Origin of the sequence: Georgenia deserti, assembly GCF_042680605.1 — a bacterium.
Lineage (GTDB): Bacteria > Actinomycetota > Actinomycetes > Actinomycetales > Actinomycetaceae > Allobogoriella > Allobogoriella deserti.
On sequence record NZ_JBHUEE010000004.1, the window covers coordinates 169,597 to 283,480 of the forward strand.

Annotated in this window: 105 protein-coding genes and 1 tRNA gene (2 of these 106 running past the window's edge); 44 read left to right on the forward strand and 62 right to left on the reverse strand. The window is 70.8% G+C overall.

Annotated features, from left to right (window positions below; all coding sequences use genetic code 11):
• The 6 genes from ACFSE6_RS09265 to ACFSE6_RS09290 form a co-directional block, all read left to right on the forward strand.
• Positions 1-1,460, forward strand: the 3' portion of a protein-coding gene (locus ACFSE6_RS09265; protein WP_388005477.1) for a CocE/NonD family hydrolase. 610 nt of this gene lie to the left of the window's left edge; only the last 1,460 of its 2,070 coding nucleotides appear in the window; the start codon falls outside the window, past its left edge; its stop codon occupies positions 1,458-1,460.
• A gap of 7 nt (positions 1,461-1,467) precedes the next feature.
• A complete protein-coding gene (locus ACFSE6_RS09270) occupies positions 1,468-2,430 on the forward strand; it encodes an ABC transporter substrate-binding protein (RefSeq protein ID WP_388005480.1) in 963 nt (320 codons plus the stop codon).
• Positions 2,427-3,452, forward strand: a complete 1,026-nt coding sequence (locus ACFSE6_RS09275) for an ABC transporter ATP-binding protein (RefSeq protein WP_388005483.1) — start codon at positions 2,427-2,429, stop codon at positions 3,450-3,452. Before ACFSE6_RS09270 ends, ACFSE6_RS09275 begins: the two co-directional genes overlap by 4 nt.
• The gene (locus ACFSE6_RS09280; protein WP_388005486.1) at positions 3,449-4,168 is read left to right on the forward strand and encodes an ABC transporter permease; all 720 of its coding nucleotides are present in this window, start codon (positions 3,449-3,451) and stop codon (positions 4,166-4,168) included. Before ACFSE6_RS09275 ends, ACFSE6_RS09280 begins: the two co-directional genes overlap by 4 nt.
• Positions 4,169-4,171: 3 nt before the next feature.
• On the forward strand, positions 4,172-4,852 hold the full coding sequence (locus tag ACFSE6_RS09285; protein WP_388005489.1) for an ABC transporter permease: 681 nt from the start codon (positions 4,172-4,174) through the stop codon (positions 4,850-4,852).
• A gap of 107 nt (positions 4,853-4,959) precedes the next feature.
• Positions 4,960-7,302, forward strand: coding sequence for a HelD family protein (locus ACFSE6_RS09290; RefSeq protein ID WP_388005492.1), 2,343 nt, complete (start codon positions 4,960-4,962; stop codon positions 7,300-7,302).
• A 138-nt stretch (positions 7,303-7,440) separates the two neighbouring features.
• On the opposite strand, the gene hisF is transcribed toward ACFSE6_RS09290, so the two are convergent.
• Positions 7,441-8,211, reverse strand: a complete 771-nt coding sequence (gene hisF, locus ACFSE6_RS09295; protein ID WP_388005495.1) for an imidazole glycerol phosphate synthase subunit HisF — start codon at positions 8,209-8,211, stop codon at positions 7,441-7,443.
• Between the two features lie 101 nt (positions 8,212-8,312).
• On the opposite strand from hisF, the gene ACFSE6_RS09300 reads away from it, so the two are divergent.
• Positions 8,313-8,912, forward strand: coding sequence for a nucleoside/nucleotide kinase family protein (locus ACFSE6_RS09300; RefSeq protein WP_388005498.1), 600 nt, complete (start codon positions 8,313-8,315; stop codon positions 8,910-8,912).
• Between the two features lie 7 nt (positions 8,913-8,919).
• Here ACFSE6_RS09300 and ACFSE6_RS09305 read toward each other — a convergent pair whose 3' ends face one another.
• Positions 8,920-9,915, reverse strand: coding sequence for an FKBP-type peptidyl-prolyl cis-trans isomerase (locus ACFSE6_RS09305; protein WP_388005501.1), 996 nt, complete (start codon positions 9,913-9,915; stop codon positions 8,920-8,922).
• Between the two features lie 54 nt (positions 9,916-9,969).
• A complete protein-coding gene (locus tag ACFSE6_RS09310; RefSeq protein ID WP_388005504.1) occupies positions 9,970-10,719 on the reverse strand; it encodes a DUF4386 domain-containing protein in 750 nt (249 codons plus the stop codon).
• 98 nt (positions 10,720-10,817) lie between these two features.
• Between ACFSE6_RS09310 and ACFSE6_RS09315 the strand changes: the two genes are divergently transcribed.
• Positions 10,818-11,555 (forward strand): TetR/AcrR family transcriptional regulator, encoded by a 738-nt coding sequence (locus tag ACFSE6_RS09315; RefSeq protein WP_388005507.1) that lies wholly within the window; start codon positions 10,818-10,820, stop codon positions 11,553-11,555.
• A gap of 36 nt (positions 11,556-11,591) precedes the next feature.
• On the opposite strand, the gene pafA is transcribed toward ACFSE6_RS09315, so the two are convergent.
• Both pafA and ACFSE6_RS09325 read right to left on the reverse strand, forming a co-directional pair.
• Complete coding sequence (pafA, locus tag ACFSE6_RS09320) at positions 11,592-13,001, reverse strand: Pup--protein ligase (RefSeq protein ID WP_388005510.1); 1,410 nt, start codon at positions 12,999-13,001, stop codon at positions 11,592-11,594.
• Between the two features lie 71 nt (positions 13,002-13,072).
• On the reverse strand, positions 13,073-13,672 hold the full coding sequence (locus ACFSE6_RS09325) for a CGNR zinc finger domain-containing protein (RefSeq protein ID WP_388005513.1): 600 nt from the start codon (positions 13,670-13,672) through the stop codon (positions 13,073-13,075).
• 22 nt (positions 13,673-13,694) lie between these two features.
• On the opposite strand from ACFSE6_RS09325, the gene ACFSE6_RS09330 reads away from it, so the two are divergent.
• Positions 13,695-14,531 carry an alpha/beta fold hydrolase gene (locus ACFSE6_RS09330; RefSeq protein WP_388005516.1) on the forward strand — a complete coding sequence of 279 codons (837 nt, stop codon included), beginning with the start codon at positions 13,695-13,697 and terminating at the stop codon, positions 14,529-14,531.
• 49 nt (positions 14,532-14,580) lie between these two features.
• Here the strand turns inward: ACFSE6_RS09330 and ACFSE6_RS09335 are convergent, their stop codons facing one another.
• From ACFSE6_RS09335 to arc, 3 genes are read right to left on the reverse strand one after another with little or no spacing between them, the layout of a single operon-like run.
• Positions 14,581-14,772 (reverse strand): ubiquitin-like protein Pup, encoded by a 192-nt coding sequence (locus ACFSE6_RS09335; protein WP_388005519.1) that lies wholly within the window; start codon positions 14,770-14,772, stop codon positions 14,581-14,583.
• Positions 14,773-14,800: 28 nt separating this feature from the next.
• Positions 14,801-16,384 carry a depupylase/deamidase Dop gene (gene dop, locus ACFSE6_RS09340; protein ID WP_388005521.1) on the reverse strand — a complete coding sequence of 528 codons (1,584 nt, stop codon included), beginning with the start codon at positions 16,382-16,384 and terminating at the stop codon, positions 14,801-14,803.
• 48 nt (positions 16,385-16,432) lie between these two features.
• Complete coding sequence (arc, locus tag ACFSE6_RS09345; protein ID WP_388005523.1) at positions 16,433-18,148, reverse strand: proteasome ATPase; 1,716 nt, start codon at positions 18,146-18,148, stop codon at positions 16,433-16,435.
• A 135-nt stretch (positions 18,149-18,283) separates the two neighbouring features.
• Between arc and ACFSE6_RS09350 the strand changes: the two genes are divergently transcribed.
• Positions 18,284-18,688 (forward strand): ArsR/SmtB family transcription factor, encoded by a 405-nt coding sequence (locus ACFSE6_RS09350; protein WP_388005526.1) that lies wholly within the window; start codon positions 18,284-18,286, stop codon positions 18,686-18,688.
• Between the two features lie 40 nt (positions 18,689-18,728).
• On the opposite strand, the gene ACFSE6_RS09355 is transcribed toward ACFSE6_RS09350, so the two are convergent.
• The 11 genes from ACFSE6_RS09355 to ACFSE6_RS09405 all read right to left on the reverse strand — a co-directional run bounded on the left by ACFSE6_RS09355 (position 18,729) and on the right by ACFSE6_RS09405 (position 33,725).
• A complete protein-coding gene (locus ACFSE6_RS09355) occupies positions 18,729-19,853 on the reverse strand; it encodes a tRNA (adenine-N1)-methyltransferase (RefSeq protein WP_388005529.1) in 1,125 nt (374 codons plus the stop codon).
• An 11-nt stretch (positions 19,854-19,864) separates the two neighbouring features.
• A complete protein-coding gene (locus tag ACFSE6_RS09360; RefSeq protein WP_388005532.1) occupies positions 19,865-21,007 on the reverse strand; it encodes a site-2 protease family protein in 1,143 nt (380 codons plus the stop codon).
• 19 nt (positions 21,008-21,026) lie between these two features.
• A complete protein-coding gene (locus ACFSE6_RS09365) occupies positions 21,027-22,463 on the reverse strand; it encodes a GntT/GntP/DsdX family permease (RefSeq protein WP_388005535.1) in 1,437 nt (478 codons plus the stop codon).
• A 59-nt stretch (positions 22,464-22,522) separates the two neighbouring features.
• Positions 22,523-23,380 carry a prephenate dehydrogenase/arogenate dehydrogenase family protein gene (locus ACFSE6_RS09370; RefSeq protein WP_388005538.1) on the reverse strand — a complete coding sequence of 286 codons (858 nt, stop codon included), beginning with the start codon at positions 23,378-23,380 and terminating at the stop codon, positions 22,523-22,525.
• Positions 23,377-24,129, reverse strand: a complete 753-nt coding sequence (locus ACFSE6_RS09375; protein ID WP_388005541.1) for a sugar phosphate isomerase/epimerase family protein — start codon at positions 24,127-24,129, stop codon at positions 23,377-23,379. The genes ACFSE6_RS09370 and ACFSE6_RS09375 overlap by 4 nt, the downstream gene beginning before the upstream one ends.
• 252 nt (positions 24,130-24,381) lie before the next feature.
• A complete protein-coding gene (locus ACFSE6_RS09380) occupies positions 24,382-26,130 on the reverse strand; it encodes a DUF5605 domain-containing protein (protein WP_388005544.1) in 1,749 nt (582 codons plus the stop codon).
• Positions 26,130-28,412 carry a beta-glucosidase gene (locus ACFSE6_RS09385; RefSeq protein WP_388005959.1) on the reverse strand — a complete coding sequence of 761 codons (2,283 nt, stop codon included), beginning with the start codon at positions 28,410-28,412 and terminating at the stop codon, positions 26,130-26,132. Before ACFSE6_RS09385 ends, ACFSE6_RS09380 begins: the two co-directional genes overlap by 1 nt.
• Before the next feature lie 188 nt (positions 28,413-28,600).
• Entirely contained in the window at positions 28,601-29,446 is an 846-nt protein-coding gene (locus tag ACFSE6_RS09390) for an ATP-binding cassette domain-containing protein (protein ID WP_388005547.1), read from the reverse strand.
• Positions 29,443-31,251 carry a dipeptide/oligopeptide/nickel ABC transporter permease/ATP-binding protein gene (locus tag ACFSE6_RS09395; protein ID WP_388005550.1) on the reverse strand — a complete coding sequence of 603 codons (1,809 nt, stop codon included), beginning with the start codon at positions 31,249-31,251 and terminating at the stop codon, positions 29,443-29,445. Before ACFSE6_RS09395 ends, ACFSE6_RS09390 begins: the two co-directional genes overlap by 4 nt.
• A complete protein-coding gene (locus ACFSE6_RS09400; protein ID WP_388005553.1) occupies positions 31,248-32,189 on the reverse strand; it encodes an ABC transporter permease in 942 nt (313 codons plus the stop codon). The genes ACFSE6_RS09395 and ACFSE6_RS09400 overlap by 4 nt, the downstream gene beginning before the upstream one ends.
• A gap of 21 nt (positions 32,190-32,210) precedes the next feature.
• Positions 32,211-33,725 (reverse strand): ABC transporter substrate-binding protein, encoded by a 1,515-nt coding sequence (locus ACFSE6_RS09405; protein ID WP_388005556.1) that lies wholly within the window; start codon positions 33,723-33,725, stop codon positions 32,211-32,213.
• A gap of 171 nt (positions 33,726-33,896) precedes the next feature.
• On the opposite strand from ACFSE6_RS09405, the gene ACFSE6_RS09410 reads away from it, so the two are divergent.
• The gene (locus tag ACFSE6_RS09410) at positions 33,897-34,529 is read left to right on the forward strand and encodes a TetR/AcrR family transcriptional regulator (RefSeq protein WP_388005559.1); all 633 of its coding nucleotides are present in this window, start codon (positions 33,897-33,899) and stop codon (positions 34,527-34,529) included.
• Between the two features lie 36 nt (positions 34,530-34,565).
• Here the strand turns inward: ACFSE6_RS09410 and ACFSE6_RS09415 are convergent, their stop codons facing one another.
• Positions 34,566-35,582 (reverse strand): LacI family DNA-binding transcriptional regulator, encoded by a 1,017-nt coding sequence (locus tag ACFSE6_RS09415; RefSeq protein WP_388005562.1) that lies wholly within the window; start codon positions 35,580-35,582, stop codon positions 34,566-34,568.
• A 98-nt stretch (positions 35,583-35,680) separates the two neighbouring features.
• Here ACFSE6_RS09415 and ACFSE6_RS09420 point away from each other — a divergent pair, with 98 nt between their 5' ends.
• The 8 genes from ACFSE6_RS09420 (at position 35,681) to ACFSE6_RS09455 (ending at position 44,263) form a co-directional block, all read left to right on the forward strand.
• Positions 35,681-36,748, forward strand: coding sequence for a nucleoside hydrolase (locus ACFSE6_RS09420; protein ID WP_388005565.1), 1,068 nt, complete (start codon positions 35,681-35,683; stop codon positions 36,746-36,748).
• Positions 36,745-37,632 carry a nucleoside hydrolase gene (locus tag ACFSE6_RS09425; protein WP_388005568.1) on the forward strand — a complete coding sequence of 296 codons (888 nt, stop codon included), beginning with the start codon at positions 36,745-36,747 and terminating at the stop codon, positions 37,630-37,632. The genes ACFSE6_RS09420 and ACFSE6_RS09425 overlap by 4 nt, the downstream gene beginning before the upstream one ends.
• The gene (locus ACFSE6_RS09430; protein ID WP_388005571.1) at positions 37,629-38,924 is read left to right on the forward strand and encodes an ABC transporter substrate-binding protein; all 1,296 of its coding nucleotides are present in this window, start codon (positions 37,629-37,631) and stop codon (positions 38,922-38,924) included. The genes ACFSE6_RS09425 and ACFSE6_RS09430 overlap by 4 nt, the downstream gene beginning before the upstream one ends.
• Positions 38,921-39,814, forward strand: coding sequence for a carbohydrate ABC transporter permease (locus tag ACFSE6_RS09435; protein WP_388005574.1), 894 nt, complete (start codon positions 38,921-38,923; stop codon positions 39,812-39,814). Before ACFSE6_RS09430 ends, ACFSE6_RS09435 begins: the two co-directional genes overlap by 4 nt.
• Entirely contained in the window at positions 39,811-40,710 is a 900-nt protein-coding gene (locus tag ACFSE6_RS09440; RefSeq protein ID WP_388005577.1) for a carbohydrate ABC transporter permease, read from the forward strand. The genes ACFSE6_RS09435 and ACFSE6_RS09440 overlap by 4 nt, the downstream gene beginning before the upstream one ends.
• Positions 40,711-40,727: 17 nt before the next feature.
• Positions 40,728-41,480, forward strand: a complete 753-nt coding sequence (locus ACFSE6_RS09445) for an SDR family NAD(P)-dependent oxidoreductase (protein WP_388005580.1) — start codon at positions 40,728-40,730, stop codon at positions 41,478-41,480.
• Positions 41,477-43,213: a D-apionate lactonase family protein gene (locus ACFSE6_RS09450; protein WP_388005583.1), complete on the forward strand. Its 1,737-nt coding sequence runs from the start codon at positions 41,477-41,479 to the stop codon at positions 43,211-43,213. The genes ACFSE6_RS09445 and ACFSE6_RS09450 overlap by 4 nt, the downstream gene beginning before the upstream one ends.
• A 285-nt stretch (positions 43,214-43,498) precedes the next feature.
• Entirely contained in the window at positions 43,499-44,263 is a 765-nt protein-coding gene (locus tag ACFSE6_RS09455; RefSeq protein ID WP_388005586.1) for a FadR/GntR family transcriptional regulator, read from the forward strand.
• 34 nt (positions 44,264-44,297) lie between these two features.
• Here ACFSE6_RS09455 and ACFSE6_RS09460 read toward each other — a convergent pair whose 3' ends face one another.
• Positions 44,298-45,173, reverse strand: coding sequence for a LysR family transcriptional regulator ArgP (locus tag ACFSE6_RS09460; protein ID WP_388005589.1), 876 nt, complete (start codon positions 45,171-45,173; stop codon positions 44,298-44,300).
• Between the two features lie 71 nt (positions 45,174-45,244).
• Here ACFSE6_RS09460 and ACFSE6_RS09465 point away from each other — a divergent pair, with 71 nt between their 5' ends.
• Positions 45,245-45,838, forward strand: coding sequence for a LysE/ArgO family amino acid transporter (locus ACFSE6_RS09465; protein ID WP_388005592.1), 594 nt, complete (start codon positions 45,245-45,247; stop codon positions 45,836-45,838).
• A gap of 70 nt (positions 45,839-45,908) precedes the next feature.
• On the forward strand, positions 45,909-46,844 hold the full coding sequence (locus tag ACFSE6_RS09470) for a RecB family exonuclease (protein ID WP_388005595.1): 936 nt from the start codon (positions 45,909-45,911) through the stop codon (positions 46,842-46,844).
• A gap of 10 nt (positions 46,845-46,854) precedes the next feature.
• On the opposite strand, the gene ACFSE6_RS09475 is transcribed toward ACFSE6_RS09470, so the two are convergent.
• Positions 46,855-47,667 carry an HAD family hydrolase gene (locus tag ACFSE6_RS09475; RefSeq protein ID WP_388005598.1) on the reverse strand — a complete coding sequence of 271 codons (813 nt, stop codon included), beginning with the start codon at positions 47,665-47,667 and terminating at the stop codon, positions 46,855-46,857.
• Between the two features lie 57 nt (positions 47,668-47,724).
• On the opposite strand from ACFSE6_RS09475, the gene ACFSE6_RS09480 reads away from it, so the two are divergent.
• On the forward strand, positions 47,725-48,657 hold the full coding sequence (locus ACFSE6_RS09480) for a PAC2 family protein (RefSeq protein ID WP_388005601.1): 933 nt from the start codon (positions 47,725-47,727) through the stop codon (positions 48,655-48,657).
• A 28-nt stretch (positions 48,658-48,685) separates the two neighbouring features.
• On the opposite strand, the gene mshC is transcribed toward ACFSE6_RS09480, so the two are convergent.
• Together mshC and ACFSE6_RS09490 are read right to left on the reverse strand one after the other, a co-directional pair.
• Entirely contained in the window at positions 48,686-49,954 is a 1,269-nt protein-coding gene (mshC, locus tag ACFSE6_RS09485; protein ID WP_388005605.1) for a cysteine--1-D-myo-inosityl 2-amino-2-deoxy-alpha-D-glucopyranoside ligase, read from the reverse strand.
• An 85-nt stretch (positions 49,955-50,039) separates the two neighbouring features.
• Positions 50,040-50,927 (reverse strand): undecaprenyl-diphosphate phosphatase, encoded by an 888-nt coding sequence (locus ACFSE6_RS09490; protein ID WP_388005608.1) that lies wholly within the window; start codon positions 50,925-50,927, stop codon positions 50,040-50,042.
• A gap of 126 nt (positions 50,928-51,053) precedes the next feature.
• On the opposite strand from ACFSE6_RS09490, the gene ACFSE6_RS09495 reads away from it, so the two are divergent.
• On the forward strand, positions 51,054-52,004 hold the full coding sequence (locus tag ACFSE6_RS09495) for an aldo/keto reductase (protein WP_388005611.1): 951 nt from the start codon (positions 51,054-51,056) through the stop codon (positions 52,002-52,004).
• Between the two features lie 48 nt (positions 52,005-52,052).
• On the opposite strand, the gene ACFSE6_RS09500 is transcribed toward ACFSE6_RS09495, so the two are convergent.
• Positions 52,053-52,307, reverse strand: coding sequence for a DNA primase (locus ACFSE6_RS09500; protein ID WP_388005614.1), 255 nt, complete (start codon positions 52,305-52,307; stop codon positions 52,053-52,055).
• Positions 52,308-52,409: 102 nt separating this feature from the next.
• Between ACFSE6_RS09500 and ACFSE6_RS09505 the strand changes: the two genes are divergently transcribed.
• Positions 52,410-52,646, forward strand: a complete 237-nt coding sequence (locus ACFSE6_RS09505; protein ID WP_388005617.1) for a DUF5703 family protein — start codon at positions 52,410-52,412, stop codon at positions 52,644-52,646.
• A 4-nt stretch (positions 52,647-52,650) separates the two neighbouring features.
• Here the strand turns inward: ACFSE6_RS09505 and ACFSE6_RS09510 are convergent, their stop codons facing one another.
• The 4 genes from ACFSE6_RS09510 to ACFSE6_RS09525 form a co-directional block, all read right to left on the reverse strand.
• Complete coding sequence (locus ACFSE6_RS09510; RefSeq protein ID WP_388005620.1) at positions 52,651-53,976, reverse strand: M20/M25/M40 family metallo-hydrolase; 1,326 nt, start codon at positions 53,974-53,976, stop codon at positions 52,651-52,653.
• Between the two features lie 62 nt (positions 53,977-54,038).
• Positions 54,039-56,156, reverse strand: coding sequence for a M3 family metallopeptidase (locus ACFSE6_RS09515; protein WP_388005623.1), 2,118 nt, complete (start codon positions 56,154-56,156; stop codon positions 54,039-54,041).
• Between the two features lie 108 nt (positions 56,157-56,264).
• On the reverse strand, positions 56,265-56,870 hold the full coding sequence (locus ACFSE6_RS09520; RefSeq protein ID WP_388005626.1) for a hypothetical protein: 606 nt from the start codon (positions 56,868-56,870) through the stop codon (positions 56,265-56,267).
• 46 nt (positions 56,871-56,916) lie between these two features.
• Positions 56,917-57,981 (reverse strand): GNAT family N-acetyltransferase, encoded by a 1,065-nt coding sequence (locus tag ACFSE6_RS09525; RefSeq protein ID WP_388005629.1) that lies wholly within the window; start codon positions 57,979-57,981, stop codon positions 56,917-56,919.
• A 228-nt stretch (positions 57,982-58,209) separates the two neighbouring features.
• Here ACFSE6_RS09525 and ACFSE6_RS09530 point away from each other — a divergent pair.
• Positions 58,210-58,295: transfer RNA gene (locus ACFSE6_RS09530), tRNA-Leu, on the forward strand.
• 80 nt (positions 58,296-58,375) lie between these two features.
• Here the strand turns inward: ACFSE6_RS09530 and ppk2 are convergent.
• Positions 58,376-59,266, reverse strand: a complete 891-nt coding sequence (ppk2, locus tag ACFSE6_RS09535) for a polyphosphate kinase 2 (protein ID WP_388005632.1) — start codon at positions 59,264-59,266, stop codon at positions 58,376-58,378.
• A gap of 224 nt (positions 59,267-59,490) precedes the next feature.
• On the opposite strand from ppk2, the gene ACFSE6_RS09540 reads away from it, so the two are divergent.
• Entirely contained in the window at positions 59,491-61,029 is a 1,539-nt protein-coding gene (locus ACFSE6_RS09540) for a UDP-N-acetylglucosamine 1-carboxyvinyltransferase (protein ID WP_388005635.1), read from the forward strand.
• Positions 61,030-61,114: 85 nt separating this feature from the next.
• Here ACFSE6_RS09540 and ACFSE6_RS09545 read toward each other — a convergent pair whose 3' ends face one another.
• Positions 61,115-61,603, reverse strand: a complete 489-nt coding sequence (locus ACFSE6_RS09545) for a PPOX class F420-dependent oxidoreductase (protein ID WP_388005638.1) — start codon at positions 61,601-61,603, stop codon at positions 61,115-61,117.
• Positions 61,604-61,642: 39 nt separating this feature from the next.
• Complete coding sequence (locus ACFSE6_RS09550) at positions 61,643-62,503, reverse strand: aldo/keto reductase (RefSeq protein ID WP_388005641.1); 861 nt, start codon at positions 62,501-62,503, stop codon at positions 61,643-61,645.
• A gap of 111 nt (positions 62,504-62,614) precedes the next feature.
• On the opposite strand from ACFSE6_RS09550, the gene ACFSE6_RS09555 reads away from it, so the two are divergent.
• Positions 62,615-63,448, forward strand: coding sequence for a helix-turn-helix domain-containing protein (locus ACFSE6_RS09555; protein ID WP_388005644.1), 834 nt, complete (start codon positions 62,615-62,617; stop codon positions 63,446-63,448).
• Between the two features lie 48 nt (positions 63,449-63,496).
• Here ACFSE6_RS09555 and ACFSE6_RS09560 read toward each other — a convergent pair whose 3' ends face one another.
• The 8 genes from ACFSE6_RS09560 to ACFSE6_RS09595 form a co-directional block, all read right to left on the reverse strand.
• Positions 63,497-64,780 carry a serine hydrolase domain-containing protein gene (locus ACFSE6_RS09560; RefSeq protein WP_388005647.1) on the reverse strand — a complete coding sequence of 428 codons (1,284 nt, stop codon included), beginning with the start codon at positions 64,778-64,780 and terminating at the stop codon, positions 63,497-63,499.
• Between the two features lie 107 nt (positions 64,781-64,887).
• Complete coding sequence (locus ACFSE6_RS09565) at positions 64,888-65,652, reverse strand: hypothetical protein (RefSeq protein WP_388005650.1); 765 nt, start codon at positions 65,650-65,652, stop codon at positions 64,888-64,890.
• Positions 65,649-66,380: a hypothetical protein gene (locus ACFSE6_RS09570; protein ID WP_388005653.1), complete on the reverse strand. Its 732-nt coding sequence runs from the start codon at positions 66,378-66,380 to the stop codon at positions 65,649-65,651. Before ACFSE6_RS09570 ends, ACFSE6_RS09565 begins: the two co-directional genes overlap by 4 nt.
• 54 nt (positions 66,381-66,434) lie before the next feature.
• A complete protein-coding gene (locus tag ACFSE6_RS09575; RefSeq protein ID WP_388005656.1) occupies positions 66,435-67,124 on the reverse strand; it encodes a DedA family protein in 690 nt (229 codons plus the stop codon).
• Positions 67,125-67,224: 100 nt separating this feature from the next.
• Positions 67,225-68,232, reverse strand: coding sequence for an acetylxylan esterase (locus ACFSE6_RS09580; RefSeq protein WP_465254136.1), 1,008 nt, complete (start codon positions 68,230-68,232; stop codon positions 67,225-67,227).
• A 69-nt stretch (positions 68,233-68,301) separates the two neighbouring features.
• Positions 68,302-69,807: a tripartite tricarboxylate transporter permease gene (locus ACFSE6_RS09585; protein ID WP_388005662.1), complete on the reverse strand. Its 1,506-nt coding sequence runs from the start codon at positions 69,805-69,807 to the stop codon at positions 68,302-68,304.
• On the reverse strand, positions 69,807-70,337 hold the full coding sequence (locus tag ACFSE6_RS09590) for a tripartite tricarboxylate transporter TctB family protein (RefSeq protein WP_388005665.1): 531 nt from the start codon (positions 70,335-70,337) through the stop codon (positions 69,807-69,809). Before ACFSE6_RS09590 ends, ACFSE6_RS09585 begins: the two co-directional genes overlap by 1 nt.
• Positions 70,334-71,323: a Bug family tripartite tricarboxylate transporter substrate binding protein gene (locus ACFSE6_RS09595; protein ID WP_388005668.1), complete on the reverse strand. Its 990-nt coding sequence runs from the start codon at positions 71,321-71,323 to the stop codon at positions 70,334-70,336. The genes ACFSE6_RS09590 and ACFSE6_RS09595 overlap by 4 nt, the downstream gene beginning before the upstream one ends.
• A gap of 136 nt (positions 71,324-71,459) precedes the next feature.
• Here ACFSE6_RS09595 and ACFSE6_RS09600 point away from each other — a divergent pair, with 136 nt between their 5' ends.
• The gene (locus ACFSE6_RS09600) at positions 71,460-71,819 is read left to right on the forward strand and encodes a universal stress protein (RefSeq protein WP_388005671.1); all 360 of its coding nucleotides are present in this window, start codon (positions 71,460-71,462) and stop codon (positions 71,817-71,819) included.
• A gap of 171 nt (positions 71,820-71,990) precedes the next feature.
• Here the strand turns inward: ACFSE6_RS09600 and ACFSE6_RS09605 are convergent, their stop codons facing one another.
• On the reverse strand, positions 71,991-73,520 hold the full coding sequence (locus tag ACFSE6_RS09605; RefSeq protein WP_388005674.1) for a catalase: 1,530 nt from the start codon (positions 73,518-73,520) through the stop codon (positions 71,991-71,993).
• Complete coding sequence (locus ACFSE6_RS09610; protein WP_388005962.1) at positions 73,517-73,975, reverse strand: Fur family transcriptional regulator; 459 nt, start codon at positions 73,973-73,975, stop codon at positions 73,517-73,519. The genes ACFSE6_RS09605 and ACFSE6_RS09610 overlap by 4 nt, the downstream gene beginning before the upstream one ends.
• Before the next feature lie 203 nt (positions 73,976-74,178).
• On the opposite strand from ACFSE6_RS09610, the gene ACFSE6_RS09615 reads away from it, so the two are divergent.
• A complete protein-coding gene (locus ACFSE6_RS09615) occupies positions 74,179-75,699 on the forward strand; it encodes an alpha-N-arabinofuranosidase (protein WP_388005677.1) in 1,521 nt (506 codons plus the stop codon).
• A gap of 10 nt (positions 75,700-75,709) precedes the next feature.
• Here the strand turns inward: ACFSE6_RS09615 and ACFSE6_RS09620 are convergent, their stop codons facing one another.
• Positions 75,710-76,603 carry a D-hexose-6-phosphate mutarotase gene (locus ACFSE6_RS09620; RefSeq protein ID WP_388005680.1) on the reverse strand — a complete coding sequence of 298 codons (894 nt, stop codon included), beginning with the start codon at positions 76,601-76,603 and terminating at the stop codon, positions 75,710-75,712.
• A 28-nt stretch (positions 76,604-76,631) separates the two neighbouring features.
• Entirely contained in the window at positions 76,632-77,099 is a 468-nt protein-coding gene (locus tag ACFSE6_RS09625) for a hypothetical protein (protein ID WP_388005683.1), read from the reverse strand.
• Positions 77,100-77,203: 104 nt separating this feature from the next.
• Here ACFSE6_RS09625 and ACFSE6_RS09630 point away from each other — a divergent pair, with 104 nt between their 5' ends.
• From ACFSE6_RS09630 to ACFSE6_RS09640, 3 genes are read left to right on the forward strand one after another with little or no spacing between them, the layout of a single operon-like run.
• Complete coding sequence (locus tag ACFSE6_RS09630; protein ID WP_388005686.1) at positions 77,204-77,911, forward strand: HAD hydrolase-like protein; 708 nt, start codon at positions 77,204-77,206, stop codon at positions 77,909-77,911.
• Positions 77,908-78,861: an aminoglycoside phosphotransferase family protein gene (locus tag ACFSE6_RS09635; RefSeq protein ID WP_388005689.1), complete on the forward strand. Its 954-nt coding sequence runs from the start codon at positions 77,908-77,910 to the stop codon at positions 78,859-78,861. The genes ACFSE6_RS09630 and ACFSE6_RS09635 overlap by 4 nt, the downstream gene beginning before the upstream one ends.
• Before the next feature lie 29 nt (positions 78,862-78,890).
• Positions 78,891-80,267, forward strand: coding sequence for an AI-2E family transporter (locus tag ACFSE6_RS09640; protein ID WP_388005692.1), 1,377 nt, complete (start codon positions 78,891-78,893; stop codon positions 80,265-80,267).
• Between the two features lie 3 nt (positions 80,268-80,270).
• On the opposite strand, the gene ACFSE6_RS09645 is transcribed toward ACFSE6_RS09640, so the two are convergent.
• Genes ACFSE6_RS09645 through mmsB form a run of 4 tightly spaced genes read right to left on the reverse strand, consistent with a single transcriptional unit; the run spans position 80,271 to position 86,496 of the window.
• The gene (locus ACFSE6_RS09645) at positions 80,271-81,779 is read right to left on the reverse strand and encodes a CoA-acylating methylmalonate-semialdehyde dehydrogenase (RefSeq protein ID WP_388005695.1); all 1,509 of its coding nucleotides are present in this window, start codon (positions 81,777-81,779) and stop codon (positions 80,271-80,273) included.
• A 12-nt stretch (positions 81,780-81,791) separates the two neighbouring features.
• Positions 81,792-82,874, reverse strand: a complete 1,083-nt coding sequence (locus ACFSE6_RS09650) for a mandelate racemase/muconate lactonizing enzyme family protein (RefSeq protein WP_388005698.1) — start codon at positions 82,872-82,874, stop codon at positions 81,792-81,794.
• The gene (locus tag ACFSE6_RS09655; RefSeq protein ID WP_388005701.1) at positions 82,871-85,435 is read right to left on the reverse strand and encodes a hypothetical protein; all 2,565 of its coding nucleotides are present in this window, start codon (positions 85,433-85,435) and stop codon (positions 82,871-82,873) included. Before ACFSE6_RS09655 ends, ACFSE6_RS09650 begins: the two co-directional genes overlap by 4 nt.
• On the reverse strand, positions 85,435-86,496 hold the full coding sequence (gene mmsB / locus ACFSE6_RS09660) for a 3-hydroxyisobutyrate dehydrogenase (RefSeq protein WP_388005704.1): 1,062 nt from the start codon (positions 86,494-86,496) through the stop codon (positions 85,435-85,437). Before mmsB ends, ACFSE6_RS09655 begins: the two co-directional genes overlap by 1 nt.
• A 17-nt stretch (positions 86,497-86,513) precedes the next feature.
• Here mmsB and ACFSE6_RS09665 point away from each other — a divergent pair, with 17 nt between their 5' ends.
• The 4 genes from ACFSE6_RS09665 (at position 86,514) to ACFSE6_RS09680 (ending at position 90,806) form a co-directional block, all read left to right on the forward strand.
• On the forward strand, positions 86,514-87,422 hold the full coding sequence (locus tag ACFSE6_RS09665; protein WP_388005707.1) for a LysR family transcriptional regulator: 909 nt from the start codon (positions 86,514-86,516) through the stop codon (positions 87,420-87,422).
• A gap of 209 nt (positions 87,423-87,631) precedes the next feature.
• Positions 87,632-88,960 carry an ABC transporter substrate-binding protein gene (locus ACFSE6_RS09670; RefSeq protein WP_388005710.1) on the forward strand — a complete coding sequence of 443 codons (1,329 nt, stop codon included), beginning with the start codon at positions 87,632-87,634 and terminating at the stop codon, positions 88,958-88,960.
• A gap of 27 nt (positions 88,961-88,987) precedes the next feature.
• Entirely contained in the window at positions 88,988-89,953 is a 966-nt protein-coding gene (locus ACFSE6_RS09675; protein ID WP_388005713.1) for a carbohydrate ABC transporter permease, read from the forward strand.
• Positions 89,946-90,806: a carbohydrate ABC transporter permease gene (locus ACFSE6_RS09680; RefSeq protein ID WP_388005716.1), complete on the forward strand. Its 861-nt coding sequence runs from the start codon at positions 89,946-89,948 to the stop codon at positions 90,804-90,806. The genes ACFSE6_RS09675 and ACFSE6_RS09680 overlap by 8 nt, the downstream gene beginning before the upstream one ends.
• A gap of 2 nt (positions 90,807-90,808) precedes the next feature.
• Here the strand turns inward: ACFSE6_RS09680 and ACFSE6_RS09685 are convergent, their stop codons facing one another.
• From ACFSE6_RS09685 to ACFSE6_RS09730, 10 genes are all read right to left on the reverse strand, one after another.
• Positions 90,809-94,267, reverse strand: a complete 3,459-nt coding sequence (locus tag ACFSE6_RS09685; protein WP_388005719.1) for an error-prone DNA polymerase — start codon at positions 94,265-94,267, stop codon at positions 90,809-90,811.
• A 66-nt stretch (positions 94,268-94,333) separates the two neighbouring features.
• Positions 94,334-95,125: a MerR family transcriptional regulator gene (locus ACFSE6_RS09690; RefSeq protein WP_388005722.1), complete on the reverse strand. Its 792-nt coding sequence runs from the start codon at positions 95,123-95,125 to the stop codon at positions 94,334-94,336.
• A 56-nt stretch (positions 95,126-95,181) separates the two neighbouring features.
• Positions 95,182-95,682 (reverse strand): VOC family protein, encoded by a 501-nt coding sequence (locus ACFSE6_RS09695; protein ID WP_388005724.1) that lies wholly within the window; start codon positions 95,680-95,682, stop codon positions 95,182-95,184.
• A gap of 33 nt (positions 95,683-95,715) precedes the next feature.
• Positions 95,716-96,795, reverse strand: coding sequence for a hypothetical protein (locus ACFSE6_RS09700; protein ID WP_388005727.1), 1,080 nt, complete (start codon positions 96,793-96,795; stop codon positions 95,716-95,718).
• Between the two features lie 51 nt (positions 96,796-96,846).
• Positions 96,847-98,943, reverse strand: coding sequence for an iron ABC transporter permease (locus ACFSE6_RS09705; protein ID WP_388005730.1), 2,097 nt, complete (start codon positions 98,941-98,943; stop codon positions 96,847-96,849).
• Positions 98,940-99,926: an ABC transporter substrate-binding protein gene (locus ACFSE6_RS09710; RefSeq protein WP_388005733.1), complete on the reverse strand. Its 987-nt coding sequence runs from the start codon at positions 99,924-99,926 to the stop codon at positions 98,940-98,942. Before ACFSE6_RS09710 ends, ACFSE6_RS09705 begins: the two co-directional genes overlap by 4 nt.
• A 41-nt stretch (positions 99,927-99,967) precedes the next feature.
• A complete protein-coding gene (locus ACFSE6_RS09715; protein ID WP_388005736.1) occupies positions 99,968-100,792 on the reverse strand; it encodes an ABC transporter ATP-binding protein in 825 nt (274 codons plus the stop codon).
• A 73-nt stretch (positions 100,793-100,865) separates the two neighbouring features.
• Positions 100,866-101,771 (reverse strand): acetamidase/formamidase family protein, encoded by a 906-nt coding sequence (locus tag ACFSE6_RS09720; protein ID WP_388005739.1) that lies wholly within the window; start codon positions 101,769-101,771, stop codon positions 100,866-100,868.
• A 1-nt stretch (position 101,772) separates the two neighbouring features.
• Entirely contained in the window at positions 101,773-102,996 is a 1,224-nt protein-coding gene (locus ACFSE6_RS09725) for an aromatic amino acid transport family protein (RefSeq protein WP_388005742.1), read from the reverse strand.
• A 67-nt stretch (positions 102,997-103,063) separates the two neighbouring features.
• The gene (locus ACFSE6_RS09730) at positions 103,064-104,323 is read right to left on the reverse strand and encodes an NAD(P)/FAD-dependent oxidoreductase (RefSeq protein ID WP_388005745.1); all 1,260 of its coding nucleotides are present in this window, start codon (positions 104,321-104,323) and stop codon (positions 103,064-103,066) included.
• 138 nt (positions 104,324-104,461) lie between these two features.
• Here ACFSE6_RS09730 and ACFSE6_RS09735 point away from each other — a divergent pair, with 138 nt between their 5' ends.
• The 3 genes from ACFSE6_RS09735 (at position 104,462) to ACFSE6_RS09745 (ending at position 106,685) form a co-directional block, all read left to right on the forward strand.
• On the forward strand, positions 104,462-105,064 hold the full coding sequence (locus ACFSE6_RS09735; RefSeq protein WP_388005748.1) for a response regulator: 603 nt from the start codon (positions 104,462-104,464) through the stop codon (positions 105,062-105,064).
• Positions 105,065-105,159: 95 nt separating this feature from the next.
• Positions 105,160-105,768, forward strand: coding sequence for a DUF6318 family protein (locus ACFSE6_RS09740; protein ID WP_388005751.1), 609 nt, complete (start codon positions 105,160-105,162; stop codon positions 105,766-105,768).
• Between the two features lie 314 nt (positions 105,769-106,082).
• Complete coding sequence (locus tag ACFSE6_RS09745; RefSeq protein WP_388005754.1) at positions 106,083-106,685, forward strand: hypothetical protein; 603 nt, start codon at positions 106,083-106,085, stop codon at positions 106,683-106,685.
• Positions 106,686-106,695: 10 nt separating this feature from the next.
• Here the strand turns inward: ACFSE6_RS09745 and ACFSE6_RS09750 are convergent, their stop codons facing one another.
• On the reverse strand, positions 106,696-107,358 hold the full coding sequence (locus tag ACFSE6_RS09750) for a TetR/AcrR family transcriptional regulator (RefSeq protein WP_388005757.1): 663 nt from the start codon (positions 107,356-107,358) through the stop codon (positions 106,696-106,698).
• Between the two features lie 63 nt (positions 107,359-107,421).
• Between ACFSE6_RS09750 and ACFSE6_RS09755 the strand changes: the two genes are divergently transcribed.
• Positions 107,422-108,381 carry an ATP-binding cassette domain-containing protein gene (locus tag ACFSE6_RS09755; RefSeq protein ID WP_388005760.1) on the forward strand — a complete coding sequence of 320 codons (960 nt, stop codon included), beginning with the start codon at positions 107,422-107,424 and terminating at the stop codon, positions 108,379-108,381.
• On the forward strand, positions 108,378-109,139 hold the full coding sequence (locus ACFSE6_RS09760) for an ABC transporter permease (protein ID WP_388005763.1): 762 nt from the start codon (positions 108,378-108,380) through the stop codon (positions 109,137-109,139). The genes ACFSE6_RS09755 and ACFSE6_RS09760 overlap by 4 nt, the downstream gene beginning before the upstream one ends.
• Before the next feature lie 15 nt (positions 109,140-109,154).
• On the opposite strand, the gene ACFSE6_RS09765 is transcribed toward ACFSE6_RS09760, so the two are convergent.
• Together ACFSE6_RS09765 and ACFSE6_RS09770 are read right to left on the reverse strand one after the other, a co-directional pair.
• On the reverse strand, positions 109,155-110,825 hold the full coding sequence (locus ACFSE6_RS09765; RefSeq protein WP_388005766.1) for a Y-family DNA polymerase: 1,671 nt from the start codon (positions 110,823-110,825) through the stop codon (positions 109,155-109,157).
• Between the two features lies 1 nt (position 110,826).
• Complete coding sequence (locus tag ACFSE6_RS09770; RefSeq protein WP_388005769.1) at positions 110,827-111,711, reverse strand: P-loop NTPase family protein; 885 nt, start codon at positions 111,709-111,711, stop codon at positions 110,827-110,829.
• 240 nt (positions 111,712-111,951) lie between these two features.
• On the opposite strand from ACFSE6_RS09770, the gene ACFSE6_RS09775 reads away from it, so the two are divergent.
• Positions 111,952-112,479: a YbhB/YbcL family Raf kinase inhibitor-like protein gene (locus tag ACFSE6_RS09775; RefSeq protein WP_388005772.1), complete on the forward strand. Its 528-nt coding sequence runs from the start codon at positions 111,952-111,954 to the stop codon at positions 112,477-112,479.
• A 113-nt stretch (positions 112,480-112,592) separates the two neighbouring features.
• A complete protein-coding gene (locus tag ACFSE6_RS09780; protein WP_388005965.1) occupies positions 112,593-113,096 on the forward strand; it encodes a YbaK/EbsC family protein in 504 nt (167 codons plus the stop codon).
• A 7-nt stretch (positions 113,097-113,103) separates the two neighbouring features.
• On the opposite strand, the gene ACFSE6_RS09785 is transcribed toward ACFSE6_RS09780, so the two are convergent.
• Complete coding sequence (locus tag ACFSE6_RS09785; protein WP_388005775.1) at positions 113,104-113,700, reverse strand: dihydrofolate reductase family protein; 597 nt, start codon at positions 113,698-113,700, stop codon at positions 113,104-113,106.
• 127 nt (positions 113,701-113,827) lie between these two features.
• Between ACFSE6_RS09785 and ACFSE6_RS09790 the strand changes: the two genes are divergently transcribed.
• Positions 113,828-113,884 carry the start of an AAA family ATPase gene (locus tag ACFSE6_RS09790; RefSeq protein ID WP_388005778.1) on the forward strand. Its footprint extends 1,125 nt past the window's final position, so 57 of the gene's 1,182 nt are visible here — the first part of the coding sequence; the start codon lies at positions 113,828-113,830; the stop codon falls past the right edge of the window.

A 113,884-nucleotide genomic window follows, 5' to 3' on the forward strand; every position in this document is an offset into this window, starting at 1 on the left:
ACTGGTTCGAACGGATCGACCAGGCGCCGTCGAACATCGAGGACTGGCTCAGTCACCAACGTCGCGACGCGTACTGGAAACACGGTTCGGTGTGTGAGGACTGGTCGGCCATTCAGGTGCCGGTGCTCGCCGTCGGCGGTCTCCTCGACGAATACCGCACCACCCTGTTCCGGCTGATGGAGAACGCCCAGGCACCCGTCCACGCCCTGCTGGGACCGTGGTCGCACAACTACCCGCACCAGGGCGTCCCCGGACCGGCCATCGACTTCATCGCCGAGTCGGTCCGGTGGTGGGACCACTGGATGCGCGGTGTGGACAACGGGGTCGACGCCCAGCCCCAGCTTCGCGCGTACATCCCGGACTCAGCCCCGATCGGTTCGGATACCACGTCCCGCCCTGGTCGCTGGGTCAGCGAACAGCGGTGGCCCTCACCGGACGTGGACCGTGTCGGCTATCACTCGTCCGACGCCGTCGTCGACGGCCCGCAGACCTTGCCGAGCACCGCCATGCTCGGGCACCGTGCGGGCAGTTGGCTGCAGTTCGGTGCCGCGGCCGGACAGCCGCTGGATCAGTCGGGCGACGACGCGCGGTCCTGGACCGCGACCTGGCAGCCCGACGAGGACGCACCGGTGGAGATCCTCGGGACGCCGGAGGTCGAGCTCACCGTCCGGCCCAGCAGCGATCGCGGGCACCTCGCCGTCCGGCTCACCGACGTCGGCCCCACGGGCGAGTCCCGCCTGCTCACCATGGGCCTGTTCAACGTGACCCACCACGACTCGCACGAGAACCCGCGGCCGCTGGCCCCGTCGGAAGCGGTGACCGTCCGTGTCCCGCTGTTGTCCACCGCACACCGGTTCTCGCCGGGCCACCGCATTCGCGTGAGCATCTCGGCGAGCTACTGGCCGATCCTCTGGCCGACGGCAGGACGGAGCGAGCTCACCCTCGACGGCCCCGTCACACTGACCCTCCCGGTCCGACGCCGCGGGGACGACACGTACACCCAGGACGAGTTCCGCGCGCCGCCGGCACACGCCTCGGGCGCGATCGAAACGGGTGGCTCACCCATGCGCCGGACGCTCACCGAAGACCTCGTCGACTCCGACGTCACGATCACCACGTACTCCGAGTCCTGGTCGACCCATCACACCGACGGGCTCCACTACTTCTCCTCGGAGGAGGACTCCTACCACCGTCGGGAGGACGACGCCACCTCGCCGACGGCCGAATGCCGGCGCGTCATCCGGCTCCGTCGTCCCGGCGGGAAGGCGCCGACCGAGCCGGGGCGCTCGGGGCCTGCGGATCTTGCGGCCGAGCCCTGGGACGTGGAGCTGCGGACCGTGAGCCGGATGTTCGGGGACGAGACGACGTTCACCGTGACCAACGAGATGATCGCGCTGGAGAACGGCCGCCAGGTCAGGTCGCGCAGTACCAGTGCGGTGATCCCGCGCGATCTGAACTGAGGCTCCCATGAGAGACATGACACCGGACCACGCGCTGCCCGGTTCCCCGCAGCGGCGACCTGGTTCCCCGCGCGTCTCCCGCCGCGGTGTGCTCTCCGCGGCGGTCGGCGCCGCCGGTCTCGCGGCACTGGGCGGCTGCGGCATGGCGACCGGCAAGGGAGAAGGCACGGTCACCGTGGGCTCCAAGGGGTTCGCCGAGAGCTGGATCAACGGTGAGCTCTACGCCCAGGCGCTGCGCGCCCTCGGCTATCAGGTCGACCTGAAGACCAACGTGGGCTCCTCCGAGCTGATCGACGCCGCACTGACGAGCGGTCAGATCGATCTGTACCCCGAGTACACGGGCGTGATCGTGATGTCGCTCGCCGGGCACGAGGACCTCATGGAGTCGGCCGAGCAGACCCTCGACCTCGCTCGGGAGTTCGAGGCCTCGCGCGGTGTGACCGTGCTGGACGCCACCCCGTTCGAGAACAAGAACGCGATCGCCGTCACGCGCGAGTTCGCCGCCCGGCACAACCTGCGCACCATCGACGACCTGCGCGGCATCGGGGAGTTCACCTACTCGACGTACCCGGACAACGTCTCCGGCGGGCAGGGATACGAGGCGATCGTCGAGACCTACCGCCTCCCCAACATGAACCTCCGAACGCTGAGCATCGGGCTGAACTACCAGGCCCTGGAGAACGGCGAGATCGACGCCGCCGACGTGTTCACCACCGACCCGCAGCTGCTGCGGTCCGATCTCGTCGTCCTCGAGGACACGAAGAACCTGTTCGGCTTCCAGAACGTCGTGCCGTGCGTGCGTGACGACCTCCTCGATCGCGTCGGTCAGGACGTGCCGGACCTGCTCAACACGATGAGCTCGCTGCTGACCCTCGAGGCCGTCCAGGCCATGAACGAGGCGTCGGCGATCAACAGGCTCGACCCCGCTCAGGTCGCACGCCGATTCCTCGAAGCCAACGACCTGCTGTGAGGCACCCCGTGAACGAATCCCAGCACCGAACCACCGGGCCGGAGCGCACCGAGCGGTCGGTCTCCATCACCTTCGACCGCGCGACGAAGATCTACCCCGGGTCCGAGACACCCGCGCTCGATGCGCTCAGCCTGACGGTCGAGGCCGGTGAGCTTCTCTGCCTCGTCGGACCCTCCGGCGGCGGCAAGACCACGGCCCTCATGCTGATCAATCGCCTGATCGACCTCACCAGTGGCGACATCAGGATCGGCGAGACCAGCATCACCGACATCGGCGCGATCGAGCTGCGCCGGAAGATCGGGTACGCGATCCAGCAGACCGGGCTGTTCCCCCACATGACCGTCGCGCAGAACATCGCAGTGGTCCCGAGGATCCTCGGGTGGTCCGCAGCCCGGATCGACGCGCGGACCGACGAGCTCCTCGAGCTCGTCGGCCTGACTCCGACCGCGCAATGGCGGGCCCGCTACCCCGGCCAGCTCTCCGGCGGTCAGCAGCAGCGCGTGGGGATCGCCCGGGCTCTCGCCGCCGACCCCCCGCTGATGCTGATGGACGAGCCGTTCGGTGCGCTCGACCCGATCACCCGTACCGCCGTGCAGGACGAATTCCTGGCGATTCACCGTGCCGTCGGCAAGACGACGGTGTTCGTCACCCACGACATCGACGAGGCCATCAAGATGGGCGACAAGATCGCCGTGCTGCGGCCGGGTGGACTGCTCGCTCAGCTCGGGCCGCCGGAAGACCTGCTCGCCGAGCCTGCCGACGACTTCGTAGCCTCGTTCCTCGGTGCCGAGCGCGGGCTGAAGCGGCTCGGTCTCTACCGCCTGGGCGACCTGGCCGGGGAGCAGCGTGAGCCCTTGCCGGACTGGCCGAGGCTCCCGGCGGGCACGACGGCGCGCGAGGCGCTGTCCTGCGCCACGGCCGAACGTGCCGACGGCGTCATCGTCGCCGACGGCGAGACGCCCGAGCGCGCGGTCCCCGTCGCCCGGCTGCTCCAGCCCGACGTATCCGAGGGAGCCGCATGAGCGGTATTGCGACACCCGGCGATCCCGAGATCCCCGACTACGGTGACGCCTCCCGGTGCGTCATCGACAACGGCGTCTTCTGCACTGACTGGTTCGTCCAGCAGTGGCCGGAGGTGTTCCAGCCGGCACTGCTCGAGCACGTCGTCATGACGGTCGTCGCCGTGGCTGTCGGGTTCGCCATCTCCTTCATCGCCGCGGTGCTCGCCTACCGACGGGCATGGCTGTCTTCGCCCTTCGGCGCCGTCGCCACGTTCCTGTACACCTTGCCGCCACTCGCGCTTTTCCAGCTTCTCGTCCCGATCACCGGGCTGACCATGGTCACCGTCGAGATCGCGCTGGTGTGCTTCACCCTGGTCATCCTCTTCCGGGCGGTGCTGGCAGGACTGCTGGGCGTGCCGGACGACGCCAAGCGAGCGGCTCGCGGAATGGGATTGGACTCCGGCCAGATCCTGCGCATGGTGGAGTTGCCGCTGGCTATCCCGTCGATCATCTCCGGGCTGCGGGTCGCGACGGTGCTGACCGTGAGCATCGCGACCATCGCCGCCTTCGTCGTGGACGCCGGGCTCGGGTCGCCCATCCTCAAGGCGATCTCGTCCCCGTTCAACACCCAGTTCATCGGCGCCGGCGCGCTCGCGGTGTTGCTGGCGTTCGTGCTGGACGGCCTGCTGGCACTGGTCGGGCGCGCCCTGACCACCTGGACGAGAGCGAAGGTCTGAGCTATGGAGGCATTCGTCGACGCGTTCGCGTTCATGGCCGACAACGCCGGGATGCTGCTGGACAAGACCGGCGAGCAGCTCTGGCTGAGCGCGGTGGCCATCGGCATCTCGTTGCTCATCGGGGTGCCGGTGGGCCTGTGGCTGGGCCACATCCACAAGGGCGAGTTCCTGGCCGTCAGCCTGACCAACATCGGACGGGCCCTCCCCTCGCTCGCACTCATCGCGATCTTCATCGGACTGGTGGGCATCGGCTTCACCAACGTCCTGCTGGCCCTGGTCATCCTCGCGGTGCCGCCGATCATGAGCTACACGTTCGTCGCCATCGACTCGGTCGACCGCGATCTGACCCGGGCGGGCCGCGGGATGGGCCTCTCGCCCTGGCAGATCCTGCTGCGGATCGAGATCCCGCTCGGGCTCCCGATGGCCTTCAGCGGCATCCGGACCGCCGTCGTGCTCGTGGTCAGCAGTGCCACGCTCGCCACGGTGGCCGGCGGCGGCGGCCTCGGAGACATCATCCTGAACCAGGTCGCCTACGGGATGCGCGGCGTCATCGCCGCGGCGCTCTGGGTGGCGGCGCTGTCCATCCTCGCGGACCTGCTGGTGGCAGGGCTGCTCAGGCTCATCGCTCCGGCCGGCGTGCGTCGGCTGGCGGCCCCATCGACGTCGGCGCCTGCCGCGACCTGAGCCGTTCGGGCGCGGGAATAAGCAGGTCGGTCGTCAGCGTTGGATGCTCTCGCCCCGAGGAGAGGTGAGTGATGGCGCGGCAGCCGCACCCGCAGAATCAGCACGACATGTCCCACGGATCCGACGAACCCGGAGAGCTCGAGCGCGAGCAGCAGTACCTCGACCGGCTGTACGCGCGTGTCGACGAGCTCCGGGAGGAGGTTGCCGCCGATCTCGATCGTGCCCTGACCCAACGCGGGGCGTCCTCGCGTGATCTCGTCGAACGTGAGGCACGGGTCGATCGACTCACCGAGCGCGCCACCGCACTGGACCACGCCGAGTCGGGGTTGTGCTTCGGCCGCCTGGACCTCGACGACGGCCAGGTGCGGTACATCGGCCGTACCGGACTGCGGTCACCGGCGCCCCAGCGCCGGCCCATGCTGCTGGACTGGCGGGCCCCCGGTGCGCGGCCGTTCTACGTGGCCACGCCGGCCGACAACCACGGCGTGATGCGGCGTCGCCACCTGCGGACCCAGCGCCGGCGCGTGACGGGCGTCGAGGACGAGCTGCTCGACCTCGAGAGCGCCGAGATCACGACGTTGCAGGGCGAGGGAGCGTTGATGGCCGCACTTGCGGAGCGACGCACCGGCCGCATGCGGGACATCGCCATGACGTTGCAGGCCGAGCAGGATGAGATCGTCCGCGCGAACGGGGAGGGCGTCCTCGTCGTCCAAGGCGGACCCGGAACGGGCAAGACCGCGGTCGCCCTGCACCGAGCGGCGTATCTGCTCTACGCGCGACCGGAGATCGGCCGTCAGGGCGTGCTCGTCGTCGGTCCGTCGCCGACGTTCCTCGACTACATCGAACAGGTCCTGCCCTCGCTCGGCGAGACCCAGGTGGTGCTGCAGACACCGGACCGGCTCTACCCGTCCGTGGTGCCCGGGCTGCGCGAGGCGGACGAGGTGATGCGGCTGAAGGGTGAGGCCGTCATGGCGGAGCTGTTGACCCGCGCGGTGGCTGACCGTCAGCGCATCGTCGATATCGAGTTCTCCTTCGACGGCGACCGGTTCACCCTGCCGCGGCAGGCCCTGTGGTCGGCGGCTCAACAGGCGCATCGCGTCTCGCCGGCCCACAACGTCGCACGCAGGACCTTCCGGGCGCAGGTGCTCCGGGCGCTGGCGATGGAGGTTGTCGGTGCCGGGGTGCGGCTGCTGCAGGAGGTCGAGCAAGGATTCGAGGAGGAACTCGCACGGTTCGACACGTCGCGGAACCTCGACGAGGTCCCGGCCGCCGTCGAGGTCGCGGGGACCGAGGTGGACGGCGTGGCGGCTGCCGAGGAGGTGGCCTACATCGAGCGCGAGCTGATGGCGGACCCGGACGTGGCGCAGGCGATGGAGGACCTGTGGCCGAAGCTCACCCCCGAGCGGCTGCTCGAGGATCTCTTCGCCGAGCCCGAGCGCCTGGACCGCGTCGCCGGTGGCCTGCTCGACGCCGACGAGCGGCGTCTGCTCGCCCGGGACCGTGGGACCGGCTGGTCGGTGGCCGACGTGCCGCTGCTCGACGAGGCCGCCGAGCTTCTCGGGGTGGACGAGGCCGAGGACCGTGCCCGGGCGGCGGTCGTGGCCCGCGAGCGAGCGCGCTTCGCGCGACAGGTGTTGCACGCCAACGACCTCCTCACGGAGGAGATGGACGAGGAGGCGCTGGAGGCCGCCGACCTGCTCAGTGGCGAGGCACTCGCCGAACGCAACGTCGCCGGTGATCACCGTTCGTTCGCCGAGCGTGCGGCCGCCGACCGCACGTGGACCTACGGTCACGTGGTGGTCGACGAGGCGCAGGAGCTGTCGGCGATGGCCTGGCGCGCTCTCTTCCGCCGGTGCCCGGCAGGGTCGATGACGGTCGTCGGTGACGTCCATCAGGGCAGTGGGCCCACCGCCGCGGCGACCTGGGAGCTCGCCCTGCAGCCGCACACGCCGGCCCCGGTTCGGTTGCGCGAGCTCACGGTCGGTTTCCGGACGCCGTCCGAGGTCATGGAGGCCGCTGCGCCCGTCCTGCGGGCGCTGGATCCGGACGCGAGCGTGCCGACATCGGTCCGGTCCACCGGCGAGGCGCCTGTCCGTATCGGCACGCCGGCGACCGAGCTGGACCGGGCCGTGGCGGACCGGGTCGAGCGGCTGCGCGGCCGGGGCGCGGTGGCCGTCGTGGCGGCGGCGCCGCGGGCCGCCGCGCTCCGTGAACAGCTCACCGGCCAGGCGGGCGGCACCGACCTGCAGGCCGATGTCGTGGTGCTGAGCCCGCGTGAGGCGAAGGGTCTGGAGTTCGACGCCGTCGTGGTGGTCGAGCCGGGCGAGATCCTCGACTCGCCCCGCGGCCTCGGCGAGCTCTACGTGGCGATGACCCGCACCACGGGCACGCTCACCGTGGTGCACTCGGCCGAGGTCCCGGAGGTCCTCGCCCACCTCTCCCCCGCCTGACCCGCCACACTGCTCACCTGCGCCCACTCGTCAACGTCGTGCCGACTGGTCGATTCTGTGCACCGCCGCAGGCTGCACGGAATTGACCACTCGACACGTCGATGACCACTCGGCACATCATTGACGAATCGCGCTGGATCAGCGGATGGGCAGGCCGGCGGCACGCATGTGGTCCTTGACCTGACCGACGGTCAGCGTCCGGAAATGGAACACCGATGCGGCGAGGACGGCGTCGGCGCCGTGCCGGGCAGCCTCGGTGAAGTGCTCGGGCTCGCCGGCGCCACCGGAGGCGATGAGCGGCACGTCGACGCGCGCGCGGACGTCGTCGAGCATCTCGAGGTCGAACCCGCCGGTCGTGCCGTCGGCGTCCATGGAGTTCAGCAGGATCTCTCCGGCGCCGAGCCGGGCGCCACGCTCGGCCCATTCGACGGCGTCGATCCCCGTGCCCCGACGGCCGCCGTGGGTGGTGACCTCGTACCCCGAGGGGGTCGAGGTCTCACCCGTGACGCGACGCGCGTCGACGGAGAGCACGAGAACCTGCCGTCCGAATCGCTCGGCGATCTCGGCGAGCAGCTCGGGCCGGGCGATGGCGGCCGTGTTGACGCCGACCTTGTCCGCGCCGGCCTTGAGGAGCCGGTCGACGTCCTCGACCGTACGCACTCCCCCGCCCACCGTCAGCGGCACGAACACCTCCTCGGCGGTGCGCGAGACCACCTCCATCGTGGTCGCGCGCTCCTCCGCGGAGGCGGAGACATCGAGGAAGGTGAGCTCGTCGGCGCCCTCGGCGTCGTAGCGATGAGCGAGCTCGACCGGGTCGCCGGCGTCTCGCAGCCCCTGGAAGTTCACGCCCTTGACCACGCGCCCGTCGGCCACGTCGAGGCACGGGATCACCCGGACGGCCACACTCATGCTTGTTCCTCCGTTCCGTGACGCTCGGGCGTTCGACGGCGACCGCGCGGCCGGCCGGCGGCACCAGTGCCGAGGCTAACTCCTCGGCTAGCGTGCGCAGGATGAGCGTCCATCATCCCGCGCCGCTACGTGCCGTGACGCCACTGGTGCTCGAGGCGCTCGACCGTCACGACGAAGCGGGCCCGCTCGTCGTCGGGATCGACGGCCGCTCGGGGGCCGGAAAGACGGCGCTCGCGCTGGACCTCGTTGCCCGGCTGCACGCCGAACCGGGTCTGTCCGGCGACGCCGTCGCCGTTCTCGCGCTGGAGGACGCCTACCGCGGTTGGACCGGACTGGCCGTCGGCCTGGGCGCCGTCGCGTCCGGCGTGCTCGAGCCGCTGAGCCATGGCGAGCCGGGTCGGGTGCGTCGCTACGACTGGCACGCCGATCGACTCGGCGCACTCGTGCAGGTCCCACCGGCGGGCACGCCCCTCCCGCGGCTGCTGGTGGTCGAAGGGTGCGGGGCAGGCTCGGCGATCTGCGCGCCGTTCGTCCACGTCCTGATCTGGCTCGAGGCGCCGGAACCGGTTCGCCGGGAGCGCGCGCTCGCGCGGGACGGCGGGACCTGGCCGCACCTGTGGGAGGTGTGGGCCGCGCAGGAGCGGGCGTTGCTCGAGGCCCGGGACGCCCGCGGCGCGGCAGACGTGGTCGTCGAGACCTGATCAGTGATCAGTCGCCGCCACGGGGCGAGGCGTCCTCGCCGCGGCCGCTCTGCGAGTCCTCGGTGGGCTCACCGCTCGGCTCCTCGGTCTCCTCCGGATCGGTGGTCGTCACCAGCGAGTCCGCGTCCCCGCCCGTCGTGGCGAGGATGTCGACGACGAGGACGAGCGTGTCGGTGCCGTGCGCCTGGGCCGGGGGGATGACGAGCAACACCTGGGAGCCGACCGGCTGATCGACCAGGCCCGTGCGCAGCCCTTCGAAGGTCTCGTCGAGCACCACCGTCTGCGGAACCTTGCCGCCCTCCCATGTGGAGTCATACGGCTCACCGGACTCCCACTGCACACCGGAGTACTGCAGGGTGACCTCCTGCCCGGGCTGTACCTGCGGTCCGTCACCGCGGATCAGCGGCTGGACGGTCAGCTCGTTCGGCGGGTCGGCGTCGGGGACGTCGATGGACGGCGAGCCTTCCTCGTCGAGGCTGACGGTCGGGAGGTTCTCCCGGTCCGGTGGCTCCACCTCCTCGCCCCGTGCCTGGGTATAGCGCACGTCGACGACGAGCACGAGCATGTGTTCCTCGCCGTTGTCCTCGACGGGCTGCTGCAGCAGCAGCCGGCTGCCTTCGCGCGATCCCGTCAGGACCGGGAAGAGGTCCTCGCCGACGTCTTCGGGAGTGAGTGTGAACGTGCGGGCCACACCGACCTCGCGGCCCTCCATGAGCTCGCCGGTGTCGCCGTCGTACGCGGTGAGCGAGAGCAGCACGGGCTCGTTCGCCGCCAGTTCGCGCCCGTCCCCCTCGATGAGCGTCTCGACGGAAGAATCCTCGAGCGGCAGCGGCGCGTCGAAGCTGACGACCGGGACCGAACCGAACTCGCCGGAGACGTCGACGGCGGGCTCTGGTGGCGGCTCCTCGCCCTCGTCCGGGGTGCAGGCCACGAGCGCGACGAGGGCCAGCAGCGCCGCCAGGGCGGCCCGCAGACGATCGCCGATCCCGCTCACGAGGTTCACGGCCAGCAGCCTACGTCGCCCTCCCGGGTGGTCCGTGCACCTGTGGCCAGGCTCTCAGCGAGCCGGTGCGGACTCCAGCTCACTGCCGTCCGCCGTCGGACCGGACACCCCACCCGGCGGCACGGCGGACGGGGCACCGCTGCGCCGGAAGCCGTACCAGCACAGCAGCCCGATCATCCAGAACTCACCGACGCTCGCCACGTACGTCAGGATCTCTCCGGCAGACGCCAGGCCGGGCGCGAGGTAGGTCGTCGCGGTACTGACGAGGTAGCCGGCACCGCCGGCGACGAGCAGCCAGCCCAACACTCGTGTCATGCCGGCGCGCAGGACGAGCAGGCCCATCGGGATCAACCACAGGCCGAAGAACACGCCGCCGACGCCCCACAGGTGCCCGCCCAGGACGTACATCAGTTGGGCGGCCGCGCCCGAGTACCCGGCCGCGAGTCCGTTGCCGAGCGCGATGTCCAGGGCGGCGGCGAGCGTCGCGGCGCTGGCCAGGATGCACACGGCGTTGATCACCCCGAAGACGCCGACGGCTGCCGCATGGGCGGCATCGACCCGGACGAACAGGCGGGCGAACCACAGCGCGGTCAACGTCTGGGCCACGACGAGCGCCAGCTCCAGACCGACGCCGAGCCGGGCGAGTCCTTCGTTCTCCACGAGGTTCGCCAGCGTCGCGGACGCGCTGTCCGGGTCGTACAGCAGGGGCCTGATGACCAGGAATCCCGGGACGGCCACCAACGCCATCGAGAGGTAGAGCAGGCCGGTGGTCCGCGCGGTCGAGCGGGGCAGGTCGTGAGTCACATCGTCCTCGTTCCGTCGCTACCTTACATAGTAAGGCGACCATACACCGTAAGGTGGCCGCTGGCCAGGCTTTCCGACGACGGATACGAGGACGAGTGATGCCGACCGATGCCGCCGCCTCCGCACGCGAGCCGCTGAGCAGGGAGCGGGTGATCCGGGCCGCGGCCGCACTGGCCGACGACGAAGGCCTGCGCGGAGTGACGATGCGCCGCCTGGCCACCGATCTCGGCGTCGAGGCGATGTCCCTGTACCACCACGTGCGCGGCAAGGAAGACGTCCTGGACGGCCTGGTGGAATTCGTGGTCCAGGAGGTTCGCGACGAGATCGACCGCTCCGCCGCGGCCGGCGGCGACTGGCGCTCCGCCGTGCGCCGCCGATGCCTGGCTGCACGCACCGTCATGCTCCGGCGTCCGTGGGCGCCCGGCCTGATCCGGGGCCGGAGCGCGGTTCCGCCGAGCGTGTTCGGCCTGTTCGAGGACGTATTGGGCCTCATGGTCCGCGGCGGATGTTCCTACCGGCTCGGTCACCGTGCGATGCACGCGCTGGGCAGCATGATCCTCGGCTTCACGCAGGAGCTGTTCAGCCCGGCGGACGACGGCGGCGCCCTGGTCGATCCCGACGAGTCCGAGGCGGCACTGGAGGCGATGGCAGCGACGCTGCCGTACACCACCGCGATGGTCGCCAGCGAGGTCCATGCCGCGGACGACCCGATGCTCGGATGGTGCGACTCACAGACAGAGTTCGAGTTCACGCTCGACCTCATGCTCGACGGACTCGAGCGCGCGCGGCTCACCGAGACCGGCGGTGCCGCAGCGCCCGGCACGCCGGCGCAGTGAGCTCCGGCCTGCGGCGCAGGAGGGCGGGCGGTACGCTCACTCGCGCAGCGTGGCGAGCAGCGCCTCCACCCGCTCGTCGACGGGCGAGAACGGGTCCTTGAGCACCACGGTGGACTGCGCCGCGTCGTTGATCTTCAGGTGCACCCAGTCCACGGTGATGTCACGGCGGCGATCCTGCGCCGTCGCGACGAAGTCGCCACGCAGGCGTGCCCGGGTGGTCGCCGGTGGTTCGTCGACCGCCGCCGCGACCTCCTCGTCGGTCGTGACCCGGGCCATGAGCCCCCGCTTCTCGAGCGACGCCGCCAGACCGCTCGCAGGCGAGATGTCGTGGTACGCGAGCAGCAGTCGCGCCACCCGGGGGTCGTCCAGGCCAAGGCGATGGCGCGACCGGTACCGCTCGAGGAGTCGTGCCTTGATCGCCCAGTCGAGCTCGGTCTCCACGCCGCTGGGATCCGCGGTGCGCAGCGCGGCGAGTCCGCGCTCCCACAGGTCGAGGACCTGGCGTTGCACCCCGGTCAGTTCGGCCTCCTCCCCCGAGGTCTCCAGCCATGCGGTGACCCGCTGGTGGAACTCCTCCTGGATCTGCAGGGCGCTCATCGTCCGTCCCCCGGCGAGTTCGACCGGGACCGTCGCGGACATGTCGCGCGAGATCTCCCGGATGGCACGCATGGGTTCGGCCATCGCGAGGTCGGAGATCCGCACGCCGTCCTCGACCATGGCGAGCACCAGATCGGTCATCCCGACCTTGAGCATGGTGGTGGTCTCCGCCACCGACGAGTCCCCGACGATGACGTGCATGCGCCGGTACTTCTCGGCGTCGGCGTGGGGCTCGTCGCGGGTGTTGATGATCGGGCGCGAGCGCGTGGTGGCCGAGCTCATGGCGTCCCACATCTGGTCGGCCCGTTGCGAGAACGCGTACGCCGCCCCACCGTCCGGGCGCGTGCGCACGTGACCTGCGCCGGTGAGGATCTGCCGGCTCACGAAGAAGGAGACGAGTGCCTCGCCGACGGCCTGGAAGTCCCGACGGCGCCGCAACAGGTAGTTCTCGTGGCAGCCGAAGGAGTTGCCAGCGGAGTCGAGGTTGTTCTTGAACAGGTGGATCGTGCCGGGCACGCCCTCCTCGGCGAGCAGGTCGTTGGCCTCCCGGGTCATGCGCTCGAGGATCCGCTCACCCGCCCGGTCGTTCGCCACGAGCTGGCGCACGTCGTCGCACTCCGCCGTCGCGTACTCGGGATGTGAGCCGACGTCGAGGTAGAGGCGGGCGCCGTTGCGCAGGAACACGTTGGAGGATCGCCCCCAGGCGACCACCTTGCGGAAGAGGTAACGGGCGGCGTCGTCCGCGGTGACCGGTCGTGCGGTGCCCTCGCCCGGTGCTGCGGCCTCGGCGGGAGGCGCCGCACACGTGATGCCGTACTCGGTCTCGACGCCGAAGATCCGTCGGCTCACCACTGGTCCAGCCCGAACGCACGCGTTGCCGTCACGACGGCCACGGTACCGATCCGCGGCCGGCACCGGCGTCAGCCGTCCGCGCCATCGCCGGTGCGCCGCGCATGCCGCTGGACCTTCGCACGGTTGCCGCATCGTTGCATCGAGCACCAGCGCCGGCGTGCGCCCCGGGACCGGTCGACGTAGAGCAGCCCGCATCTGGCGTGGGCGCACTCCTTGACCTGCGGCAGCCGGCCCGCGGCGACGAGATCGATCAGGTCTGCCGCCACAAGGCCGAGCCCGGCACCGACGTCCCCGGCGGCGCCCGCGCTCACCTGGACGCCGTTCGCCGCGGCCGTCAACTCCCTGCGCGGAGCCGCCGTGGTAGCGGCATTGACGACGGCGACCTCAGGCACTCCGGCACGCTGTTCCAACGTGGCGATCACGGCGTCCCGCAGCTCGCGCGCGCGTGCCAGATCCGCCGGGGAGCACGGATGGGCCTCGGACGTGATGCCGGCGCGCACCACCCACGCGGTGAGATCGCGCGGTTCGATCAACGTCTCACGCGCAGTCGGGCGCCAGCGATCGCGCAGTGTGTTGGCGAAGTCGGCACACAGCGCGTCCGCGAGGAAGAGCCAGTCGCCGTTCCTCGCGGGCGCTCCGCCGGATCCCGAACCCCTTGTCCTAACCATCTCAGCAGGTTAGCTTCCAGTGATGGAGACCACGGCGCGACTGTCCGAGATCACGATGAACTATCGGGACGAGGGCACCGGCCCGCTGGTCCTCCTGCTGCACGGATGGCCCCAGACTTCCTTCTGCTGGCGGCACGTCGTGCCCGCGCTCGCCGAGCACTATCGGGTCGTCGCGCCGGACCTGCGGGGGTACGGCCGCAGCGATCGGCCCAGCGGCGGGTACACCAAGCGCCGGATGGCCCAGGATCTGCGTGAACTGGCCGATCACCTCGGCGCCGATCGGGTCCGCGTCGTGGGACACGATCGGGGTGCGCGCGTCGGGCACCGATTCGCCCTCGACCACCCCGGGCTGGTCACCCGGCTCACCGTCCTCGACGTCGCCCCCACCCTGCACATGTTCGAGGCGGGAACGACGGCGACCGCGAAGAACTATTGGCACTGGCTCTTCCATGAGCAGCCGGACCTGCCCGAGCTACTCGTGGGAGCCGCGATCGAGCCGTACCTGCGGCACTTCTTCCACGCGTGGGCGTTCCAGCGCGCACGGATCGCCGACGGACTCGCGCACTACGTCGAGGCATTCACCCAGCCGGGGGCGCTGCGTGCGGGGTTCGACGACTACCGTGCCACACCGGACGATCTCGCCGACGACCGCGCCGATCGCGACGCCGGGCGAACCGTCCAGATTCCGGTACAGGTGCTCTGGGGCGACCGTGGTCTCGCCGCCGGCACGGCGAGTCTCGAGGCGTGGCGGCCGTTCGCGCCACGGGCGTTCGGTGGCCCGATCGCCGAGTGCGGGCACTTCATCCCGGAGGAGCAGCCCGGTGCGCTGACCGCCGCGTTGCTGGAGTATCTCGCCTGAGGTCTCCCCGGCCGGACGCCCCAGGTCCACGGCGCCGCCCGTGCAGCGGTTACTGGCCGCCCTTCTGCACGAATCCCTGGACGAAGGTCTCTGCGTTCGACTCGAGCACGCCGTCGATCTCGTCGAGGATGTCGTCCACCTGTTGGGTGCGCACCTGTCCCGCCGCCGCGACGGGTGGCTCGGGACCCGGGTCGCCCGGGTCTTCCCGCCGGGTGACCCGGCGCTGCTCCTGCTGTGCCATGACGTACTCCCTCCGTCTGCGGACGATCCTATGCCGGGTCCGGCCCGGGTGGAGCCTGCAGGTTGCGCACCAGGTCGGCGGCCGTGGCCGAGGCGTCGAGCACGGGTCCGATCAGCTCCCGGGTCCCGCGGAGCGGGTCGTGCATCGGCACACGGACGAGGTGGTCGTTGCCCGGGACGTCGAGCACCACCGACTGCCACCCGGCGGCGGCCACCTCATCCGGGTACCGGGCGACGACCTGGCCGCGGAACCACGCGCGCGTGTCCGCCGGTGGGGTGCGCTCGGCCGCGGCGACGTCGGCGTCCTCGACCAGGCGCTCGAGACGCCCGGCATGGGCGAGGCGACTCGCGATCGACCGCTCTGGCCGCAGATCGGCCCATTGCAGGTCCAGCGCCTGAAGTCGCGGGTGGTCCCACGGCAGGCCGTCACGCCGGCGCATCCCGTCCAGGATCTGTTTCTTGGCCACCCATTCCACCTCGGTGGCCGCGGACGCCGGGTCCGTGGCGAGCTTGTCCAGCACGCCGTCCCAGCGCTGCACGACCGCCGCCGTCTCCGGGTCGAGGCCGGCCGGGGCCCGCTCGCGCAGTGCGCGCGAGACCGCGTCGAAGTAGGTGCGCTGGATCTCCAGCGCCGTCATCTCCCGCCCGTCGGCCAGAGCGAGGCGGTGGGTCAGAGTCGTGTCGTGACTGACCGCCGCGGTCTCGGCAACCGGATCGGCGAGCGCGAGCGCGTTGAGCTCGAGCGGCACAGCGCCGGCCTCGAGCAGCCAGAGCACGAGGGAGGTGGTGCCGAGCTTGAGGTAGGTGGAGACGTCGAAGCGGTTGGCGTCACCGCCGATGACGTGCAGGCGACGGTACCGCTCCGCGTCGCTGTGCGGCTCGTCCCGGGTGTTGATGATCGGACGGTTGAACGTGGTCTCCAGCCCGACGTCGTTCTCGACGTAGTCGGCGCGCTGGGAGATCTGGAAGCCCGGTGTCTCGCTGCGCTGGCCGAGCCCCACCCGGCCGGCGCCGCAGAGGATCGGACGGGTGACGAAGAACGGCGTGAGGTATCGGACGACGTCTCCGAAGTCGACACAACGCTCGAGCAGATAATTCTCGTGGGTGCCGTAGGCGGCGCCCTTTCCGTCGACGTTGTTCTTGTACAGCACGATCTCCGGCATCCCGGGGATCTCGCGGAGGGCGTCCATCGCGGTCCGCATCACGAGCTCGCCGGCACGATCCCAGCGCACCGCGTCCGCCGGCGTGGTGATCTCCGGACTGGAGTACTCCGGGTGCGCATGGTCGACGTACAGCCGGGCGCCGTTGGACAGCACGGCGTTGTGCGCGGTGGGCAACGCGGCCTCGGCGGCGCCGGGCCGACGCACCAAGGTGGCCCTGTCGGACAGCGGCGGCGCGGCGTCCGTCAGCTGCGACGGGTCGGCGGCGGACCGGTCCAGCCGGAAGCCCCGGGCGTCGGCGAGCGGGTCCTCACCGGCGTAGTCCCAGGTCACCTGCCGCCTCCGGGCGCTGTGCCGGGCGGCGTAGGCGGCGACGACGTGGGTGGCCAGGACCACCGGGTTGGCACGCGGGTTCCCGGGCTCGAGGATCCCGTACTCGGTCTCGAGACCCATCGGCCGGCGGACCGAGGGAGCCGGGCCCCGACCGTCGTGCGCGGCCATCTACAGGTACCCCGGGACCGGCGTGATGGTCTCGACGTCATCGTGCCCGGGCAGGGCGACGTTCCCGGACTGCTCGGTCCCGGTCCCCCGGCCACCGAGCGTGCGCAGATAGGTGATGCGCTCGCCCTTCTTGCCGGACACCCGCGCCCAGTCGTCCGGATTGGTGGTGTTCGGCAGATCCTCGTTCTCGCGCATCTCGGCGTGCAGGGCCGCCAGCAGATGGCCGGTGCGCAGCCCGCGCCCGGACCCGCCGAGCAGATCCTTGATCGCCCGCTTCTTGGCGCGGTCGACGATGTTGGCGATCATCGCGCCGGACGCGAAGTCCCGCATGTGCATGATCTCCTTGTCACCGCTGGCGTAGGTGACCTCGAGGAACTCGGTCTCTGGGCCGGTGGCGTAGAGGGCCTCGACGACGGCGTCGATCATCGCCCGGACCGTGCGGTCCGGATCGCCGTCGTGCGCGGCGAGCTCCTCCTCGTGCAGCGGAAGGCCCGGGGTGAGGTACTTGCCGAAGATCTCCCGAGCGCCCTCGGCGTCCGGCCGCTCGACCTTGATCTTCACGTCCAGCCGGCCGGGACGCAGGATCGCCGGGTCGATCATGTCCTCGCGGTTGGACGCACCGATGACGATGACGTTCTCGAGCTTCTCCACGCCGTCGATCTCGCTGAGGAGCTGCGGGACCACGGTGGTCTCGACGTCGGAGGAGACCCCCGTGCCGCGCGTACGGAACAGCGACTCCATCTCGTCGAAGAAGATGACCACGGGGATCCCCCGAGCCGCCTTCTCGCGGGCGCGGGCGAAGATGATGCGGATCTGGCGTTCCGTCTCGCCGACGTACTTGTTGAGCAGCTCCGGCCCCTTGATGTTGAGGAAGTAGCTGCGCGGGCTCGCCGCTCGTGGCTCGGCCGGCCGGGCGACGGCGGCCTCGGCGGAATCCTCGGCTTGCTCCGCCTGCCGGCCGGTCGCCGTAGCGGCCAGCGAGGTGGCCACGGCTTTGGCGATGAGGGTCTTGCCGCAGCCGGGTGGCCCGTAGAGCAGCACCCCCTTGGGTGGCTTGAGGCCGTGCTCGCGGTAGAGCTCCGGGTGACGGAAGGGCAGTTCCACCGTGTCGCGGATCTGCTCGATCTGCGGCCCCAGGCCCCCGATGTCCGAGTACTCGGTGTCGGGGACCTCCTCGAGCAAGAGCTCCTCGACCTCCGAGCGCACGACGCGCTCGATGACGAAGCCGGTGCGCATGTCCGCCGTCAGGGCGTCCCCCACCCGCACACCGGAGGTCAGCAGCGGCCCGGCGAGGCGCATCACGCGTTCGTCGTCGGTCCGGGCGTGCACGAGCACCCGGTCGCCGTCGAGCAGCTCGCGGACGGTCACCAGCTCACCGGTGGTCTCGAAGGAACCGGCACCGATCACGAGCAGCTGCTCGTTGAGGCGGACCTCCTGGCCGGGCCGCAGCGCACCGAGCGGGACCGAGGCCGAGACGGACAGGCGCATCTTGCGGCCGGAGACCACGACGTCCGCCTCCCGCTCGTCCATGTAGCCGGCGAGGAACGTGCCGTAGCTGCCCGGAGGCTTGGTGACGGCGTCGAGCTGCTCCTGCATCTGGATGAGCCGCTGACGTGCTGAGTCGAGCGCCTGCGCGAGGCGCTCGTTCTTGCTGGCCAGCGAGATCGCGCGCTGCTCGAGCTCGCGTTCGCGGGTCTCGCCGTCGGCCTCCGGCATGAGGATCCTTCCGTCTCAGAGCGTCGTGACCAGCGTAGGACGAGCATGGGCCCGGGCGTCGGCGGCGTCCGGCGGGCGAACGTCACACCCGCGTCGCCGCGCGCCACACTCGGGCACTCTCCGTACCCTGGGCTTATGCACGCCTTCGACGTCCTCGGTGATCCGGTCCGCCGCCGGATCCTCGAGCTGCTCTCGGGCGGTGAGCGCAGTGCGGGCGAGATCGTCGAGGTGATCGGCGAGGAGTTCGGGATCTCCCAGCCGGCCGTGTCCCAGCATCTGCGTGTGCTGCGCGACTCCGGGTTCGCCACCGCACGGGCGGAGGGAACACGCCGGCTCTACGCCGTCGACCCCGCGCCCCTGCGCGAGGTGGAGGCCTGGATCGACGACTTCCGGCATCTGTGGCTCGGGCCGCTGGAGGCGCTGGGGACCGAGTTGGCACGGGGCAAGCGCGAACGCCGCCGCGAGCAGGAACGCGCGCAGCGGCGGGAGCCCACCGAGGCCGGCCCCACCGGGCGGACCGGCTCGGGGGCGGCCTCCTAGAGCTCCTCGAGGCGCGACTGGCCTCGGGTGCGGGTGCGGCCTACGCGGTCCCGTCCTCGGGCGCCGCTGCGGCGGCATCGTCGCTGCTGGGAGTCTCGGCCTGCGCGCCGGTGCTGTTGTCCGCCGTCGTTCCCGGTGCGCCGGCGACGCCGAACTGTGCCATCTCGGCGCGCCGTCGGACGTCGCGCCGCACGCGCCGGATCTTCTTCTCCGAGATCGGCCGCTCCCCCACCTCGTCGGGAGTCCATTCGGCGTCGGCCGGGTACGCGCCCTTGGCGGGGCGCCGCTTGCGCCGCGGCGGGCTGTTTCCCGGCGCCAGGCGGCGGGTGGTGAGCAGGAACCCGGTGTGGCCGATCATGCGGTGGTCCGGCCGCACGGCGAGGCCCTCGAGGTGCCACGTCCGCATCATCGACTCCCAGGCCTGCGGCTCGGTGAAGTTCTCGGTGCCCCGGATGTCCTCGGCGAGACGGCTGAGCTGGGTGGTCGTGGCCACGTAGGCGACCAGTACCCCGCCCGGAACCAGCGCGTCCGCGGCGACGTCGAGGTTCTCCCAGGGCGCGAGCATGTCGAGGATAAGGCGGTCGACCGAGGCGGGCTCGACCGCCTCGGGCAGGACCTCCGCGAGGTCGCCGGTGCGCACCTCCCACGCGGGATGCCGGTCACCGAACCACGACTCCACGTTGCCGATCGCGATGTCGGCGAAGTCCTCGCGCCGTTCGACCGAGATGAGGTGGCCGTCCTCGCCCACCGCTGAGAGCAGGCTCATGCTCAGCGCGCCGGAACCGACGCCGGCCTCGACGACGCGCGCGCCGGGGAAGATGTCGCCCATCTGGACGATCTGACCGGCGTCCTTGGGATAGATGACCGCCGCGCCCCGGGGCATCGACAGTACGTAGTCGCTGAGCAGCGGACGCAGCGCCAGGAGCTGGTGGCCGGTGGGAGTGTCGACGACGGTGCCGTCGGGCTTGCCGATGAGTTCACTGTGCCGGAACGAGCCACGCTGGCTCTGGAAGTAACCGTCGTGGGTGAGCACGACGGTGTGCATCCTGCCCTTGACGTCGGTGAGCTGGACCCGCTCGCCGGCCCGGAACGGACCGCGCCGCCGAGCGGGCCCGCCGGGCAGGGATTCGTGCGGTGCGTCGGTGGAGGGAGTGTCGCTGCTCACGACGGGCGAGTCTACGGGCGTCGCCGTGCGCCCATCGCCCGGGCCACGGCGGTGACCTCGACGACCCCGGTCTCACCGGTGCGCGGGTCGAGGAGGACGACGACGGACCCGTGGTGCTGGGCGGCGGCCACCGCCTCGACGGCCGGTAGCCCGGTTGCGACGGTGAGGATCTGCTGCGGGTGCAGGGCTCGAGCCGCCGCCGTGGCGGGGGTACCGGCCCGGGCGCCGGGCGGGACCTGTCCGGCGGCCTGGGTCTCGAGCAGCGCCACCGGGCGGCCTTGCTCGACGAGGACGACGTGTCCACCGGCCCGGGCGGCGAGCATGGCCTGGTCGAGGTCGGCGTTCGCGTCGACGGCCACGGCCGGGACCGCGAGGCGGCGCAGGTCCAGCCCGGCGGCCTGCCTTCTGGCTCCGGCGGTGCGCAGTGCCTGGCCCGCGCCGGTCCACAGCAGGAACGCAATGAGCACCATCCAGATGCTGCCCAGGTCCGGGCGGCTGCCCCGCAGCAGCGGCAGGACCAGGACCACCACGACGACGCCGATCGCCACGATCCGCCCGATCCAGGCAGCGGCGACCGTGCCGCGTGTGCGGTCCCCCGTGAGAGCCCAGACGAGCGCCTCGAGCACGTGACCGCCATCGAGCGGCAGACCGGGCAGCAGGTTGAACGCGGCCACCAGGCCGTTCGAGATGACGGCGCCGTAGAGCAGCAGAGCACCAGGCCCGGACAACGCCGTCGCCTCGAGCACGAGCCATGCCCCCGCCGCGATCAGGCCGTTGGCCGCGGGACCCGCGACGGCGACCAGAGCCGATCCGCCCGGCCGCGGCAACTCCTGCTCGAACGAGGTGTGCCCGCCCCAGAACGTCAGGACGTACTCGCGCGGGCGGCCGCCGAGCCGCTGCGCGGAGAAACCGTGAGCCAACTCGTGCAGCAGGACGGACACGAGCAGCATGACGACGAACGCGACCGTCGTGCCGACCACGGTGGCGGTCCCGACGGTGGGTACCAGCCGCTGGACCACCGGGTAGTACAGCAGCACGAGGACCGCGGCGATGAGCACCCATGACGGCGCGAGCACCACGGGGATGCCGCCGACCTGCCCGACGACCCAGCCGGAGGGGACGCGGGTGCCGAATCGGACTGTCCTGGTGCTCACCGGCTCAGCGTAGGTGGGCTCAGGAGACGATGAGCCACAGGGCGCCGATGATGAGCATTCCGGCCCAGCCGAGCACGGTCGCGATGACCGTCCAGGTGCGCAGACCGTCGGCGACCGAGAGTCCGAGGAAACGGGAGGTGATCCAGAAGCCGGAGTCGTTGATGTGGGCCAACGCCACCGAGCCGCAGCCGATGGCCAGGACGATCAGCACCACCTGGATCGAGGAGTAGTCACCGTTCTGGACCGTGCCCTGCACCAGGCCGGCCGCGGTGAGGGTCGCGACGGTGCCGGACCCTTGCGCCACCTTGAACACGGTCGCGAGAAGGAACGCGAGCAACAGGATCGGCACACCGGCGTCGACGAGCATGCCCGAGACCGAGTCGCCGATGCCCGTCTCGGTCAGGACGCGCGCGAAGACGCCCCCGGCGCCGGTGACGAACACCACGATCGCCGCGGGGGCGAGCGAGCGATCCATGATCTGCCCGATCTCCTGCCTGCCCCAGCCGTTCCGTCCCGCGAGCACGTACATGGCCACCGCGACCCCGACGAGCAGGGCGAATCCCGGCTGACCGATCAGGGAGACCACATTGGCGGCAGGGGTCCCCTCCTCGAGCACCAGTCCACCCACCGTGCCGACGGAGATCATGAGAATCGGCAGCAGCACGGTCGCCAGCACACCCCACGGGCCGGGCGTCGTCCGCGAGGCCGAGGTTTCCGTGCGCACGTCGCCGGTGCCGTGCGAGACGGCCGTGGCGGACCCACCGCTTCCGCCGGCGGCCGGGCCGGCACCAGGAGCCGACTCCTCGAACCGGCGTCCCACGACGTCGTCGATCGCGAACTCCCACCGCGAGTTGATGATCCTGCCGGTGGCGTAGGCCAGGAACCCGATCGGGATCGCGATAAGCAGCCCGACCACGGTCACCAACCCGATGTCCGCCCCGAGGAGGGTACTGCTCCCCGTCACGCCGGGGTGCGGGGGGACGAGATTGTGAATGAAGACCATGAGTCCCGCGATGGGCACACCGACGTACACCGGTGTGCGGTGCCCTGCCGCTTTGGCGAAGCTGAACATGATGGGCACGAGCAGGATGAATGCGACGTCGAAGAAGATCGGCACCGCGATGACGGCCGAGGCGAGCAGCAACGCAGGTCCGACCCGCTCCCTCCCGAGCCGCGCGGTGAACTTCTCCGCCAGGGCGTAGGCGCCGCCGGTCCGTTCGATGATCGCGCCGAGCATGGCACCGAGACCGACGAGCAGGGCGACGTTACCGAGCGTGCCGCCCATACCCTCGATCATGGTGGGCAGCACCTCCTCCGCCGGAATGCCGGTGGCCAGCGCGGTGACGACGGCGACCAGGAGCAGCGCGATGAACGCCGGCAACTTGACCTTCATCACGAGCAACAGCAGCAACGCGATCGCCGCCGCAGCAGCGATGGCGAGATAGGCAGGGGACATCGTGGCCCTCTTTCCGTGCGACGTCGGGCGGAACGGTGCGGCGGCGGACGACTGCCGTATCAGCGCCGGATGGCGTCGATCCGCAGCATCTGCGTGATGGTCTCGTCGAGCACGGAGTCGTCGAAGACGCGCTTCCAGTCGTCCTTGACGATCATGTCCCGGCCGTGCCCCATAGCGATGTGGCAGGCGTCGGAGAACGGGTTGTCGCCGCGCAGTGCATTGGCCAATGCCACCTGGATGTGCCCGTAGAACAACGCCTCGGCAGCAGGCCGGGGCACGCCGACGGTGGTGACGGTCTCCTCCAGGGCCTCCTTGAGGAGCTCGCCGATCATGCAGGCGATGGTTTCGACGAGCGTCGGCTCGAGGACGGCGAGCTGCTTGACGCTCACCCAGAACACGTCGATGACCGGGGCGTACATCGTGCGGATGACCGCCTCCGCGAGCTCCTTGACGGACGCCTCGCCCGAGTCGACCGCGGCGACGGCGTTCTGCGGGGCGGCGATCCCGCCGAAGGTGTCGGCGTACTCCTCCTTGGTGGTGCGCTCGAGGAAGATCGAGGGGTGCGCGGGGTGGGCGCAGACGTACTCGATGCCCTCGCGGCGGTAGAGCAAGCCGGCGTAGGCGGCGGCAGGGTCCAGCGTGAGGACGACGGCCCCGTCCTTGAGCTGGGGAACGACCTCCTCGCTGACCGTGCCAAGCACGACGTCGGGCACGGCCAGGATGACGACGTCGGCGTCGGCCACGGCCTCGCGGGTCTCGGTGACCTCGAGGCCGAGCGCGCGCACGCGCTCCTGTCCGGCCGGCGAGGCCTCGGTGTAGTAGACGGTCGCGCCGGTGGTCTTGAGGTTGTTCGAGACGCGCTGGCCCATCTTGCCGCCGGCGCCGATGACGGCGATCGTCAGGTCGTCCACGTTCATGAGTTCCTGCTCCTCAGGTAGTCCAGGTTGTGCTGGGTCCACTGCCGCTCGAGCCGGCAGGTGGTGGCGATGTCTTCGGTCCAGGGCAGCCAGTGCTCGACGACCTGGTTGATGCCGCGCTCCCGGGGACGGACCTGCCGGACCATGTCGTCGTAGTCCAGGAGGCCCTCGCCCAGTGGGGCGCCGGCGTAGGTGAACCCCACCCAGCCGCCGCGGCGGCTAAACGCGAAGTCCTTGACGTGAAGATTCACCACGTACGGGGCGGTGGCCGCGACGACGTCGCGCGGAAGCTCGAGCGCAGCCACACAGTTGCCGGGGTCAAGCACGATGCCGAGCGCAGCGTGGTCGACCCGCCGAACGAGGTCAACGAGAACGTCGGTCGGCAGTTGCTCGTACGTCTCCAGCCCCAGGACGACTCCGCGGTCGGCGTAGGCTTCGACGACGCGAGCGAGCAGGCCCGGTGCTTCGTCGAGCGTGGGTTCGGACGCGGCGGGACGGATCATCGACCGTACGAAGGGCGCTCCGAGACGTGTCGCCATCCTCAGGTACTGATCCAGGTGCCGCGGACCAATTCCGCGGGTCCCGAGCTCAAGGATGAGGCCAAGTTCGTCGGCAGCATCCCGCACCCGATCAAGCTCTGCGTCGGTGAACGTCTCCAGGGGCGGGTAGTCGCAGATCTGGAAGACCTCGCCGCCGAGTTCAGCGGTGTCCTGGAGCATCGCCTCGAGGGAGACAGGTTGTGGGTTCACCTCTGACCATTGCCAGAAGTAAGCGTAGGTGCCAAGGCCGATGCGGCCCGTGGTCCCACCCGAGAGGTCGCCGGCCACGTCGACTCGCTTCCGTTGTCACTGAAGCCGCAAGGCTCAGCGGCTTGGGGCACGACGTTAGGAAGCGTTCGGTGTCCTGTCAACCGGTTGACCAGTCGCGGGAGCGGCGGCGTATCGCTCGGGGGAGAGCTGGACGCGTCGGACGCTGTCGGCGCTACCGTGCACCTGAGCGAGTCAGGTCTCGACGCGGGTGAGACGGATTGCCATGTATTGACGGGCCGGAAGCGCGATTCGTGCCGTCTCGCGGTGAACTCCTGGTACGGGCTCGAGCGTCATGTTCCAGGTGTCGATGACGTCGATCCGCCACGCCACCCCGGTGGGCAAGACCAGATTCCGGTAGCTGGGCCGGTTGAACCCGAAGTAGGCGAGCATCCACTCCCCCGCGACTCCGCCCCACGGCACGTCCCAGTCGCTCGGCAGCGGATCGATCGCGCCGTCCGGGGCCGAGGCGAGCACCTCGTCGAGGAACCGCATGCGCGCCGGGGACTCGCCGTGCAGCACGCCGCCCTTCGACCACCACAGCACCTCGTCGTCACGCACGTACGTCTCGCCGTGGACGACGTAGCCGCCGCGCACCGCGCCCTCCCAGCAACGGCGCACGAGCTCCTCGGCCGTCAGGTTGCCCCAGCCGTGGTCGATGTCCCCCTCGTAGCCCACCTCGTCGATGACCACGGGCTTGCCCCACCGCTCACGCCAGGAGTCGGTGTACTCGGCCGTGCGGTAGACGTCCTGGCGCTGAGCGGACACGTGCGTGATCCAGTCGCGGCCGTGGTCGTAGAAGGGGCGGCAGTTGTGGATGGACCGCAGGTGGCCGTGCGGGTCCTCCTCGACGACGATCGCCGCGAGCCGCTCCCAGTCCGCCTCGCTCTTGGACCAGACGAGGTCGTACTCGTTGGCCATGGCCCACCAGACGTTCGGGTAGGCCGCGAGGCGGCGGACGACGTAGCGCAGGTACCGGTCGTCGACGGCCGCGCCGAGGTCGACGAAACCCCAGCGGTCGTACGGGTGGAAGAGGATCAGGTCCGCCTCGACGCCGATCTCGGCGAGCTGCGCGATCCGCCGCTCCAGCTTGCGGAAGTGCGCCGGGTCGAACCGCTCGAGGTCGAAGCCGTTCGCCAGGGACCCAGGGAACGGGAAGTCCGCGGGCTCGTCGGAGTTGTACAGGTACGACTTCGGGAAGACGCACATGCGGATCTTGTTGAAGCCCGCCGTCTCGAGCGAGCGGAGGGTCGCGTCCTGCAGCTCGTCGCTCTGGTGGGTCCACGCGTACGCCGTCGTCCCGACCGGTCGGTAGCGCGTGCCGTCCGCGTGGCGGAAGTGGAAGCCGTCCACACGCACGGGGCCGTGGCTGCCGGGTGCCGCCGCGCCGACCTCGACCGACGTGGTCAGGCCGTCGAGCGAGCGCGCCGTCGAGCGCATCGTGACGGTCCAGGTGCCCTCGGCCTCGGCGAGGAACCGGACCCGCCAGACGCCGTCACCGTCGTAGAAGCCGCCGACGCGGAGGGTCCGCTCGCCGTTCGTCACCTCGGAGTCGAGCTCGACGTCGAGGAACGGGTTGCCGTGGCTGGGCCCGTCGATGCGGATCTCGACCGGGCTCCAGCGCGGCACGGGTCCCGGCGCCGTCAGTCGTGCCGAGGCACGGGGCACGTCCTCGCCCTCGTAGGCCGGGTCCGGCGCGACGGCCGGCAGGTACTCCTTCGCCGCCTCGCCGTCGGGGATCGCGGCGAGCGCGCCGAAGAACTCCTCACGCAGGGCGGTGTCCTCGAGCTGCGGCACGATGGCCGCGAGCTGGCCGAGGCGGGCGTCGCGGAACTGCACTGCCGCGGGGGACGCCGCCACGCCGGGCAGGTACTTCTCCAGGACGGCGCGGGCGCCGGCGTGGTCGAGCGCGTCGCCGACGAGGGAACCGGGATGGAAGGGCATCAGATCTCCCAATCGAGGTCGAGCGGCAGGTTCGTGGCCGACGCACCGACCTGCAGCGTGTACGAGCCGGGCTCGACGTGCCAACCGCCGTCGTAGTGCGCGAGGCGCCGTGCCGGGACGGGGACTCGGGCGGTGACCGACTCGCCGGCGACGGCCCGCACGACGGCGGAGCCGACCAGCCAGCGCGCGGGCCGCTCGACCGCGGAGTCGGAGCGCTCGGCGTAGACCTGCACGACCTGCTTCCCGGCGCGGCCGCCGGTGTTGGTGAGCGTGACGACCACGTCGTCGCCGTCACGCCGCGCACCGTCCCAGGACCAGGTGGTGTAGCCCAGTCCGTGCCCGAAGGGGAAGGCCGGGCGGGTGCCCGCCCGCAGCCAGGCCCGGTAGCCGACGTGGAGGCCTTCGGCGTAGCGCAGCACGCCGTCGGTCGGCACGACGTCGGCGACGGGGACGTCCGCGAGGGACGCGGGCCAGGTCGTCGGGAGCCGACCGCCGGGCTCGGCGGCGCCGGTGAGGATGTCGGCGACGGCGGACCCGAACTCCTGGCCGCCGAAGTAGCCCTGCAGCACGGCCGCCGCCTCGCCGGCCCACGGCAGCACCACAGGCGAGCCGGCGTTCACGACGACGACGGTGCGCGGGTTGGCGGCGACCACGGCCCGCACGAGATCGTCCTGCCGGCCCGGCAGGTCGAGGTTGGTGCGGTCGTAGCCCTCGGACTCGACCGTGGAGTTCGTACCGACCACGACGACGGCGACGTCCGCCGCCGCGGCCGCCTCGGCGGCGCGGGTGACGAGTCCGTCCGGGTCGACGTCGTCGGGCGCGGTCCCCAGCGTGACGCTGAACGCCCCCAGGCTGCCGAGCCCCTCGTCGTTGCGGAGGGTGAAGGTGGCCCGGATCTCCACGGGGTGTCCGGCCTCGACCGCGATCCTCGCGGTGGACGACGGCGGGTTGAGGAAGGCTGCCCCGAGGTCCGTCCCGGTGACGACGGGGGTCTCGTCGAGGACCACCCTGCCGTCCACCTCGATGCGGCCCCGGCAGGAGCCGGCGAACCCGAGCAGGACCTCGCCGCTCGTCTCGGGGGTGTACCGCGTCAGGAGCTCCAGCGCGGCGGCGGTGGCCACGGGGGCGTCGCCGCCGAACCAGGTGAGCGCCGTCGAGAGCCGGTTCTCCGTGAACATTTCCCCGCCGTCGGCGTCGAGGAACCGCGCGCGGACACCCGGCTCATCCGTGTCGGGGTTCGTGATCTGTGCCGGCGGGAGTTCCGCGACCCCCTCCTGGACCACGGCGCCGATCTCGTAGGTCACGTCGGCGTGCGGCAGCGCCGCGCGGATGCCGTCCAGCGGCGAGACGACGTGGTCGGGCACCACCGTCGCGCTGCCGCCACCCTGGGTGCGGGCGTGGAGGGCGTTGTGCCCGATGACCGCCACGGAACCGATCCGGGGACCGTCCAGAGGCAGGATTCCGTCGTTGCGCAACAGGACCGCCCCGGCGACCGCGGCCTCGCGCGCGAAGGCGGGGCCGTCCACGGGCGCCGGGGTGACGCCGTTCGCACCGCCCAACGCCCCGACCCGTTCGGCGAGCAGCAGGATCCGCAGCACCTTGCGGTCCACGTCGGCCTCCTGGACCCGCCCGTCGCGGACGGCCTCGACCAGGCCGCCGAAGGCGGAGACCGGGCCCGGCATCGCGAGGTCGTTGGCCGCCGGCACGGCGCCGAGACTGCGCACCGCGGTCCAGTCGCTGACGACGGCGCCGTCGAAACCCCACTCGCTGTTCAGGGGGGTCTCGAGGAGGTCGTTCTCGGTCATCGTGACGCCGTCGACCGAGTTGTAGGCACTCATCACGGACCAGGCACCGGCCTCGACGGCACGCTCGAACGGCGCGAGGTAGAGCTCGCGGAGCGGACGCTCGTCGACCCGGACGTCGACCGTGAACCGGTCGGTCTCGGAGTCGTTGGCGACGTAGTGCTTGGGGCACGCGGCCACACCGTTGTCCTGCAGCCCGCGCACGTAGCTCTCCGCGAGCTGCGCGGTGAGTTCCGGGTCCTCGCTGAAGCACTCGAAGTGGCGCCCGCCCAGCGGTGAACGGTGCAGGTTGATCGTCGGCCCGAGCACCACGTCGACACCCTTGCGCCGTGCCTCGGACGCCGCGGCCGCGCCGTAGCGGTAGGCCAGGTCGGGGTCCCAGGACGCGGCGAGCGCCGATCCCGAGGGCAGGTTCAGCGACGGGTCCCGCTCGTCCCACCGCGGTCCGCGCACCCCCGCCGGCCCGTCCGAGAGCGTCATCGCGCGCAGGCCGATCTTCTCGATCGGCACGGTGGTCCAGAAGTCGGCGCCCTGCACGAGGGCGGCCTTCTCCTCCAGGGTCAGCTTCTCGAGCAGCGGGCGGAGGTGGTCGGTCGGGTCGGTCACTTGGGCGGTTCCTTCCGGGGTGCGGGTGCTGGCGGTCAGCGGTGTGCGGACGTTTTCGTATGTCACGCGGCGTCGCCCGCCGCGGCGGCAAGGGCGGCCCGGCGCTGCTCGCGGCGCTTCGACTGCCGATCCGGGTCGGGCACGGGGGCGGCCATGAACAGGCGCTGGGTGTACGGGTGCTGCGGTCTGGAGGTGACCTGGTCGCCGTCGCCGGTCTCGACGAGCTCGCCGCGGTACATCACGGCCACGCGGTGGCTGATGTGCCGGACGACGGCGAGGTCGTGGGTGACGAAGAGGTAGGCGACGCCCGTGCGTTCCTGGATGTCGATGAGCAGGTCGAGCACGCGCTTCTGGGTGGACAGGTCCAGTGCGGAGACTGGTTCGTCGCAGACGATAAGGCGGGGCTCGAGCGCGAGCGCCCTGGCGATCGCGATCCGCTGGCGCTGCCCGCCGGAGAACTCCCGGGGCAGGCGCGTGCGGGCATCCGACGGGAGGCCGACCTGGTCCAGCAGATCCCGTACGCGGCCCTTCGCCTCACCGGAGGCGACGCCGCCCGCAGTGAGCGGTTCGGTGAGGATCTGCTCGATCGTCATCGATGGGTTGAGCGAGGAGTACGGGTCCTGGAACACGACCTGGATCTCGTCGCTGAGGGCCCGGCGGTCCCGGCGGTTCAGGTGCGAGATGTCCCGCCCGTCGTAGGTGATGGCGCCGGCGGTGACCGGCGCCAGGCCGAGCACGGCCCGGCCCAGGGTAGTCTTGCCGGACCCGGACTCCCCGACGAGGCCGACGGTCTCGCCGGGAAGGATGTCGAGCGAGACGCCCTTGAGGGCACGGAACGCCTCGGCCCGGAGCCCCTTGCCGGGGTAGTCGACGACGAGGTCCTCGACCTCGAGCAGGGGCGCGGTCATGACTGGCTCCCAACGGTCAGCGGGGCGCGGGCGGGTCCCTCGTCGAGGATCGCGTCGAGGAGGCCGCAGGTGTACGGGTGCTCGGCTCGCTTGAGGATTGTGCGTACCGGGCCCTGCTCGACGAACAGGCCCTCACGCATCACGGTGACCCGGTCGCACAGGTCGGCCACCACGCCGAAGTTGTGGGTCACGAGCAGCATCGCCATGCCCCGTTCCCGCTGCAGGTCGCGCAGCAGGTCGAGCACCTCGGCCTGGACGGTGACGTCGAGCGCCGTCGTCGGCTCGTCCGCGATAATGAGGTCGGGGTCCGTCGAGACGGCGCCCGCGATGAGGACGCGCTGCGCCATGCCGCCGGAAATCTCGAACGGGTACGCGTCGAAGGTGCGCCGCGGTTCGGGGATCCCCACGCGCTCGAGGAGGTCGAGGGCCTTGGCCGTGGCCTCGGCCTTGCTCATGCCGAGCCCCACGCGCAGCGGCTCGACGAGCTGGCTGCCGATCGTGAACGACGGGTCGAGGTTGGACATCGGCTCCTGCGGGATGTAGCCGATCCGGATGCCCCGCACGCTGGAGTAGACCCGTTCGGACGCCCCGGCGAGGTGGACGTTCTCGTACGTGATCTGCCCGCCCGTGACGCGGCCTCCGCGCGGCAGGAGGCCGAGCACGGAGAACGCCGTCTGGGTCTTTCCGGAGCCCGACTCGCCGATGAGGCCGTGCGCCTCCCCCTTGCGGACCTCGAGCGAGACCCCGTGGACCACCTCGAGCGTGGAGCCGTCGGGCTGGTCGTAGCCGACCCGGAGGTTACGGACGGTCAGGACCGGCTCGTGCGACCGCGTCGACGTCGCCTCCTCGTCGGGGTGGACGATGACGTCGGAGCCCGGCTCGGCCGACCGATCCGCCGACTGTGCCGCCGCGTTCGCCGTCGCCGCCGTCTTCTTCCGACGGCGGACCCGGACGGTCCGTTCGAGTTCGTCGCGCATGACGTTCGCGAGCAGCGTCAGCGCGAGACACGTGATGGCGATCGCCGTCGCGGGCCAGACCATGAGGACCGGTGCACGGAAGATGTTGAGGAACGCGTCGTTGAGCATCGCGCCCCAGGTGGGCACGGACATGTCGCCGAGCCCTAGGAACTCCAGCCCGGACTGGATCGCGATGGCGATGCCGGTCAGCGTGGCGGACTGGATGATGATCGGGGCCCGTACCACGGAGAGCACGTGCCGGCCGATGATGCGGGCGTCGCTGAGTCCGGCGACTCGGGCGGCGTCGACGTAGAGCTCGTTCCGCACGGAGGTCACCGAGGCGTGGACGAGGCGGTAGTAGGCCGGCGACATGAGGACACCGAAGACGAGCATGGCGAGCCAGACGCTCGGGCCGAGGACCGACCGGGCGGCCAGCAGGACGACGATCCCGGGCAGCGCCATGACCAGCGACGTCACCCAGGAGGTGACCGTGTCGAACCACCCCTGGTAGTAGCCGGCGATCAGGCCCGCGATCACCCCGATGACGAGCGCCGTCACGACCGCGACGAGGGCAGCCGCAATGCTCACCTGGGTGGCCGCCAGCAGCCGGGAGAAGACGTCCCGTCCGGCGCTGTCGGCCCCCATGATGTGGTCCGCGCTCGGCGGCGCGAGCACCAGTTCGAGCGACGCGAGGTTCGGGTCGTAGGGCGTGAGACGAGGCCCGATGACGGCGAGGACGCCGATGGCCGCGACGACGACGAACGAGACGAGGCCGACGGGGCGCCGCAGGATGCGTCGGAGGAGGGAGCCGGCCGCCGCCGGCCCGGCGGTGGGAGCGGTGGTGGTCATGACAGTCGAACCTTCGGGTTGAGTGCGGCCTGCGCGAGGTCGATGACGAGGTTGACGACGACGACGATGATCGCCGTCGCCATGACGATGCCCATGACGACCGGGATGTCCCCCGACGTCGTCGCGGACACGGCGAGCTGCCCGATGCCGGGCAGCGCGAAGACCTGCTCGACGACGACCGCCCCGCCCAGGAGCCCGACGAACTGCACGGCCAGGACCGCCAGGGCGGGGCCGCCCGCGTTGCGGAGCACGTGCTTGAGGACGACCCGGCGCAGGCCGAGGCCACGGGCGCGCAGGGTGCGCACGTAGTCGCGCCCGAGCGCGTCCAGGACGGAGCCGCGGACCTGCATCGCCACGGCCGCGACCGCGTTGATCGACAGCGCCAGGATCGGCAGCGTGATGCTGGACAGCCAGCCGCCCACCGAGTCCGTGATCGGCACGAACCCGACGGCACGGAACCACCCGAGCTCGATGCCGAACACGAGCACCAGGCCGAGGGCGATGAGGAAGCCCGGCACGGCGGAGCCGACGACCGCGACGACCTGGACGAGCGCGTCGATCCAGCCGCCGCGGCGGGCCGCGAGCACGCCGAGCACCACGGAGACGACGGCGGAGACCAGGGTCGTGCCGATGACCAGCGTCAGGGTGACGGGTAGGCGGGTCGCGAGGCTCACCGAGACGAGCTGCCCGGTGAACCACGACGTGCCGAGGTCCCCGCCGAGCGCCGAGGTGAGCCAGTCGGCATACTGGGCGAACAGGGGGCGGTCGAGCCCGAGTTCGGCGGCCTTCTGCGCGACGACCTCCTCGGTCGCGTTCTCCCCGAGGATGTTCCGGGCGATGTCTCCCCCGCCCAGGTAGAGCAGGGAGAAGGCGACGAGGGAGATGACGGCGAGCATGACCGCGCCCGAGACGAGGCGCCTGACGATGAACGTGAACATGTGGTCCTGTCGGTGGGCGGCTCAGTCGGCCGGGCGGATGTCGTAGATCGCCGGGAAGGCGTTGGTCGTCAGCATCTCGACCTCGGTGCCGGGAGCGACCGCCATGCTTCCCTGCGCGCGGTAGAAGGGGGCGAACCACGCCTCCTCGACCAGGTACTGGTTCAGCTCGGCGGCGGCCTCGTCGCGCTCGGCGTCGGTGCCGTACTGCATCTGCTCGAGCATCGCGTCCACCTCGTCCCGCTCGGTGCCGAACGGGTTCCAGGTCGCGCCGGGGGCGAGCATGAACTGCGCGAGCTGCCAGTCCGGGTTCTGCTCGAGCGCCATGTAGGACGCCGCGTACTTCGGGGCGAGGAGGTCGGTGAGGAAGTTGGTTCCCGGGTCGTCGTGGCGCACGGTGATGCCGATGTCGGCGAGTTGCTGGGCGATGAACGTGTACGTGGTGGTGCCGAGCGACGGGGACGAGGGCATCGACAGCTCGAAGCCGTCGGGATACCCGGCCTCGGCGAGGAGTTCGCGCGCCCTCTGCGGGTCGTAGGTGTAGCGATCGTCCAGCGCGGGGTCGTACGCGGCGGAGCGTTCCGGGAACATCTGGGTGGTGACGGAGCCGTGGCCACGTTGCAGCGCCTCGAGCATGGCTTCGCGGTCGAAGGCGTAGTTGATCGCCTGGCGCACCCGCACATCGCCCAGCGGTTCGCTCATGGCGCCGTCGCGGTCGAATAGGAGAAGCCCGAAGACGTCGAGCTCGTTGCCGACGATCGACCAGCCGGAGGCCTCGATCTGTTCGAGGTTGTCGTTCGTGGAGACCCGGACGGCGTCGGCCTCGTTCGCGAAGATCGCGTTGAGGGCGGCCGTCGGATCCGTGTAGACGTCGATCGTCAGGGAGTCGTAGTACTGGACGTCGGGGTTCCAGTAGTCGGGGTTGGCCCGGTACACGTAGCTCGTCCCGGTGACCGATGCACGAGGTTTGAGGACGTACGGTCCGGACCCGACCGGGTTGGTGGCCAGGTCCGGGTTGTCGAAGGACTCGGCACTGCCGACGAGGCCGGCGTCGCGGGCCAGGTAGTTCAGCATCGCCGGGTCCGGGGCTGCCAGGTCGATGACGACCGTGGTGTCGTCGGGCGTGTCGATGGACTCGATGCTCGCGAGATTGCCGGCGTTCGACGCCGTGCCGTCACGGAACCGCAGCAGGTTCTGCTTGACGACGTCGGCGGTGAGCGCAGACCCGTCCGTGAACGTGACGTCGTCGCGGATGGTGAGCGTCAGTTCGGTCTCGTCGTCGTCGTACGCCCAGTCCGTGGCGAGCCAGGGCTCGATCCGACCGTCGGGCGTGGCACGCAGGAGGGTGTCGTACACGGCCTGGTAGAAGGGCGCCTGGTTCCCCCAGTCCGATCCCGCGGGATCGAACGTCACGGGCGCGGAGATGGCCCCGAGGACGAGCGTCTCGTCGTCCTCCTGAGCGCTGCTCGTGCTAATACAGCCGGCGAGCGCGAGCACGCTGAGGCCGGCGATCAGCGCCGTAATCGTGCGTCGGATCATCGTTGGCCCTTCATCGTCGGTGATCCGGGATCGCGTCCCGTGCGATGGCGACCGTAACATGAATTTCTAGTGGTTCCTAGAAGTTGGGAGACCAGGTGACATCCTGCTAGGACTGACCGGCATGGTGACGCCCGCCCGGGCATGGCAGACCTCCCGCGAGAACGGAAGCCGATGAGGACGAGTACCGAGCGATCCCGCGCTAGGGGTAAACGCGGCTCCTACGCGAAGACCGAGGCGACGCGGGCCGCCATCCTCGACGCCGCACTCGAGGTCTTCGCCCAGTCGGGGTTCCGGTCCGGGTCGCTGCGCGACGTCGCCGCCAAGGTGGGCATGAGCGAGGCCGGCATGCTCTACCACTTCCCCAGCAAGAGTGCTCTGCTGGCCGCCGTGCTCGAGCGGCGCGACGAGCACGCGCAGGACTTCGTGCCTCTCGGCACGCACGACCCGGCCGACACGTTGCGCGGACTCGTCGACCTCGCCGACTACAACGCCTCGGTGCCGGGCGTCGTCGAGCTCTACTGCATCCTCTCGGCCGAGGCGACCACACCCGACCATCCTGCGCACACGTACTTCGTGACTCGCTACGAGGACACCCGCCGGCGGGTCTCCGAGGCGTTCGAGCGGCTCCGCAGCGAGGGCAGGCTGAGGGTCGAGATCGACCCCACCGAGGCGGCCGTCGCGACACTGTCCATGATGGACGGCCTGCAGGTGCAGTGGCTGCTCGACCGCGACGCCGTGGACATGGCGGAGTCGCTACGCGGGTTTTTCCGCAGCATCGTCGAGATCGACTTCCCGGCGACCTGACGGCCGCCGCCGCTCGGCGCACCGAGCGGCCGCGGCTCAGTCGCGACGCGGCGGCGCGGTCGACGTCCGCACGACCAGCGTCGGCTCCAGCGGCTGCTCCGTCGAGGCGCTCCGACCCTCGATCCGGTCGATGAGCAGGTCGAACGCGCGCGCGCCGAGCGCACGGAAGTCGAGGCGGACGGTCGTGAGGGGCGGCGAGAAGTAGGCGGCGGAGGGCATGTCGTCGACGCCGACGACGGAGACGTCGCGGGGCGCCGCCATCCCCCGCTCCGCCATCCCGCTCATGAGCCCGAGCGCCATCTCGTCGTTGGCGGCGAACACTGCGGTGGCGTCGCCCACCTCACCGGCCGCGGCGTATCCGGACCTCGCGTTCCAGTCGTGGGCTCCGGCGATCACCGCCGGCTCCAGCCCCGCGTCGGCCATCGCCTGCCGGTAGCCCTGCTCGCGCTCGACGGACTCGTTGCGCGTCGACGGCCCGGCGACATGGGCGATCCGCCGATGTCCCAGCTCGATGAGGTGCCGCGTGGCCTGCACCCCCGCCAGGAACGAGTGCGCACCGACGGAGCCGGCCGCGTCCCGCGGGCGCTCCGATACGAGGACGACAGGAGTCGACCCGGCAACCTCGGCGACCACGTCCTCGACGCCGGCGATCGGCGAGGAGACGATGACGCCGTCCACCGGTATCGAGACGAAGTGCTCGAGAGCACGCCTGGCCTCCCCCTCCCAGCCTGAGGGGTCGTAGCCGACCTCGACCTGAGCGATCGCGAGCGTGTACCCGCCGGCACGCGCGGAACGCCCCAACCCCGTGAGGGTGTCGGTGCTACCGAAGTTCAGGGACCCGAGCGCGAGGACGCCGACGATCGACGACCGCTGCATGCGGAAGGACCGCGCCGAGGCGTTCGGGCGATACCCCAGCTCCGCGACGGCGGACGCGATCCGCGCCCTGGTCTCGGCGCTGACGTACCCCCGCCCGGTGAAGTAGCGCGACACGGTCTGGGCGGACACGTTCGAGGCACGGCCGACGTCGGCCATGCTCGGTCGCGGTCGGCGCACAGTGCCTCCCCGGGCTTGTCAATCGGTCGGACCAGACGTAGGTTACCGATCACCTATTTGGTCAACCGGTTGATACCAGCGACGACGCAAGGACGACGATGACGCGTATCCCAGACGGAACCCCCGCGCCGGCCCCGCCGCAGACCCGCCGCTGGCGGCTCGGATCCGTTCCATGGCAGGACATCCAACCCGTCGGTCCGGCGCGCACCCGGGTGATCATCGACAACGACTTCTCCGGGGACCCCGACGATCTCTTTCAGCTCGTGCACCACCTGCTGTCGTCGAACGTGGAGATCCCCCTCGTCGTCGGCTCCCACCTCCGCCCCGACGACCCGTTCGACCCGAGCGGCCGCAGCGCGCGCAACGCCGTCGCGATCGTCCGCGACGTCTTCGCCCGGCTCGGCCTCGAGTCCACCGAGGTCATCGCCCAGGGCGCGGACGCGGCCCTGACGGATCCCCGGACGCCGCAGCCGTCGGCTGCGGCCGACGCGATCATCGAAGAGGCGCTGCGCGAGGACCCGCGGCCGCTGTTCTACGTCGCGGGCGGCGGCCTCACCGACATCGCGTCCGCGTACCTGCTGGAGCCGCGGATCGCCGAGCGGCTCACCCTCGTCTGGATCGGCGGTGGCGAGCACGACGGCGTCGCGCCGCCACCACCCGGCGCGATGCCGATCGAGTACAACCTGCTGATCGACGTCGTTGCGGGACAGGTCGTGTTCAGCGACTCGACCATTCCGATCTGGCAGGTCCCGCGCGACGTCTACCGGCAGTGCCTCGTCTCGGAGGCGGAGCTGCGCCTGCGCGTCGCGCCGACGGGCCCGGTCGGGCGCTACCTCTACGAGGAGCTCGTCGAGGTCAACCGCCGCACCCTCGGTGAGGGGCGCGGTCCTGGCGAGACCTACGCGCTCGGCGACTCTCCCCTGGTGCTCCTGACGGCGCTCCAGTCGCTGTTCGAGCCGGATCCGTCGTCCAGCGCCTACCTCGAGAAGCCGACGCCGCGCCTCGGCGCCGACGGGCGCTACACGGAGCGGCCTGACGGACGCCCCATGCGGCTGTACACGCGGGTCGACACACGGCTGATGTTCGAGGACTTCTACCTCAAGCTCGCAGAGTTCAGCCGCTGGCAGCAGGACGAGAACCGCATCAACGGAGGGACACACCGATGACTGGGCAGGCGACCCGACGGGTCCTCATCAACACCGACGCGAAGAACGAGGCGGACGACCAGTTCGCCATCGTCCATGCCCTGCTCTCCGAGACGCTCGATGTCCGGGGCCTGATCGCGGCCCACTTCGGCGCCTCCCGATCTTCGACGTCCATGCTGGACAGCCGCCGGGAGATCGATCTGCTGCTGGGCCACCTGGGCATGGACGTCCGGGTGGAGAACGGGGCCGAGGGACCGATCCCCGACGAGCAGACGGCCGCGCCGTCCGCCGGGGCGCAGCTCATCATCGACGAGGCGAAGAAGACCGGCGAGGGGCCGCTCCTCGTCGCCTTCCTCGGTCCGCTCACCGACATGGCCTCGGCCCTGCTCATGGATCCGTCGATCGCCGACGACGACGTCACGGTCATCTGGATCGGCGGAGCGCCGTACGGCGATGTCGAGCCGGAGAAGTGGCCCGAGTTCAACCTGTCGAACGACATCGCGGCGGCGAACGTCGTCTTCCGCTCGGGGATCGACGTCTGGCAGGTCCCGTGGTCCACGTACGTCCGGACCGCCGTCGGCTACGCGGAACTCGATGAGAAGGTGGCTCCGTGCGGCCCGCTGGGCCGGTACCTCGTGGACCAGCTCCGCGAGTGGAACTCGACGTGGGTCCCCCAGCCGATCGAGCACCGCGCGCTCGGCGACTCACCCGCGATCGGGCTCATGCTGAACCCCGCCGCCGGGATATTCCGCAGGGTCCCCGCCCCGACGTTCAGCAGCGAGGGCGGCTACCTCCCCGGCGGCACGCACACCGTCCGGGTCTACGAGCACTTCGACACGCGCTACCTGCTCGAGGATTTCTTCGCCAAGCTGCGCCGCTTCGCGGCGTCCCAGGAGTCGGCGTGACCGGCTCCGCCCGCACGGCGAGCGGACTCAGCCGTCGGCAACTCCTCGGCCTCGCCGCGGCCCTCGCCGCGACCGGCGCGACGGGCGCCTGCTCCATGGGGGTCGGCCGGACGGACACGTCCGGGGGGCTGTCGATGCTGACCTACGACGACGTCGACTCGGCCGCCCTGCTGCGCGAGCAGCTCGCGAGGTTCCAGGCCGAGGGCGGCCCGCAGACGACGCTCGACACGGTCCCGGGTTCGGGCGCGGCTCAGTTCCCGGACAAGCTGCGGACCCGGATCCTCGGCGGCCAGTCACCCGACGTGTGGCAGATCTGGGGTGGCCAGATCGGCGCACCGTTCGTCGAAGCCGACCTGACCACCCCGCTCGAGGAGTACTACGACCGGTACGGGTGGCACGACATGCTGAGTTCGGCCGGCGTCGACGGGATGACCTTCGACGGCCGGCTCCACGGCGTGCCGCTCAACGTGTCCTCCCTCGGAGCCTGGTTCAACACCGTGGTCTTCGACGAGGCCGGCGCCGACATCCCGACCACCTACGACGAGCTCGAGGCCGCCAACGAGAAGATCCTCGCCAGCGGGGTCGCGCCAGGCGGCTTCGGCGGCAAGTACGGCTGGCACATCATGCGGCTCTTCGAGTACCTGCTGGAGGTGACGGCGGGACCCGAGCTGCACGATCAACTCCTCCTCGGCGAGGAGTCGTGGGCGCACGAGGCCGTGGTCGAGGCCTTCGACCTCTTCCAGACATGGAACGCACGCGGCTGGATCACCGAGGGTGCCCTCGGCATCGACCCGGCCGACGCCGAGCAGAGCTTCGTCCAGGGCACCTCCGCCTACACGTTCAGCGGTCCGTGGATCGAGGCGCAATACATCCAGCCCTCCGGGCAGCCGGCCTCGACCTTCGGCACGTTCCTGCTGCCCACCGGGCACAGCGAGGTACGCCACTCGGGATTCATCGAGGGATACATGATCTCCGCGGCGTCAGGCAGCCCGGACCTGTCGGCCGAACTGCTGGACTTCCTGATCCAGCCCGACACGCAACGGGCCATCGGCAACTCGCAGTCGGCGACGATCGACGCACCGCCCGATCCGGACGAGTTCCCGCTCAGCGCCCAGTGGGCCGAGATCCGTACACACAGCCCGATCTACACCATCCAGGACCAAGCGTTTCCCAAGTCCGTCTCCGACCAGTACTTCGCCGTGCAGAGCCAGGTGCTCCAGTCACAGCTGACCGGCCGAGAGGCCGCCCGTGAGATGGCGGTCATCGTGAGCGACTGGAAGGACTCCCAATGACGTCACCAGCAGCTCGGGAGCCGCGTCCGCGCCGCTCGCTGCTTCCCCTCGGTTTCGTTCTGCCGGGCCTGATCTTCTACGTGCTGTTCCTCGTCTGGCCCGCCGTGCAGGCGCTCTGGATCAGCCTGACCGACTGGGACGGCCTCTCGGAGCAGCAGACCTTCGTCGGACTCGAGAACTATCAGCGGATGCTGGACGACCCCGTGGTCGGGACGGCGGCCGTGAACAACGTGCTGTGGACCCTCGTCACCATCGCACTGCCGATGGCCCTCGGGCTCGCCCTCGCGGTCCTGCTCAACAGGAAGGCACGAAGCTCACCGTTCTTCCGCACCTTGTTCTATGCACCGGCGGTCCTCCCGCTCGTGTCCATCGCGTCGATCTGGGCGTGGCTGTACGACCCCACCGACGGTGCCATCAACGAACTGTTGCGCATGGTCGGCCTGGGCGACCTCGCCCAGAGCTGGCTCGGGCAGGACTCCACGGCGCTCTGGGCCGTCATGGTCGCGGCCGTGTGGGTGCGGACCGGCTTCCCGATGCTCCTGTACCTGGCGGCGCTCCAGAGCATCCCCGACGAGCTCTACGAGGCGGCCGCCCTCGACGGCGCAAGCCGGTGGCAGCGGTTCACCCAGATCACTTTCCCGAGCCTCAAGGACACCCACTACGTGGTGCTCGCCCTCTCGCTCATCGAATCGCTCAAGGTGTTCGACCTGATCTACGCGATGACCTACGGCGGGCCCGGCTACGCCACCCAGGTGATGGGCACCTGGATGTACGCCAACGTCTTCCAGTACTTCGACGCCGGGTACGGAACCGCGATCGCGGTCGTCATCACGATCGTCGCGGTCGCCGTCGGCACGCCCTACGTCCGCTCGCAGGTGAGGAACTCATGAGCACCGTCACGACCCGGCGCCGGACCGAGCCCCTGTCACGTGAGGCGCGCCCGCCGTCGGGCGCTAAGAAGCCCGGCAGGCTGGCGGCGCTCGGCCTCACCGGCGCGATCCTGATCGCGGCACTGCTGTGGATCTCGCCGCTGGTCCTGCTGGTTGTCTCGGCGCTCCGCCCGCTGTCCGACTTCCTCAGCAACGGGCCGGTCTCCTTGCCGGACACGTTCACCCTCGCCAACTTCGCCGAGGCGTGGGACGTGGGGAACTTCGGCTCGTCGTACGCGAACACCCTCTTTCTCCTGGTCATCAAGGTGCCGCTCGGCGTCGCCCTCGCGGCTCTGCTCGCCTACGCCCTGGCCAAGCTGCGCATCCGGATGAAGAGCGTCACGCTGTTCTTCGTCGTCATCGGGATGACGGTGCCAATCTACGTCGCGATCGTCCCGCTCTTCACGATGCTGCGGAGCGTGGGATTGACGGACAGCATTCCGGGGATCGTCGGCCCCTACGTGGCCTTCGGCCTGCCCCTTCAGGTGGTGATCCTGCACGCGTTCTTCCGCCGCGTGCCGGACGAGCTGGTCGAGGCGGCACGGATCGACGGCGCGGGTGATCTGCGGATCTTTCTGCAGATCATGCTGCCGCTCTCGCTGCCGGCCCTGATCACCGTGGCGATCCTCGACGCCGTCGCGACGTGGAACGAGCTGTTCCTCGCGCTGTCCTTGCTGAGTTCGCAGGAGAATCAGACCATCCCGCTGGGGCTGCTGAACTTCCAGGGACAGTTCGCCACGAACTACACGGGCCTCGCGGCAGGCATCCTGATCGCCGTGGTCCCGATCCTCGTGCTCTACATGTTCCTGCAGAGGTTCATCGTGGGCGGCCTGACCGCCGGGGCGACCAAGGGCTGAGACAGAAGGAGAGACAGATGAGACTGGACGGAAAGACTGCCCTGGTGACGGGCGCCGCGGCGGGCATCGGCCGGGCGGTCGCCGACCGCTTCGCGGCGGAGGGCGCGCGAATCGTCTACGCCGATCGGGACGGCGACGGCGCCACGGAAGCGGCCGCACACGTCGGCGACACCGCGCGAGGGGTCGCCGTCGACATCTCAGACGAGGCCGCCGTCGCCGCCGCGTTCGCCGAGCTGGAGACCGACGGCTGGACTCCGAACGTCGTCGTCGCGAACGCGGGCGTACAGCTCTTCGGCCAGGACGCGAAGATCGCGGACCTCGACCTGGACGTCTGGCGGCGCACGATCGACGTCAACCTCACGGGCACCTTCCTCACGGTCAAACACGCCGTGCGCGGCATGCTGCGGCTCGGAGGCGGTTCCGTGATCCTGACCGGCAGCCCGACCGGCCTGCGCGGCGAGGGCAACGACTTCACCGCCTACAGCACGTCGAAGGCCGGCATCCACGGCATGGCCCGCACGGTCGCGGCGGCGTACGCGCGCGACGGCGTCCGGGCGAACGCCGTCGTCCCCGCGTACACCGAGACCCCGCTGGTGCGGACGCTGACGGAGAACGAGACAGAGCGGACCGCCATCGTGGGCCGGATCCCGATGGGGCGCGCAGGCACACCCCACGACGTCGAGGGCATCATGGTCTACCTCGCGAGCGACGAGTCCGCCTTCGCGACCGGCGCGATCTTCGAGGTCAACGGCGGGATGTCGACGCTGTGAGCACGCCGCACGAGATCGCCGACGCCGCGTGGGGACTCGCCGAGCCCGCGCCACGGCCGTGGCGTTCCGGACCGTGGTCGCTCGAGCTCCGCGGTGACGAGCTCGCGGACATCCGCTTCGGCGGCACGCTCGTGCTGCGCATGGTTCGCGCCGTGGCGCGCGACCGGGACTGGGACACCGTGCCGGCCGAGGTGTCCGACGTGACGGCCACCGACGGCGAACTGCGAATCGCGCTGTCGCTGCACGGACTGGGCGCGGCGCTCGACGGCGCCCTCGTCGTCACGGCGGGGGCGGACGGCGCGCTCGCGTTCGACCTCGACCTGCGCTCGGGCACCGAGTTCCGGCGCAACCGCATCGGCCTGGTGGTGCTGCATCCGCCCGAGGTCGCCGGCGAACCCCTGACCGTCGTCTCGCCCGGCGGCGTCGCGACGCAGACGCACTTCCCGACGGCGATCGCCCCGCACCAGCCCGCCAAGGACATCGCGGGCCTGCGCTGGAGCCACGACGGCATCGCGAGCGAACTGGCGTTCACGGGCGACGTGTTCGAGATGGAGGACCAGCGCAACTGGACCGACGCGTCGTTCAAGACCTACTCGACGCCGCTCGACCTGCCGTTCCCCGTCACCGTGCACGCCGGAGAGCGGATCCGGCAACGCGTCACGCTGACCGGCCGCGCCGTCGCCGGGGCTACCGGACATCCGGCGGCCGCCGTCACGGAACCCCGAACGGGCGCCGTGTTCCCCGCCGTCCAACTCGGCGCGTCGACCGCCCCGGATCGGCACCTGCGCCCGGCACCCGACGTCGCGGCGCTGCTCGTCGAGCTCGACCTGCGCAGGCCGCGATGGCGGGCCGCGCTGGCACGCGCCGCCCGGGAGGCCGGGTCGCGCCCGTTGGACGTCCGTCTGGTGGCGACCTCTCCCGACGACGTCGCCCCCGCTGTGGCGGCCGCACGTCACCACCCGATCGCCCGGTTGGGCGTCTTCGACGCCACCTCGCACGTCACCGAGCCGACGTTGTGGGAGGCGCTGACCTCCGCCGTCGGGGCGCACGACGGCGAGATCACCCTGGTCGGCGGCGCACGGACACACTTCACCGAACTCAACCGCCAACACCACCGGCTCCCCACCGACCTGCCCGCGCTGACGTTCTCCGTCACGCCGCAGATGCACGCCCGGGAGCGGTCACAGATCGTCGAGTCGCTCGCGATGCAACGACTCGTGGCCCAGGACGCTGCCCGGATCGCCGGCGGGCGCCCCGTCCACATCGGCCCGGTCACGCTGCGGCCGCGGCTGAACGCCGTCGCCACCAGCGCCTCGGCCGAGCCGCCCGGCGACGACCTCGCCGAGGGGTACGGACCGGCGTTCCTCGACTCGGCGACCGACCCGCGCCAGCGGGGCCGGGCGCTGGCGGCGTGGACGGTCGCGAGCGCAGCCGCGCTGTGCGTACCCGGTGTCGAGACGGTGACCTACTTCGAGACCTCCGGCCCCCGGGGGCTCGGCGACGCGGACCGCGAGTACCCGGTCGCCGAGGCCGTGCGGCTGCTGCACGGCCTCGGCCGCCGGCTGGTCGACGCGCCGCTGGACCCGGCCGGCGTCGCCGCGCTCGTCGCCGCCGACGGGACCCACACCCAGGTCCTCGCCGCTAACGTCACGCCGGAGCACCGGTCGATCATGACACCGCTCGGGGTGATCGACCTCGCTCCCTACGCCGTCGAACGCAGGTGCTCGCACTGACGGCGCCTCGATCACCGAGGGCCACGAGCGTGCCTGGACGAAGAGCCAGACCAGGATGACGCCGTTGGTTTAGGTCGGGATCCGCGACGCGTGGTCGGACATCGGCGTCGTTCCCGCGGAGTCATGGTGAGGACGTGGTCGCTGCCCGCCACGGTCGCGCGCTCCCGCGCCCTGGCTGCCTTCTGGCGTCGACACGCAGATGCGAGCCTCGCCGAAACGCGCTCGGAGACTCGGTATTGAGTTCGGGCCGCGTCAGGTATCAAGCGAGCACATAGGATCCGAACCATGCCGACGTACCTCAACAATCCGGCGGACGAACTGCGCGGGACCCTCTCCCCCGTGCCGGCACGGACACCCACGGCCGCGGTCGCGTCGCAATTATTGACCTATTTCACCAGCGGCGGCGTGGAGCCGGGCACCCGGCTACCCGCGGAACGGCAACTCGCCCAGATGCTCGGAACGGGGCGCTCCGCGGTCCGCGAGGCATTGGCGGCATTGGAGATCCTCGGCATTGTCACGGTCCGCCCCGGTTCGGGCACCTACCTCAGTGGGGGGGTATCCGAACTGCTACCCCGGACCCTGAGCTGGGGTTTGATGCTCGGCGAGCAGAACACTCAGGACCTCATCCAGATCCGGAGCACGCTGGAGATCTTGGCAGCCGAGCTCGCCGCCACCCGGGCCACGCCAGAGTCGCTCGATCCCCTGCGCGTCCATCTCGACCAGATGACGCGCCACCGCAACGACTTCCCCGCATTCATCGAGGCGGACATGCACTTCCACCAGGACGTTGCTGCTCTCGCCGGGAACGTGGCGCTCAGCGGTGTCTTGCAAAGCGTGCGCTCGCTGTTGCGGATCTGGGTGGATCGCAGCGTGGCGCGGACTTTCGACGCTGACGTCGCGGTCCGTGAACACCAACGCCTGCTTGGTGCTCTGGAGTCCCACGACCCGGCTGCGGCCCGTGCGGCCATGACCGACCATATGCACACCGCCGGTGAACGGGTGCTTGCACAGGCACAGGGTTCGAGCCCCGGAATCGATGCGCAGGCCTGACCATATCGGACGGAGCGCGGTCTGCAATCGATCCTCACCGGCGCAGGCCGTCCGCCGCGGCGCGGACGATCGCGGTGAGCCGCTCGACGTGCGCCGAGCGCAAGCGCCACCGCTGCCAGTACAACGGCACGTCGGCTCGCGTCCGGCGGCCGAGCCGGACCACCGCACCGGTCCGGAGCCCGTCACCGAGCTGGTCCTCCGGGACCATCCCCCAGCCCAGGCCGGCGAAGACCGCGGCGACGAAGCCTTGCGATGACGGCACGTCGTGAATCGGCGGGGTCTCCGCGACGCCATGGGCGGCCAGGATCCCGTGCTGCAGGTCGTCCTTGGCGTTGAACCGGATCATGGGCATGGCGGCCCAGTCGTACCCGCGGCCACGGGCATGACGGCGCGCGAGTTCCGGCGTGGCGACCGGTAGGTATCGCATGACCCCGAGGCGTTCCACCTCGCACCCCTGGACCGGGACGGGGTCGGAGGTGACTGCCCCGAGCACCGCGCCGGCCCGCAGCAGCGTCGCCGAGTGATCCTCGTCCTCGACGTGCAGGCGAAGCGTGATCCCGCCCCACTGCGCGCAGGCACCGATCGCGGCCGTGAACCAGGTCGCCAACGAGTCGGCGTTGACCGCGACCGGCAGGTCGATCCGGGCGCTCTCCCCCGCAGCGAGATCGCTGAGAGCCTCAGTCTCCAGCAGCCGTTGCTGACGGGCCAGGCGCAGCACGACGGCGCCGGCTTCGGTGGTGCGTACCGGTGTGGCGCGCACCAGCAGCACCCTGCCGACCTCGGATTCGAGGGCACGGATGCGCTGACTCACCGCCGACGGCGTGATCGAGAGATGGTGCGCCGCGGCGTCGAACGTGCCGTGGTCGACGATCGCGACGAGCGCGGCCAGCTGCTCGGGACGAAACTGCATGAAGCGATGCTAATGACCCTTCAGAATCCTTCGCTTCACTTCATCGCCGGACTCCGCCTAGCGTCGTGGTTGTGCCCACCCTCGTGACCGGTCTGCTGACCGGGCTGTCGATCATCGTCGCCATCGGCGCGCAGAACGCCTACCTGCTGCGCCAGGGGCTGACACGCAACCACGTCGGCATCGTCGTCGGCATCTGTATCGCCTCCGACCTCCTGCTCGTCAACCTCGGCGTCGCGGGGGTCGGCACGCTCGTCAGCGACCACCCCGTCGCGGTCTCGGTGGTGCGCTGGCTCGGCGTGGCGTATCTGGCCGGGTACGGACTGATGTCACTGTGGCGGGCACGGCGTCCGGGCAGCCTCGAGGCGACCGACGGCCACCGGTCGAGCCGTCGCACGGTCGCGACCACGACGCTCGCCCTGACCTACCTCAACCCGCACCTGTACCTCGACATCCTGCTGCTCGGGTCCATCGCCGCCACCCACGGCGCGGCGCGGTGGTGGTTCTCGGCCGGTGTGTGCCTGGCCAGCGCCCTCTGGTTCTCCGTGGTCGGCCTGGGTGCCCACGCCGCCGCCCCGGTGCTCGCCCGCCCGGCGACGTGGCGGATCCTGGACGTGCTCATCGGCGCGGTGATGCTGCTGCTCGCGGCCCGCCTCGCGCTGGGCTGACGGCCGCCGGGGGCGAAGCGCCGAGCGTCGGTGCACGGCCACGTCAGTGGGGCGATTTACGGTGGCGGCCATGACGGACACGGTGATCGAGCGGGAGGCGGCGGGCCCGGACGTCGCCGCGGTGGAGACGACCGACGAGAGCCCGGGGACCACGCCCGGCGCCGCAGCAGGTGGCACCCAGGAGCGCCGCCGCGCCGCGATCTCGCCGTCCCGGGCCAAGGACTTCCTGCAGTGCCCGTTGCTGTTCCGGTTCCGCGCGATCGACCGTCTGCCCGAACCGCCGAGCCAGGCGGCGGTCAAGGGATCGCTCGTCCACAGCGTCCTCGAGCGACTCTTCGACCTGCCCGCCAGCGGCCGCACGGAGGAGGCTGCGCAGGGCATGCTCGACCCGCAGTGGCAGGAACTGCAGCAGGACCGACCGGACGTGACCGGCATGTTCACCGGGCCGGACGAGCTCGGCGCCTGGTTGGCGGAGGCGCGCAGCCTGCTCAGCCAGTACTTCCGGATGGAGAACCCCCGCCGACTGGAGCCGGCCGAGCGGGAGATGCTGGTCGAGACCGAACTCGCCTCCGGCATCCTGCTGCGCGGCTTCGTCGACCGCATGGACGTGGCCCCGACCGGCGCCGTCCGGGTCGTCGACTACAAGACCGGCAGGTCGCCGCATCCCAGCTACCAGGACAACGCGTTGTTCCAGATGCGGTTCTACGCGCTCATGCTGTGGCGGCTGCACGGAACGGTTCCCGCCCGCCTCCAGCTGGTGTTCCTGGGCGACGGTCGCATCCTGACGCACGACCCGTCCGAGGACGAACTGGTCGCTTTCGAACGCGACCTGGAGGCGCTGTGGCGGCGGATGGCCGAGGTCGCCCGAAGCGGACGTTTCCCGCACCAGCCGTCCCGGCTGTGCGCGTGGTGCTCGTTCCAGCAGTTCTGCCCGGCCTTCGGCGGCGAGCCGCCCGAGCTGCCGGCCGACGGCGTCACGCACCTGCTCGGCGTGCAGGCGGTCTGACCGCGTCAGGTCACTCGCTCGTGGTCTCGACCGTGTCGATCTCCCGGCCGGCCGCGATCTCCGCCAGGACGTCGAGAGACATCTGCTCGAGCGTGGCCAGGCGGCTCAGGCCGTCCTGCGGCTGCACCTCGACCATGAGCGGTACCACCACGGTCCGGGCACCCGCGGCGAGGGCGGATCCGACCCCGGGCGGCGAGTCCTCGATGGCGACGCACCGGGCGATCTCCACGCCGAGGCGTGCGGCGCCGGTCAGGTACGGCTCCGGATCCGGTTTACCCCGTGCAACCTCGTCACCACTGACGACGGCGGAGAAGGCTCCGGCCGGGGCGGCGTCCGCGACGGTGCGGGCGAACGGTCCGTAGGACATCGTCACCATCGCGCACGGCACGCCAGCGTCGCGCAGTGCCGTCAGCAGCTCACGGGCGCCGGCCCGCCAGGGCGCACCGTGCTGACGGATCTGGTCGAGCACGTTCCCCTGGAGCTGGTCGACGATGGACTCCGGGGTTCCGGGCACCCCGGTCTGCTCCTGGAACATGCGCGCACTGACCAGCAGTTCCTGACCCACGAGCTGGAGCGCCTGCTCGTGCGTCCAGGTGGCGCCGTGCTGCTCGGCCAGCCGATGCTCCGCGGCCATCCAGTACGGCTCCGACTCGATCAGGGTGCCGTCCATGTCCCACAGGACGGCGTCGGGCAGGCCCGCCGGGGCGGTCGGACGGTCGGCGTCGTGGTGTTCAAGGGCGGTGTTCAGGGCGTGCTCCAGCCAGCGGACGTCAGCGTTGTGCCTCGAGCCTAACGGGCTGCCGGACGGCCGCCTTGCGCCCACACCGGACCGGACGCCCGGCGTTCACGCCGTGGTCGCGTCGACGCCTACTGTGGCCTCATGACACCTGCGGACTCCAGCAGCTCGCCCGAGGCGTCCCCCGAGCCGTCCGGCCAGGAGCTGCCCCCGGCGCTCCTGCTCGCGGCCTTCGAAGGATGGAACGACGCCGGCGCCGCGGCGTCGCAGTCTCTCGAGCTCATCGCCGAGGCCTGGGACGCCGAGGTGGTCCATGAGCTGGACCCGCAGGACTACCACGACTTCCAGGTCACCCGACCGCATGTGGCAACCGAACCGGACGGCACCCGCACCTTGAGTTGGCCGAGCACGGCGATCTCGGTCGCCACCACGCCGATCGCCGGGCGACGGATCGTGCTGGTCCAGGGCATCGAGCCCTCGTTCCGGTGGCGCGACTACTGCGAGGAGATCCTCGACGTCACACGCGGGCTCGGCGTGGGGACGGTCGTGACGCTCGGCGCACTGCTGGCGGACGTCCCGCACTCACGACCCATCCCGGTCCAGGCCTCCTCCAGCGATCCTGAGGTCCAGGCGCTGCTGGACGTCGAACCCTCGGAGTACGAGGGGCCGTCCGGCATCGTCGGGGTGCTCGCCCACATGGCCGCCGAGCAGAACATGCACACGCTCAGCGTGTGGGCGGCGGTCCCGCACTACGTCTCGCAGCCACCGTCCCCGAAGGCGACCCTCGCGCTGATGCAGCGCCTGGAGGAGATCATCGGCGAACCGTTGCCGATCGGTGACCTGCCGGAGGACGCCCGGGCCTGGCAGGCCGGCGTGGACGAGCTGGCCGGCCAGGACCCCGACGTCGCGGAGTACATCCAGCAGCTCGAGGAGGTCAAGGACACCGCGGAGTTGCCCGAGGCCTCCGGTGAGGCGATCGCGAAGGAGTTCGAGAAGTACTTGCGCCGCCGTGACACCCGTGGGGACAAGGGCGACAAAGGCGGCCCGACGGCGCCTCCCGGACCGCCCGGACACTGAATCCGCCCTCGGGCGTCGCCCCGAGAACTCAGAGCGCGACGCCGAGCAGGGCGTCCACCGTCCGGCGAACCAGCTCGGGCGCCCCGTCGACACCGGATCCCTGGTCCGCCGACGCGGCATCGACCCACGCGTCGACGGCGGCCAGCGCCGCCGGTGCGTCGAGGTCGTCGGCCAGGGCCTGCCGGACACGGTCGAGGACCGGCTCGGCCGCCGGCCCGGAGGGCAGGCAGACGGCCTGGCGCCAACGCTCGAGCCGCTGCGTTGCGGCCGTGACGTCCGTGTCGCGGTACTCCCAGTCCGTGCGGTAGTGGTGCGCGAGGAGCAGGAGCCGCACCGCCATGGCGTCGGTGCCGTCGGCCACGAGCCGTGAGACGAACACGAGGTTCCCGCGCGACTTGCTCATCTTCTCGCCGTCGTAGGCGACGAGGCCGGCGTGGTTGTGCACCAGCACGGGTGTGGCGGTGTCCGTGAGCATGCGCAGATGCGACTCGCTCATCTCGTGGTGCGGGAAGACGAGGTCACGTCCTCCGCCCTGAACCTCCACGTCGCCGTCGAGGTAGGCGTGCGCGAAGCACGCACACTCCAGGTGCCAGCCTGGCCGGCCGTGGCCGAGACCGCCGCCGTCCCAGTCGGGTTCTCCGTCCCGGCTGCGCCGCCACAGCAGCGGGTCCAAGGGCTGACGTTTGCCCTCGCGGTCCGGATCGCCTCCGTTCTCGGCGAAGAGTCGTTCCATCTCGCCGGTCTCCAACCGGGCGGCGGTTCCGAACAGGGGGTCGGCGCTGACGTCGGCGTAGACGTCGCCCAGGTCTGGGGCGGCCCCGCCGGCGCCCTCCGGCAGTGCGACCCGGTAGGCGCTGCCCTGGTCGAGCATGTGCTCCACGGCGGCGGCGATCGGCCCGACCGACTCCACGACCCCGACGTAGGTGGTCGGCGGCAGTACCCGGAGGGTCTCCATGTCGCTGCGGAAAAGGTCGATCTGATCCGCGGCGATCCGCTCCCAGTCGGTGCCCGTCGCGCAGGCCCGTTCGAGCAACGGGTCGTCGATGTCGGTGACGTTCTGGACGTAGCGGACCTCGCGTCCGGCGTCGCGCCAGGCACGCACCAGCAGGTCGTAGGCGAGGTAGGTGTTGGCGTGCCCGAGGTGCGTCGCGTCGTACGGGGTGATGCCGCAGACGTAGAGGTGGGCCGGTCCGTCCGTGCGGGTCGCCAGCAGGCTCTCGGTAGCAGTGTCGAAGAGGTGGACGACGCCGCCGGTGCCGGGCAGCTGCGGGACGTCGGGAGCAGGCCAGGAACGCACGGGCCGACTCTAACCGCCGGACCGGCGGACGCCACACACGCGTCCGCGTCGGCGTCGCGGACCGGCGCGTGGCCCGGCGCGGGGGTCAGGGGGTGACGCCGACCGGTCCGGACGGCTCGGCGGGCACGGTGCCGGTGAGCAGCAGCACCGCCACCGCGACGGCGAGCACGATGCGGTAGATGACGAACGGTGCGTAGCTGTGGGTGGAGATGTAGCGCAGCAGCCACGCCGTCATGCTGTACCCGACAACGAAAGCGAGCACGGTGGCGATCGCGATGTACGCGCCCGGCACATCCGGCGCGCCCTCGGCGGGCTCGCCGACGATGACGTCGGAGAACAGCTTGTAGAACCCCGAGCCCATGACGGCCGGGATGGCCAGCAGGAAGGCGTAGCGGGCGGCTGCCTCGCGCGAGTAGCCCATGAGCAGACCGGCGGTGATGGTCCCGCCGGAACGTGAGACGCCCGGCACGAGGGCGAGCATCTGAGCGAAGCCGTAGAGAATCGCGTGCTTCCATGTCAGCCGGTCGAGGGTCAGTGTGCGACGTCCGTAGATGTCGGCAAGGCCGAGGAACACCGCGAAGATCAGTAGCATGGCCGCGGTGATCCACAGGTTGCGCAGGCCGTGGTCGATGGCGTCCTCGAACAGCAGGCCCGCGACGACGATCGGCACGGACCCGACGATGACGAACCAGCCCATGCGCGCGTCCGGGTCACTGGTCGGCACCTGCCGCTTCCACGGGCCCACGGGCAGGGACTGGAACCAGCGGGCGACGATCCGGACGATGTCCTTGCGGAAGTAGAGGACGACGGCGGTCTCGGTGCCGATCTGGGTGATCGCGGTGAACGCCGCGCCGGGGTCGCTCCCGCCCGGCAGGAGCTCTCCGACGATGCGGATGTGCGCGCTCGAGGAGATCGGGAGGAACTCTGTCAGGCCCTGCACCAGGCCGAGGATGATTGCTTCCCACCACGTCACGGGTCGCCACGATAAGCGACGAAGCTGGGACAGCCATCCGTCCCAGGGCGCAGACGACCGAGGTGTCGTATGCCACCGCGGTCGGACGCGGGACGACGGCACGGCCGCCACCAGTAGGTTGAGACCATGCAGCAGCGCAGGGTGGGCCGCACCGGGCTCCAGGTCTCCAGCATCGGGCTGGGCACCATGACCTGGGGACGGGACACCGACGAGCACGACGCGGGCGAACAGCTCGAGACCTTTCTCGACGCCGGTGGCTCGCTGGTCGACACCGCTGCCCGCTACGGGGACGGGGCGGCGGAGGCGTTGCTCGGCCACCTCATGGGCACCGTGGTGGACCGGCGCGACCTCGTGCTGGCATCCAAAGCGGGCGTGCGCGACGGGGCACCCGATGCCTCGCGGCGCCGGTTGCTGGACGACCTGGACGGGACGCTGGACCGGCTGGGCACCGACCATCTCGACCTGTTCCTCGTCGAGCGGCCGGACCCGGCGACGCCGGTGCAGGAGACGGTCGCCGCCCTGTCCGAGGCCGTCCGCAGTGGCCGCACCCGCTACGTGGGCCTGGCGAATCATCCGGCGTGGACCACGGCGCAGGCGGCCACGCTGCTCGGGGCTGCCCCCGGCCTGGCCGCCGTGGAGATGGAGTACTCACTCCTCCAACGGGGCGTCGAACGCGAGGTGATCCCGGCCGCGGCGGCCCTCGGCGTCGGCGTGCTGGCCTGGTCGCCGCTCGGTCGTGGTGTGCTGACCGGGAAGTACCGTTCGACCATTCCGGCGAGCTCGCGGGCGGCGTCGCCGCACCTGCGCGGGTTCGTCGAGCCGTACCTCAACGACCGTGCGCACGGCGTGGTCGAAGCTGTCACGACGGCGGCCAACGGCCTGGAGCGGGCACCGGTCGAGGTGGCGCTGGCATGGGTACGGGACCGACCGGGCGTGGCCTCGGCGATCGTCGGTGCCCGCAATGCCGGCCAGCTCCACGGTGTGCTCACGGCCACGGACCTCGAGCTCCCGCGCCCGATCCGCGACGTTCTCGACGAGGTCACCGCTCCGGCGATCGGCTATCCCGAGCAGATCTGAGCCTGGGCCGTCCCGCCCGGCCGCGACGACGCGTGTGGCTGCGAAGAGCTACCGCTCGTCGTCGTAGTCGAACTCCTCGTCGTCCTCGTCGTCATCCTCATCGTCGGTGTAGATGTCGAAGGGCGTGTCGACTCCGTGCGAGGTGAACAACGCGTCGTCGTAGGTGTCGAACGCGTCCATGAGGGTGTTCGCCGCGGAGATGACGCCCGGTGCGTCGCTGTCACGCGCAGCGACGACCGCGTCGTAGTGTGCTTCGAACGCAGCGATGAGTCGGTCGAGCGCGGCCCGCGGGTCGTTTGCCATGGGACGAGGGTAGCGTCCCCGCCCCGGCCGCACAGCCCGGCCCTGACCTGCGTGGACGCCGTCGATTTGGGTCAGTCTCACGACGAGGGGGAGCATAAGGGGATGCCGGGTCAGAACCAACGGACCGCCACCAAGCGCGGCCGCCGCGCATCGGCCGCCTACTACGAGTACCGCACCGTCACGCTCCCCAAGAACGTCAGCCGGGGTGACGTGCGCCAGCTCCTCACCGACGAGGCCGAGTACGGCCGGTGGGAGCTCGCACGGACCAGGCTGTACGTGGGCGGGACCCGGAAGGTGTGGCTGCGCCGGAAGGCGATGCGAGTCGAAGCCACGCTCTGAGGACTCAACAGGTTCGCACGAGCCGTTCCAGGACTCGCACGCCGAACCGGAGCGCGTCGACCGGAACGCGTTCGTCCACACCGTGGAACATCCCGGCGAAGTCCAGGTCCGGCGGGAGCCGGAGCGGGGCGAAGCCGTAGCCGGCGATGCCGAGGCGGTGCAGCGACTTGTTGTCGGTGCCACCGGAGAGCATGTAGGGCAGCACGCGGGCGCCGGGGTCCTCGGCGTCGATGGCCGCGACCATGGCGTCGACCAGTGTGCCGGAGAAGGGCACCTCCAGGCCGGTGTCCCGGTGGATGTCCTCGATGCGTACGTCCGGACCGGCGAGGCGGCGCAGCGTCTCCATGACCTCGTGCTCGTCCCCCGGGATAAGGCGGACGTCGAGAGCGCCGGTCGCCTGACCGGGGATGACGTTGGCCTTGTATCCGGCCTCGAGCTGCGTGGGGTTGGCGCCCGTGCGCAGCGTCGCACCCACGAACTTCTTCGCCGGTCCGAGCGCGTCGACCAGCGACTCGATCGTGGAGATGTCCTCGGGGTCGTAGCTGGTGCCGGTCAGCTCCGCCACGCCGTCGAGGAGCTGGGTCACGGTCTTGGTCAGCCGGAGGGGCCAGGCATGCTCCCCGATGCGGTGCACGGCACCGGCGAGAGCGGTGACGGCGTTGTCCGTGTTGACCTGGGAACCGTGGCCGGCGGTGCCGTCGGCGACGAGCCGGAGCCAGGCGAGGCCCTTCTCGGCCGTCTGCAGCAGGTAGGTTCGCCGACCGTCGATGTCGACCGAGTAGCCACCCACCTCGCTGATCGCCTCACTGGCGCCCTCGAAGAGGTCGGGCCGGTTGCGGACCAGCCACTGGGCACCCAGCCTGCCGCCGTTCTCCTCGTCGGCGAACATGGCGACGATGAGGTCCCGGGGCGGGCGCCAGCCGGTCCGGCCCATGTCCCGCACGACGGCGAGGATCATCGCGTCCATGTCCTTCATGTCGACGGCGCCACGCCCCCACATGAGCCCGTCGCGCTCCTCGGCCGCGAAGGGATCGACGGACCAGTCGGCGGCGTTCGCGGGGACGACGTCGGTGTGCCCGTGCAGCACCAGCGCGGGACGCGTGGGCTCGGTACCGGGGATGCGCAGCACGACGCTGGAGCGGCGGGGCACGCTCTCGATGAGCTCCGGGGCGAAGCCGACCTCGGTCAGCCGTGCCATGACGTACTCGGCCGCGTCCCGCTCGCCCGGGCCCGAGTTGTCACCGTAGTTCGAGGTGTCGATACGGATGAGGTCGCGACAGAGGTCGACGACCTCGTCCTCGGGCCGGATCGCGGCAGGCGGAGACGTCATGTCGGGCAGGGTACCGACCCGCCGCGGTGCGCAGCTCGGCTGTGCCGGACGGCGGCGGGCCGTCAGTCCTTAAGGCCCCGGCGGGTGAGCAACGGCTCGATCCGGGCGTCGCGTCCGCGAAGGTCACGGAAGGACTGGAGCGGGTCCTGCGCATTGCCGCGAGAGAGCAGCTTGGCACGGAACGCGGTCCCCGCCATCCGGTTCAGACCACCGTCACCGGCGATGTCCCCTTCCGTCGTGAACCACTCGACAGTGTCCGCGTCGAGCACCTCGGACCAGATGTAGGAGTAGTAGCCGGCGTCGTAGCCGCCGCCGAACGTGTGGTTGAAGTAACTGGAGCGGTACCGCGGCGGCACCAGGTCGAACGCGACGCCGGCCGCCTCCAGGGCGCTCCGCTCGAAAGCAGCGACCTCCTCCGGCTCCGTGGGCACGTCCTCCGGGGCGAGCTGGTGCCAGGCCTGGTCGAGCAGCGCCGCACCGAGGTACTCCGTGGTGGCGAAGCCCTCGCCGTACTCGGCGGCCGCGAGGACCTGGCGCAGCAGCTCGGCGGGCATGGGTTCACCGGTGACGTGGTGGCGAGCGAACCGTTCGACGACGGCGGGGTTGGCCATCCACATCTCGTTGACCTGGGACGGGTACTCCACGAAGTCGCGCGGGACGGACGTACCGGACAGGCTCGGGTAGTGCACGTCCGAGAAGAGTCCGTGCAGCGCGTGGCCGAACTCGTGGAAGCACGTGCGGACCTCGTCCCAGGTGAGCAGGGTGGGCTCGCCGTCGGGCGGCCGGGTGATGTTGAGGTTGTTGACCACCACGGGGCGTTGCCCGAGCAGGTGGGACTGGTCCGCGAGGTGATGCATCCACGCCCCGCCTCGCTTGCCGGCGCGGGCGTAGAAGTCGCCGAGGAAAAGCCCGAGACCGGTGCCGTCCTCCTCCGTGACCTCCCACACGCGCACCCCGTCGGCGTAGCCCGCGAGGTCGGCGCGTTCGTGGAGGGTGATGCCGTAGAGCTCGTGGGCGGCGTAGAAGACACCGTCGGTGAGGACCTGGTTGAGCTCGAGGTACGGCTGGAGGACCGCGTCGTCGACGTCGTAGCGCTCCTTGCGGAGCTTCTCGGCGTAGAAGGCCCAGTCCGCGGCGCGAAGCTCCGCCCCTGCGCCGTCGCGCACCAGCATGTCCTGCAGCTCTACGGCTTCCTGCCGGGCGTTGCGAACGGCAGGTGCGGCGAGCCGGCCGAGCATCTCGTTGATGGCGGTGACGGTCTTGGCCGTGGCGTCCTCGGCGACGTAGGCGGCGTGCGTGTCATATCCGAGCAGCCGGGCCCGCTCGGCGCGCAGCCGCGCCGTCTCGAGCAGGATGGCCCGGGTGTCCGACGCCTCGTCGACGCCGCTCCCCCGCCGTTCGGAGGCCTCGAGAAGCTGGCGGCGCAGTTCGCGGTCCTCGAGGCGGGCGAGCAGCGGCTGCTGGGTGGGCAGTCGCAGCGGGATGAGGTGTGCCGCGTCAGCGTTGTTCTCCGCAGCGTTGCGGGCCAGTCCGGCCACGGTGTTCTCGTCGAGCGGGGCCAGCCGGTCACCATCGTCGACCGGAACGGCTCCGGCCTCCATCGCCTTGACCACGCGCTGGCCGAACTCCGTCTCGAGCGTCACGAGGCGGGCGTTGAGTTCCTTGAGTCGTTCGGTCTCCTCCGGTCCGAGTCGGATGCCGGCGCGGAGGAAGTTCTTGCGGTACTCGGCGAGCAGCCAACTCGTCTCCGGATCGAGGTCGACGAGTGCCTCGGCGTTGGCCAGCGACTCGATGCGGGCGAAGATCCGGTGATCGAGCCACAAAGCGTCCTGGTGGGCCGCGAGCTGCGGGGCGATCTCGCTCTCGATCTCGTGGATCTCGTCCGTGCCGACCGACGAGGCGAGCGTGTGGAAGACGGCGAGCACGCGGCGGAGCAACTGGCCCGAACGTTCGAGGGCTTCGAGCGTGTTGGCGACGTCGGGCAGATCCGGGTCGGTGGCCACCGCCTCCCATTCCGCCCGCTGGGCGGCGAGCCCGGCGGCGATGGCCGGGCGGAGGTGCTCGGTGCGTACGGCGGCGAAGTCGGGCAGACCGTAGGGCAGGTCCCACGGCTGCGCGAACGGGTTCGCGGGATCGAGCTCGGTCGAACCCGTGCCCGTGGTGGGCGTGGTCTCAGGCATGCGCGCCATTGTGCAATGCCCTGGGCGGACGGCGCTGCGGACGTCGCCGACCCCGGGTGCGAGCCCCGCCGAGCCGGGTGTGCTCGACGGGGCACGCGGGTCACGGGGTCAGAACCCGCGGCACTGGCCCTCCTTGTTGCCCTGGACGACGTTGTTGGCACCGACCGGGCGCGGCGTATTGGACTTGCACTGCAGGTTGCCGCCGACGCGGTTGCCGTAGACGGCGAACTTGCCGCCGTCGTTGTTGGTGAACAGCTGGATGTCGCCGTCGGTACGGGTGCGGCGGACCTCGCCGCCACCGCCCTGCTTGAACTGGATGTTGCCACCGACCGTAGTCCTGCTGAGCCGGCCGTCGGCGAGCGTGCGAGGCAGGATCCGCACGCGCTTGTGGTTGTCGGCCTGGATGTTGCCGTCAACCTTGATGCCGCGCGCGACCAGCGTGGCGTTGGCGTAGACCTTCACGTTGCCGTCCACCCTCGTACCGACGAGGGTGCAGGTGGCGCCGCGGGGAACGTAGATGTCTCCATCGATGGAGGCGGTGCGAATGGTGCCGGTGCATCGGCGATCATCGGCATAGGCTGGCGCCGAGACTGTGACAGCGAGGCCGGCCGCCACGGCGAGCGTGGCGAGCAGGGCGGGGATTCTGGACATGGGCGGTGCTCCCGGTGCTTGAGAGGGATCGAGCATGACGGGAGAAGTCTCGAGCCCGTCCATGAACCCCGGATGAGCGGAATGTGAGAAAGCTCTCATCCTCGCAGGGTCAGGCGCGGGCTCGGTACCCATGGCTCGCGAGCACCTGCGTGATGTCCGGCGGGAAGTAGCCGGGGCCCTTGAGGACCTTGCCGTCCTCGCGATAGATCGGCTTGCCGTCGTCGCCGAACTTGGACAGGTTGGAGGCCTGGATCTCGGCGAGGACATCGGCCAGCGGGATGCCGCACTCCAGGGCCATGCCGTAGACGACATAGACAAGGTCGCCGAGTGCGTCGGCCGCCTCGACGGTGTCGCGGGTGCCGTCATCAGCGGCGACGGCACGGGTGAAGGCTGCGGACATCTCGGCGCCCGCCTGCTCGCCGTAGACCGCCTCGACGAGCTCGGCGAGTTCCTCGGCGACGAGTGCCATACGCATGTGGATCCGGTCGCGGTCGACCTCCGGGGCGTCGGTGACCACCGGGAGGGCGTAGGTCTCGTGGAACTGGCGCACCAACGCCTCCGGGTCACGCGGCGACGGTGCGGCGGTCGCGGTCGCGGTGACCGGGTCTGCCGGTCCGTCCCACGGGGCGGCAGGCTCGCGCGGGTCGTCTCGGCGGATCGTGCCGATCCACCCGTCCTGCCAGGTGCCGCGGCTCGCGACGAGCCCGCGCACCGTGCCCTCCTTCCGGAAGCCGTGCCGCCACGCCACGCGCCAGGACGCCCAGTTCCCCACGCCCGCCTTCCACTCGAGCAGGTCGAGACCGAGGTCGCCGAAGGCGTCGTCGAGCACCAGCCCGACCGCGCGGCTCATCACGCCCGAACCGCGTGCCTCGGGGGCCAGCCAGTAGCCGAGCTCGCCCTTGCCGTGGGCGACGTCGGAGATGCCGATCATGCCGACCAGGCGCGTGACGCCGTCGTCCGTGACGCGGACCGCCCACGTGGGCGAGCCGCTCTGCCAGCCGTCGCGGACGACGTTCTCGACGAACCCGACCGCGTCCTCGCGGCGGTACGGGCTCGGGATCGTGGTCCACCGTTGAATGTCCGGGTCCTGGCAGATCTCGGTGATGCGGTCGACGTCGTCCTCGGTGGGCGCGGAGAGCAGGAGGTCACCGGACGACAGCTCGTAGGGCTCCATGACCTCCGACCGTAATGCGTCCCGCCGCCGTCGAGAGACGAGCTGGGGCACGGGCCAGGTAGGCAAGCCGCCGCCGACCGTGCCCGACCGCTACACCGGCCTTGTGGGGTCGCTCACGAACGGCGTGCGGCGCCCGCGTGACGGTCGAACGGCGCCGCTCGCGCGTGCTACATTCTTTCGCGTTGCTCAGCCAGGTCGGGCCTGGTCCGGCCGGGCGAGGAACCACTTGTCCGGGTGGCGGAATTGGCAGACGCGCTAGCTTGAGGTGCTAGTGCCCGTTATAGGGCGTGGGGGTTCAAGTCCCCCCTCGGACACCGACTCTCTTCGACATCAACAGCCCGGGCCGTACGTGCTCGGGCTTTGTCGTTACGCGGCGCCAGGTCATGACCTTCCCTCAGTCCCCGACGGCGTCGATCCCCCGCCGGACGATGTTCGGATCCGGCTGCCCCACCACCTCGTGGTCTTTGCCCTCGTACTCGAACCGGGACAGGAAGTAGCGCATCGCGTTGATCCGGGCACGCTTCTTGTCGTTGGACTTCACGGTGATCCACGGCGCCCAGTCGGTGTCCGTGCGCCGGAACATCTCCTCCTTGGCGGCGGTGTAGTCGTCCCACTTGTCCAAGGACTCCAGATCCATCGGCGAGAGCTTCCACTGCCGCACGGGGTCGACCTGGCGGATGATGAATCGGGTGCGCTGCTCGGCCTGGGTGACGGAGAACCAGAATTTCGTCACCGAGATCCCGGACTCGGCGAGCATCTGCTCGAACAGCGGCGCCTGGACCATGAATCGCTCGTACTGGTCAGGGGTGCAGAACCCCATGACCCGTTCGACGCCGGCGCGGTTGTACCAGGACCGGTCGAACAGGACTATCTCCCCGGCGGTCGGCAGGTGTTCGACGTAACGCTGGAAGTACCACTGGTTCTGCTCGCGGTCACTGGGCTTGCTCAGCGCCACGGTGCGGGCGTAGCGCGGGTTCAGGTGCTCCATGAACCGTTTGATGGTCCCGCCCTTTCCGGCGGCGTCCCGGCCCTCGAAGATCATCACGTGCCGTTCGCCGGACTCGGTGATCCAGTTCTGCAGCTTGAGTAGTTCCACCTGCAGCAGGTATTTGGTCTCGTCGTACTCGGCGCGTGGCATGCGCTCGTCGTAGGGGTAGTTCTCCCGCCAGGTGTCCACGGCCCGACCGGCCGCGTCGATGAGGACCGGATCGTCGTCGTGATCCTCGCCGACCCGGTGTCCGTCGATCTGGAGCCGGTCGATGTATTCGCGGACGTCCTCGAGCATGAGCCGAAGCTAACGAGGTCGCGTGAACGGATGGTGACGGTGCGTGGGTGCCGGGCAGAGGCGCGACGTCGGATCCGAGTCGCGCGACCACGTGCGGCGTGCCACGCTGAAGGACGCCAGGATCTCGCGATGCATCTCACAGCGCGCATGGCGGACGGAACGATGTGCGCCAGGACACACATCCAGCGCTTGGCATATCTCAGATCTGAGATATCGTCGTGGGTATGACCGTGATCGACACGCAAACCCCGCTCGCCGAGATCGGCTCGCTGATCCGCGGCGCGCGCCAGCACAACGGCATCACCCAGAGCCAGCTCGCCGAGCGCCTGGGCACGAGCCAGAGCGCCATCGCGCGCATCGAGCAGGGCAGCCAGAACCTGTCCGTCGAGCTCCTCTCCCGGATCAACCAGGCCCTCGAGGCGGATCTGCTCTCCTTTGGAACCCCTCGTCCCGCGCACCTGCGCGTGACCGGTGGCCAGCAGCTCTCCGGAACGATCACCGTCAAGTCGTCCAAGAACGGTGCCGTCGCACTGCTGTGTGCCTCGCTCCTCAACCGCGGCCGCACCGTGCTGCGTGGCGTCGCCCGGATCGTCGAGGTCGACCGGATTGTCGACGTGCTGCGCTCCATCGGCGTGCGCGCCACGTGGTCGGCGGACGGCAAGGACCTCGAGATCGTGCCGCCGGCCACCCTCGACCTCGCCGGCATCGACGAGGATGCGGCGCGCCGCACACGCTCGATCATCATGTTCCTCGGCCCGCTGCTCGGCCGCGAGCAGAAGTTCGAACTGCCCTACGCCGGCGGGTGTGACCTGGGGACCCGCACCGTCGAGCCGCACATGATCGCCCTACGTCCGTTCGGCCTCGACGTGGTCACCACCGGCGGCCACTACCACGCCACGGTCGATCCGAACCGGCCGGACGAGATCTCGGTGGTGCTCACCGAGCGCGGCGACACGGTGACCGAGAACGCCCTCATGGCCGCCGCCCGGCACCCCGGCGTGACCACGATCCGCAACGCCAGCCCCAACTACATGGTCCAGGACCTCTGCTTCTACCTGGAACTGCTCGGCGTGCGGGTCGAGGGCATCGGGACCACGACCTTGCGGGTCCACGGCCTGGCCGACATCGACGCGGACGTGGAGTACGCCGTCGCCGAAGACCCGGTGGAGGCGATGAGCCTGCTCACCGCGGGCATCGTCACGCACTCGGAGATCACCGTCGCACGGGTGCCGATCGAGTTCATGGAGATCGAGCTCGCCACCCTCGCCGAGATGGGGCTGCGCTACACCCTCTCCCCCGAGTACCCCGCGGCCAACGGTCGGACCCGGCTGGTGGACGTCACCGTCCACCCGAGCGACCTCAAGGCACCGATCGACAAGATCCACCCGATGCCGTTCCCCGGCCTGAACATCGACAACCTGCCGTTCTTCGCCGTCATCGCGGCATGTGCGGAGGGTAAGACCCTCATCCACGACTGGGTCTACGAGGGCCGGGCCATCCACCTCACTGACCTCACCCGACTCGGTGCCGATGTCCGCCTCCTGGACCCGCACCGCCTCGACGTCACCGGACCGACGCGCTGGTCCGGCGCGGAGGTGAGCTGCCCACCGGCGCTGCGTCCCGCCGTCGTCATTCTGCTGGCGATGCTCGCCGCCAAGGGCACGTCCGTGCTGCGCGGGGTGGACATCATCGCCCGTGGCTACGAGCAGTTGCAGGAGCGACTCATCCAGCTCGGGGCCCAGATCGAGACCTTCCGCGACTGACCCGTGTCACCGACCGCTGCAGTTCCCACCGCACGCGCCCGTTCCTCCGGGCGCGCGGCGTAGGAACTGTAGCGGTCGACGGCGGTCAGGCGGGCTCGACGTCCCGCGCGGCCAGCTCGAACGAGTCCGTGTCGATCCCCCACGACAGGATGCGGCGCGGTCGGATCCGGATCCACGCCGGGTCCCACGGGAAGTCCGGTTCGAGCCGGGCGCCGACCTCCTCGCCGCCCTCGGTGAACGTCTCGGCGCGGCCGCGGATCTCGAGTCCGCGTGGCCGCCAGGGATCGGTCGTCGCAACGTCGTCGACGACGAGCGCCACCTCCGGGTTGGCCCGTGCGTCGCGGAACTTCTTGCTGCCCGCCATGTGCGTTCCGGCGTGGCCACCGATGAGGATCGCATCGGATTCGGGGTCGTAGGTGAATCCGAGCGGGGTCACGTGTGGGCGACCGTCCCGGCCGACGGTGGCGAGCCGCGCGAGCTGGGCCTCGGCCACTCCCCGTCTCAGGTAGCCGAGCTCGCGGGCGGTGAAGGTGGACATGGACGTGGACATGGACGTGGACGTGGACGTGGACATCGTTCCTCCTGAGTTCATGGTCGTGGCGGTCGTGGCGGTCTAGGACGGGGCCTCCGCCACCTGGTCCAGCCGGGCGAGCTGGTCCGCGGTGAGCGTGAGCTCGGCGGCGGCGACGTTCTCCCGCACGTGGCCGGCGCACGTGGTCCCGGGCAGCGGTACGACGTCGAGGCTGTGGACGGCGGAGCGGTGGTGCACCCAGGCGAGCGCGATCTGACCGCGCGTCGCGCCCTGCTCGCGTGCGATCGCGTCGAGCTCCGCTCGTAGTGCCGGCGAAGTCCCACCGTCGTGTAGCAGCCCGTGTCCCGTCGGGGAATGGGCGACGACGACGGCCCCGACCTCGCGGGCGGCGTCCAGCAGGTCGGTGTCGGGTCGGTGGACAAGCGACCACTGCTCCTGGACCGCGTCAATCCGATGGACGGCGGCGGCGCGGCGCAGGTCCGAGGCGTTGACGTTCGACAGGCCGAGCCGGCCGACGGTGCCTTGGTCCACCAGCTCCGCCATGGCGCCGACGGTCTCCTCGATCGGGACCTCGTCGGAACGAGCGTGCAGGTAGTACAGGTCCAAGTGCTCGACGCCGAGGCGGCCCAGGCTCGCCTCCATAGCCTGCTGGACGTAGTCCGGGTCGGCGCGCACGTCGTACGGACCGCCGACCTCCTCACGCCAGACCAGGCCGAACTTGCTGGCGAGGAGCACCTCCTCGCGCCGGCCGGCGATCGCGGCGCCGACCACGGCCTCGTTCCCGTAGGCGTCGGCGGTGTCGATCATGTGGACGCCGGCATCGAGCGCCGCGCCGATGACGCACGCGGGATCGCGTTCGGAGTCCGTGTCCGCCTCGTGCAGCCTCATGGCGCCGAAGGCTTGACGGCCGAACGGATGGGTCGGTGTGTACGTCGTGTGCATGGCCTCGACTGTGCCCGCCGCGGCCTCCGGTCGACAGCCCCTGCGAAGACTGGCCCCGCGAGGGACACCCTCCGAGCCACCGGACGCCGCCGACCTTCGTAGACTCGGCAGGTGACCACCGAGCTCGGCACGTTCCTGCGCGGGCGCCGCGAGGCTGTCTCCCCGCAGGAGGTCGGCCTGCCGCACGGCCCGCGTCGACGCGCGCCTGGCCTGCGCCGCGCCGAACTGGCCACGCTGGCCGGCGTCAGCGCCGAGTACCTGACCCGCCTCGAGCAAGGCCGCGACACCAACCCGTCCGCCCAGGTTCTGGCGGCGTTGGCCGATGCCCTCCGGCTCTCGGCGGACGAGCGGTTACGGCTACTCATGCTCGCCAAGGAGTCAACCGGTGCGGCGCTGCTCTGCCCGGCAGCGACCGAGCCGAGTGCGGAGATCCGCCCGTCCGTGCGCACCCTGCTCGCGCAACTCGAGCCGCGACCGGCCTACCTCACCAACGCGATCGGCGACGTCTTGGCCTACACCACCGGATTCGAGCGTCTGGCGCGGCCGACCGGCCTGCTCGATGCCGCCCGCCCCAATCTGGTGCGGTTCGTCTTCGAGGCCGCCGCACGCGACCTCTTCCCGGACTGGGGCGCCGTCGCCGACGATCAGGTCGCCGCGCTGCGGACCACCACGTGTGCCGAGTCACGGGATGTCGCCGACGAGCTGACCGTAGCCGTCGGAGCGCCGTTCACCCAGCGGTGGCACGCGGTGACCCGGCTGCCCACGCGGACCGGGACGCTCCGAGTGACCCACCCCGACGCCGGCGCGTTGCGCCTGGAGTTCGAGACCCTGGACCTGGCCGGCGACCAGCGCCTCGTGGTCCATCTCCCGGCCGACGACGCCACCGCCGCCGCGTTGGACGCGTTGGTGGGCCGCCGGCCGGGGGCGCTACGGACGGTCGGGTGACCCTGCCGGTGCCGGCCCCCGCCCCCTGCGCGGGACCGTCATCGGCGCTCAGCAGGTCGCCTGCATCATCGGGACCAGCACCTCGTTGATGTCGTACAGCGCCGCGGGGTCGTCGGATACGTTGCGGCCGTTGATGCCCAGTTCGAGCTGTCGCTCCCCGTCGCGGGAACTCAACGCCACGCTGACGGTGCCGTAGGTGGCGCCGTCGTGGCCGTAGAGGTACTCGCCCGGTGCGCACGGGTCCGGGACGCGGTACACGCCGAGTCCGTACTGCATCTCCGCCGTGCTGAGCGGCACGAGCATCTGGTCGACGAGCTCGGGAGCGACCAGATCACCGGCCAGCAGCGCCTCGAGGAAGGCGTCCAGGTCGCGCGTCGTGCTGGTCACGGCACCGGCCGAGGAGAACAGGCTCGGGTCCTGGTGGTCGAGGTTGTACCAACCGCCGTACTCCTCGCCCGCGTAGCCCGCTCCGACGAGGAACGGCCCTTTCGTGCCCGGTTCGTCCGGCATGTCGGTGTGCCGCATGCCGGCGGGCGCGAACACCCGCTCCTCGAGCAGGTCGGAGACACTGCGGCCGGTGAGTTCCTCGAGCATCATGCCGAGCACGATGTAGCCCGTGTTGGAGTAGCTGAAGTCGGTCCCCGGCTCGAACATCCACGGCAGGCTGGCGCCGGCGGCGACCAGGCCGGCGTCGTCGTACTCCTCGCCGAGGACGTCGAAGAACTCCTCGACCGACTCCGGGTCGTCCATGCGGGCAAGCGTGGCCGGCGTGAGGAACTCCGGAGCGCCGGAGCGATGGCTGAGCAACTGCTCGACCGTCACCTCGCCACCCACGGCGTCCGGCAACAGGCCGGGCAGGATGTCCGCGACCGGAGTGGCGAGGCTCAGGCTCCCGCGTTCGACCTCCTGCATGACGAGCGTGGCGACCATCGGTTTGGTGATCGAGCCGATGCGGAACCGGTCCTGCGGGTGGGCCGGGGGCGCGTGGTCGAGTTCCCGCGAGCCGGCCGCACCGCGCCATTCCTGTCCGGGAGTCTCGACTCGGGCGGTCACACCGACCGCGCCGTCTTGGACGAGACCGTCGACGGCGGCGTCGAGGTCACGGCGCGTGTCCTGTCCCGGTCCGCGTTGCAGGGTGCGCGCCCCGGCGGCCTGAGCGGACTCCAGGACCTGGCGGGAGAGGTCGTCCGGGCGGTCCACCGGTGGGTTCGAGACGGACGCGGACGGGGCGGCGGACGCCGTGGCCGCCGTCGTCACCGGCAGGGTGAGGACGGCCGCCGCGGCCAGAGCCCGGCGCATGGTGCGGTTCGCGGTTGCTGATCTCGTGCTCATGTCCTCATCGTCGGCCGTCTGTCGCGGTCGGCACATCGTCCGGACGAGGGAGATCCCGGCCACGGCCTCCCCCGTGCGACGGAGCCCGGCCCGGGGCGCGGCGGCGATCAGTCCTGACCCGCGCCGCCGCCCGTTCGCTGCCGCGCCCGCAACAGCGCGAGCACCTGCTCCGGGTCTCCCGCGAGCCATCGGATCGGGAGCGTCGCGACCCAGTCCCCGGCCCGGTCTCGCAGCACGATGTGGTTGTGGACGTGCGGCGGCGGGACCCACCACCGTCCCACGCGTGTCCACAGCCGTTCGACGGCCGCGACCTCGTCCCACCGTGTCCACCGGCGTTGACCGCGGTGCATCCAGCCGACGGCCTCGTCGGTGACCAGGAGGGGCTCGAGCCGGCGGGCGCGCGGATGCCACAGCAGGGCGCCACCCACGGTCATCACGACGGCGACCAGCAGCCACCACACCGGCTGGTCGCGCTCGGCCTCGTCGAGGCGGATGCCGACCCAGGCCACGAGCAGTGTGGCTCCGAGGACGACCATGGCGACCGCGACGCGCACCGGGACGCCACGGCGCGGGACCGCCAGGGCGGGCTCGTCACCGTGGACCGTCCAGTGCGCAGGCGCATCGCCGGGCCGCCTCGGCCACCCGAGCATGGCCACCAACGCGCCGAACCCGGCCACCAGCACCGCCCCGAGCACCGGGACGTCGGGGTCCGTCGTCACGAGCACGACGGCGAGCACGACGAACCCCACCCCGACCACCGACGCCATCACCGGCACGCTGCGGTTCGCGCGGGTACGCCAGCCCGCCCCGTACGGGCGCATGAACCGCGGCAGGTGCGCCACCTCCGCGTCGATCGGTGGCAGCGGGGTCACCGGTGCTCGGCCTTGAGGCGCTCCTGCATGAGCCGCAACGCCTCGCCGGGTTCGACGGCGAGCAACGTCAGCGGGAGCGCCACGACCGGTCGTCCGGTCCGATCGCGCAGCAGGATGTGGTTCGTGCGACGGCGTGGCCACCGTAGGCCGCTCCACGTCCACCACGCCTCGATCGTCCCGACCTCCTCCCACGCCGTGACGCGAGGCTGCCCGCCCCAGGTCCAGTGCACGCCGTCGCCGGCGAGCAGGACGGGGCGCGGCTTCCGGGCGCGCGGGTGGAGGTTCGCCAGCGAGAGTGTGAGTAGGACGAGGCCCAGCACCGGGCCGGCGACGACAGCGGCGTACCCACGCGCCGTCTGGCCCTCGCCGAGCAGCCGTAGGCCTGCCACCACACCGCCGACGAGCACGAACGTCCCGACAGCCGCCAGCAGCACGATCACCCGCGAGGGCACGGGCCGGGTGGGGATCGCCGTTGCCGGGGCGCCGTCGTGCTCAGCCGGATAGGGCTGCGCCGTCCCGGTCCGCACCGGCCACGCCAGCCCCGCCAGCAGCAGGCCGAACGCCGCGATACCGAGCGAGGGCGCCAGGCCCTGCCCCTGCCAGAGTCCGAGCACGACGAGGCCCGCTCCGAACCCGCATCCGACGAACCGGGTGAGGCGCTCGCGCCGCATCCGCCAGCCGGGGCCGCCGCGGGGCACGACCTGCTCGAGGACCTCAGGGGGTAGCACCGCACCATGGTGCCCGAGGTCGCGGCGCCGCTCCCAGCAGCAGCCCGAGTCAGCTCATCGTGGGCACTCGGCCAAGGGTGCGGCGGCCGCCCGGTCGCGGCGATCGGCCGACGACGTGGTCACCATACGCGTCCGGGCACGTCGCCGGCGCGCCACCCAGACCGTGGCGGCGACCAGCACGACGGCGCCGAACAGGTACCAGCTCGCCGCTCCCAACGTGGCCGCGACCTCGGGCAGTGCTGTGCGGGCGAGCGCGCCGCCACCGACCCACATCGCGGCCCACACCATGGCACCGAGCGCCGACCCGACGACGAACCGCAGGTAGGTCAGGCCGCCCGCGCCCGCGGCGGCGGGAACGATGGTGCGCACGGCCGGCAGCAGCCGCGAGATCAGCACCGCGACGGAACCGTGCCGTTGGACGAGTGCGGTCCCACGATCCCAGTGGTGGGTGCCGATCCGGCGGATCAGGCGGGACCGGCCGAGCGCGGGGCCGACCCGCCGGCCGACGAGGTAGCCGACGTGATCCCCCGCCGACGCTCCCAGGGCGACGACCCCCATGGCCAGCACCACCTCGGATCCGGTGGTGGTCCCGGCTCCCAACGCGAGGACGGCCCACTCCCCCGGGAACACGAACCCGAGTCCGAGCGCCGCCTCGGCGAACGCCACCAGAGCTCCGACGGCCAGGAGGGCCGGCCCGAAGTGGGCGGAGAGCTCGGTAAGGGCGTCGACCAGGAACGATTCCATGCCTCCAGCGAACCGGCTCGGCCACTGCCGGCGATATCCGGTGACCCCCCGGTTGTCCCCGGGTCTGTCCCCCTCCCGTCTCAGGGTCGGACGGGGCAGGTCAGGCACGGACAGCCATGGCGCGGACGCGCCGGAGCCACTCCTCGTCGTCCTCGGACTGGGTCGGGTACTCGGCGTGCCCGGCGTCGAGGACCTGCAGTTCGGCGACGTCGGCGCACGCGTTGTAGACCGCGAACTGTCCGGGCGGCGGAACCGCGGGGTCCCACAACGCGCAGCCGAGGAGAGCCGGCACGCGAAGGAACGTCGCAGCTGTCGCCGCGTCGAAGAAGCGCAGGACGTCGCGGGCCTCGGGGTGTGCGGCGACGTGGTGGCGGACGAGTTCGCCGCTGCCCGTGCACGGAGACGCCAGGCGCACGTCGTACTGGCCGAAGGAGGGCACGCGAAGCGCTGCGGCGACGAACCGGTCGTCCCAGGGCAGAGCGAGCGCCCCCTGTCCGCCGCCGAAGCTGGTGCCGCAGAACACGAGCGGCAGCTGCCCGCACACCTCGGTCAGCACCGTGGCAGCGCACCACACATCCGCCGCACATCCGCCGAGCACGTAGGTCTCGACCGATTCGATGCCGTGCAGGACGTGCCCCTGTTCCGGCGACGGGATCTCGGCGAGCAGGCTGGGTTCGGGCAGCCCGCGCGCCACGGGAAAGATGGCGGCGGCGTCGGCCGGGACAGCCGCGAGGTCCGGCGCCGCTCGACCGCCGTAACCGTGACTGACGACGACGCCGGACCTCGGCGTGCCGTCGGCGGGCAGCGCCAGCCATCCGCCGAGCCGGTATCCGTCGAGGCTGGTGAACCTCAGCGGGCGGACCAGATGATCCCCGTGCCGGACCGGTGCGCCGAGCTCAGGGGCGACGTGGACACCTCGCGCCCGCGTGTAGCGGCCTCGCCAGAAGTCCGCGAACCCTTCCGGTGGTGGCGGGACCGGCACCTGGAGGAGCGCCTCGAGGTCGTAGCCGTACGTGGCGTCGAACGGCGCGTCGGGGAACCAGTCCGCGAAAGGTGGCGACGGCCGACGGGCTGCGACCTCGTGGTTGCCGGAAGCGGGCACGGGCATCCTCACAGGTGGAGACAGGGCGAGAACGAGCATGCCGCAGATCCTCGGCGCGTGGGCGACGGTGGCCGCCTACACGTCGCGGCGCATCCTCCGTCGTACTCGCGAGACGATGGACCACCCGAGTACGACGGCAAGGACCACGTACAACGCGAGGGCGATCGGTCCGGCTAAGAGCACACGGACGTCGCCGTTGGAGCTCAGGAGCGCCTCCCGCAAGCTGGACTCGGCCAGGGGTCCGAGCACCATACCGATGAGCAGCGGTGCGAGGGGGACGCCGTGGCGCCGCATGAGGAACCCGAGCAATCCGATCCCGAGCAGCAGGAACAGGTCGAACACCGCCGATGATGTCGCGTAGACACCGAGGGCGCAGAACACGGCGATACCGGCGTACAGATACGGACGTGGGATGAGCAGCAGCTTCGCCCAGAGCGGGGCAAAGGGCAGATTGAGGACGAGGAGCACGAGCATGGCGATGAAGAAGCTCGCCAGCAGCGCCCACACGAGGTCCGGCGCCCGGTCGAACAGAAGGGGGCCGGGCTGCAGACCGTACTGCCGGAAGGCTGCCAGCATGATGGCCGCCGTCGCCGAGACCGGCAGTCCCAGGGCCAGGAGGGCCCCCATGGATGTCCCCGTGGTCGCATTCCCTGCGGCCTCCGGCGCCGCGAGGCCTCGGATCGCGCCGGTCCCGAACCGGGGCCGGGGACGCCGACGGTCGAGCCGTCGTTCGACGTCGTAGGCGATGAACGTCGGTACGTCCGCACCACCGACGGGCACGACGCCGAACGGCAGGCCTATCGCTGTACCCCGGGCCCACGCGGGGGCGGCCTCACGGACCTCGGCGCGGCTGAGGAACGGGCGTCCGCTGGAGGCGGTGCCACTGGGCAGTTCTTGGCGTCGGATCCGCGAGGCGATGTGGAACACCTCGCCCAGAGCAAGGATCGCAACCGTCACGGTGACGATGGAGACGCCGTCGAAAAGCTGAGGAAGTCCGAGGCTGAACCGTTCGGTACCGGTCACCGAGTCGATGCCGACGGTCGAGATGCCGAGCCCGAGGACCAGTGCGGCAAGTCCCTTCAGGACCGAGTCGGCCACCACGGAGGAGGTGGCGACGAAGGCGAACAGGGCGAGCGCGAAGAACTCGGCCGGGCCGAAGTTCGCCGAGAAATCTGCCAGGGCCGGAGCGAGGAAGACGACGACCACCGACGAGACCGTGCCGCCGATGAACGCGCCGATCGCAGCGGTGGCGAGCGCCTGCGGTGCCAGGCCCGCCTTGGCCATGCGGTGCCCCTCGAAGGTGGAGGCGATCGCGGAGACCTGCCCTGGCGTGTTGAGGAGGATCCCGGTGGTCGAGTCGCCGAACAGACCACCGAAGTACACGCCCGCGAAGACGATGAACGCCGCCGTGGGTTCGAGCGCGAAGGTCATCGGCAGCAGCAGGGCGACCGCCATGGCTGAGCCGAGGCCGGGCAGCACTCCGACCGCGGTGCCGAGGAGGCAGCCGACCAGCACCCAGAGCAGGTTCACCGGCGTGATGGCGTGCCCGAACCCTTCGGCCAGGTTGGCCAGTGCGTCCATCACAGGCCTCCGAGGACGCCCGAGGGCAGGTTCAGTCCGAGGAGAACGGCGAAGGCCAGGTAGACGATCGAGGAGACGAGGAGCGCCAAGGTGATGTCGAACAGGGGGCGCTTGCTGCCGATACCGCGTGCCACGCACCAGAACAACACCGCGGCCGCCAGGATCCAGCCGAGGACGTTGAGGAGGGCGGCGAAGACGGCGAATCCGCCGACACACCAGGCGAGAGCCGCCCAGTCGCTGTAGGTGGTGTGTGCGTCCCGTTCGACCGGTTCCGGTCGGCGCACGTACGCCAGGATCAACAACGCGGCGAGCACGTACCCGAGGACCAGCAGGATCGTGGGGTAGAACGCCGGCCCGACGATGTCGGCGTTGTCCGTCGGCGCCATCGTCAGCACGCCGTAGAGGAGGTACGTCGAGAAGGCCACCATCACCAGCGCGAGAACCAGACCGGAGCGCCCCCGCCACCAATTCCGGGGCGGTCCCGCGGTCGGCGGGGCCTCGGTCGAGGACGGCGGGTGGACGGCGCTCACAGACCCAGCTCCTCGAGCAGTTCCCGGGTGCGGCGGGTGTCCTCCTCGAGGAAGGTGACGAACTCGTCGCCTTCGAGATACGCCGGCTCCCACTGGTTGCGTTCCATCGCGTCCTCCCACTCGGAGCTCGCGACCACATCGCGCACGAGTTGCCGGAGCTCACCCTGCTCCTCGTCGCTCAGCCCGGGCGGGGCGAGAAAGCCTCGCCAGTTCGCCAGCTCCGTGTCGTAGCCCTGCTCCTTGATCGTTGGCACGTCGATGCCCTGGACCGGTTCGGGGGCGGAGATACCCAGCGCGCGGACCCGACCGGCCTCGATCTGGTCGCTGATCTCGTTGTAGCCCGTCGCGGCAGCCTGGGCGGCACCCGAGACCATGGTCTGCACGGCTTCGCCGCCCCCGGACTCCGGGATGAAGGTGATGTCGCCGGCGTCGATGCCCGCAGAGATGGCCAGGTCAGCGAGGACGAGGTGGTCGATCGAGCCGGCCGACCCACCGGTCACCGGGAAGCCGGCGGGATCCTCCTGCCAGGCCGTGACCAGGTCCTCCAGCGTCTGGTGCGGCGAGTCCGCCGGCACCGTGATGACGTCGAAGTCCTCCGCCATTGCTGCGATCGGCGTCACATCATCGAATCCCACGGGCGACTCGTTCAGTTCGATCCCTCCGGTCATGGCGGCGCCGGTCGCGAGCAGGGTCGCCGGCTCGTCGCGCATGGCCGACACACGACCGAGCCCGATGGTTCCTCCCGCCCCGGGGATGTTGACGACCTGGGCGTTGTTGACCAACCCCGAGGTGCGGGCCGCCTGCTGGAACTCGCGCGTGAACGAGTCCCAGCCCCCGCCGGCGCCGGCCGGTGCGATCAGGGTCAGGTTGGCGCGCGCTTCAGTGCCGGCTGTGGCCGACCGGAACGAGAACGCCACGGCAAGGCCAACGACCAATACCACCACGAGACCGTAGACGCTGGTCGCTACGGTCTTGTGCCTGGTCACGTGGCAACTCCCTCGTCACCCGCAGACGGGTCCGTCTCGGTCGCGGTCACTGTAGTTTGGACGCAGACCGGCCACAACGATCTCCGCGCGCGGCGGGGAACACGCGATCGGCCGAGCGGCGCGGCAGCACAAGGAGGTGAGCGACGTGACAGTCCTCGTGGGCTTTGCCGACTCGGCGGAGGGACGAGTTGCCTTCGACGCCGGAGTCGAGGAGGCTCGACTGCGCTCGACCGGAGTGATTGTCCTGGTCATGTCCGGTGAGCCACCTCCTGTCGTGCACGACGTCCCGGTGGAGTTCCGCCACCCCGACCGGCATGACGCCGACGTCGCCGGTGCGCTGCTCGACCTTGCCGAGGAGACGTCCGCCGAGCTGATCGTCATCGGACTGCGCCGACGCTCCCCTGTGGGAAAGCTGCTTCTGGGCAGCCAGGCACAGCAGATCTTGCTCCAAGCGCGGGTTCCGGTCCTGGCGGTCAAGACACCGGCGGCCGGCTGACCGCTCCGCGCCGACAGTGGTGCTCGAGGCCAAGAAGCCACGTTCCGGCACCACTCATGCGCACGGCGGTGCTCGTGCGCTCGGCGATCGCGCGGCGACGCCGAGCTGCGATCACCGACAGTAACGAGGGCCCCGGCGCGATGCCGGGGCCCTCGTCAGGTCAGGTTGTGCTCAGGAGTGCGCCGTGGCGGCGGCGACACCTGCCTCCTTGCCGGGATCCGGCTGACCGACGGCCTCGTGGTACGCGGCTTCGATACGCGCGCCGATCTCGGCGTCGACGTTCTTCCAGTACTGGAAGGCACGCTGGAGGACCTCGCCGTGGACGCCGTCCTGCAGGTGGCCGGCGACGTTCTTGACGAACTCCTCACGCTCGGCGTCGTCGAAGACCTCCCGGACGAGGACGCCGGCCTGGTAGAAGTCGGTGTCCTCCTCGGACCGGACGGTCTGGGCGGACCGGACGAGCTCGCCGTCGACCTCCCAGCCGTCCTCCGCCGGGCCGGTGAGCTCGGAGTACGGACGGCCCTGCGTGTTCGGCGCGTAGACCGGCGCGTCACCGCTGTGCTCGTAAGCCATTGCGCCGTCGAACGCGTAGGTGTTCACGTTGGCGGCCCGCGGGCGGTTCACCGGCAGCTGGAGGTAGTTCGGGCCGATCCGGTGCCGGTGCGTGTCCGGGTAGGAGAAGGTGCGCCCGAGCAGCATCTTGTCCGGGCTGAACCCGATGCCGGGCACGATCGAGGCGGGCGAGAACGCCGCCTGCTCGATCTCGGCGAAGAAGTTCTCCGGGTTCTTGTTCAGCGTCATCCGGCCGACCTCGATCAGGGGGTAGTCCTTGTGCGAGATCGTCTTGGTGACGTCGAACGGGTTGACCTTGTAGGTCTTGCCCTCCTCGTAGGGGATGACCTGGACCTTGAGGGTCCAGCTCGGGTACTCCCCGCGCTCGATGGCGTCGTAGAGGTCGCGGCGGTGGTAGTCGGCGTCGGCGCCGGCGATCCGGCCGGCCTCCTCGCCGCTGAGGCCCTCGACGCCCTGGTCCGAGTGGAAGTGGTACTTGACCCAGAACTTCTCACCGGAGGCGTTGACCCACATGTAGGTGTGCGAGCCGTAGCCGTTCTGGTGCCGGTAGGTCTTCGGGATACCGCGGCTGCCCATGAGGTAGGTGACCTGGTGGGCGGACTCCGGGTTCAGCGTCCAGAAGTCCCACTGCATGTGGTTGTCCCGCAGACCGGAGCCGCCACGGCGCTTCTGGGACCGGATGAAGTGCGGGAACTTGATGGCGTCGCGGATGAAGAAGATCGGGGTGTTGTTGCCGACGAGGTCGTAGTTGCCCTCGGTGGTGTAGAACTTCACCGCGAATCCGCGGGGGTCGCGCCAGGTGTCGGGCGAACCCTGCTCACCGGCCACGGTGGAGAACCGGATGAGCATGTCGGTGCTCGCGCCCGGCTGGAACAGTGCCGCCTTGGTGTAGCGCGAGACGTCGTTCGTGACCTCGAAGGTGCCGAAGGCGCCCGCACCCTTGGCGTGCACGACACGCTCCGGTACGCGCTCCCGGTCGAAGTGCGCCATCTGCTCGACGAAGTGAACGTCGTGCAGCATGATCGGGCCGTCGGGCCCGGCGGTGAGGCTGTTGCGGTCGCTCGGCGCGGGTGCCCCGCCGACCGTCGTCGAGCCGGTGGAGTGGGAGAGTCCGTTGGTCTCCGTCATGCGTTCTCCTTCGTCGGTGCGGTGAGTTCTCGAGTGGTATGCGGACCGTGAGCGGTGCCCACGGTCAGACAGGCCTGGCAGGTACCCCAGTAGATGACCTCGGCGGTGTCGATGACGAAGCCGGGGTCCTCGGACGGCGTCAGGCACGGCGCGTGCCCGACGGCGCACGGCACGTCCACCACAGCGCCGCACGAGCGGCACACGGCGTGGTGGTGATTGTCGTCCTCCGTCGCGATCTCGTAGCGGCCGGGGGAACCCTCCGGCTCGATACGGCGCACCAGACGGGCGGCCGTCAGGGCGTGCAGCACGTCGTAGATCGCTTGGGTGGAGACACTGCCGAGCCGGGCGCGGACGCCGGTGCGGATGGCCTCGGCGTCGGCGTGCGGGTGCTCGGCGAGTTCGGCGAGCACCGCGAGCCGTGGACCGGTCACGCGCAGCTGCGCGCCGCGGAGCATGGCGACATGCTCATCGCGCCGGGTCGCCTCGGTTGCTGTCACGGTGTCAGCACATCACGTTTTCTGGAATCGATCAAATGACGGATCGGCTCATGAGACGGCTGGTCGGCGATTCGGCACCGTTCCGGTCCGTGGCGCGGTCGGCGTCGACCTCACGTCCCGGAACTAGTCTGGCGCCGACGCCCGAGTTCGAAGGAGCCCTCATGACGCAGTCCCTGTCCGCCGTCGTCGACCTGGACGTTCCCGGGCCGGAGATCAGCCGGCACCTGTACGGCCACTTCGCCGAGCACCTTGGCCGGTGCATCTACGGCGGGTTCTGGGTGGGTGAGGACTCCGACGTCCCGCACGAGGGTGGCATCCGCCGGGACGTCGTCGACGCCCTGCGGGCCATCCGGATCCCGAACCTGCGCTGGCCCGGCGGCTGCTTCGCCGACGAGTACCACTGGCAGGACGGGATCGGGCCGCGCGAGCAGCGACCCCGCATGGTCAACACCCACTGGGGTGACGTCGAGGAGAACAACCACTTCGGCACCCACGAGTTCATGGCGCTGTGCGAGCTCCTCGGGACCGAACCGTACATCTCGGCCAATGTGGGCTCGGGCTCGGTGAAGGAGACGAGCGACTGGGTCGAGTACCTCACCCGCGCCGGCGACTCCCCGATGGCCCGACTGCGCGCCGAGCACGGCCACCCGGACCCGTGGAATGTCCGCTTCTTCGGCATCGGCAATGAGCCGTGGGGCTGCGGGGGCAACCTCCGCGCCGAGCAGTTCGCCCCGCTCGCGCGTCAGCACGCGACCTACGCGCGCGACCACGGCGAAAACCGGCTCTACCGGATCGCGGCCGGCGCCTCGGACGCCGACTACGCCTGGACCGAGACGCTGATGAAGCAGGTCAGCCACGGCCTCGGCGACCGTGAGCCGCGCGAGATCTTCCAAGCGATCTCGTTCCACTACTACACGATGTCGGGCACATGGTCGGACAAGGGCTCGGCGACCCGGTTCAGCCGCGACGAATACTGGACCACGGTGCGGCGCGCCCAGCACGTGCGTGAGCTGATCGCGGGGCACGCCGCCGTCATGGACGCCTACGACCCGACCAAGCGGATCGGGCTCGCGCTCGACGAGTGGGGGACCTGGTGGAACGTCGAACCCGGCACGAACCCCGGATTCCTCCACCAGCAGAACACCATGCGCGACGCCCTCGTCGCGGCCATCCACTTCGCCGCCTTCCACGACCACGCGGACCGGCTGCGACTGGCCAACATCGCCCAGACGGTGAACGTGCTGCAGGCCATGGTGCTCACCGACGGCAACGCGATGGTGCTCACCCCGACGTACCACGTCTTCGAGATGTCGGCAGCCCATCACGACGGTCGGGCACTCGCGATCCATCCGGTCGGTGAGGTGCCGACCCGGACGGTCGACGGCGTGGAGGTCCCGACGATCTCGACGACGGCGTCCGCCAAGGACGGCCGCACCACCGTCTCGGTCGCCAACCTCGATCCCGACGCCCCGGCGAGCCTCGACCTCAGCCTGCGCGGCCGTCCGGCCGGCCAGGTCACCGGCCGCATCCTGGTGGCCGACGACGTGGCCGCCCACAACACGGCGGCCTCACCGGCCGCCGTCGCCCCGCAGGATTACGACGGCGCCCGCCTCGACGGCGAGCGCCTCGCGCTCGAGCTTCCGCCCGCCTCGTTCGTCACGGTGACCCTCGAGACGGCATGAGCCGGCCCGGTCAATCGCGTTCGACGGCGTAGGTGCTCGCCATGGTGTGGCTCTCCCCCGGGGCGAGCACCACGCCGTCGTGCAGGACGTTGGCCGCCTCGACACACAGGAAGCCTGGCCAGTGCTCACCCACGTCATCCGGTGCCGACTCCCACGGGTTCCACACGACCGCGTCCGCCGAGCTCTCGCGAGCGACATGGATCCGCCGAGCCATCGCGCCGTCGCGGACCGTGACCGGCGAACGCGTCCCGTAGACGCGGTCGGTCTCGCGTTCGATCCGGACGTCGCCGTGCTGATCGCGGGCGGACCAGGGCCGGGTGGTCTTGTCCACGTAGGGGGCGCCGTCCAGTCCGGTCACCGTCACCTCGCGCACGTCCCCGACGGCGAGGTAGGCGTGCAGCGCCTGCTCGTAACTGATGACCCGGTCACTGCGGTTGGTGACCGCCACCTCGATCCGCAGCGTCTCGCCGACGGTGACGGTCACGCTCAGCACGAAGTCGTGCTGCCAACGGTCACGACCGGGCGCGGTGGCGACGTCGTCGCCGCCCAGGTCGAGCCGCACCACGACCGCGCCGGAGTCCTCGCGGGCCTCGACCAGGCGGAACGGTGCGATTCGGGCGAACCCGTGCGACGGCGTCATCTCGGGTTCCTCCCGTCCCGCCCCGAACCACGGGAAGCAGATCGGGACGCCGCCGCGGATCGCCTGGCCCTCGCCGAACCGGGCCAGCGGGCTGGTCCAGAGCACCGGTTCGTGCCCGGACGGCACCCACGAGAGGACCTGCCCGCCCTGCAGTGAGATCACGGCCTCGCCGCGCGAGTGATGCACGCGCACCATCGGCAGGCCCCCGGCGCCGTCCTCCAGTGCGACGGCGTCGGGCAGCGGTGGCATGTCGTCCTCGCTCACATGCCCACGGTAGGCGACGGCGCGAGGCTCAGCTCTCGATCTGCGGCGTCCGGTCCAGCCGCGCGTCCTCGTCCTGCTCGTCGATGAAGGCGGCGAGGATCTGGCCGGACAGCGTGTCGATGCGCTGGTCGATGTGCTTGCGCTCGCGCCGGGCGGCCTTCTCGCTCATCGCCCCGAGCAACGGCAGGGACGCCTCGATGCGGTCCAGTTGGGTGCGCCAGGCCTCGGCACGGGCGCGTTCGCCGTCGTCGTCGGCGGAGGCACGCAGATAGGCCACCTGGTCGCGCAGGGCGGAGATGCGCAGCCGCAGTCCTTCCGTGCTGCGGCCCTTGCGGCGCGCCTCGCCGAGGCGGGTGATCTGCTTCTCGACGGCGGCGAAGACCTCGGGGTTCTCCCGGCGCAGCCGCAGCAGTGTCGGCCCGAGCGCCTGCACCACCCGCCAGATCGCCGGCCCCGCGATCGCGGCGACCTTGACGACGGTCCCGAGTCGTCCCATGGCGTCCTCCCGGCTCGGCGCGGACTGTGCTGATGCTCGCGCCTCAAGCGTGCCACGTGGCCGCCACGTACGCTTGTCCCGCACGCCACCTGCGAGAGGACCGCATGACCTCCCCTGCCCTCGATCACCCGGTTCGCCTGGGCGCGACCGCCGTGCTGCTCGACCTGGACGGCACCGTGACCGATTCGGCTGCCGCGATCACCGGAGCGATTGCCGAGACCCTCGAGGCATTCGGCCGGCCGCCGCTCGTGCAGGACACCTTGCTGCGGTTCGTCGGCCCACCCATCCGGGAGGGCTTCCGGGACATCGCCGCCGTGCCGGAGGCGGAGATCGAGCCCCTCGTGGCCGACTACCGCACGCGGTACGCCGCTCGAATGGCCGACGTCCCGGTCTTCCCGGGGGTCGACGAGCTCATCCGCTCCTGGCACGCCGCGGGCGTCCCGCTCGCCCTGGCGACGGCGAAACTGCAGACCATGGCCGAGCCGATCCTCGACGCGGCCGGACTCACGGCGTACTTCACCACCGTCAGCGGTGTGCTGGCCGGCGAGGACACCCTCGGCGGTGTGCAGGTCAAGGCGAACGTCATCAGTCGCGCGCTCGAGGGCCTGTCCGCCGCTGGCGCGGACATCACCGGCGCCGTCATGGTCGGCGACCGGTACCACGACATCGCCGGCGCCGGAACGCACGGCCTCACCTCGGTGCTCGTGCGGTGGGGGTACGGCCGTCCGGGCGAGGAGGAGGGCGCGGCCGCGGTCGTCCACGACGCCGGCGAGCTCGCCGCCGTGCTGGCCGCCCGGCCGTCCACCTCGTGAGCGCGCCGGTCGTCCCCGCCGCCCTCGCCGACCAGGTCGGCCCCACCGAGGCCGGCGCCGCCTGGCTCGAGCGGCTTCCCGGCCTGATCGAGCAGGCCCGCGAGCGCTGGGGACTGACGATTGAGGCCCCCTTCCCCACCGGGACCGCAGGGTGGACCGCGCCGGCACGCACCCGCGACGGCGGAGAAGTCGTCGTCAAGATCGTCTTTCCGCACGCCGAGGCCGAGGCCGAGCCGGTGGGTCTGCGACTGTGGTCCGGGCGCGGCGGTCCAGAGCTCCTCGCCCACGACCCCGCGTCATGGTCGTTGCTGCTGCGACGGATCCGGCCGGGGCACGACCTCTCCCACGACGAGGACCTGAGCAGGCGCCCGCCCGAGCAGCGCCTCGAGATCGCCGCCGAACTCCTCGCCACCCTGCATGCCGCGCCGCTGGGCGACCCACCCGCGCCGCTCCCCCGGTTGTCCGACTACACCGCCGAGCTCGCGGCGATCCTCAGGGAGCGCACGCCGCGGCACGCACCGGCCCTGGGCGCGGACCGTGGGCTGCTGTCCGAGGCGGCCGCACTGCTCGAGGACCTCCCGCGCGAGGCGAGGCCGAGGCCGGTGCACGGCGACGCCAATCCCGGCAATCTGCTCGCCGACGACGCCACCGGTACCCGCCGGTGGGTGGCCATCGACCCGAAGCCGATGCTCGGCGACCCGGCCTACGATCCGGCTCCGCTCCTGTCTCAGGTCGACGATCCCTTCCGGAGCGAGGACGCCACCACGCTGCTGCGTCGCCGCACCCGTGTGGTGGCCGCGACGACGGGCTTGGACGCCGGACGGGTGGCCGCCTGGGCGATGGCCCGGGCCGCCGAGTCGGCGCTGTGGCGTGCGGACAAGCTCGGCGACCCCGACGGCGCGGGTGCCGAGTTGGCGCAGGCGCGCGCCTGGTCGCGCCTCGCGGTGTGATCGGCCTCCGTGCGGCAGACTGAGCGGCGATGGCAGAGGAGCGCGAACCCAGGCGGCTGCTCGGGCGGGTGAGCCGGATGGGCCGGCGTGTCCGCCAACGGGTCCGCCCCGTGCGGCCGACCGCTGTCGACCAGATCATCTCCCCGGCGAGCGTGGTGACCGCACACACTGTCGGTGCGGACGAGCCGGGCGGCAGCCGCGTGCGTCCGTCCAGCGCATCCCGCCTGAGCGTGCGCCGGCTCCCGGACCGGGCCGTCCGCGCCGACGGGGCAGGCGACGGCGTCCCCCGCTGGATCCGCACCTACGGAACCGCGGCGTGGCTGCTCATCGGCATCGTCATCGTCGTGGGCATGGTCGTCTTCGCCACGGCCCGGATCCAGATGGTCTTCACCGCGGTGTTCCTGGCGTTGGTGATCACCTCCGTCCTCTACCCGGTGGTCAGCGGCCTGGCGCGATGGATGCCGCGACCGCTCGCCGTGCTCATCTCGTTGCTCGGCTCCTTCCTCGTCATCGCCGGCCTGCTCACGTACGTGGTCTCCTCGGTGATCGGGCAGTGGGCCGATCTCGCCGATCGGTTCCAGGACGGCATCCAGCAGATCCTCGACTTCCTCGAGAGTGGACCGCTGCCGTTCCACATCACGCAGGCTGAGATCTACGAGGGCATCAACAACGCCGTCAGCGAGGCCACCTCCTACGTCCAGGAGAACGCCGGCGACCTCGCCAGTCAGGTGGTCACCAACGCCGGCGCCGTGACGATCGTGTTCATGATCCTGGCGCTGAGCCTGTTCCTGACCGTGTTCTTCCTCGCCCGCGGCGAGTGGATGTGGCTGTGGTTCCTCAACCAGCTTCCCGCCCGCAACCGGACCAAGACCCACCTCGCGGCCACCGCCGGCTGGTACACGTTCTCCGGCTACGCGCGCGGAACGGCCATCGTGGCCTTCGCCGACGGTGTCATGGCGTTCGTGCTGCTGACGATCGTCGGCGTCCCGCTGGCGGCCCCGCTCGCCGTGCTGGTGTTCATCGGCGCATTCATCCCGCTCATCGGTGCGCCGCTGGCGATGATCATCGCCGGTGTGGTCGCGCTCGCGGCCGGCGGCTTCGTCGACTTCGTGATCGTGGTGCTGGGCATCGCACTCATCGGCCAGATCGAGGGGCACATCCTGCAACCGCTGGTCATGGGCCGGCAGGTGTCCCTGCACCCGGTCGTCGTCGCCGTCGGCGTCACAGCCGGGACGTTCCTCGCGGGGTTGCTCGGGGCGATCATCGCCATCCCGATCCTCGCGGTCAGCTGGGCGGTCTACTCCGCGATCCGTCAGACAGATCCGCCGCTCGAACGGCTGCCCGAGGTCAGGAACGCGGCGCGCGAGGCTGTCGAGCGCACGAACTCCGCCACGCCCGAGCCGTGAGCGTCAGCGGTTCTGCGGGAAGCCGAGGTTCACGCCCGCGACGTCGGCCTCCGGCCATCTCGAGGTGACGACCTTCCCCCGGGTGTAGAAGTGCACACCGTCGGTGCCGTACGCGTGAGTGTCCCCGAACAGGGACTGCTTCCAGCCGCCGAAGGAGTGGTACGCGACCGGCACCGGGATCGGCACATTGATCCCCACCATGCCCACCTCGACGTCGTGCTGGAAGCGGCGGGCGGCGCCGCCGTCGCGGGTGAACAGCGCGGTGCCATTGCCGTAGGCGCCGGCGTTGACGAGGCGGAGGGCCTCGTCGTAAGTCTCGACCCGCACCACGGCGAGGACCGGGCCGAAGATCTCGTCCCGGTAGACCGACATGTCGGTGGTGACGTGGTCCAGCAGAGTCGGCCCGAGCCAGTAGCCGCCGGAGGCGCCGTCCGGCTCGACGTCGCGCCCGTCCAGGACCACCTGCGCACCGGCCTGCCGGCCGGCGTCGATGTAGCCGGCGACCCGGTCCCGGTGTTCCTGGGTGATCAGGGGGCCCATGTCGCACCCGCGGCGGCCGTCACCCACGCGGAGCCGGGTGGTCCGCTCCGCGATCCGTTCCACCAGCGGGTCCGCGACCGGGCCGACGGCGACCACGACGGAGATCGCCATGCACCGTTCGCCCGCCGACCCGTAGCCGGCGTTGACGGCGGCGTCGGCCGCGATATCCACGTCCGCATCGGGCAGGACCACCATATGGTTCTTCGCACCGCCCAGGGCCTGGACACGCTTTCCCGCCGCCGTCGCGGTCCGGTACACGTGCCTGGCCACCGGGGTGGATCCCACGAAGGAGACCGCGGCCACCTCGGGCGCGTCCAGGATCGCCTCGACGGTGGTCCCGTCGCCGTTGACCACGGTGAAGACGCCGGCCGGCAGGCCCGCCTCGCGCCACAGCTCGGCCAGCCACAACGCCGCAGAGGGATCCTTCTCCGAGGGCTTGAGCACGACGGTGTTGCCGGCGGCGATCGCCACCGGGAAGAACCAGAGCGGCACCATGGCCGGGAAGTTGAACGGCGAGACGATCGCCACGGGGCCCAGCGGCTGGCGGATGGTGGTGACGTCGATGTCGGTGGAGGCGTCCTCGGACATGGCGCCCTTGAGCAGGTGGCCGGCGCCGCAGGCGAACTCGACGACCTCGAGCCCGCGGGTGATCTCGCCGAGCGCGTCGGAAAGCACCTTGCCGTGCTCGGCGGTGATGATCGCCGCGAGCTCGTCCTTGCGGGCGTTGAGCAGCTCCCGGAACCGGAACAGGATCTGGGTGCGCCGCGCCAGCGAGGTGTCGCGCCAGCCGGGGAAGGCGCGCGCCGCCGAGGCGACCGCGGACGCCACGTCCTCCTCGGAGGCGAGCGGGACGGTGGCGATGACCTCGCCGGTCGCCGGGTCGTGCACGGGTGCGGTGCGCCCGGAACGTCCGGCGGCCGGCTCCCCGCCGATCCAGTGGGTCAGGGTCGGGACTGAGGTCTGCGTGGTCATGGTGTCCTTCGGCTATCGAGTGGTCGTCAGGTCGGCGTCGCGCAGGAAGCCGGGGTCGAGTTCGATCCCCCAGCCGGGAGCGGTCGGGACCGCGACGCTGCCGTCGCGGACCTCGAGCACGGGACCGTAGATCCCGTCCGTCCACGAGGTCGTCTCGATGCTCCACTCCTGTCGCTGGAAGCAGGCGGGCATCGCGGCCGCCAGGTGCACGGAGAAGACCTGCAGCAGGGAGTCGTTCGCGCAGTGGAGCGTGCACGGCATGCCGGCGGCCTCGGCGAGTGTGGCCACCTTGCGGGCACGGGAGAGGCCGCCGATATAGCCGATGTCGGGTTGGACGACGTCGACCGTGTGCACCAGCTCGATGTACCGGGCCAGGGAATGGTCCTGCTCGCCCCCGGCCACCGGGATGTCGAGTGCCGCGGCCACCTGACCGGTGGAGCGGACGTCCTCGAACGGGCACGGCTCCTCGAAGTGCGCGTACCCGTGGTGCTCGAGCAGCCGGCCGACGGTGACCGCCGCCGCGGCGGTGTACCCGCCGTTGGCGTCGGCCGCGATGTCCACCGCATCGCCCAGGTGGCGCCGAGCGAGCGGGACCAGCGTCTCGGTACGCCCGGGGGCGGCATCACCGTCGCGGCCCATGGCCTCTCCGATCCGCAGCTTCACGCCGCCGTAGCCGTGCTCATCCACGGCGGAGGCGAGACGGTCCACCTCCTCACCCGGCGTCGTCGAGCGCAGCATGGACGAGCCGTACACCGGAACCTCCGTGCGGGCGATACCGCCGAGGAGACCGGCCACCGGCCGCCCGGTGACCTTCCCGAGCACGTCCCACAAGGCGGTGTCGATCCCGGCGACGGCGCGGTGCAGGAAGCCCCCGGAGAACTTGTAGTGGCGCCGCAAACAGGCGTCCACGAGCACCTCGACGTCCCACGGGTCCCGCCCGAGGAACATCGGAGCGACCATGGTGTGCAGCACGTGTGCGGTGATCGCCGCCTCGTACGGTGCACTCTGCCCGATGCCGGTCACACCGTCATCGGTGCGCACCCGGACGACGGCGACCTTGTCGCGTACCAGCGTCTCGACGGCCTCGATCCTCACGCCGGCCGCCCCTCCGCCCGCAGCACCAGGTACGGCTGGTTGCTGAGGATCTCGTCGAAGCCAGGCACGATCCACGCGTCCCCGTGCGCGCCGTGCACGGTGACATAGAGCTCGAGCGGATAGACCGACTGGGTGTACTCCTCCGGGACAGTGCCGGTGTGGGTGCGTCCGGCGGCACTCGTCGGCGCCGTCGTCCACTCCTCGCCCTGGTTGAGGGGACGGTAATGCAGGTCGACCCGGCAGTCGAGGTCGGCCGGGACGGTGACCCGGACACGGACGGCCTCGCCGCGGACGTAGTCGGCCGGCACGTCGACCGCCACCTGCGGGCGACGGGTCGGCACGGCCGGCAGGGTGCGGTCGTCGTGGCCGGAGTCCGGGAGCTGCGCGAGCTCCTCCCGCAACTCGGCGAGGTCGTCCTCGATCGCGGGCAGGCGATCGGCCCAGTGGCCGCGTTCGGAGATCCGGTCTCCGAAGGCCAGATCAGGGGCATAGGTCCCGGTGGTGAGGTCCACGACCGCCGCGAACGCGTCACGGGCCCGGGTGTAGTGCCCGACGGCGTCGTGGAGGTGAGCGGCCGACCGGGTGCGCAGGTGGAGCGCATAGGCGAGACCGGCCCGGGTCTTCTCGGCGTAGAACGTGGCCAGCCGGCTCTGCACGGTGATGTCCAGGCTCGCGCGGCGGAACTGCGCGTCACCGTCCGCGGCGCGCGCCGTGGCGGCCGCGAGGTGCTGGTCGGCACACTCGGCCAGGCCGTCCAGCCACTGGGCGACCTCGAGCGGGGTGTACTTGCCGGAGCGTCGTCCTTCCACCACCTCGTCGGCGAACGCGTCGATGCTGGCGAACATCTCGGGGTCGAACGGGCTGACCGCACCGACCGTCCCCGGCTCGGGGGTGTCGAACGCGTAGTGCGCGGAACGGCCGGAGCGCGCCAGCGGCATGTTCACGTACATCTCGGGCCAGTAGAAGTTGTTCGAGGCGCTCGGCGAGTGGTACGTGGTGACCAGCGGCAGGACCTTGCTCGCGGCGGACAGCGCAGCGCCGACGTCGCGCCCCGCGGCCCCGTAGGTACGGTCCAGGTCCCGGGCAGTCCCTGCCCGGTCGTCCGGGTCCGGGTCGTAGAGCAGCCGCCCCCACAACCGATAGGTGCGGGCGTACTTGGTCCACGGGTCGCCGGGCGTGCGCAGGTCGGAGCCGACGTACGGCTGGCGGCCGCCGTAGGTCCCGGTGGTCTTGCGTCCGAGGAACGACAGCGGTTCACACAGTTCCACCCCTGCTCCGCCGATCGCCGCCGTGGAGCGGGCGATGCCGGCCACCTGGTCCGGGTCCGCCCAGAGCAGGACGCGTTGGGTGCCGGGCCAGACGCGGAAGACGAGGTCGAAGTCGCGGTCGTCGCGGAGGAAGTCGCCGTAGCCGTAGCGGGTGAAGCGCCGGGCGCCGCGGGTGACACCGCTGAGGCCTTCGCGCTCGGGCTTGGCGTACTCCATCTCCCGTACCGCGGCCTGGTGGTAGGGCAGGCCGAGGTGTTCGGCCCAGTACTTCGCCGAGACGACGAACCGGCCCGCCCGTGCGCGCGCGGCGTCGAGGATCCGGGCGTCCACGCCCTTGGAGTGCATGTCGAGCTCGATCGGCCGCCCGACGTCGGACAGGCCCTGCAGCACGACCGACCAGAACTCGTGGGTGGGCTCGTGCACGCCACCCTCGTAGTGGACGCGCACGGTCACGCCGTCGATGTCCGGGCACGCGGTCAATACCTCGCGCAGGGCGGCGCGGCAGTACTCGGCGTGCGTCTGCGGGGTCAGGCCTTCGACGGGATAGCGCTCGCGCGGGCTCTCCGGGAACGCGTAGGCGTGGTTCCACAGACCGAGCTGGAAGTGCAGACCGCGCCGGTGCGCCGCCTGCGCGATGTACCGCAGCGATTCGAGGTTCCGGTCCCGTTCGGCATCGTCGACGCCGCGGGCACGGACGTCGAATCCCTCCGGCGCGACGAGGAAGGGATAGGCGAACGCCAGATAGTTGTCCTGGACGTCGGGATCGTGCGAATAGTTGTACTGCATCCCGAGGGCCAGGTGGAACCGGTTGATCCGGTGCGTGGCCAGGTGAGTGAGGTACTCGTCCCAGAACTCCCGGTCATGGAACCAGGACAGATCCTGCACGTCGCTCGTCAGGGTGCGCAGCACCCCGCGCACGCGGGTGGCCGGAGCATGGGTACCGGGCCGGACATCGCGAAGTGCCGCCACCGGGTCGTCGGCGTGCTCGGCGGTGTCCGCGAGCTCGAGGACGCCGTAGAGGAGACCGCGTGGGTCGGCGCCCGTCACAGTCAGCGTCCCGTCGGCGGCGCGGTCGAGGCCGAACGACTCCGGCTCACTCGGAGCCTCGCCATCGCCGCCGTCTTGCGCACCTGCCAGGCGCAGCGCGATCCCGACGTCGTCGGAGGCGACACCGGGGCCGTCGCCCACGCGCACACCCCGGGCCGTCAGCACGTCCCGTAGCCGGTCGGCGGCCCACCGCGTGACCTCGTCCAGCCGAACATCGTCGTCGGGGAGCAGTCGGACCTCGCCCATCAACGCTCCTGCCCCACGAGCTCGATGAGCGAGGAGCAGTCGCGCGGGCCGGCGCCACGCTCGGCGTGGTCGGTGAACAGCGCGCGCACCGTGCGGGCGGCGTCGAGCGGCGCGCCCACGGAGTCGGCGGCTTCGCACGCCAGTCGGAGGTCCTTGAGCATGAGGTCCGTCGAGAAGCCCGGCCGGAAGTCGTTGCTGGCCGGTGCACTGGCCACGAGGTCCGGTACCGGGGTCCAGTTCCGCAGTGCCCAGCAGTCCCCGGTGGAGGTGGTGGCGATGTCGTAGAACACCGCGGCGTCCAGTCCGAGGCGGCCGGCGAGGGTGAAGGCCTCGCAGACCCCTGTCAGTGAGATGCCCAGCAGCATGTTGTTGACGATCTTCGCCGCGGCCCCGGCGCCGGGTCCGCCGGCGTGGACGGCCCGGGCTCCCATCGCGAGCAGGGCCGGCTCGGCCTCGGCGAGGACGCCCGGGTCGCCGCCGACCATGAAGGTCAGCGTGCCGGCCTGGGCGCCGGTCATTCCGCCGGAGACCGGCGCGTCGAGATACCGGTGTCCGGCCGCGGCCGCCGCCTCGTGCATCCGGCGTGCGGTGCCGACGTCGATGGTGGACGAGTCGATGACCAGGCCGCCGGACGGCAGCGCCGCCAGCGCGCCGCGACTACCGGTGAGGACCTCCTCGACCACGCCGCCGTCCGGAAGCATGGTGAGCACGATCTCGGCCCGGCCGACGGCGTCGGTGACGTCGGACGCGATCCGCACACCGTGCGATCGCGCCCGTTCCGAGGCCTCGGTGGACGGGTCGTAGCCGGATACGTCGTGCTGCGCCTGAACCAGGTGAGCGGCCATCGGAGCCCCCATGTTTCCCAGTCCGACAACGGCGATGTTCGCCATAGATCCTTCGTCTCCTCGGGCGGTGCCCTGCTGAGCACTCAGCGTCGTCGATGCTTGCCGCCTCTTACGATGTCGCGGCGCACCACCCCGCTCAACGGCCAACCTTCCACGGCTGGTGTGCGCATTTGCCCAAGCCCGCCCACCGCGGGCCGTCTCGCCCAAGTCGTGCAAGGAGGCGCCTCGATTCCATGATGTCCGCAGACGATCTTCGCTACTTCCTCGCCGTCGCCCAGCGGGGGCGGCTGGTCCGGGCCGCCGCGCAGCTCGGCGTCGACCACACCACCGTCAGCAGGCGTATCGGCGCGCTCGAACGCTCGGTCGGTCAGCGACTCTTCGACCGCACCGAAGGGGGTTGGATCCTCACCCATGCCGGTGAGGCGCTGCTCAGCCCGGCCGAGAGCGTCGACACCGCGCTGGCCGTCGCCGAGGAGCGCCTCGGGATCGACGGCGACTCGCTGACCGGCACGGTCCGCATCACCTGCCCTGACGCGTTCGGGGCGTTCCTGCTCGCGCCGGCGCTGCCGGCGCTGAACGCCCGGCATCCGGAACTCGTGGTCGAGATGGTCACCGCCACGCGGCACCTCGACGAGGCGGTGCGGGGGTTCGACGTCGCCGTCACGCTCGAGAAGCCGTCGTCGTCGCGGTTCGCGTACCGGTTGCTGACGGACTACGTCCTGCGGCTGTACGCGACGCCGCACTATCTCGCCGCACACCCGCCGATCGAGCGGATCGAGGATCTGGGCGAACACGTGATCGTCTTCTACGTCGACCACCTGCTCAACCTGCCGGCGTTGCAGCTCCTGCAGCGACTACCGGTCCAGCCCAGGCTGCAGTCCACGAACGTGGTCGCGCAGTGGCAGGCGGCGGCGGCCGGTGCCGGTATCGCCCCGCTTCCGCAGTACATCGCCGCCCAGGATCCACGGCTCGTCCCGGTCCTGCCCGAGCTCGCCTTCCGCCGGAAGTACTGGCTGGCGCTGTCCAGCGAGCACGCACGGCTGAAGCGGGTGCGCGCCGTCATCGACCTCCTCCAGAGCCTGGTCGCCGACCGGCGGATCGATCTGCTGGGTCGGCTGGAGGATCAGCGACCGGCCACCTGAGGGGTTGCAAATCTGCACACAGAGTGGGCCGGATTGCGCGTTGCCCACGTATGTCTCGCCGCGCAACTATTGACCTGCCCACCGCGGCAGCCACGACGGCGCAGCCTCTGACGAGCGGCGGGGCATCACGACGCCACCGGCCGGGATGACGCGTGCCCGGCGTGGTCGGCGCGGCCCGTCAAGACCCAACCGATGACGAAGGAGTCGAGATGTACGGACCACAAGGACGGCGGCTCACCACGCCGATGAGCCGCCGTGGCGTGCTGGGGCTCGGTGGCGGCGCCGCCCTCGCCGGGATGCTCGCCGCCTGTTCGGGTAACAGCGCTTCCGGCGGGGGCGACGGCGAGATCGGTGGCACGGTGCGTTTCGCCTGGTGGGGCAACGCGCAGCGCCAGGAGGTGTACACACAGTTCGCCCAGGCGTTCAGCGAGCAGGAGCCCGAAGTGACCGTGCAGGTCGAGCCGGCGGAGTACTCGGCCTATCTCGACCGGATCGCCGTCCAGGCGGGTGGCCGTGACCTCCCGGACGTCTTCTGGCTACCGGCCAACCAGGTGACGAGCTACGCCGCGAACGACGTGCTGCTCGACGTCGAGACACTCCCGTCCGGCGTGCTGGATCTCAGCGCCATCCCGGCCGACCAGGTGGACTCGTGGCGCATCGACGGTGTGCTCAACGCGCTGGTCTACAGCCAGTACAGCCCGGCGATCCAGATCGACACGACCGCACTGTCCGACGTCGGCATCGACGGCGTGCCCGACGACGAGTCCTGGGACTGGGACGACTTCATGGCGCTCGCGCAGGAGTACGCCGATGCCGCCGGTGACGGGAACTGGGGTATCGCCACGCAGGCGTCCTTCTACCAGCACGCCCACATGTGGATCCGGCAGCAGGGCGCCGAGGTCTTCGACCAGGAGGGCAACATCGGTTTCGACGAGGCCGTCCTGGCCGACTGGTACCAGTTCTGGCAGAACGGCATCGACGCCGGCGCGGTCATGCCCCCGGAGATCACCGCCGGTCAGACCCAGTGGACCCAGACCAACCACCAGACAGCGCTCTACATGGTCCAGCTCAACCAGTTCGCGGACAACGCGGGCTTCTCTCAGGGCCACGATCTGCAGCTCGCGAAGTACCCGGTGGCGCCATCTGCAGGTGAGGACTACCAGTTCCACTACTACACCCGCATCCCGATCTCGGCGGTCACGGAGAACGCCGCGACCGCCGGCGCTTTCGTCGACTACATGCTCAACGACCCCAGCGGCGCGGAGATGGTCGGTCTCGCCTCGGGCATCCCGGTCAACCCCGACGTCGTGGACGCGATCCGCGATCTCGGGGACGAGACCGATCTGAAGATCATCGAGATGCAGGACCGCATCGACCAGCAGCCGATGCGCCTACGCCCCGAGCCGCCGCCGGCCGGAGCGGACTGGCAGAGCCTCATCGAGGACACGGCGGACAACATCTTCAACGGCGGTCAGCCGATCGGCGATGCGGTGGCTGCGGGGATGGCCGACCTGCAGCGCCAGCTGGACCGAGGCTGAGATGACGGGCAGGAGTACGTGGCAGCAGTGAGCATCACGACCAAGCACGGCACGACGTCGGCCGAACCGGCCGCCGCCACGCCGCCGCGGCGTTCGCCCCGCCGCGGCGGTGTCCGGCGTACCCGGTTCGGGTATCTCGCCGTCTTCCTGGGTCCGTGGACCCTCGGGTTCCTGGTACTGACGGCAGGTCCGCTGCTGGCGTCGGTCTATCTGTCCCTGACCGACTTCAATCTGCTCGGCAATCCGACCTTCATCGGTGCGGAGAACTACGTGCAGATGTTCACGGCCGACCCACGGTTCTTCACATCGCTCGGTGTGACGGCCATGTACGTGGTGGTCTCGGTGCCGTTGCAGCTCCTGCTCGCCCTCGGGCTCGCCCTGCTCCTCAACCAGGGCGTGCGTGGGCTGTCCTACTACCGGGCGCTGTACTACCTGCCCTCGCTGATCGGCGGCAGCGTGGCCATCGGCATCCTCTGGCGGACCGTGTTCGGCTACCAGGGCAGCGTGAACCAGGTGCTGCGTCTGCTGGGCTTCGAGGACCTGCCCAACTGGGTGAACAACCCCACGTGGAGCATCTGGACCCTGATCGCGCTGAACGTGTGGACGTTCGGCTCCCCGATGATCATCTTCCTCGCGGGGCTGCGCCAGATTCCGGCCGAGCTGTACGAACAGGCACAGATCGACGGCGCCGGTGCCGTGGCCCGGTTCCTGAAGATCACGTTGCCGATGCTCACCCCGCTCATCTTCTTCAACGTGATCCTGCAGACGATCAACGCGTTCCAGGCGTTCACCCCGGCGCACGTCATCAGTAACGGCACGGGTGGACCGGCGGATTCGACAATGTTCTACACGCTGTACCTCTATATCGAAGGATTCACCCGCTACAACATGGGGTACGCGTCCGCCCTCGGGTGCATCCTGCTCGCCCTGATCGGCATTCTGACGCTTCTCAATTTCCTCTTCTCGCGTTACTGGGTGTTCTACAATGACTGAGGCCACCGCACACCGCACATCTCCCGTCCGGCGGCGTCGGATCAAACATCTGGTCCTGCTGCTCGGCGCCGTGTTCATGGTGTATCCGATCCTGTGGCTGCTCAAGAGCGCCGTGACGCCGGAATCCGAGATCCTCGGCTCGTTCTCTCCGATTCCCACAGCGTTCACGTTCGAGAATTTCGTCGACGGGTGGACAGCCGGCCCCGGCAGCGGATTCCCCGGGTACATCGTCAACTCGTTGCTCGTCGTCGGCGGCTGTGTCCTCGGCAATCTCATCTCCTGCTCGCTGGCGGCATACGCGTTCGCACGGCTGGAGTTCCGGCTGCGCAACACGATGTTCGCGCTGATGCTCGCCGGGATCATGCTCCCCTACCACGTCGTCGCCATCCCGCAGTACGTGGAATTCCAGCAGGCGGGCCTGGTCGGCACGCTGTGGCCGCTGGTGCTGCCGAAACTGCTCGCCACCGACGCCTTCTTCGTCTTTCTCATGGTGCAGTTCCTGCGGGGAGTTCCTCGTGAACTCGATGAAGCCGCGGCCATCGACGGGGCGAGTCCGTTGCGGACATTCTTCAGTGTCATTCTGCCGCTCATGCGCCCAGCACTGATCACGACGACGATCTTCACCTTCATCTGGAACTGGAACGACTTCTTCTCACCGCTGATCTACCTGTCGAATCCGCAGCAGTACACCGTCCCGCTGGGACTCAACGCCCTGGTGAGCACGGAATCCGGTGCGGGCGTCGGCCAGTTGTTCGCGATGGCGGTGGTCTCGCTGATCCCGGTGGTGGCGTTCTTCATCTTCACACAGCGGTACATCATCAGCGGTATCGCCACGACGGGGTTGAAGGGCTGAGGTCAACCGAAGTCCCGGGACGTCGAGGGGACCAGCAGGCTGAGCGGTTCGAGGTCGTCGGCGAGCAGGTTGGTCACGCCGTCGCCGCGCTCGAGCACCCCACGCACGACAAGCGCCGCCGAGGTGCGGGCGACCCGGCGGTGACGAGCCCAGAGCCCCGCGGAACAGACGACGTTGAGCAGGCCGGTCTCGTCCTCCAGGGACAGGAACGTCACACCCCCCGCGGTGCCCGGGCGTTGCCGATGGGTCACCACGCCGGCGACCCGCAGCCGCTCGCCCGGCGGCCGTTCGGCGAGGTCGGCGATCCGCAGCACCCCGGCGGCAGTCAGGTCGGCGCGGCGGAACTGAGTCGGGAAAGAGTCGGGCGAGACGCCCGTGGCCCACACATCGGCCACGGCGGTCTCCACCGGTTCCATCGCCGGCAACCCGGCCGGTGCGTCGACACCGACGGCGGTCAGCGGCAGCGGCGGCTGGTACCAGACGTCCTGACCGGGTGACGGTGACGAGGACGACGTGATCGATGAGGCCGACGACGGCACACTCGTGCCGCGTCGCCGGGTGTGCCGGGTGCCGTACTCACCGGCGACGGCGCCGGCCGCCCACAGGGCCTCACGGCGCTCCAGGCCGAAGCAGCGCAGCGCCCCGGCGGTGGCGAGCGACTCGAGCTGTGCCGCCGTCAGATCCACCCGCCGGGCGAGGTCGGCAACATCCGCGAACGGGCCACCCGCCTCGCGTTCGTCGACAATCCGTGTCGCGGTCTGCTCCCCCACCCCACGCACCGGAGCGAGCCCGAGCCGGACGGCCCGGTCGGCGTGGGGCCGGACCAGGTGCGCCACCTCGGGCACCGGCTCGGGGCGGACCGGGCAGTCCTGATCCTCGTTCTCCGCCACCTCGTCGAGCTGCTGGACGCTCGCCTGAACGGCGGAGCAGTTCACGTCCGCGCGCAGCACGGCGACCCCGTGCCGGCGGGCATCGGCCACGAGGGTCTGCGGGGAGTAGAACCCCATCGGCTGGGCGGCGAGGATCGCAGCGTAGAAGGCCTCGGGGTGGTGGACCTTGAGCCAGGAGCTGGCGTAGACGAGGTAGGCGAAGGAGAACGAGTGGGACTCGGGGAACCCGAAGTCCGCGAAGCCCTTGAGCTTGTCGTAGATCTGCTCCCCGATCTCCGGGCCGATGCCGCGCGCGGCCATCCCGTCCAGCAACCGGCTGTGCAGCGCCTCCATCCGTTCGTCCGAACGCTTGGCCCCCATGGCTTTGCGGAGCTGGTCCGCCTCGGCGGGGCTGAACCCGGCGACGTCGACCGCGATCTGCATGAGCTGCTCCTGGAACAACGGCACGCCGAGGGTCTTGGACAGCGCCGGCTCGAGCAACGGATGGAGATAGGTGACGGGTTGGCGGCCGCGGCGGCGTTCCAGGTAGGGGTTGACCGAGTCGCCCTGGATGGGGCCGGGCCGGATGAGGGCCACCTCGACGACGAGGTCGTAGAAGTTCTCCGGGCACAACCGCGGCAGGGTCGCCATCTGGGCCCGCGACTCGACCTGGAAGACACCGACGGTGTCCGCGGCCTGCAGCAGGGCGTAGACGGCGGGGTCCTCCTGAGGGAGGTTGTGCAGACCGAGCGGTTCCGTCCTCGCTGTCCCGTCACCGGCTGTCCCGGCACCGGCCGTGCCGGCCTCGTCGCGGTAGCCGGCCACCGACTCGAAGGCCAGGCGCAGCGCGGTGAGCATGCCCAGCCCCAGCAGGTCGAACTTCACCAGGCCGGCGTCGGCGCAGTCGTCCTTGTCCCACTGCAGCACGGTCCTGCCGGGCATGGTCGCCCACTCGACGGGACAGACCTCGATGACCGGCCGGTCGCACAGCACCATCCCGCCGGAGTGGATACCGAGATGCCGCGGCAGGCGCAGCATCGCGTCGGCGACGTCGAGCACCGGCTCCGGGATCCCGGCAAGGTCGTCGGCCGGGCCCGCCCCGCGGCCGTCCCGCGTCTTCGGCCCGCCCGACGGAGCATCGCGGCTGCGCAACGATCCCCACCGCTCGATGCTCTTGGACCAGGCGTCCTGCTGGCCGACGTCGTAACCGAAGGCACGGGCGGCATCACGCACGGCGGACTTGGGCCGGTAGGAGATGACGTTGGCCACCTGCGCGGCGTGCGTCCGGCCATAGCGTTCGTAGACGTGCTGGATGACCTCTTCGCGGCGACCGGACTCGATGTCGAGGTCGATGTCCGGCGGTCCGGAACGACCCGGGGAGAGGAACCGCTCGAACAGCAACCTGTGCTGGACGGCGTCCACGGCGGTGATGCCGAGGGCGAAGCAGACGGCGGAGTTCGCGGCGGAACCCCGCCCCTGGCAGAGGATGCCACGGCTGCGGCAGAAGTCGACGATCTCGTGGACGATGAGGAAGTACCCCGGGAAGTCCAACCCGATGATGGTCGCCAGTTCGTGCTCGATCATCTCGTAGGCGCCGGGGATGCGTTCGGCGCCCGGCGGGCCGTACCGCTTAGCCGCGCCACGGTAGGTGATCTCGCGCAACCAGGTGGCCTCGGTGTGGCCGTCCGGGACCGGGAACGGCGGCAAGTTCGGGGCCACGAGCTGGAGGTCGAAGGCGCATTCCGCAGCAAGTTCGACGGACGTGGGCACGGCCTGCGGATGACGGTGGTGCCGAGCGGCCATCTCGGCGCCGGACCGGAGGTGCGCCGGGGCGGCCGGCAGCCAGCCGTCGATCTCCTCCAACGAGGCGCGGGCACGGGTGGCGGCGAGGACGTCGGCGAGGCGCTGGTCCGCGGGGCGGGCACAGTGCACCGCGCCGGTGGCCACCAGGGGAAGTCCGGCACCGCGGGCGAGCTCGGCGAGCGCGTCGTTGCGGGTCGAGTCCAGCGGGGAGCCGGTGTCGGTGACCTCGACGGCGACGTTGTCCCGGCCGAACAGAGAGGTCAGCCGGTCGAGCTCCGCGCGCGCGGCCTCCTCTCCTCCGGTCTCGAGGGCGCGCCGCACCGAGCCCTTGCGGCAGCCGGTCAGGATCAGCCACTGGCCGCCGGCGTCGGCCGCCACCTCCTCGAGACTGAGGCTCATCCGGCCCTTGACGCCGGAATCGAGATGGCCACGAGCCAGGGTCCGCGAGAGACGGCCGTAGCCCGCCGGCCCGCGGGCGAGGACGAGCAGGTGCTCGCCGTCGGGGTCGGGGATGCCGTCCATCCCGGGAACGCCTCCTGGCCCCTCGTGGGCGCCTGCGCGCCCGGTGGTCCCCAGTCCCAGCTCGGCGCCGAGCACCGTGGGAAGTCCGAGCGTGCGGGCCGCCTCCGCAAGACGGACGACGCCGTACAGGCCGTCATGGTCGGTCAGTGCGAGAGCGTTCAGGCCGAGCCTGGCCGCCTCGGCGGCGAGTTCCTCCGGGAGGTTCGCGCCGTCGAGGAAGCTGAAGGCCGAGTGCGCGTGCAGCTCGGCGTACGGGACGACAGCCACCCGCCCAGGGTATCGAACACGCGTTCGTATCGCTGGTGGGTGCGGACCCGTCCTGTCGGACCGCCGTCAGTCCCAGGTGGCCGTCGCCGGGTCGACGCCGTGGGCGGCGGCGTTGGCCTCGACGGCCTGCGCCAGCCACCCGCTGAGCCCGGGTTCACGCGCGTCGAAGTACTCCGCCCACTCCCCGCACGCATACATCCTGCCAAGGGCCACGTGACGATGGTGCGGACAGTCGAAATAGGCTTCCATCGAGACCCGGTGACGTTCGGCGAGCGCCATCGCCTCGGCACTCTCGGGCGAGACCCCGGTGCGGCACGCCTCCGCGAGCTCGGTGTGCAGCGCCTCCGCCTGCCGGGCGAGCTCCTGCCACTGCGCCGGCGTCCGCTCGGCACCGCGTTCGGCGTACTGCGCCCACTGTTCGCTCTGCCCCCACGTCTGCCGTGCGCGTTCGACGCCGGCGGGGTCCCAGTCGTCGCCGAACAGCTCGCGCTGCTCCTGTTCGCTCAGCAGGATGCCCCGGTCGCGGGCCCGCACGAGTCGGTCGAGCCGGTCGGCCGCGCGGTGCAAGGCCTCGGCGCGGGAGCGCAGCCGGTCCCGCTGCTCGCGCAGGGACTCCGTGCCGTCCTCGGTCGGGGCTGCGAGGAGCCGGTCGATCTCCTCGAGCGGCATGCCCAGCTCACGGTAGGCGGCCACCCTGACCACGCGCGTCAGGTCCTCGGCCGTGTAGAGCCGGTAGCCGCCGGAGCTGCGCCGGGACGGGCTCACCAGGCCGATGCGGTCCCAGTGGTGCAACGCCCGCACGGTGACACCCGCGCGCGCAGCGACGACGCCGACTGTCAGACCGTCCTGCGTTGCCACGGTGGTCAGTGTGGCAGGGGCACGGCACGGCCGCGCCGGCGGCTCCGGTGGCTGCCTCACCGCGGTCCGTCGATGCCGCCCTCACGCAGCTGCTGCGCCTCGTGGCTGTCGGGGTCGTACACCCGCGCAGCCGTCATGATCACCCGGGCCCCTTCCGGCGTCGTCACCGTGACGTCGGTCGTGTTCCAGGGGGTCGGTGCCGGTCCGGTGACGCTTCCCGGTGCCAGCCGTTCGCACGCCGCGGCGATCTCGTCGAGCTGGCTCAGCACGCAGGCGAACGTCACGCCCGGTCCCGCGCCGGAGGTGTCCTCGCCCGGCACGAGCAGGACGTCCTGGAATGCCCAGCGCCGCAGGTGGACCACCTGGCCGGGCAGCGCGTAGAACTCGAAGAAGCCGAGTCCTTCGGTCCAGAAACGTGTGGAGGCGTCCAGATCCGCTGTCGTGAGCGTGACGAACATCGGCATGCCGTAGATGCCGCGGAACAGCTCGGGCGGGGCGACCTCGGGACCGGGCTGCGGCACGGGGCTGAGGGAGAAGGCAGGAAATGTCTCGGTCATGTCGACATCGTTCAGCCTGACGCTGCGTCAGGGTCAAGCGCCGTCACGACGCAGGCGTGCGGCGGCACGGCGGGCGCGGTCGAGCGGGCTCGGCGGACGCGCGTGGACTTCCTCCAGCAGTGCCTCGATGACCTCGACAGCCGCCGAGGCCACCTTGCCCGGGACCGGCTCGTCGGGATCGGTCCAGGGTTCGGGCGGGGGCGCGGGCAGCAGGTCCCCCAAGTCCCCGTGGACCACCACGCCTCGCTCACGTAGCCACTCGATCCATGTCCGGCTGCGCTCGAGGACCCACGGGTGGTCGGCCGGTCCGAGCGTGATGCGTTCGGACCGGCGCGGTCCGAGCACACGGCCGACCACGATGCCGTCCACGAGTGCGGAGTACTCGCCGCCGCGGCGTGCCTGATCGCCGAGGCGGCGGTTGATCCTTCGCAACAGGTGCGCCTCCGGGATACCGACCGACTCGTTCGCGCGCACCGCCTCGTGCGGGACCCAGGCGGGATCGACCCCGATCGCCTCCAGGAACCGGTGCCACAACAGATCCGGCGGCCCGCCGGCGGGCGGCGCGGTGACCACGTGCACCCGTTGCGCCGGCAGCTCGCCCGCCCACACGTCGAGCACGCGCGTGGGGTCGAAGCCCTCCATGAACGCCGAGTCACCCTCTCGGGCGCTGGCGAGGAACCGCGCGAACGGGCGCCGACCACCGAACTTCAGCGTCTCCTGCCACGCACCGGACAGCTCCCGCGCCAGGTCCCGCGCCGTGAACACCAGGTGGATCTCCGCCCCCGTGGCCGCGAGGTCGTCCAGCACCCGCTCGGCCTGCTCCGGACTCGCCTTGGCGAGAACCTCGTGGGAGAGGATCACATCGCCGCTCGCCCGGCGGACGTGGCGCAGCAGACGGGACCACGCACCGTGCACCCGGCGAGGATCGACCCCGTGGTCGGTCTCGGTCACCTCGAGCGCCGCCCAGTAGTGGACGCGCTGGTCGCCGAGCGGGCCGTGCGGGTAGCTGACGCCGTGCCGGCTCAGCTCACGGCGGTTGACGTGCAGACGCGACTGCAGGTACGTCGTGCCGGACTTCGGGGCCCCGACGTGGAGATGAACTCGCCTCGGCATGGCGCTCACCTTGACACACCGCGGCCGTGCGGTCCCACCGGGCGCGCAGGGTCAGGCCCGTTCGCCGCCCCGGGTACGCCACAGCAGGTACACGAAGTAGGGCGCCCCGACGACGGCGGTGATGATGCCGGCCGGGATCTGCGCCGGGGAGATCACGGTCCGACCGAGGGTGTCGGCCACGCTGACCAGCAGCCCGCCGAGGAGCGGGGCGACGAGGAGCACGTGCGCGTGCCGACCCCCAACGAGGGCACGCGCCGCGTGCGGCGCGACCAGGCCGACGAATCCGACGACGCCGACCGCGCCGACTGCCGCGGAGGTCAGGAGGGCGGCGGCGACGAGCAGCAGCAACCGGGTGCGTTCGAGGCGCACGCCGAGCACCCGGGGCACGTCGTCGTCGAGAGAGATGACATCGAGGTCGCGGATGTGCCGGGCGACCACCGGGATCAGCACGGCCAACGCCACGGCGAGCGGCACGAGCTGCGGGAGTACCCGACCGTAGGTGGATCCGGAGAGCCACGTGAGCGCGAACGCGACGTTCCACGGATCGGCGACGATCACGATCGCGGTCGTCAGCGCGGAGGCTCCGGCGGCGAACCCGATGCCGACGAGGACGAGCCGGTCCGAGCTGAGCCCGCCCCGGTAGGAGACGAGGTAGACGACCGCGAAAGCGACCAGAGCGCCCGCGGCGCCGGCGGTCGTCACGGACCACACGCCTGCCCCGGGCACAAGGGTGAGCATGCCGACGGCGCCGACCCCGGCACCGGCCGTGATCCCCAGCGTGCTGGGCTCGGCGAGCGGGTTGCGGGCGACGCCCTGGATGACGGTGCCGGCGAGTGCGAGCGCGGCGCCGGCGAGCACCGCGCCGAGGACACGCGGGCCGCGTTCGGTGACGGAGGCGGAGACCACGCGCCCGGCGTCGCCGAGGATGTAGTTGACGAGGTCACCGGTGAGCATGAGTCGCCCGCCGAGGAGCATGCCGGCCAGGGCGGCGGCGGCGAGGAGGACCCCCGTCACGGCGGCCAGAGCCAGCACCCGGCGGGTGCTGCGCGGGCGTCCCGAGGCCGCGGCGCCGGTTCGTCGCACCGGGCCGGAGTCACGCAGCCGGCGGGCGAGGACGATGAGCACGGCCGCGCCGACGAGCGAGGTGACGATCCCGGTGGGGACCTCGACACCGCCGGCGCCGCCGAGCACCGCGCGGAGGGCGACGTCGGCGCCGAGCACGACGATGACGCCGGCCAGTCCGGCGAGCGGGATGAGCACGCGGTGGCGTTGCAGGCCGGGCACGAGCGGGGTCAGCAACCGGACGACGGCGGGCGCGCACAGTCCCACGAAACCGACCGGGCCGGCGGCGGTCACGGCGGCCGCCGAGAGGAACACGGCGATGAGCACGGTGAGCACGCGCGTGCGGAGCACGGGGACGCCGAGCACGGAGGCTGCGTCGTCGCCGAGGGCCAGCAGGTCCAGCCGGTGGGCGATGAGCAGGGCCGCGACCAGCCCGAGGCCGACGGCGGGGGCGACACGCGTGACGGTCTCCGTGCCGGACTGCACGATCGAGCCGCTCCCCCAGGCGTACAGGCCGGTCGTCTCCTCCTCGTGCAGGACCAGCAGCAGCATGGTCATCGCCTGCAGTGCGAGGGAGATCGTGGCGCCGGCGAGGATGAGCCGGGTCGGTCCGGTGGCTCCGCCGCGCGCGAGCACGAGCACGAGCGCGGCACCGGCGATGCCGCCGACGAAGGCGAGGACGCCGTTGAGCGCGAGCGGCAGGGAGACCCCGAGCGCGGCGACGGCAGTCAGGGCGAGGTGGGCGCCGGCGTTGACCCCCATCGTGTCCGGTGAGGCGAGTGCGTTGCGCGCGATGGACTGCAGCAGGGCGCCGGCCGCTCCCAGCGCGAGCCCGACGAGCACGCCCGCGAGCAGGCGAGGCATGCGGGAGTCGGAGAACACGGCGCCGCCCAGGTCGTCCCCCTGGCCGAGAAGGACCCGCAGGACGTCGAGGGCGCCCACGTCCGCCGTGCCCTGGGCGAGATGGATCGCGCAGAGCAGGACGATGAGAAGGCAAGCTCCGACCGCGACGGTGGCGATGCCGAGCGTGCGCCGCAGCGGTGCCTGGGGCGCCGTCGGCGGCGCCGTGTCGGTGGACGCGGTCACGCGAGCGCGTCGACGACGGCGTCGACGTACTGTTCCGCCGAGCGGGGGCCGCCGAACATCCAGATCCCGTCGGGAAGGCGGTGGACCTGGTCGGCCTGGACGAACGGCAGACCGTTCCAGACCGCGTTGCCGCCCAGGCCCTCGACGAACGGGTCGGGTTGAGCGGTGTCGTTGGCGATGTAGAAGAAGTGGACCTCGTCGAGCTGGGTCAGCCCCTCGACGTCGGTCGACTGCAGGCCGTAGACGGCATCTCCATCGCCCTCCCAGGCGTTGCGCAGGCCGAGCTCCTCCCCGAGCGCGGTGAGCATCGCGCCGTCGGTGAACATGCGGATGGAGACGCTGCCGCCGTCCTGCCAGCCGTCCGCCATGGCGAAGGGGGCGCCGTCCAGGCCGGCCGCGGCGAGGCGGGCGCGCCCGTCCTGGATCGTCGCGTCGAGGTCGGCGAGGAGCTGTTCGCCCTCCTCGACCGTCCCGGTCGCCTGGGCGAGAACCTCCACGGTGTGGTCGATGTGGCCGAGCGGGTCGGCGGCGTCGGAGCCGTGCAGCACCAGCACGGGCAGGCCGACGTCCTCGAGCTGACCGATGATCGTCTCGGGCAGGTCTGAGGTGGTGACGACGAGGTCCGGGTCGAGCTCGATGATCTGGTCGACGGACGGTTCGCCGCGGGTGCCGACGTCGGTCACCGAGTCCTCGAGGTCGACGGCGGTGTCCCAGGTGCGGAAGCCCTCGACGTCAGCGACGCCGGTGGGCATCACCCCGAGCGCGACGAGGTTCTCGACCAGGCCCCATTCGAGGCCCACGACGTCCTGAGCGGGGCCGTCCAGCTCGATGGTCTCGCCGCGGTCGTCGGTGACGGTGACCGGTTCGCCGCTCCGGCCGCCGCCGTCGTCCTGTTCGCCGGAGGCGGGCGGCTCGGTCGTTCCGCAGGCGGTGATGAGGGTGATCACGAGGACGGCGGGCAGGGCGAGGAGGGATCGGCGCATGGGTGTCCTTGGGGTGTACGGGCTCGGCCGGGGCCGGCCGGTCAGATGGTGGGGGCGAGAGCGTGCCGGCTCAACGGGCGGGTCATGAGCTTGCCGGTGACAGGGTCCTCGGCCACGGCGATGTCGATGCCGTAGGCGTCCGAGAGCAACTCGGAGGTCAGTACGTCCTCCGGAGTGCCGACGGCGCGGATGCGCCCCCGGGCGAGCAGTGCGACCCGGTCCGCGATCGCGGCGGCCTGGTCGAGGTCGTGCAGCACGACGCCGATGGCCACGTGCTCGTCGAGGGCGAGGTCGCGGAGCAGGTCGAGGAGTTCCTGCTGGTAGCGCAGATCGAGATACGTGGTGGGCTCGTCGAGCAAGAGCACCCCGGTGCGCTGGGCGAGGCACGTCGCGAGCCAGACACGTTGGAGTTCGCCGCCGGAGAGCTCGTCGACGTTGCGGGCGGCCATGTCTGCGACGCCGGTAACGTTCATCGCCCAGTCGATCGTCGCCGGCCCGTCGGGATCGGTGCGGCGCCATCGGCTGGTGTACGGGTGGCGGCCGTAACCGACGACGTCGCGCACGCGCACTCCCGACGGTGTCGGGTGAGCCTGGGACAGCAGCGTCACGCGCCGGGCGAAGTCGGTGGGGCTGAGGGCGAGGGCATCCTCGCAGCCGTCGAGCGTGACGCTGCCGGCTTCGGGTCGGTGCAGGCGGGCGAGCGAACGCAGCAGGGTGGACTTTCCGCTGCCGTTCGGGCCCACGAGCGCGGTGATCGCTCCCGACGAGAGCGCCAGGTCTGCGGCGTGGACCACGGCGGCGCCTCGGTACCCGAGGGTCAGGCCGGCGCCGTGGAGGGGCGGGGCGTCGGAGGGCTGGATCGTCACGGTGGTGAGGTTAGCCTTACCTCGACCCCGAAGGGAAGTTTTACGTGACGATGACGTTGCGGAATTTGGGCTCTCAGCGGCTCCGCACCGCAAGCACGTCGTCGCTGACCCACCGGCCCGGGATGGACATACGTGCAGTGACCTGGGGGTTCACGAGCTGGCTCACCTGCAGATCACCGACCACGCTGGTGAGACGGTAGGCGTCGGGCCACGACAGATCCTGCCAGCGCGCCATGAGAGCGACGGCCTCGCGGAACGCCGCCCGGGCGGCGCGCTCGAACGGCGCGCCGCTGGCGAGAATATGCAGCCCGTCGTCGTCGACGACGGCCGGCCATGCGCCGTCGTAGTCGGCCACGCGGTCGATCCGCAGCCGGACCGTCCCGCCGATCTCGATGCCTGTGCCACCGAGTTCGCCGTCTCCCATCGCTGCGTGCAGGTCGCCGACCGCGAGGCCGAGGCCGGGTTGACGCGCGCGCAACATCACGGTGGCGCCGGGGCGAATGATCCGGGTGTCGAGGTTTCCTCCGTGCACGCCCGGCGTGCTCGTCGGAATCCGCTCCTCGGCCGTGGCGGCGCCGAGGATGCCCACCATGGGGCGAAGCGGCACCGCCACCTCGGGCGTGAGCCACGCGTGACCGTCACGCACCTCGAGCACGCGGGTGGTGGCTGTCTCGACGTCCTCGCCGAGGAGGCCGAGACCGGGCGCCAGCGCCATGACGCCCGCGGGGGCGAGATCGACGTCCTCGATCGAGACGGCGACGGCCTCATCCGGCTCGATCCCGCGGACCGCGACCGGGCCGCTGGCGCGGTTGAACCGAGCCATGTCGATCTGTGGACGCAGCGTCGAAGGATCTGCGAGCTGCCCGTCGTAGCAGTCGGCCGTCTCGACGGTGAATGTTTCGCCCTGGTCGACCTGCCCGACAGCGTCGAAGCCGGGGCCGAACTCGGTGACCGCCCGGTCAGCTGCGAAGTGCTGCACGTCAGGCCCAGGCCTGCGGGACGAGGCCCAGTGCGGTCAGCAACGAGTAGACGAACGCGAGGCCGAAGACCACCACGAGCAGCACCTGGATCGCGGGATGGGAGATCCAGCCGGCGCGCCAGGCAGGCTCCTTGTCGCCGCGTTGGCGAGCGCGGTGGAGCATCATCACCGGCACGACGGACATGATCGCCCCGGCGAATCCGCCCGCGTAGCCGAGGGCCGAGACGAAGCCGGCCAACCCGAGGGTGGCAATGAGGAACGGGGGCACGGCGATCAGGGCGAGAGCGGCGAGACGGTGCCTGGGTGAACCGCTCGCCGGCCACGCGAAGCGATCGAGCACGTTCGTCATGAGGGTCAGGCCGATGGCCCAGAAGGAGGTGAGCATCGCGAGCAGCGCGAAGATGTTGGCCATCCAGTAGGCCGCCGTGCCCAGCTCGGCACCCCAGGCGAGAGTGACCACCTCGGTGATGCTGTCGGCGCCCATCATGCCGAGCGCGGCGAGCGGCACGAGGGCGAGGATGAAGCCGGTGGCACACATACCCGTCACGACGGCGCCGGGCAGCTTCTCCGGTGCATGGCGCGCCAGGCCGCGGGCGAGTTCGGGAACGGTGTACTGGGCGATGAACGCGAAGACGGCGAGATTGACGATCGGCACGATGTAGTACGGGCTGAATACGAACAGTCGCTCAGCCTCGATACCGGGACCGACGAAGGTCCAGCCGGAGAGCAGCAGGATGATTCCCACCATTGCCACGGTGATCGCCTGCTCGGAGCGCCCGGTCGCCTTGAGGCCGAACCAGATGACGACGACGCCCGGGATGTAGAACAGCACCGAGCCGACGAGCTCAGGGATGCCGAACAAGTCGGCGATGATGCTTCCGCTGCCGCCGGTGTAGGCGATCAGTGCGCCCAGGCCGTTGATGACCACGCCGGCGAAGATCAGCCATGAGCCGAGGTTGCCGAGGTACTTCTGTGCCAAACCGGAGAGCTGCAAGGGTTTGTCGGTCCGCAGGGCAACTTCCGCCACGTAGAGCATCGACGCTGTGGTGAGGAAACCGGAGACCGCGAGGGCGATCACCAGGGCGAGGAAGCCGCCCTCGCGTGCGCCGTAGGGCAGGCTGAGGATTCCCGCGCCGATGTTCGCGCCGAAGATGATGGCGACGCCTTGCCAGAACGTGATCGACTCGTACCCGAGTCCCCTACGCGTGACGGTCTGCTCAGACAACGTGCTCTCTCCTTCGTGAGTCGCCGCTCGTGCAAGCGGGCCGAGACATCATTCCAGGCGCCGGCCTCTACGCCGCGGTCGTGGACTCCTCGGCGCGCCTGAAACGGCGCGCCGCCCCGAACCGGTCCGGGGAGAAGGCGGCCTCGTGCATGGTCGGCGCCGAGTCGGCGATACCGCGCGCGATGAGGTCGCCGCTGACCGGCGCGAGCACGAGTCCCCACATGCCATGGCCGGTGGCCACCACGAGGTCCTTCCGGATGCCGCTGCGGCCCAGTGCGGGCACACCGTCGGCCGTGCACGGGCGCAGTCCGGCCCAGGTCTGGACGGTGGAGCGATCGCCGAGTCCCGGCAAGCCGCGCCGGCCGGCAGCACGGATGGCTTCGAGTCGGGACATGGTCGTGGTGGCGGGATCGCCGCCGAGTTCGAGCGTCCCGCACAGGCGCACACGATCGCTGTACGGCGTGACGACGACCTTGGGTTCACGCAGCGCCAGGGGGCGGCTGGGCCGCGGGCCTTGTCCGTCGAGATCGATCACGTAGCCCTTCGCGCCTTCCATCGGCATGCGCACCCCGACCTGGGCGCACAGGCGGCTGCTGCCCAGGCCTGCGGCCACGACGTAGGTGTGGGCGGTGATGCGCTCCCCCGCCGTGTCGACCGAGGCGATTCGACCGTCGCTGCGCGGGACGAGGCGCGCACGGGTCCCCCATCGGACCTCGGCACCGTGCTCCTGCGCCTGGCCGAGGACGGCTCGGAGGTACTGCTGCGTACCGACCTGGGCATCGTCCGGCCAATGCACCGCGCCGGCGACGGACCCGAGCAGTGGTTCCATGGCCCGCGCATCGTTGCCGTCGAGGCGTTCGGCGGGCGCGCCCGGCCTGGCGCGCTCGAAGGCACGTTCGGTGAGGTAGACGTCGAGGGAGCCGCGCTGCTCGTACCCGGTCTCCAGTCCTCGTTCTGCGTAATCGGCGTGCAGTCGGACGCCGTGGCGGGCCAGCTCCTGCATGCGCGCGGTGAGCTGCCGGGCCCGTTCGGGGCCGGAGGCTCTGACGAAGCGGGCGAACCAGGGCACCAGTCGCGGTGACGGGTGCATGTGGAACGGGCTGTCCGGAGTGAACAGGTATCGAAGACCGGCTCGCACGTTCGCCGGGGTGGTCAGTGGTTCGACATGGCTCGGGGCCAGTAACCCGGCGTTGGCGTAGGAACAACCGTTGCCGATGTCCGGGCCCTCGTCGAGCACCACCACACCGACGCCTCGACGGCTCAGTTCGTAGGCGATGCTTGCCCCGACGGTGCCGGCACCGATCACGACAACATCCGTGGTTGCCACGCGTCCACACCCTTCTGCGACGGCTCATGCGCTACTGCGACGACTGGTGAAGGACGACGCTATGGCTCCGCACCGGAGAACGGATCCGTCGAGAAGGATGAGGTTTCGGGGGCGGCCGGACTGGGAGGATGAGCCCTCGTGACTGTTCGCGTGCTCGTCGTCGAAGACCATCCGGTGGTGTCTCTGGGGCTGAGGACCGTCATCGACGCTCAGCCGGACATGAAGGTGGTCGGCGACGCGACGTCGGTCGAAACCGCCCTGAGAGCGGCGCGTGACCTCGAGCCCGATCTGGTGATCCTGCCCTTGCGACTCGAGGGTGAACCGCTCGGAATCGAGCTGTGCCGGGAACTGAAGACCGGGAAGTCCTCACCCCGCGTTCTGATCTACACCTCGTACAACTCGATGGACGATGCGTCCGCGTCGTTCCTGTCCGGCGCGGACAGCTTCGTGCACAAGAAGGAAGACTCCGGCCGCCTGCTGGAAACGATCCGCTCCACGATGGCGGGACGCCGGACGTGGTTGCTCGGCGTGGAGCACGCAGACGAATCGACGCGTCTGCAGGACGCCGTGGAGCGGTCCGGCCTGACGCAGCGGGAGCGCGAGGTCCTCGGGTTCATGCTGCAACGGTTCTCGAACGCTGAGATCGCCAGCGAGCTGTTCGTGGAGTTGCCGACGGTGAAGACGCACGTCAGCAACATCCTTGCGAAGCTCGGGCTCCGTAGCCGGAACGACCTGTTCTGAGCGGGCGATACCCCTGAGCCGCGAGGTGCCGCCCCGTCCACAGGTCGACGCTCGGTACTGGCAGTAACGCAGCAGGCCTGGATAGGTTCTCCCGCATGGCTCGACGGGGGCATCGAACGACGGCGTGGTCAGGGGGCGCAGCAGCCCTGCTCGTTTCCGTGGCCGGCTTGGCTGCGTGCGACGGCGAGGAGCCCGCGCCGACGGACCCGCCCACATCGGAGGAGCCGACGAGCGACGAGCCGACGTCGGACGAGCCCACCGGCGCCGAGGTCGAAAGCCCTGTGCCCCGCGACTCCATCGCGCGCGACGACGTCCACGGCGCGGAGGCCGCAGCTGAATATTTCGTTGCGTTGTATCCCTACTCGTACTCAACTGGCGACCTTGCGGAGTTCGAACAGATGTCGCACCGGGAATGCGTCTTCTGTCAGAGCGTCATTGACGGTGTGAACCAACTACACGACGAGGGTGGGTATCGCGAAGGCGGCCGGATCAATGTGGAATCGGTCGACAGTTCCCCGCCCGGCGATGGTTATGAGTTCTTCTTCGTCCGCCTCGAAGGAACCGAGACCGCATCAACCAACTTCAATTCCGAGGGTGACAGAACTGGCTCGGAGAATCAGACCGATCTGACGCTTGAACTCGCACTCGGATACGACCCCGATGGGTGGGTTGTACGCGAAGTCGACGTCACGGCACAGGACTGACGATGCCTCAGAGTCTCGCCGCAAAGGCGTCGGGAGCACTTGCTGCATCCGTTATTGTCATCACCACCGCAAGCGTCGGTCCGAGCTTTGCCGCACCACGAGACGAAGGCGCCGCGGGCACTGGCACATCAATCACCGGAGAAGCTAATCGGGAAGTACTCGATCTAACAGGCCACGGCCAGTCGGGCCGCTCGCCTTCGTCGAACCCACCGCCCCACGGCGGAAGTCCCTCCTACACGCCACCCGGCGGCGGCCAGCCTGCAGCTGGGGGTGGGACGACCGTCAGCCCCGACGTGCTGGAGACCCGGTGTCCGGTGCGATACCACTCCGACGGATCGACCACGTTCAACCCGAACGACTGCCCCGACCTGGGTGGTCCGGACATGCCGTCCATGGGCACCGAGGACTACGAGCCACCGGACAGCGAACCCGACGAGCCGGACGCTCCCGAGCCGGAGCCCGAACCGGAGCCGATCGTCGTCACCGTCGAGGACCTGCAGTCGCTCCCGATCGATCCGGGCGGCCTGAACGTCCAGCCCGGCCGCGGCTGGGTCCTGGTGAACAAGGAAACCATCGCCTACACAGGTGCCACCGAGCAGTATCTGCGCACGCACGTGCTCGGGACCCCGGTCGAGGTCCACGTCGTCCCGGTTGATCACACGTGGGACTGGGGTGATGGCACTGTCACCACCACGGAGGATCCAGGCGCACCGTATCCGGAGCATTCGGTGTTCCACACCTACACCCAGGCCGGCGACAGCCGGCAGATCACGGTGACCACCCGCTGGATCGGCGAGTTCCAGGTGGCCGGGAGCGGACCATGGCTGCCGGTCGAAGGTCTGGCGACGACCACCGTGACGTCTGAACCGTTCGAGGTCCGCGAAGCGGACACCTACCTCACGGCACCGGGCGGCTGACGCAGAGCTGTCAGGAACCGTGCTGCGCGTGCGTCTCCGCGGCAACATCGTGCTCGCGCGCCTTGCCCACGAGGCATTCGTAGTCGACGGCAAGACCCTGCAGTACCGTCTCGACGGTCGCCTCGATCTCTTCAGCGCTGGTGCCGGCGTGGCCGAACAGGACGCGGTAGTGGATGAACGAGCCCAGCAGGTCGACGGCGAGGTCGAGATCGAGGTCCTCCCTCAGATCGCCCCGTTCCGAGGCGCGTGAGAGCGTGTGCCGGACTGCCTCGCGCGGCGGGTCGAACAGCGTGCTCATGAACGCCTGCCGCAAGGCCTCGTCTCCGGCGCAGTCGGCGAGCAGCGGAGCGAGTACATCGGGCGGCATCCTCCGGAAGGCCTCGACGAAGAGGATGAGGGACTCCGCGAGATCGCACATCGTGCATGCCGTGTCCGGCGGCTCCACCTGACCCAGGCCGTTCGCCAGTGCCGCCAGCGCCAGATGCTGACGAGTGGGCCATCTGCGGTAGATGGCGGGCTTGGACGTTCCGGCGGCGCGGGCCACCTGCTCGAGTGAGAAATGGCTGTACCCGTCCTCCGCGAGGGCGGCAAGCGTCTCACTCAGAACCGCTGAGTCGATCGCGGCATCCCGCGGTCGCCCCGCCCGGCTGCTCCTGGCCGACGTGCTTGACATGCCGCACAGTCTACTACTTATATTTCGTGTCGATACGTAACGCATTGCAACTGGGAGCTGACCATGATCGACACACGAGATCTCAGGCGTGACTTCCACTCGGAGAACGGCACGGTCCACGCGGTTCGTGGGATCGACCTGTCCGTCTCCCCCGGCGAGGTCGTCGCGCTCCTGGGCCCGAACGGCGCCGGCAAGAGCACCACCCTGCGCATGTTGACCACCCTGTTGCCGCCGACCTCCGGCAGTGCCGTGGTCGCCGGCCACGACGTGGGCACCGAACCGGTCGAGGTACGACGGCGCATCGGCTACATCGGCCAAGGGAACGGCTCGTTCAACGGCCTCCGCGTCCAGGAGGAGCTGTACACCCAGGCCCGGCTGTACGGTCTGGACCGCCATACGGCACGACGTCGCACCGCCGAACTGCTCGAGCAGCTCCAGCTCGCAGATCTGTCACGGCGGGACGTCGCCCGTCTCTCCGGTGGTCAGCGGCGCCGGCTCGACATCGCGATGGGGATCGTCCACTCCCCGTCGCTGGTCTTCCTCGACGAGCCGTCGGCCGGGCTGGACCCGCAGAGCCGGTCGAACCTGTGGGACCACATGGACCGGATGCGCCGCGAGCAGGACACCACCATCGTTCTGACCACGCATTACCTCGATGAGGCGGACCTGGTGGCCGAGCGCGTCGTCGTCATCGACCACGGCACGATCATCGCCGATGGCACGCCGGACGAACTGAAGAGCCAGGTCTCCGGTGACCTCGTCGCCCTCGAGCTCATGGGCGTCGACGACGCCGCGTCCGCGGCAGACGTCGCCCGTGCCGTTCCGGACGCCGGCGAGGTCTCGGTCGATGGGACGGTCGTGCAACTACGCGTCCACCACGGCGATTCGACCACCCCCGAACTCGTCCGGGCCCTCGATGCGGCGGGCGTGCGCCTGGTCGCCACGCAGGTACGCCGACCCAGCCTCGACGACGTCTTCCTGTCTCTGACCGGACGCAGCCTTCGTGAAGGAGAAGCGGCATGAGCCTGATGACCGCCACCGCGTCGATCTTCGATCGCGACATGCGGAGCAAGATGCGCACACCCTGGCCCTACGCCGAGGCCATGGCGGACCCGCTGCTGCTCCTGCTGCTGTTCGCGCCCCTGGTGGGCGCGATCGGCCCGATGCCCGGCGTGCCCGCCGACCGCACCCTGCAGTGGTTCGTCCCGGGCATGCTCGTGCTCATGGTCTTCACGACCAGTGCGTTCATCGGAGCCGGATTCCAGGAGGAGCGCGCCTCGGGAGCACTCGAACGGATGCTCGTCACTCCCGTCAACCGATTCGCACTCCTCGCGGGTCGTGTGCTGCGCATCGCCGCGACCGTCCTGGTCCAGGCGGTGATCATCGTCGCGGTGACGGTGCCGTTCGGTCTACAGCTGTCCGTCCCGGGGGCCGTCGTCGCGGCGCTTCAACTGGCCACCCTCGCTGCGGGCCTGGGCCTCGGCTCGCTGGCGATCGGTCTCGCACTGAAGAACGCGTACGCGTTCTGGGGGGTCGCGAGCATGGTCTACACACCGATCATCGTCACCTCGGGCGCACTGCTGCCGATGGAGGTCGCCCCCGGCTGGCTGTACGCCGCCTCCAGGATCAACCCGCTGGCGCACGTGGTGGACGGCCAGCGTGCCCTGTTCCGTGGCGACCTCACCGACCCGGTCGTGCTCACCGGTTTCGTCATGGCGTTGGTCCTGTGCACCGTCGGGGCGCTCGTCGGGACGAGGGTGATGCGACGGCTGAGCGCCTGACCTGCGGCGGACACATCAGTCGTAGAGGCCTTCCACCTGCCATGCCCCTCGTTCGAGCGCGAGGAGCATGGCAGGAACGCCGTCCGGGACCACCTGGAGGTAGGCCCGGCGACGCGCCTGCTCGGACCACCAGCGCTCGGTGCCGTGCCACGGACCGGCCCAGGCGATCAACGGATACTCCCCGGGCCCGACCACCGGACTCGGAGCACGCGTCGCACGCGTCTCGCGTGAGCCGGTCCGCCCCCCTGCAAGCACGAGCAGCCGCGCCGGCGGAGCGCTGGTGAGCCCGCGGGCGCTGACCCGCACGTCGGCGCCGGTGACATCGAGCAGACGCACCGGCAGCGGCTCGGCCGGGACGGTCGCCGGCCACGGGGCCGGCACCTGACCCGGCCACGGAGCATCAGTCCGGCGCAGCGGCGTCGCCTCATCACCCCAGGCCACCAACCGCACCGTCCCCCGAGGGTCGCGACCACCGTCGAGGACAGGGACGAGGATTCCCTCGGCCCCGAGCAGGCCCTGCACCCGAAGGGCGGCCCGTTCGGCCTGTTTCTCACCACGCCGAGCCCGGCCCCACAACCCGTCCTGGACGACGCCGGCAGGACTGGTCTCCTGGGCCACGAGCTCCAGGCGCGTCAACGGGGCCGAGGGCGGGCGGCCGCTGCGCCCGGACAGCCACCCGTCCAGCTGCCACCGCACCCGGTCGGTCAACTCCGCCGCGGTGGGGGCGCCATCGATCGTCCAGGTCCGCACCAGTTCCGTGCCGTCCTCGGTTCTGGCCGCCACCCGTAACCGGGCGCACACCACACCTCGGCGCATCATGGTCTCGGCGAGCTGCTCGGCCAGCGCCCGCGCGGTGAAAGCGGCGACGTCGGACCGTTCCGCGGGCGGGTCGAGGTCGGTGGCGGCCGACACATCCTCCTCCGGCCGACGTGCCGTGGGTGGGGTGGCATCCAGACCGCGCGCGAGCCGGTGACAGGTCAGGCCGAGCGTCCCGAAGCGGGCGGCCACATCTGCGGGCTCGAGGGCGGCGAAGGCGCCGAGAGTGCGCAGGCCGAGACGGCGCAGCAGGTCCACGAGTTCCTCGGTCGCGGCGACCGTCTGCCGGGTGCCGGCGGCAAGCGTCAACGTGCCGATGCCCTGCCCGGCCAGGAAGTCCTGGGTCGTTCCGCTGGGCACAACCGTCCCGGCTCGGGCGGCGAGCATGGCCGTGAGCAGCCCGTCGGCGACGCCGACCTGACACTCGGCGCCGGTCTCGGTGGCCACCACCCCCACGAGCGCCTCCCCGAGCGCCTCCTCCGACCCTGCATGCCGCGCAGGACCGCGCGCAAGGAAGGTGACCATGCCCGGCCGAACCACCTCGACCTCGGCGACCACGGTCTCCACCGCCTGGACGAGGGGTTCGAAGGCCCGTGCGTCACGGGTCTCGTCGACCGGCAGGATCACGAGCTCGGGGCAGACCTGCTGAGCACTGCGTCTACGCATTCCCCGTCGCACCCCCGCGGCGCGTGCCGCGGCAGAGGCGACCAGCACCCCTCGGTTCCCGGCCACGGCGACCGGGACCTGGGGATCCACCAGGTCCTCGGCCACCGCGGCCGCGACCGGCCAGTCCGGAACCCACAGGACCGCCCGGCGGGCCGCCGTCGCTGACCGGATGTCCTCGCCGGACGCGTGCTGCGCCGTCGTCATCTCACACCGCCCGGAGCAACGGGGGCTCGGTGGGGCTCATCCCGGGCGCCGGAGCCGGAGCGGTGGTTCCCGGCTCGGGACGCAGCCCGTCGAGACCGGCCAGCACCCGGACTTCGCGTTGCCCCGACGCTCCGGCGCGACCGGTGGCCCGTACCGTCAGGTGCTGGTCGGTCAGGTGGCCCCAGCCTTGGCCCAGCCCGTCACACCCGGTCCGCGTAGCCCGTAGCACCAGGTGCGCTCCCGGCCATGAGTGGGTGGTCAGCAGCACCGCACCGCGGGTACGGATCCGGCCGGTGAGGGAGCGACGGTCCCGCTCGGCCAGGGCCGGGCACCTGCCGACGACGAGGACGTCGAAGCCGTCGGTGAGTGCGCCGACCACGCCGGCGGCGTCCGGACCGGGCGAGGGGACGACCGCCACGCGCTCCAGGGCCAGACCGGCACCGTGGGCGGCACGCCAGCCGATGTGCGGCATGGCGGCGAAAGCGCACCAACCACCGTCGGTGGCGGTGGAGGCCGCGAGCGCGAGCAGCACCGACGTGGACCCGGAGACCTGGACCACCGACCCGCGCGGGAGGGCGCCGGCCGGGAACAGCGGGGCGAGGGCGGCGGGTACGGGCAGGGTGCGGTCATCGACACCGGAGAGCGGCGCAGGAGCCGCCGGTGGCGGGGCAGGGGCAGGCACCTCGGACGCGTCGACGGCGGTGAGCGTGGGGCTGGTGCTCAGCCCGGGTCCGGGTAACCGGTCGCGCAGTCCGGTCGCCGCCTCCGCCTCGGCCAGCGCGGCTCGGGCCGCAGCCAGCCGGGGATCGACGCCGGCGAAGGGCTGATCGGCAGGCTCTGCACGAGAGTCGTCGGCGTCCGGGACAGCGGTGAGAACTGCCGTCATACCCCCTCCTCCCAACTGTCGAACTGGTGTTCGAGAGCATCCAGTGTTGGCCCAGGGGCGGGCCGTGTCAACCGAGGCGTCAACCGGTCCGCACTCGCTCTGTAGCCTCCCTGCCGCCACCCACACCGACCCGACCCCGCAGGCCGGCGCAGCTTCGCCCCTGGCATCGACCCGCGTGCCAGGACGGGGCCGTCGGCCTTAGGTTGGACACCAGCACCACCCGACGACGGAAGGACTGCTGTGAACCTCGATCGCCCGCTCGCCCAGGACCCTTACGAGAAGCTCCCGGCGGTGCCCTCCTTCTCGCTGACGTCCACCGACCTCACGGACGGTGAGCCGATGCCCCAGGTGCATGCCCAGGACGGCGGCAACGTCTCCCCCCAGCTGTCCTGGTCCGGGTTCCCGGCCGAGACCAAGGGGTTCGTCGTGACCTGCTTCGACCCGGATGCGCCGACGCCGTCGGGCTTCTGGCACTGGACGGTCGTCGACCTCTCCGCGGACGTGACCTCGCTCGGCCAGGGCGAGGGCGAGTCGGACCTCATGCTGCCGGGGGCCGCGTTCCACCTGCGCAACGACGGGGGCGCGCACGCCTACGCCGGCGCCGCTCCGCCGGAGGGTGACCGGGCGCACCGGTACTACTTCGCGGTCCACGCCCTCGACACCGAGACGCTCGAGCTCAGCGAGGACGACACCCCGACCACGGCCTCGTTCCTCGGGTTGTTCCACACCATCGCCCGCGCCACGCTCACGGCCACCTACCAGCGGTGATGCCCCTCCCGGAACCGACCCCGGCGGGAGAGAGTCTTCGAGACCCGAGCGACCCACTGCTCACCGACGCCGTCCGGTACGGCTCGTTGACCTGGGTGCCGTACACCCGGTGCATGGACCTGCTGGCCACACCGGTGCTCACCGCGCTGGAGGCACTCGATCCCGACGTCGCGAAGTACGTCTACGTCACCGAGATCGACCCGGACCTTGCCGACACCGCCGCGATGACCGAGGCCTACGACGTCCCGCTCGCGGCCTCGTCGAACTGCGTGCTGGTGGCCGGCAAGCGCGCCGGGGAGGAACGGGTGGCCGCCTGCGTGGTGCGGGCGACGACCCGCACGGACGTCAACACCACGGTCCGCAAGCAGCTGGACGTGCGCAAGGCCTCGTTCTGGCCGACCGAGCGGGCGGTCGAGGCCTCCGGGATGGAGTACGGCGGTATCACGCCGGTCGGCGTGCCGGCCGACTGGCGGCTGCTCCTCGACTCCCGGGTCAAGGAGGGACCGAACGTCGTCGGCTCCGGGCTGCGCCGTTCGAAGCTGCTCATGCCGGGTGGGGTGCTGACCGCACTGCCGGGCGCGGAGGTCGTCGAGGCCCTGGCGAAGCCGGCCGAGTGACCGACGGTCAGCGGCGTACCCGGTAGTGCAGGTGCAGGACGCGATCGCCCTGCACCACCTGGTCCGGGTCCTCGAGCAGTGCGACGCCGGTGTGCGCACCGAAGAACCGCTTCCCCTCCCCGAGCACCACCGGGGCCACGTCCATCGCCACCTCGTCGACCAGTCCGGCGGCGAAGGCCTGCCCGCCGACGTCGCCCGCGCTCACGACCACCAGCCCGTCGCCGGCGCGCTCCTTCGCGAGGGTGATCGCCTCCTCGACCGACCCCGCGGTGCGGACCGGCGCGTCCGGATGCTCGTCGAGCCACTCCTGCGGCAGTGGCCGGTGCGTGACGACGACGAGCTCCTCCCCCGCCGCCGGCACACCGTCCCAGCCGTTCGTCATGTCGAAGAGATGCCGCCCGATCACTGTGACGGACACGGCGTCCCAGAAGGGGTTGAGGTAGTCACGGGACGCCTGCGAGACGTGGAACGTCCAGCCCTTGTCGTTGGCGGCGATCTCGACGTCGCCGTTCCCGTACCAGTCGTGCAGTGGGCCGGGCATGTCGTCGGGCTTGGCGATGTACCCGTCGACCGACACCACTGCTTGCAGGATCACGCGTGCCATGCGGACTCCTTTTAGTCAACTTGTTGGTTATCTAAGTGAAGTGGGCGGGCGGCCTCGTTGTCAATGCTTCGGTTGATAACGGGTGACGGCGTGGAAGGCGTCAGGGGGCTCGTCTACCGTCGACGGCGTGCTCACGACTGTCGCCGTTCGCGGCTACCGCTCACTGCGGGACGTGGTGCTGCCG

Excerpts from the sequence above, each read along its gene's own strand:
- ACFSE6_RS09280 (WP_388005486.1), top strand. The coding sequence starts at position 3,449 with ATGAGCGGTATTGCGACACCCGGCGATCCCGAGATCCCCGACTACGGT.
- ACFSE6_RS09365 (WP_388005535.1), bottom strand. The coding sequence starts at position 22,463 with ATGTCCCCTGCCTATCTCGCCATCGCTGCTGCGGCGGCGATCGCGTTG.
- ACFSE6_RS09395 (WP_388005550.1), bottom strand. The coding sequence starts at position 31,251 with ATGACCACCACCGCTCCCACCGCCGGGCCGGCGGCGGCCGGCTCCCTC.
- arc (WP_388005523.1), bottom strand. The coding sequence starts at position 18,148 with ATGCCGGAGGCCGACGGCGAGACCCGCGAACGCGAGCTCGAGCAGCGC.
- ACFSE6_RS09510 (WP_388005620.1), bottom strand. The coding sequence starts at position 53,976 with ATGACGTCTCCGCCTGCCGCGATCCGGCCCGAGGACGAGGTCGTCGAC.
- ACFSE6_RS09440 (WP_388005577.1), top strand. The coding sequence starts at position 39,811 with ATGAGCACCGTCACGACCCGGCGCCGGACCGAGCCCCTGTCACGTGAG.
- dop (WP_388005521.1), bottom strand. The coding sequence starts at position 16,384 with ATGGGTCTCGAGACCGAGTACGGGATCCTCGAGCCCGGGAACCCGCGT.
- ACFSE6_RS09300 (WP_388005498.1), top strand. The coding sequence starts at position 8,313 with ATGAGCGTCCATCATCCCGCGCCGCTACGTGCCGTGACGCCACTGGTG.
- ACFSE6_RS09680 (WP_388005716.1), top strand. The coding sequence starts at position 89,946 with ATGACTGAGGCCACCGCACACCGCACATCTCCCGTCCGGCGGCGTCGG.
- ACFSE6_RS09610 (WP_388005962.1), bottom strand. The coding sequence starts at position 73,975 with ATGCTCCGCGGCGCGCAGCTGCGCGTGACCGGTCCACGGCTCGCGGTG.
- ACFSE6_RS09435 (WP_388005574.1), top strand. The coding sequence starts at position 38,921 with ATGACGTCACCAGCAGCTCGGGAGCCGCGTCCGCGCCGCTCGCTGCTT.
- ACFSE6_RS09700 (WP_388005727.1), bottom strand. The coding sequence starts at position 96,795 with ATGCCGAGGCGAGTTCATCTCCACGTCGGGGCCCCGAAGTCCGGCACG.
- ACFSE6_RS09330 (WP_388005516.1), top strand. The coding sequence starts at position 13,695 with ATGGAGACCACGGCGCGACTGTCCGAGATCACGATGAACTATCGGGAC.
- ACFSE6_RS09405 (WP_388005556.1), bottom strand. The coding sequence starts at position 33,725 with ATGATCCGACGCACGATTACGGCGCTGATCGCCGGCCTCAGCGTGCTC.
- ACFSE6_RS09525 (WP_388005629.1), bottom strand. The coding sequence starts at position 57,981 with ATGGAGCCCTACGAGCTGTCGTCCGGTGACCTCCTGCTCTCCGCGCCC.
- ACFSE6_RS09580 (WP_465254136.1), bottom strand. The coding sequence starts at position 68,232 with ATGCCCGTGCCCGCTTCCGGCAACCACGAGGTCGCAGCCCGTCGGCCG.
- ACFSE6_RS09770 (WP_388005769.1), bottom strand. The coding sequence starts at position 111,711 with ATGACGGCAGTTCTCACCGCTGTCCCGGACGCCGACGACTCTCGTGCA.
- ACFSE6_RS09370 (WP_388005538.1), bottom strand. The coding sequence starts at position 23,380 with ATGAACGTGGACGACCTGACGATCGCCGTCATCGGCGCCGGCGGCAAG.
- ACFSE6_RS09390 (WP_388005547.1), bottom strand. The coding sequence starts at position 29,446 with ATGACCGCGCCCCTGCTCGAGGTCGAGGACCTCGTCGTCGACTACCCC.
- ACFSE6_RS09740 (WP_388005751.1), top strand. The coding sequence starts at position 105,160 with ATGGCTCGACGGGGGCATCGAACGACGGCGTGGTCAGGGGGCGCAGCA.
- ACFSE6_RS09615 (WP_388005677.1), top strand. The coding sequence starts at position 74,179 with ATGACGCAGTCCCTGTCCGCCGTCGTCGACCTGGACGTTCCCGGGCCG.
- ACFSE6_RS09645 (WP_388005695.1), bottom strand. The coding sequence starts at position 81,779 with ATGACCACGCAGACCTCAGTCCCGACCCTGACCCACTGGATCGGCGGG.
- ACFSE6_RS09420 (WP_388005565.1), top strand. The coding sequence starts at position 35,681 with ATGACGCGTATCCCAGACGGAACCCCCGCGCCGGCCCCGCCGCAGACC.
- ACFSE6_RS09325 (WP_388005513.1), bottom strand. The coding sequence starts at position 13,672 with ATGGTTAGGACAAGGGGTTCGGGATCCGGCGGAGCGCCCGCGAGGAAC.
- ACFSE6_RS09545 (WP_388005638.1), bottom strand. The coding sequence starts at position 61,603 with ATGTCCACGTCCACGTCCACGTCCATGTCCACGTCCATGTCCACCTTC.
- ACFSE6_RS09385 (WP_388005959.1), bottom strand. The coding sequence starts at position 28,412 with ATGACGCTCTCGGACGGGCCGGCGGGGGTGCGCGGACCGCGGTGGGAC.
- ACFSE6_RS09410 (WP_388005559.1), top strand. The coding sequence starts at position 33,897 with ATGAGGACGAGTACCGAGCGATCCCGCGCTAGGGGTAAACGCGGCTCC.
- ACFSE6_RS09505 (WP_388005617.1), top strand. The coding sequence starts at position 52,410 with ATGCCGGGTCAGAACCAACGGACCGCCACCAAGCGCGGCCGCCGCGCA.
- ACFSE6_RS09520 (WP_388005626.1), bottom strand. The coding sequence starts at position 56,870 with ATGGACGGGCTCGAGACTTCTCCCGTCATGCTCGATCCCTCTCAAGCA.
- ACFSE6_RS09290 (WP_388005492.1), top strand. The coding sequence starts at position 4,960 with ATGTCCCACGGATCCGACGAACCCGGAGAGCTCGAGCGCGAGCAGCAG.
- ACFSE6_RS09780 (WP_388005965.1), top strand. The coding sequence starts at position 112,593 with ATGGACCTGCTGGCCACACCGGTGCTCACCGCGCTGGAGGCACTCGAT.
- ACFSE6_RS09380 (WP_388005544.1), bottom strand. The coding sequence starts at position 26,130 with ATGCCCTTCCATCCCGGTTCCCTCGTCGGCGACGCGCTCGACCACGCC.
- ACFSE6_RS09560 (WP_388005647.1), bottom strand. The coding sequence starts at position 64,780 with ATGAGCACGAGATCAGCAACCGCGAACCGCACCATGCGCCGGGCTCTG.
- ACFSE6_RS09540 (WP_388005635.1), top strand. The coding sequence starts at position 59,491 with ATGACCGTGATCGACACGCAAACCCCGCTCGCCGAGATCGGCTCGCTG.
- ppk2 (WP_388005632.1), bottom strand. The coding sequence starts at position 59,266 with ATGCTCGAGGACGTCCGCGAATACATCGACCGGCTCCAGATCGACGGA.
- ACFSE6_RS09445 (WP_388005580.1), top strand. The coding sequence starts at position 40,728 with ATGAGACTGGACGGAAAGACTGCCCTGGTGACGGGCGCCGCGGCGGGC.
- ACFSE6_RS09765 (WP_388005766.1), bottom strand. The coding sequence starts at position 110,825 with ATGACGACGGCGCAGCACGCGTCCGGCGAGGACATCCGGTCAGCGACG.
- ACFSE6_RS09400 (WP_388005553.1), bottom strand. The coding sequence starts at position 32,189 with ATGTTCACGTTCATCGTCAGGCGCCTCGTCTCGGGCGCGGTCATGCTC.
- ACFSE6_RS09695 (WP_388005724.1), bottom strand. The coding sequence starts at position 95,682 with ATGACCGAGACATTTCCTGCCTTCTCCCTCAGCCCCGTGCCGCAGCCC.
- ACFSE6_RS09585 (WP_388005662.1), bottom strand. The coding sequence starts at position 69,807 with ATGGACGCACTGGCCAACCTGGCCGAAGGGTTCGGGCACGCCATCACG.
- ACFSE6_RS09605 (WP_388005674.1), bottom strand. The coding sequence starts at position 73,520 with ATGACGGAGACCAACGGACTCTCCCACTCCACCGGCTCGACGACGGTC.
- ACFSE6_RS09425 (WP_388005568.1), top strand. The coding sequence starts at position 36,745 with ATGACTGGGCAGGCGACCCGACGGGTCCTCATCAACACCGACGCGAAG.
- ACFSE6_RS09625 (WP_388005683.1), bottom strand. The coding sequence starts at position 77,099 with ATGGGACGACTCGGGACCGTCGTCAAGGTCGCCGCGATCGCGGGGCCG.
- ACFSE6_RS09470 (WP_388005595.1), top strand. The coding sequence starts at position 45,909 with ATGACGGACACGGTGATCGAGCGGGAGGCGGCGGGCCCGGACGTCGCC.
- ACFSE6_RS09515 (WP_388005623.1), bottom strand. The coding sequence starts at position 56,156 with ATGCCTGAGACCACGCCCACCACGGGCACGGGTTCGACCGAGCTCGAT.
- ACFSE6_RS09640 (WP_388005692.1), top strand. The coding sequence starts at position 78,891 with ATGGCAGAGGAGCGCGAACCCAGGCGGCTGCTCGGGCGGGTGAGCCGG.
- ACFSE6_RS09460 (WP_388005589.1), bottom strand. The coding sequence starts at position 45,173 with ATGCAGTTTCGTCCCGAGCAGCTGGCCGCGCTCGTCGCGATCGTCGAC.
- ACFSE6_RS09550 (WP_388005641.1), bottom strand. The coding sequence starts at position 62,503 with ATGCACACGACGTACACACCGACCCATCCGTTCGGCCGTCAAGCCTTC.
- ACFSE6_RS09500 (WP_388005614.1), bottom strand. The coding sequence starts at position 52,307 with ATGGCAAACGACCCGCGGGCCGCGCTCGACCGACTCATCGCTGCGTTC.
- ACFSE6_RS09710 (WP_388005733.1), bottom strand. The coding sequence starts at position 99,926 with ATGCGCCGATCCCTCCTCGCCCTGCCCGCCGTCCTCGTGATCACCCTC.
- ACFSE6_RS09285 (WP_388005489.1), top strand. The coding sequence starts at position 4,172 with ATGGAGGCATTCGTCGACGCGTTCGCGTTCATGGCCGACAACGCCGGG.
- ACFSE6_RS09455 (WP_388005586.1), top strand. The coding sequence starts at position 43,499 with ATGCCGACGTACCTCAACAATCCGGCGGACGAACTGCGCGGGACCCTC.
- ACFSE6_RS09670 (WP_388005710.1), top strand. The coding sequence starts at position 87,632 with ATGTACGGACCACAAGGACGGCGGCTCACCACGCCGATGAGCCGCCGT.
- ACFSE6_RS09785 (WP_388005775.1), bottom strand. The coding sequence starts at position 113,700 with ATGGCACGCGTGATCCTGCAAGCAGTGGTGTCGGTCGACGGGTACATC.
- hisF (WP_388005495.1), bottom strand. The coding sequence starts at position 8,211 with ATGAGTGTGGCCGTCCGGGTGATCCCGTGCCTCGACGTGGCCGACGGG.
- ACFSE6_RS09665 (WP_388005707.1), top strand. The coding sequence starts at position 86,514 with ATGATGTCCGCAGACGATCTTCGCTACTTCCTCGCCGTCGCCCAGCGG.
- ACFSE6_RS09335 (WP_388005519.1), bottom strand. The coding sequence starts at position 14,772 with ATGGCACAGCAGGAGCAGCGCCGGGTCACCCGGCGGGAAGACCCGGGC.
- ACFSE6_RS09480 (WP_388005601.1), top strand. The coding sequence starts at position 47,725 with ATGACACCTGCGGACTCCAGCAGCTCGCCCGAGGCGTCCCCCGAGCCG.
- ACFSE6_RS09270 (WP_388005480.1), top strand. The coding sequence starts at position 1,468 with ATGAGAGACATGACACCGGACCACGCGCTGCCCGGTTCCCCGCAGCGG.
- ACFSE6_RS09315 (WP_388005507.1), top strand. The coding sequence starts at position 10,818 with ATGCCGACCGATGCCGCCGCCTCCGCACGCGAGCCGCTGAGCAGGGAG.
- ACFSE6_RS09350 (WP_388005526.1), top strand. The coding sequence starts at position 18,284 with ATGCACGCCTTCGACGTCCTCGGTGATCCGGTCCGCCGCCGGATCCTC.
- ACFSE6_RS09750 (WP_388005757.1), bottom strand. The coding sequence starts at position 107,358 with ATGTCAAGCACGTCGGCCAGGAGCAGCCGGGCGGGGCGACCGCGGGAT.
- ACFSE6_RS09655 (WP_388005701.1), bottom strand. The coding sequence starts at position 85,435 with ATGGGCGAGGTCCGACTGCTCCCCGACGACGATGTTCGGCTGGACGAG.
- ACFSE6_RS09755 (WP_388005760.1), top strand. The coding sequence starts at position 107,422 with ATGATCGACACACGAGATCTCAGGCGTGACTTCCACTCGGAGAACGGC.
- ACFSE6_RS09630 (WP_388005686.1), top strand. The coding sequence starts at position 77,204 with ATGACCTCCCCTGCCCTCGATCACCCGGTTCGCCTGGGCGCGACCGCC.
- ACFSE6_RS09575 (WP_388005656.1), bottom strand. The coding sequence starts at position 67,124 with ATGGAATCGTTCCTGGTCGACGCCCTTACCGAGCTCTCCGCCCACTTC.
- ACFSE6_RS09760 (WP_388005763.1), top strand. The coding sequence starts at position 108,378 with ATGAGCCTGATGACCGCCACCGCGTCGATCTTCGATCGCGACATGCGG.
- ACFSE6_RS09495 (WP_388005611.1), top strand. The coding sequence starts at position 51,054 with ATGCAGCAGCGCAGGGTGGGCCGCACCGGGCTCCAGGTCTCCAGCATC.